The sequence below is a fragment of the Saccharothrix sp. DSM 118769 genome (assembly GCF_052936295.1).
On the sequence record NZ_CP193627.1, the window covers coordinates 4449770 to 4565112 of the forward strand.

The 115343-nt window shown below is 70.0% G+C and carries 86 protein-coding genes, 2 pseudogenes and 1 CRISPR repeat array (2 of these 89 running past the window's edge); of the genes and pseudogenes, 35 read left to right on the forward strand and 53 right to left on the reverse strand.

Annotated features, from left to right (window positions below; genetic code table 11):
- The 8 genes from ACRAKJ_RS19370 to ACRAKJ_RS19405 form a co-directional block, all read right to left on the reverse strand.
- On the reverse strand, window positions 1–193 hold the beginning of the coding sequence (locus tag ACRAKJ_RS19370) for a thiopeptide-type bacteriocin biosynthesis protein (RefSeq protein ID WP_438919775.1). It extends 1964 nt beyond the left edge of the window; 193 of the gene's 2157 nt are visible here — the first part of the coding sequence; the start codon lies at window positions 191–193; its stop codon lies off the left edge, out of view.
- On the reverse strand, window positions 175–1398 hold the full coding sequence (locus ACRAKJ_RS19375) for a lanthionine synthetase LanC family protein (RefSeq protein ID WP_438919774.1): 1224 nt from the start codon (window positions 1396–1398) through the stop codon (window positions 175–177). Before ACRAKJ_RS19375 ends, ACRAKJ_RS19370 begins: the two co-directional genes overlap by 19 nt.
- On the reverse strand, window positions 1395–4319 hold the full coding sequence (locus tag ACRAKJ_RS19380) for a lantibiotic dehydratase (protein WP_438919773.1): 2925 nt from the start codon (window positions 4317–4319) through the stop codon (window positions 1395–1397). Before ACRAKJ_RS19380 ends, ACRAKJ_RS19375 begins: the two co-directional genes overlap by 4 nt.
- 211 nt (window positions 4320–4530) lie before the next feature.
- Complete coding sequence (locus ACRAKJ_RS19385) at window positions 4531–4737, reverse strand: FxLD family lanthipeptide (protein WP_438919772.1); 207 nt, start codon at window positions 4735–4737, stop codon at window positions 4531–4533.
- A 9-nt stretch (window positions 4738–4746) separates the two neighbouring features.
- A complete protein-coding gene (fxlM, locus tag ACRAKJ_RS19390; protein WP_438919771.1) occupies window positions 4747–6012 on the reverse strand; it encodes a methyltransferase, FxLD system in 1266 nt (421 codons plus the stop codon).
- Between the two features lie 416 nt (window positions 6013–6428).
- Entirely contained in the window at window positions 6429–6728 is a 300-nt protein-coding gene (locus ACRAKJ_RS19395; RefSeq protein ID WP_438919770.1) for a hypothetical protein, read from the reverse strand.
- Window positions 6721–7029, reverse strand: a complete 309-nt coding sequence (locus tag ACRAKJ_RS19400; protein WP_438919769.1) for a hypothetical protein — start codon at window positions 7027–7029, stop codon at window positions 6721–6723. Before ACRAKJ_RS19400 ends, ACRAKJ_RS19395 begins: the two co-directional genes overlap by 8 nt.
- 5 nt (window positions 7030–7034) lie before the next feature.
- Entirely contained in the window at window positions 7035–7577 is a 543-nt protein-coding gene (locus tag ACRAKJ_RS19405; RefSeq protein WP_438919768.1) for a DUF4254 domain-containing protein, read from the reverse strand.
- A gap of 206 nt (window positions 7578–7783) precedes the next feature.
- On the opposite strand from ACRAKJ_RS19405, the gene ACRAKJ_RS19410 reads away from it, so the two are divergent.
- On the forward strand, window positions 7784–9154 hold the full coding sequence (locus ACRAKJ_RS19410; RefSeq protein WP_438919767.1) for a helix-turn-helix domain-containing protein: 1371 nt from the start codon (window positions 7784–7786) through the stop codon (window positions 9152–9154).
- Window positions 9155–9228: 74 nt separating this feature from the next.
- Here ACRAKJ_RS19410 and ACRAKJ_RS19415 read toward each other — a convergent pair whose 3' ends face one another.
- On the reverse strand, window positions 9229–10383 hold the full coding sequence (locus ACRAKJ_RS19415) for a helix-turn-helix domain-containing protein (protein ID WP_447009064.1): 1155 nt from the start codon (window positions 10381–10383) through the stop codon (window positions 9229–9231).
- 190 nt (window positions 10384–10573) lie between these two features.
- On the opposite strand from ACRAKJ_RS19415, the gene ACRAKJ_RS19420 reads away from it, so the two are divergent.
- Window positions 10574–11791 (forward strand): helix-turn-helix domain-containing protein, encoded by a 1218-nt coding sequence (locus ACRAKJ_RS19420; protein WP_438919766.1) that lies wholly within the window; start codon window positions 10574–10576, stop codon window positions 11789–11791.
- 16 nt (window positions 11792–11807) lie between these two features.
- Here ACRAKJ_RS19420 and ACRAKJ_RS19425 read toward each other — a convergent pair whose 3' ends face one another.
- Complete coding sequence (locus ACRAKJ_RS19425) at window positions 11808–12887, reverse strand: IS630 family transposase (protein WP_438919765.1); 1080 nt, start codon at window positions 12885–12887, stop codon at window positions 11808–11810.
- A gap of 394 nt (window positions 12888–13281) precedes the next feature.
- On the opposite strand from ACRAKJ_RS19425, the gene ACRAKJ_RS19430 reads away from it, so the two are divergent.
- Window positions 13282–14370: a ThiF family adenylyltransferase gene (locus ACRAKJ_RS19430; protein WP_438919764.1), complete on the forward strand. Its 1089-nt coding sequence runs from the start codon at window positions 13282–13284 to the stop codon at window positions 14368–14370.
- Here ACRAKJ_RS19430 and ACRAKJ_RS19435 read toward each other — a convergent pair.
- From ACRAKJ_RS19435 to ACRAKJ_RS19455, 5 genes are all read right to left on the reverse strand, one after another.
- Entirely contained in the window at window positions 14364–16481 is a 2118-nt protein-coding gene (locus tag ACRAKJ_RS19435) for a tetratricopeptide repeat protein (RefSeq protein WP_438919763.1), read from the reverse strand. The genes ACRAKJ_RS19430 and ACRAKJ_RS19435 overlap by 7 nt on opposite strands.
- A 76-nt stretch (window positions 16482–16557) precedes the next feature.
- Window positions 16558–20169 carry a WD40 domain-containing protein gene (locus ACRAKJ_RS19440; protein ID WP_438919762.1) on the reverse strand — a complete coding sequence of 1204 codons (3612 nt, stop codon included), beginning with the start codon at window positions 20167–20169 and terminating at the stop codon, window positions 16558–16560.
- Between the two features lie 336 nt (window positions 20170–20505).
- Window positions 20506–22440: a hypothetical protein gene (locus ACRAKJ_RS19445; RefSeq protein ID WP_438919761.1), complete on the reverse strand. Its 1935-nt coding sequence runs from the start codon at window positions 22438–22440 to the stop codon at window positions 20506–20508.
- A gap of 275 nt (window positions 22441–22715) precedes the next feature.
- The gene (locus tag ACRAKJ_RS19450; RefSeq protein WP_438919760.1) at window positions 22716–22985 is read right to left on the reverse strand and encodes an MmyB family transcriptional regulator; all 270 of its coding nucleotides are present in this window, start codon (window positions 22983–22985) and stop codon (window positions 22716–22718) included.
- Window positions 22969–23208, reverse strand: a complete 240-nt coding sequence (locus ACRAKJ_RS19455; protein ID WP_438919759.1) for an MmyB family transcriptional regulator — start codon at window positions 23206–23208, stop codon at window positions 22969–22971. The genes ACRAKJ_RS19450 and ACRAKJ_RS19455 overlap by 17 nt, the downstream gene beginning before the upstream one ends.
- Before the next feature lie 313 nt (window positions 23209–23521).
- Here ACRAKJ_RS19455 and ACRAKJ_RS19460 point away from each other — a divergent pair, with 313 nt between their 5' ends.
- Window positions 23522–24718, forward strand: a complete 1197-nt coding sequence (locus tag ACRAKJ_RS19460; RefSeq protein ID WP_438919758.1) for a helix-turn-helix domain-containing protein — start codon at window positions 23522–23524, stop codon at window positions 24716–24718.
- Between the two features lie 510 nt (window positions 24719–25228).
- Here ACRAKJ_RS19460 and ACRAKJ_RS19465 read toward each other — a convergent pair.
- Window positions 25229–26137 (reverse strand): barstar family protein, encoded by a 909-nt coding sequence (locus ACRAKJ_RS19465; protein WP_438919757.1) that lies wholly within the window; start codon window positions 26135–26137, stop codon window positions 25229–25231.
- Window positions 26134–26466: a hypothetical protein gene (locus tag ACRAKJ_RS19470; protein ID WP_438919756.1), complete on the reverse strand. Its 333-nt coding sequence runs from the start codon at window positions 26464–26466 to the stop codon at window positions 26134–26136. The genes ACRAKJ_RS19465 and ACRAKJ_RS19470 overlap by 4 nt, the downstream gene beginning before the upstream one ends.
- Before the next feature lie 1135 nt (window positions 26467–27601).
- On the opposite strand from ACRAKJ_RS19470, the gene ACRAKJ_RS19475 reads away from it, so the two are divergent.
- Window positions 27602–30205 carry a tetratricopeptide repeat protein gene (locus ACRAKJ_RS19475; RefSeq protein WP_438919755.1) on the forward strand — a complete coding sequence of 868 codons (2604 nt, stop codon included), beginning with the start codon at window positions 27602–27604 and terminating at the stop codon, window positions 30203–30205.
- Window positions 30206–30269: 64 nt separating this feature from the next.
- Here the strand turns inward: ACRAKJ_RS19475 and ACRAKJ_RS19480 are convergent, their stop codons facing one another.
- The 3 genes from ACRAKJ_RS19480 to ACRAKJ_RS19490 form a co-directional block, all read right to left on the reverse strand.
- Window positions 30270–30545 (reverse strand): hypothetical protein, encoded by a 276-nt coding sequence (locus ACRAKJ_RS19480; protein WP_438919754.1) that lies wholly within the window; start codon window positions 30543–30545, stop codon window positions 30270–30272.
- 112 nt (window positions 30546–30657) lie between these two features.
- Window positions 30658–30942: a hypothetical protein gene (locus ACRAKJ_RS19485; protein ID WP_447009065.1), complete on the reverse strand. Its 285-nt coding sequence runs from the start codon at window positions 30940–30942 to the stop codon at window positions 30658–30660.
- Window positions 30943–31354: 412 nt separating this feature from the next.
- On the reverse strand, window positions 31355–31981 hold the full coding sequence (locus ACRAKJ_RS19490; protein ID WP_447009066.1) for a TetR/AcrR family transcriptional regulator: 627 nt from the start codon (window positions 31979–31981) through the stop codon (window positions 31355–31357).
- A 59-nt stretch (window positions 31982–32040) separates the two neighbouring features.
- Between ACRAKJ_RS19490 and ACRAKJ_RS19495 the strand changes: the two genes are divergently transcribed.
- Both ACRAKJ_RS19495 and ACRAKJ_RS19500 read left to right on the forward strand, forming a co-directional pair.
- Window positions 32041–32298, forward strand: a complete 258-nt coding sequence (locus tag ACRAKJ_RS19495) for a hypothetical protein (RefSeq protein WP_447009067.1) — start codon at window positions 32041–32043, stop codon at window positions 32296–32298.
- Between the two features lie 180 nt (window positions 32299–32478).
- The gene (locus ACRAKJ_RS19500) at window positions 32479–33132 is read left to right on the forward strand and encodes a hypothetical protein (protein WP_438926906.1); all 654 of its coding nucleotides are present in this window, start codon (window positions 32479–32481) and stop codon (window positions 33130–33132) included.
- Window positions 33133–33397: 265 nt separating this feature from the next.
- Here the strand turns inward: ACRAKJ_RS19500 and ACRAKJ_RS19505 are convergent, their stop codons facing one another.
- The 6 genes from ACRAKJ_RS19505 to ACRAKJ_RS19530 form a co-directional block, all read right to left on the reverse strand.
- Window positions 33398–33862 (reverse strand): hypothetical protein, encoded by a 465-nt coding sequence (locus ACRAKJ_RS19505; protein WP_438926907.1) that lies wholly within the window; start codon window positions 33860–33862, stop codon window positions 33398–33400.
- A gap of 634 nt (window positions 33863–34496) precedes the next feature.
- Window positions 34497–35165, reverse strand: coding sequence for a cyclic nucleotide-binding domain-containing protein (locus ACRAKJ_RS19510; protein WP_438926908.1), 669 nt, complete (start codon window positions 35163–35165; stop codon window positions 34497–34499).
- 504 nt (window positions 35166–35669) lie between these two features.
- Window positions 35670–37319: a hypothetical protein gene (locus ACRAKJ_RS19515; RefSeq protein ID WP_438926909.1), complete on the reverse strand. Its 1650-nt coding sequence runs from the start codon at window positions 37317–37319 to the stop codon at window positions 35670–35672.
- A gap of 11 nt (window positions 37320–37330) precedes the next feature.
- Window positions 37331–37528 carry a hypothetical protein gene (locus tag ACRAKJ_RS19520; RefSeq protein WP_438926910.1) on the reverse strand — a complete coding sequence of 66 codons (198 nt, stop codon included), beginning with the start codon at window positions 37526–37528 and terminating at the stop codon, window positions 37331–37333.
- A 298-nt stretch (window positions 37529–37826) separates the two neighbouring features.
- The gene (locus tag ACRAKJ_RS19525) at window positions 37827–38474 is read right to left on the reverse strand and encodes a hypothetical protein (protein WP_447009068.1); all 648 of its coding nucleotides are present in this window, start codon (window positions 38472–38474) and stop codon (window positions 37827–37829) included.
- Window positions 38475–38647: 173 nt separating this feature from the next.
- The gene (locus ACRAKJ_RS19530; RefSeq protein ID WP_438920313.1) at window positions 38648–38827 is read right to left on the reverse strand and encodes a hypothetical protein; all 180 of its coding nucleotides are present in this window, start codon (window positions 38825–38827) and stop codon (window positions 38648–38650) included.
- Between the two features lie 26 nt (window positions 38828–38853).
- Between ACRAKJ_RS19530 and ACRAKJ_RS19535 the strand changes: the two genes are divergently transcribed.
- Complete coding sequence (locus tag ACRAKJ_RS19535; RefSeq protein ID WP_438920314.1) at window positions 38854–39126, forward strand: hypothetical protein; 273 nt, start codon at window positions 38854–38856, stop codon at window positions 39124–39126.
- A 372-nt stretch (window positions 39127–39498) separates the two neighbouring features.
- Here ACRAKJ_RS19535 and ACRAKJ_RS19540 read toward each other — a convergent pair whose 3' ends face one another.
- Window positions 39499–40155, reverse strand: a complete 657-nt coding sequence (locus ACRAKJ_RS19540) for an MFS transporter (protein WP_438920315.1) — start codon at window positions 40153–40155, stop codon at window positions 39499–39501.
- Window positions 40156–40166: 11 nt separating this feature from the next.
- On the opposite strand from ACRAKJ_RS19540, the gene ACRAKJ_RS19545 reads away from it, so the two are divergent.
- From ACRAKJ_RS19545 to ACRAKJ_RS19570, 6 genes are all read left to right on the forward strand, one after another.
- On the forward strand, window positions 40167–40421 hold the full coding sequence (locus tag ACRAKJ_RS19545) for an AfsR/SARP family transcriptional regulator (RefSeq protein WP_438920316.1): 255 nt from the start codon (window positions 40167–40169) through the stop codon (window positions 40419–40421).
- A gap of 202 nt (window positions 40422–40623) precedes the next feature.
- Window positions 40624–42264 carry a DUF3375 domain-containing protein gene (locus tag ACRAKJ_RS19550; protein WP_447009102.1) on the forward strand — a complete coding sequence of 547 codons (1641 nt, stop codon included), beginning with the start codon at window positions 40624–40626 and terminating at the stop codon, window positions 42262–42264.
- Entirely contained in the window at window positions 42261–43112 is an 852-nt protein-coding gene (locus ACRAKJ_RS19555) for a DUF4194 domain-containing protein (protein WP_438920318.1), read from the forward strand. Before ACRAKJ_RS19550 ends, ACRAKJ_RS19555 begins: the two co-directional genes overlap by 4 nt.
- The gene (locus ACRAKJ_RS19560; RefSeq protein WP_438920319.1) at window positions 43109–46735 is read left to right on the forward strand and encodes an ATP-binding protein; all 3627 of its coding nucleotides are present in this window, start codon (window positions 43109–43111) and stop codon (window positions 46733–46735) included. The genes ACRAKJ_RS19555 and ACRAKJ_RS19560 overlap by 4 nt, the downstream gene beginning before the upstream one ends.
- A complete protein-coding gene (locus ACRAKJ_RS19565; protein WP_438920320.1) occupies window positions 46735–48057 on the forward strand; it encodes a Wadjet anti-phage system protein JetD domain-containing protein in 1323 nt (440 codons plus the stop codon). The genes ACRAKJ_RS19560 and ACRAKJ_RS19565 overlap by 1 nt, the downstream gene beginning before the upstream one ends.
- Before the next feature lie 176 nt (window positions 48058–48233).
- Window positions 48234–48419: a hypothetical protein gene (locus tag ACRAKJ_RS19570; protein WP_438920321.1), complete on the forward strand. Its 186-nt coding sequence runs from the start codon at window positions 48234–48236 to the stop codon at window positions 48417–48419.
- A gap of 126 nt (window positions 48420–48545) precedes the next feature.
- On the opposite strand, the gene ACRAKJ_RS19575 is transcribed toward ACRAKJ_RS19570, so the two are convergent.
- Together ACRAKJ_RS19575 and ACRAKJ_RS19580 are read right to left on the reverse strand one after the other, a co-directional pair.
- The gene (locus tag ACRAKJ_RS19575) at window positions 48546–48773 is read right to left on the reverse strand and encodes a helix-turn-helix domain-containing protein (RefSeq protein WP_438920322.1); all 228 of its coding nucleotides are present in this window, start codon (window positions 48771–48773) and stop codon (window positions 48546–48548) included.
- A gap of 42 nt (window positions 48774–48815) precedes the next feature.
- Window positions 48816–49703 (reverse strand): IS5 family transposase, encoded by an 888-nt coding sequence (locus ACRAKJ_RS19580; protein WP_438920323.1) that lies wholly within the window; start codon window positions 49701–49703, stop codon window positions 48816–48818.
- Window positions 49704–49964: 261 nt separating this feature from the next.
- Here ACRAKJ_RS19580 and ACRAKJ_RS19585 point away from each other — a divergent pair, with 261 nt between their 5' ends.
- The 5 genes from ACRAKJ_RS19585 (at window position 49965) to ACRAKJ_RS19605 (ending at window position 55284) form a co-directional block, all read left to right on the forward strand.
- Complete coding sequence (locus tag ACRAKJ_RS19585; protein WP_447009069.1) at window positions 49965–50345, forward strand: hypothetical protein; 381 nt, start codon at window positions 49965–49967, stop codon at window positions 50343–50345.
- Window positions 50342–50638, forward strand: coding sequence for a DddA-like double-stranded DNA deaminase toxin (locus ACRAKJ_RS19590; RefSeq protein WP_438920325.1), 297 nt, complete (start codon window positions 50342–50344; stop codon window positions 50636–50638). The genes ACRAKJ_RS19585 and ACRAKJ_RS19590 overlap by 4 nt, the downstream gene beginning before the upstream one ends.
- A 14-nt stretch (window positions 50639–50652) precedes the next feature.
- Entirely contained in the window at window positions 50653–50763 is a 111-nt protein-coding gene (locus tag ACRAKJ_RS19595; RefSeq protein ID WP_438920326.1) for a hypothetical protein, read from the forward strand.
- Entirely contained in the window at window positions 50751–51173 is a 423-nt protein-coding gene (locus ACRAKJ_RS19600) for an Imm1 family immunity protein (protein ID WP_438920327.1), read from the forward strand. The genes ACRAKJ_RS19595 and ACRAKJ_RS19600 overlap by 13 nt, the downstream gene beginning before the upstream one ends.
- 1264 nt (window positions 51174–52437) lie before the next feature.
- Window positions 52438–55284 carry a toll/interleukin-1 receptor domain-containing protein gene (locus ACRAKJ_RS19605; protein WP_438920328.1) on the forward strand — a complete coding sequence of 949 codons (2847 nt, stop codon included), beginning with the start codon at window positions 52438–52440 and terminating at the stop codon, window positions 55282–55284.
- Window positions 55285–55793: 509 nt separating this feature from the next.
- Here the strand turns inward: ACRAKJ_RS19605 and cas6e are convergent.
- The 6 genes and pseudogenes from cas6e to cas3 form a co-directional block, all read right to left on the reverse strand.
- The gene (gene cas6e, locus ACRAKJ_RS19610; RefSeq protein WP_438920329.1) at window positions 55794–56456 is read right to left on the reverse strand and encodes a type I-E CRISPR-associated protein Cas6/Cse3/CasE; all 663 of its coding nucleotides are present in this window, start codon (window positions 56454–56456) and stop codon (window positions 55794–55796) included.
- Window positions 56453–57205: a type I-E CRISPR-associated protein Cas5/CasD gene (gene cas5e, locus ACRAKJ_RS19615; protein WP_438920330.1), complete on the reverse strand. Its 753-nt coding sequence runs from the start codon at window positions 57203–57205 to the stop codon at window positions 56453–56455. Before cas5e ends, cas6e begins: the two co-directional genes overlap by 4 nt.
- A gap of 92 nt (window positions 57206–57297) precedes the next feature.
- A pseudogene (cas7e, locus tag ACRAKJ_RS19620) lies at window positions 57298–58410 on the reverse strand (type I-E CRISPR-associated protein Cas7/Cse4/CasC); the annotation flags it as partial.
- Between the two features lie 52 nt (window positions 58411–58462).
- Window positions 58463–59023 (reverse strand): type I-E CRISPR-associated protein Cse2/CasB, encoded by a 561-nt coding sequence (gene casB / locus ACRAKJ_RS19625; protein WP_438920331.1) that lies wholly within the window; start codon window positions 59021–59023, stop codon window positions 58463–58465.
- On the reverse strand, window positions 59020–60609 hold the full coding sequence (casA, locus tag ACRAKJ_RS19630) for a type I-E CRISPR-associated protein Cse1/CasA (protein ID WP_438920332.1): 1590 nt from the start codon (window positions 60607–60609) through the stop codon (window positions 59020–59022). The genes casB and casA overlap by 4 nt, the downstream gene beginning before the upstream one ends.
- Before the next feature lie 45 nt (window positions 60610–60654).
- On the reverse strand, window positions 60655–62931 hold the full coding sequence (gene cas3 / locus ACRAKJ_RS19635; RefSeq protein ID WP_438920333.1) for a CRISPR-associated helicase Cas3': 2277 nt from the start codon (window positions 62929–62931) through the stop codon (window positions 60655–60657).
- A 504-nt stretch (window positions 62932–63435) separates the two neighbouring features.
- Here cas3 and ACRAKJ_RS19640 point away from each other — a divergent pair.
- Window positions 63436–66348 carry a tetratricopeptide repeat protein gene (locus ACRAKJ_RS19640; RefSeq protein WP_438920334.1) on the forward strand — a complete coding sequence of 971 codons (2913 nt, stop codon included), beginning with the start codon at window positions 63436–63438 and terminating at the stop codon, window positions 66346–66348.
- 79 nt (window positions 66349–66427) lie between these two features.
- On the forward strand, window positions 66428–68563 hold the full coding sequence (locus ACRAKJ_RS19645) for an NB-ARC domain-containing protein (RefSeq protein WP_438920335.1): 2136 nt from the start codon (window positions 66428–66430) through the stop codon (window positions 68561–68563).
- 22 nt (window positions 68564–68585) lie between these two features.
- On the opposite strand, the gene ACRAKJ_RS19650 is transcribed toward ACRAKJ_RS19645, so the two are convergent.
- On the reverse strand, window positions 68586–69572 hold the full coding sequence (locus tag ACRAKJ_RS19650) for a ThiF family adenylyltransferase (RefSeq protein WP_438920336.1): 987 nt from the start codon (window positions 69570–69572) through the stop codon (window positions 68586–68588).
- Window positions 69573–71586: 2014 nt separating this feature from the next.
- On the opposite strand from ACRAKJ_RS19650, the gene ACRAKJ_RS19655 reads away from it, so the two are divergent.
- From ACRAKJ_RS19655 to ACRAKJ_RS19665, 3 genes are all read left to right on the forward strand, one after another.
- Complete coding sequence (locus ACRAKJ_RS19655; protein ID WP_438920337.1) at window positions 71587–72576, forward strand: DddA-like double-stranded DNA deaminase toxin; 990 nt, start codon at window positions 71587–71589, stop codon at window positions 72574–72576.
- Window positions 72576–74372 (forward strand): Imm1 family immunity protein, encoded by a 1797-nt coding sequence (locus ACRAKJ_RS19660; protein WP_438920338.1) that lies wholly within the window; start codon window positions 72576–72578, stop codon window positions 74370–74372. The genes ACRAKJ_RS19655 and ACRAKJ_RS19660 overlap by 1 nt, the downstream gene beginning before the upstream one ends.
- Before the next feature lie 429 nt (window positions 74373–74801).
- Window positions 74802–74966, forward strand: coding sequence for a hypothetical protein (locus ACRAKJ_RS19665; protein ID WP_438920339.1), 165 nt, complete (start codon window positions 74802–74804; stop codon window positions 74964–74966).
- A 30-nt stretch (window positions 74967–74996) separates the two neighbouring features.
- On the opposite strand, the gene ACRAKJ_RS19670 is transcribed toward ACRAKJ_RS19665, so the two are convergent.
- Entirely contained in the window at window positions 74997–77903 is a 2907-nt protein-coding gene (locus tag ACRAKJ_RS19670) for a BTAD domain-containing putative transcriptional regulator (RefSeq protein ID WP_438920340.1), read from the reverse strand.
- A 159-nt stretch (window positions 77904–78062) separates the two neighbouring features.
- Here ACRAKJ_RS19670 and ACRAKJ_RS19675 point away from each other — a divergent pair, with 159 nt between their 5' ends.
- The 4 genes from ACRAKJ_RS19675 (at window position 78063) to ACRAKJ_RS19690 (ending at window position 80649) form a co-directional block, all read left to right on the forward strand.
- Window positions 78063–78527, forward strand: coding sequence for a hypothetical protein (locus ACRAKJ_RS19675; protein ID WP_438920341.1), 465 nt, complete (start codon window positions 78063–78065; stop codon window positions 78525–78527).
- A gap of 626 nt (window positions 78528–79153) precedes the next feature.
- Window positions 79154–79336, forward strand: a complete 183-nt coding sequence (locus tag ACRAKJ_RS19680) for a hypothetical protein (protein WP_438920342.1) — start codon at window positions 79154–79156, stop codon at window positions 79334–79336.
- 82 nt (window positions 79337–79418) lie between these two features.
- Window positions 79419–80399 carry a hypothetical protein gene (locus ACRAKJ_RS19685; RefSeq protein WP_438920343.1) on the forward strand — a complete coding sequence of 327 codons (981 nt, stop codon included), beginning with the start codon at window positions 79419–79421 and terminating at the stop codon, window positions 80397–80399.
- Window positions 80400–80406: 7 nt separating this feature from the next.
- Window positions 80407–80649, forward strand: coding sequence for a hypothetical protein (locus ACRAKJ_RS19690; RefSeq protein ID WP_438920344.1), 243 nt, complete (start codon window positions 80407–80409; stop codon window positions 80647–80649).
- 380 nt (window positions 80650–81029) lie between these two features.
- Here the strand turns inward: ACRAKJ_RS19690 and ACRAKJ_RS19695 are convergent, their stop codons facing one another.
- From ACRAKJ_RS19695 to ACRAKJ_RS19705, 3 genes are all read right to left on the reverse strand, one after another.
- Entirely contained in the window at window positions 81030–81527 is a 498-nt protein-coding gene (locus tag ACRAKJ_RS19695) for a helix-turn-helix domain-containing protein (RefSeq protein WP_438920345.1), read from the reverse strand.
- A gap of 1044 nt (window positions 81528–82571) precedes the next feature.
- Window positions 82572–82907: a hypothetical protein gene (locus tag ACRAKJ_RS19700; protein ID WP_438920346.1), complete on the reverse strand. Its 336-nt coding sequence runs from the start codon at window positions 82905–82907 to the stop codon at window positions 82572–82574.
- A 162-nt stretch (window positions 82908–83069) separates the two neighbouring features.
- Window positions 83070–83492, reverse strand: coding sequence for a hypothetical protein (locus ACRAKJ_RS19705; protein ID WP_438920347.1), 423 nt, complete (start codon window positions 83490–83492; stop codon window positions 83070–83072).
- Between the two features lie 139 nt (window positions 83493–83631).
- Between ACRAKJ_RS19705 and ACRAKJ_RS19710 the strand changes: the two genes are divergently transcribed.
- Window positions 83632–86403 carry a BTAD domain-containing putative transcriptional regulator gene (locus ACRAKJ_RS19710; protein WP_438920348.1) on the forward strand — a complete coding sequence of 924 codons (2772 nt, stop codon included), beginning with the start codon at window positions 83632–83634 and terminating at the stop codon, window positions 86401–86403.
- Between the two features lie 86 nt (window positions 86404–86489).
- Here ACRAKJ_RS19710 and ACRAKJ_RS19715 read toward each other — a convergent pair whose 3' ends face one another.
- The 6 genes from ACRAKJ_RS19715 to fxlM (ACRAKJ_RS19740) form a co-directional block, all read right to left on the reverse strand.
- Window positions 86490–87680 (reverse strand): substrate-binding domain-containing protein, encoded by a 1191-nt coding sequence (locus ACRAKJ_RS19715; RefSeq protein ID WP_438920349.1) that lies wholly within the window; start codon window positions 87678–87680, stop codon window positions 86490–86492.
- 464 nt (window positions 87681–88144) lie between these two features.
- A CRISPR array of direct repeats spans window positions 88145–89335; the repeat unit is 28 nt; unit sequence GGACCATCCCCGCTCGCGCGGGGAGCAC.
- Between the two features lie 23 nt (window positions 89336–89358).
- On the reverse strand, window positions 89359–90138 hold the full coding sequence (locus ACRAKJ_RS19720) for a transposase family protein (RefSeq protein ID WP_438920350.1): 780 nt from the start codon (window positions 90136–90138) through the stop codon (window positions 89359–89361).
- A gap of 386 nt (window positions 90139–90524) precedes the next feature.
- Window positions 90525–91811, reverse strand: coding sequence for a lanthionine synthetase LanC family protein (locus ACRAKJ_RS19725; protein WP_438920351.1), 1287 nt, complete (start codon window positions 91809–91811; stop codon window positions 90525–90527).
- A complete protein-coding gene (locus tag ACRAKJ_RS19730) occupies window positions 91808–94999 on the reverse strand; it encodes a lantibiotic dehydratase (RefSeq protein ID WP_438920352.1) in 3192 nt (1063 codons plus the stop codon). Before ACRAKJ_RS19730 ends, ACRAKJ_RS19725 begins: the two co-directional genes overlap by 4 nt.
- A 2-nt stretch (window positions 95000–95001) precedes the next feature.
- Window positions 95002–95199, reverse strand: coding sequence for an FxLD family lanthipeptide (gene fxlA / locus ACRAKJ_RS19735; RefSeq protein WP_438920353.1), 198 nt, complete (start codon window positions 95197–95199; stop codon window positions 95002–95004).
- Between the two features lie 17 nt (window positions 95200–95216).
- Window positions 95217–96503: a methyltransferase, FxLD system gene (gene fxlM / locus ACRAKJ_RS19740; RefSeq protein ID WP_438920354.1), complete on the reverse strand. Its 1287-nt coding sequence runs from the start codon at window positions 96501–96503 to the stop codon at window positions 95217–95219.
- Between the two features lie 1842 nt (window positions 96504–98345).
- On the opposite strand from fxlM (ACRAKJ_RS19740), the gene ACRAKJ_RS19745 reads away from it, so the two are divergent.
- The 4 genes and pseudogenes from ACRAKJ_RS19745 to ACRAKJ_RS19760 form a co-directional block, all read left to right on the forward strand.
- Entirely contained in the window at window positions 98346–99095 is a 750-nt protein-coding gene (locus ACRAKJ_RS19745; RefSeq protein WP_438920355.1) for a UTRA domain-containing protein, read from the forward strand.
- Window positions 99092–100042, forward strand: a complete 951-nt coding sequence (locus ACRAKJ_RS19750) for a phosphoribosylaminoimidazolesuccinocarboxamide synthase (RefSeq protein ID WP_438920356.1) — start codon at window positions 99092–99094, stop codon at window positions 100040–100042. Before ACRAKJ_RS19745 ends, ACRAKJ_RS19750 begins: the two co-directional genes overlap by 4 nt.
- Before the next feature lie 1464 nt (window positions 100043–101506).
- On the forward strand, window positions 101507–101971 hold the full coding sequence (locus tag ACRAKJ_RS19755; RefSeq protein WP_438920357.1) for a hypothetical protein: 465 nt from the start codon (window positions 101507–101509) through the stop codon (window positions 101969–101971).
- 85 nt (window positions 101972–102056) lie between these two features.
- A pseudogene (locus ACRAKJ_RS19760) lies at window positions 102057–102176 on the forward strand (IS630 family transposase); the annotation flags it as partial.
- Between the two features lie 182 nt (window positions 102177–102358).
- Here the strand turns inward: ACRAKJ_RS19760 and ACRAKJ_RS19765 are convergent.
- Entirely contained in the window at window positions 102359–103093 is a 735-nt protein-coding gene (locus ACRAKJ_RS19765) for an SMI1/KNR4 family protein (RefSeq protein ID WP_438920358.1), read from the reverse strand.
- Window positions 103094–103879: 786 nt separating this feature from the next.
- On the opposite strand from ACRAKJ_RS19765, the gene ACRAKJ_RS19770 reads away from it, so the two are divergent.
- Window positions 103880–106273, forward strand: a complete 2394-nt coding sequence (locus ACRAKJ_RS19770) for a tetratricopeptide repeat protein (RefSeq protein ID WP_438920359.1) — start codon at window positions 103880–103882, stop codon at window positions 106271–106273.
- A 156-nt stretch (window positions 106274–106429) separates the two neighbouring features.
- Here ACRAKJ_RS19770 and ACRAKJ_RS19775 read toward each other — a convergent pair whose 3' ends face one another.
- From ACRAKJ_RS19775 to ACRAKJ_RS19800, 6 genes are all read right to left on the reverse strand, one after another.
- Window positions 106430–109648, reverse strand: a complete 3219-nt coding sequence (locus ACRAKJ_RS19775; RefSeq protein ID WP_438920360.1) for a tetratricopeptide repeat protein — start codon at window positions 109646–109648, stop codon at window positions 106430–106432.
- Between the two features lie 71 nt (window positions 109649–109719).
- The gene (locus ACRAKJ_RS19780) at window positions 109720–110562 is read right to left on the reverse strand and encodes a hypothetical protein (RefSeq protein ID WP_438920361.1); all 843 of its coding nucleotides are present in this window, start codon (window positions 110560–110562) and stop codon (window positions 109720–109722) included.
- Window positions 110563–110640: 78 nt separating this feature from the next.
- Entirely contained in the window at window positions 110641–111426 is a 786-nt protein-coding gene (locus ACRAKJ_RS19785) for a hypothetical protein (protein WP_438920362.1), read from the reverse strand.
- Window positions 111427–112271: 845 nt separating this feature from the next.
- Entirely contained in the window at window positions 112272–113204 is a 933-nt protein-coding gene (locus ACRAKJ_RS19790) for an oxidoreductase (protein ID WP_438920363.1), read from the reverse strand.
- On the reverse strand, window positions 113201–113962 hold the full coding sequence (locus tag ACRAKJ_RS19795) for a DUF4386 domain-containing protein (RefSeq protein WP_438920364.1): 762 nt from the start codon (window positions 113960–113962) through the stop codon (window positions 113201–113203). The genes ACRAKJ_RS19790 and ACRAKJ_RS19795 overlap by 4 nt, the downstream gene beginning before the upstream one ends.
- A 57-nt stretch (window positions 113963–114019) precedes the next feature.
- Window positions 114020–114814, reverse strand: coding sequence for a DUF4386 domain-containing protein (locus ACRAKJ_RS19800; protein ID WP_438920365.1), 795 nt, complete (start codon window positions 114812–114814; stop codon window positions 114020–114022).
- A gap of 196 nt (window positions 114815–115010) precedes the next feature.
- Between ACRAKJ_RS19800 and ACRAKJ_RS19805 the strand changes: the two genes are divergently transcribed.
- Window positions 115011–115343, forward strand: partial view of a TetR/AcrR family transcriptional regulator C-terminal domain-containing protein gene (locus tag ACRAKJ_RS19805; protein ID WP_438920366.1) — the 5' end (the start) only. Its footprint extends 354 nt past the window's final position; only the first 333 of its 687 coding nucleotides appear in the window; it begins with the start codon at window positions 115011–115013; its stop codon lies off the right edge, out of view.

Genomic DNA, 115343 nt, shown 5'->3' on the forward strand with positions numbered 1-115343 from the left:
GCTGCCAGGAGCCGGTCCGGTTGGCGGAGAGCGCGTCGCGACCGGCCTGGCGGTAGATCGCCGCGGCGGCGGCGAGTTCATCGGGGGCCAGGCCGGACGTCCCGGCGGTGGTGTCGAGGTCGTCTCCGGCCAGGACGCGCCAGATGGCGGCTTCGGCCGGGGAGGATGCCGGGGTCAGTCGATCAGCAGGCATGCGTCCCATCCGCAGCTCGGGGCGGTGTCGGTGGCGGCGGTGTGCAGCGCCAGGGCTATGCCGGCGGTGCCGTTGAGCAGGCCGGGGCCGTGCTGGTGCGGTCGTGCGGCTGCGGCGAGCAACGCGTCGGCCAGGCGTGGCAGCTGTTCGTGCAGGGCGGGGGTAGTGGCGTCGGCGGCGGCGCGCCAGAAGGTTTGGAAGGTGCCAGCCAGGCCGTGGCAGAGCCCGGCGTCGGTGAGCCGCGCGAGTTGGGTGTCGTCGCCGAGGCACGCCAGCAACGCGCGCTCGTAGTGGTCCTGGAGAACGTGGTCGCCCAAGGCGATGGCGGCCAGTTGCCCGGCGCGGGCGATGCCGGGGGTGCCGTAGCACCAACTGGGTCGACCTGGCCCTGTCTGTCGGGTGCGCCCGGTGCGCAGTTCGATGATGTCGAGGTGTTCGGGCCACCAGGGTCCGGCATCGCCGTCGCGCCGCCAGTGCTCCAGCCACTGACAGATGTCGATGATCGCCTGGTGGTGCCCCTCGACGGTGATGCCACGACGGGCGGCGTGGGCGAGCAGCGCCAATGGGCCGGTGATGCCGTGTGCGGCGCCGAAGTTGGCGTGGCCGCGGTGTCCCGGCGGGGTTTCGCGGTGCGGGTCGTGGCCTACCCACCAGCCGGGGAGGACCTCGTTGTCGACGGTCAGCGGCCGAGTGAGCGCGACCAGGTAGTGCAGGATCCGTTCCAGGGCGCTGCCGCCGGGATCGCGTCGCAGCAGCAGCGCGCCGAGTCCGGACAGGCCGGAGAAGACGTCGTACTCGCCGAAGGCGGCCGGTCGTGCGGTGTCGGTGCGGGCCAGGGCGTTGTGGGCGCGGCGGTGGGCGAGTCGTGTGACCGGGGCGTCGAGGTCGGCCAGGCCGGTGCGGTAGCGGTCGCTGCTGCCGGCGGCGGCGTCCAGGACGAAGAGCAGGGCCGGTGCGCCGAGGAACAGGGCGGCGGAGTCGTGGTCGCTCAGGGGCGTGGTGGCGGCGGCGCGGATGTGGGCGTGCGCGGTCTGCCAGGTGTCCAGTCCCGACCTGGCGCGTTCGATGTGGGCAAGGGCGATGCCGGCGCTGCCGGTGGCGAGGTCCTGCGCGGCCCAGTCGTCTGCCGGTGTTCTCGGCGGTGGGGTGTGCAGGAGCCGGGCGTGGTGTTCGGCGGCGTGGGCCAGGCTCGCGGTGGTCGTCATTTCGTCGCTCCGCTGTGGGCTTGCCGGTGCAGGGCGAGAGCTCGGGCCAGGCGGCCGGTGACGGCTTCGGAGGCGGGGTGGGCGCCGACGGCACGCAGGTGGTGCAGGTGCAGCAGCGGCTCCAGCACGCTGATCGGGTCTCGTTGCTGTGACAGTGCCGCGGCATAGTCGGCCATCGCCTGTGCCCGCAGGCTCCAGGCGTGGATCACCGCCTGACCGGCCGGGGTGTCGGCCAGCGGGCCGAGGCGGTCGGCCAGGGCGATGGTCTGCTCGCGCAGTTCGGGGTCCAGATGACCGCCGGTGCGGCCGATCTCGCGCAGCAGCCAGGCCCGCCCGCCGGCGGGGTCCCCGGCCAGGGCGGTGGTGAGGTCGAGGAAGCTGGCTGCGGTGATGGCCTGGGGGCGCAATCCGGCGGCCCGGGTTGCGCGGATCTGGGCGAGGGCGGCGGCCGAGTCGGCGGCGAACCCGACCAGCGCGGCGTCCAGGGCGGCGCCGTGGCCGTAGCGCCCGGTCGGTGGCTGCCAGTCGGCGATCGTGAGGCCGGAGGCCAGGTGGTCGTGGTGCAGGTGCCGGGCCCAGGCCGCGGTGTTCTCGGCGGCGTCGGCGAACAGCCGTGGGGCGGGGATGTGCAGGAAGATCGCGAGGTGTTGGTCGGCGCGGTGGTCGCTGAGGTCGCGGTGGCGGTGGAACCACCAGGCCGGTGGGTTCGGTCCGAAGGAGTTCAGCAGGGTGGGCAGGTGGTCGGTGATGATCTCGTCGAAGCGTTCGGGGTGGGCGTGCAGGCGCAGCGCGAGGATGGGCGATGCCGCCGGGAGATGGAGGTCGGCGGTAGCGACGACGGGTGGCGGTGTCGTGATGCGCGTCGCCGTCGGGTCCGGGGCCTGGGTGCGGGACAGGATCAGCAGCACCTCGTGCGCGCGGCCGATCCAGGCCAGCTCGCCCGGTGCGGCGCACTCGCGCAGCTCCAGGCGGCCGCCGCGGTCCAGTCGTGTGCGCAGCAGCATCCGGTGTGCACGGTGGCGCAGGTCGATCGGCTGAACGCGGTCGTGGTCGACCAGGGCGACGTGGTCGGGGACCCGCCAGCGCGCCCGCCAACCCGACAGCTCGGCCTCCCACAGGCGCTCGCTGGCGCTGCGGGCGGGCAGTTGGTCGGCTCTGAGCTGCCAGCGGGCCGGGGACAGGATGGTGCGGCGGTAGCGCACGCGCGGCAGGTAGGGCAGCGCGCCGGCCGCGCCGAAGGAGAAGGCACCGTAGGTCGGGAAGCACGCGGTGGCGACCTCGGACAGGAACCGGGCCAGCGGCGCGGTGTGGTGGGCGGTCTCCAGCGCGCTGGCGACGTAGGGGATGACCCGCTTGCCGGTGGAAAGCTGGATCAGGTGCAGATCCGCGCCCTCGGCGGTCACCGCGAGATCGGCCGGCTCGATCACGCCCGGACCGGGTGCGCGGTGCTCGGCGATCGGGATCACCGTCGGGGCGAGCCTGCTCGTGCGGGCGACGTTCTCGCTGCGCCGCCAGCGCGGAGCGAACGACAGTTGCGCTGTGACGGTGTCCGGTCCGGGTTCCTGGAAGGTTCGGCGGATCTCGGCGAGGTCGGCCTCGGGAAGGAGGTGGGCACTCCTGCCGACCATGCTGCCGGCCGGCCGGGGGGTGCCGGTCAGTTCCAGCACGAACCTCCCGGCTGACACATCCTGCGGACAGTCGGCGCGGATGGTGAAGGCGACTTCCGTGCGCACAGGTAACCGCTCCGGGGCAAGGGGCGCGCTGGCCAGGTGGTCGACGAGGTCGTCGGTGAGGACGATCTCGTCGCCGGTCATGGTCGCCTGCTGGACCAGGGCCAGCAGCTTGTCGTCGCGCTCGGACATCTGCCGCGGTCCGCGCTCGCGGCCGGAGCCGAGGTAGCCGGCCGGCAGCCCCAGCCCGCTGTCGGCGACCAGGTCCAGGACCGGGACCAGCGCGCCGGTGCCGTACCGGGCGCGGAACGCGGTCTGGTACTCCCGCCACGGTGGCAACCCGCCCAGGTGGGGCGAGAGTCGGTACAGCACGGCCACCGCGTCCCGGGCCTCGCGCGCCACCGCCTCGGGCAGCACCGCTTCGCAGTCGGCGATCGTGTCGACCAACAGCGGCGTGCGCTGCGCCGGGGCGATCGCCGCCATCCGGTCGGCCACCCCCGGCGGCACGGCGGCGAACACGCCGTCGGCCAGGGTGTCGCGGATCCCGTACAGCTCGGCGACCAGTCCCGCGACCTCCGGTATGTCCTCGGCGGCGGCGGTTCGCAGCACGGCGCACACCGCGCCCAGTGCGTCGGGTTCGGTTATCGGGATGTGCAGCGCGGTGATCAGGAACTGCTGGTCGACCAGGCCGTGCAGGACGGTGTCGATCTGTTCGGAGCTGGCCGCCGGGGACCGGTCCGCGAGCTTCCGGCGCAGGTCGCCGAACGGGATCGGCGCGGTGGCAGCCTCCAGCGCCGCGACTGCGGGCCGCGTGGCGCGCACCGAGACCTCAATGAGCGCTTCGGCGCCCGGGGCGTCCTCGGGCGGCAGGCCGGGCGCGACCAGTCGCCCTCCCCGCACGCAGAGCGCGTTGTTCGCCACTACCGGCAGCCGCTCCAGCAGCTCCCGGCAGCGGTGCAGCCTCGCCGTCACCTCGGCCAGCCAGCCGCCGTCCGCCCGGACCGACAGGCGGTGCACGCCTCCGGCCCGAACCGTGGTTCGGCCGCCGATCCTCACCGGTCCGATGCCGGCCAGCGACCCCAGTGGCGTGGGGCGTCGCTGCCAGCGCAGCAGGTAGGCCGCCAGCGCGGTGGCGGCGCGGCAGACCGAGGAGGCATCGCGGGAGGGGGCGGTGACGAGGGCATCGATCCGGTGGCACAGTGCCGGACTGACCGCGCCGAGCGCGACACGGACGTCCTCGCGTTTCCACATCCGTGCCGTCCACGTCGCAGCCGATGTCGCGTCGGAGAGGTCAAGGTCATGTGGCAGGTCCAGGCCACCAGGGGCGGTACTGACCCGCAGCAGCCCCACGCCACCCCACTGCCACCCTGCCGCCAACCCCACATCCGCCCCCTCGATCCGATGCCGATCGCACTGCCTCCCGGCCGCCGAGGGACACCTCGACGGCCGGGAGGAGCGCTGATCAGAACTGGTTGTTGCCCTGCGAAGTGCACGCACTCGCGCCATTGGCGCAGGTGCTACCGCACCCGTCGTCGGTGGGACAGTTGTTGCCGTGCGGCACCGCCTGGTACGTGAGCACCGGGCGGATGTCCAACTCGAACTCGTCCTCGGCGGGCACCTCCAGCAGCGCTGTCGCACTGCCGGGGGGCTCGATCGCTACTACGGTCACGGTTCTCCTCTACTGGTGGTTGGGGTGGTGTAGGACGTCGCGGCCGACGGTGTTCGCGGGCCGTGGCCAGGTGATCAGGACCCGGCTGTGGCGCTTGCCGACGGCGAAGTCCGCCGCCGGGAGCCGCTCCTCGGGGGTGGCCGTCGGGTAGACGAGGTACTGCGGTCCCGGGCCGCCGCGGTGGTCGCGGTCCCAGATCCGCAGCTGTTCGGCGACGAGTTCGGCCAGGGCTGCGGGGTCCGGGCCGTAGGCGTGGACCTCCAGCGTGAGGTCCTGCCCGCCGAGCTTGCGAGAGGCCACGTACGCCAGGTTGGCGCTGTCGACGGCCGCCATCCCGGTGTAGATGCCGCCCAACGGTCGGGACGACGCCTCGTTCGCCGTGTGATCGACCATGATGCGGCAGAACCCGGGGACCGTGGTGGCCAGCCACATCTGCATGGTCGCCCACGGCTCCCCGAGACGAAGCCCGGCGCCGCTGTCCACCACCAGCGGCTCGTACTCCAGCACGCCGTCCAGCCGTGACGGGTCGGCCGGGGCCTGCTCGTCGAAGACCAGCCTGACCGCGCCCTCGCGCAGCACCAGTTCGGCGCTGTCGTGGGCGCCGACACCCTGCATGGGCACGAACCCGAACAGTCGGGCCGACTCGCTGACCAGCCGATCGCCCTCGCGCACCAGGGCCACGGTGCGCATCAGCCCCATGACCTTGAGCGGAACCACGAGCAGGCCGCCCTCGACGAGTTGGTCGATCCAGGCCGGCGGCACGTCCCACGACCCGACGGTGACCAGGATCCGGTCGTAAGGCGCGTGCTCCGGCACGCCGTACTCGGCGTCGGCCAACACCACATTGACGTGCGGGTATCCGGCCTGAGTCAGGAACCGCGAGGTCCGCTCGATCACGAACTCGTCGATGTCGACGGTCGTCACCCGGCCACTCGGCCCGACCATCTCGGACAGGTAGGCGGCGTTCATCCCGCCGGAGCCGATCTCCAGCACGTTCATCCCCGGCTCGATCCGGGCCTGCTCCAGCATGTGTGCCTGCGCATCCGGCGCGGACAGCGAACTCAACGGCCGCCCGTGCTCGTCCCTCTTGGTCACCAGCCCGTTCCACGGCTCGTAGACCGCGTCGAGAGCGGCCTCCGGAGCGAAGGTCTCGCGGGGAACCGCTCGCATCACCGCCTGGACGCGCGCGGAGACGATCGTGCCCGCCTCCAGAAGCGCATCGACGGTCTGGTTGCGCAGTGTGGTGGCTTGTTCATCCGGCGTCGTTCCAGTCACGGGATGTCCTTCACTGTCGAATTTCATAGTGGTGTGGCTGCTGATCCGATCGGCGGTTGTTTGCGTTTCGTATCGCGCGACTGCTGTCCGGGACGGCATACGGCGAGTGGCGCATGCCGCCGATCCGATGATTGCGGTGCGCGAAGATTCCGTACTCGTACAAACGGAACGTGAAACTTACTCCTCTGTGGTGCCGGTGGCCGGATCTCGTCAAACCGTATCGCCGTGATCACTGAACGCGATCATCCGGTGGTGTTGCCGGTGCTGTCTTACCGGGGTTTTCGCCGCTGACACTTGCGTCTTTCGCAACCGGCGTGCGCTGTGGTCCGGGAGGTGGGGGAACGCCGCGGAACGTTCCCCCACCTCTGGCAGCCCGCCGACGGTGCGCCCGTGGCCTGGTCGGCGGAGGTGGCGTGTCACGCCGCGCTGGTCGGGGGCGCGGCGGGTTCGACGGCGATCAGGTGCCGGTGGGCGGTGGCCCGGATCCGGCAGCTCGGGGTGCGACCACGTCGCCACCGGGGACGGCAGGGACAGCGGCCCTTCGAGTCGGGCCGGTGCTGCTCGATCAGGTCACGCACGGTGGCCGTCAGCTTCGGCAGTTCACCGGCCAGGATTGCTGTCCGGGTGGCGTCGTCACCGAGGACGAGCATGTGTTCGAGGTAGTCCAGATGACCGGTGAGGTCGCCGTGCGATTCGGCGGTCAGGGCTTCATCCATCAGTGGCTCCCGGCATGTGCTGGGTCGGCTGGTCGGAGGTGGTCGGGGTAGCCGGCCAGAGGACGGGGTGCAGTTCCAGCGGCACGAGGTAGCCGACGGGAATGCCCAGGACCGCGAGGTCGCGGGCCGCGGTGTCGAACGGATCGCAAGGCCACGGCAGGGTGCGGCACACCGCGCAGCGCGCGTGCTCCTCGGGCGGCGGCAGGTGGGTGGTGACGGCCTCGACGGCATCGCCCGCCCGGCCCAGCGGGCTGTCCACGGCCACGGGCAGCGCCACGATCGCGCGCCACTGCTGGGCCACGACGGCTACAGGTCCGCGATGACAGGCGTTGTGGTGGGCAGTCGCCGCCGTCCGCTGCGCAGGTCGACCAGCAGGTCGTCGTAGGCGTTGGACAGGGCTGCGACCTCGTCCATCGCGGTCCGTGTGGGGTGCCCGACCGGTACGCGGCGCGACGCGGGCACGCCTGCGTGCAGCTGCTGCCAGCGCGCCCAGGTCAGGGCCATGCGGTCCACGAGCCGGCCCAGGGTCTCGGTGTGCAGCAGGGCCGCCGTGGACGGTTCGGGCACCGCCTCGGCGGCCCAGTGGTCGATCTGCTCGATCAGGGGCGCGCGGGCGTGCGCGCAGTCGATCAGGACCCGAGCGGAGGCCGCGAGCACGGCGTCGCCCGCCTGGGTCTCGTGGGCCGTCCGGAGTGCTTCGGCCCGTTCCTGGTGGCGGCGGGCCAGCACCGTGACCACCACCAGCACGGGGTGGTCGTCGGTCGGGTGTCCGGCGCCGAAGGCCCGCAGGATGTCGTGCCCGGTGGGCAGCAGCAGCGCGTCGTTCGGGTGCAGTGTCGCGGTGACCACGGCGTCCACCTCCGGGTGCAGCGTCAGGGCAGGTCAAGCGGTGTTGCTCGACGGTGCCGCACTTCTTCGGGTCGAGGGAAGACGCGGAGGTGTCGTGCATCGCTGATCGTCCGGTGATCAGCGGGGCTGATCAGCTTGGCTGATCACGGCGGTACATCGGCCGAGGGGGCCGCTACGGTGACGGTGAACGAGCCGCGGGAGGGTCCATGAACGTCGGCAGCGGCGAGGACCGGCCGATCAACTCGGTCGTGTGGCATGACCACGACATGCGCGCAGCGCTGGCCCGGCGGGACATCGGCCGGGTCTACCGGCTCTTACGGCGGTTCGGGGTGTCCCAGCGACAGATCGCAGCCGGCACGGGGCAGGGGCAGTCGGAGATCTCGGCGATCGTCAACGGGCGTCAGGTCCAGGCATACGACGTGCTGGAACGCATCGCCGACGGCTTGGGCATCCCTCGGGGTTATATGGGTTTGGCGTACACCGGCGAGGCGGTCCAGGACATGGCGGTCTCATCCGGTCTCCACCGCACGAAGGACGACTTCATGCTCGAACGTCGCGGCTTCCTCGGTCTGATCAGCAAGATCGTCATGGGGGCGGCGCTCACGCAACCCGAGTTGGACCTGCTCACCGTGGGCACGACCGCCACACCGGTACCCGAGCGCCTGAGCGCGACCGACGTCGACCAGGTGCGCGCCCTGACCGCGGCACTGCGTTCCTACGACGCCGCGCACGGCGGCGGCTCCTGCCGCGACGCCATCCTCGCCCACACCCACTGGGCGCAGTCGTTGCTCAACGCCTCGGCCACCGACGAGGTCCGGACCAGCCTGCTGTCGGCAATCGCGGAGGCCAAGACGCTGGCCGGATGGACGGCGCACGACCTCGGCCTGCAAGGCGATGCCCGGCGCTGGCTCGGCCAGGCGGTCCGTGATACCCGGGACGCCGGCGACCCGGCCCACACCGCGATCGTGCTCTACCACCTGGGACGTGTTCCCCTGGACAACGACGATCCGGCCGAAGCACTCAAGCTGTTCCAACTCGGCCAGATCGCCGCACAGGACTCCCACTCCTCGGTCGCCGTCTCCCTGCTGCTCACCCACGAAGCGCTGGCCTACGCCCACCTCGGGGACACCCGGCAGGCCATGACCGCCCTGCGCCGCGCCGAGGACGAATACGCTCACGCCACCGACGACCAGCACCAGGAGTTCCTGCGGTTCTTCGACCACGCCGCCCTGCAGACCAGCGCCGCCCGCATCCACAGCCACCTCGGCCTCACCGACGCCGTGTACCGTGCCACCGCCATGCAACGTCTCCGGCGCGCACTCGACGATGCCCCTGCCGACCGGGTCCGTCAGCGCGCGTTCAACCTCGCCTGGCTGGCCACCTGCGCGCTGGCGGAGGGCGACCTGTCCGCCGGGGTCGAGCTCGGCGCCCAAGCCCTCGATGCCGTGCGCGCTGTGCAGTCGACCAGGCTGCTCGACCACCTCAAGCCGCTGGAGGAGGAAGCCGGACGGCATGGCGGCACCAGCGACGTGCGGCAACTTCACCACGAAGTCCGGCTGCTGCGCACGGCCGCCTGATCCTGCTTTCCGGTGAACCTCCGATGTCGGCGCGGGCGGTGATCGTGTGCCGCGTGGGCGCCGGGTCGGGGCGGTCACGGGCGACGGAGCGGACTGCGCATCGTCGTGGCGGTGACCGTGGGGCGGCACAGCCCATCGCCCCGGTGTTCGTCGAGGTCGTCGTGGACGCATCCGCCGGTGAGTTGCGTGGCGCAGGCTGAATGAGCCGACACACGTCGGCTGTACTCGGCTGGACGTGCCGGTGGTCGGCGATCGGCCGCTCCGGCTGTGGAGGTGGCACAGTGAGTCGCACTGCCCGGTTGAGCGTGGTCGAGCGCAAGGCGGACGAGGCGGTGGCGGCGGTGCGGCACGCCGAGCAGCTGTGGGCCGATGCCCACACCGGCCTGCTGGAGGCGCTGCGCGGTTCGGCACGCTACGACCTGGCCGACCAGTGGGCAGCCGTGGGCGTCGAGGACGGCTTCGATCCCGAGCACCCCTTCAAGGCCGTGTTCGGCGCGTTCGCGGCGTGGCGGGAGGCGCTGGAGGCGTTGCCGGCCAGGCTGCGCGAATCCGAGTCCACGGGCACCGCGCCACCGGCGGCCGTGCCGGCGCGTACGGCTCCGCGGCGACGGGACAACGCGCAGGCACCCGAACCGGTGCTCGGACGAGTGCCACAGTCCCGGTCCGAGGCGGTCGATCACGCCACCGCTCGCGACGGCTCCCGATACCCGCCGCAGGCGCAGTGGGCCGTGGACGATCTGCCTCGCCGGGTGCGGCGCGGCGCCGAGGGGGAGAGGACCGTGGGCCGGGTGCGTGTGGGCGAGGTCGACCACGGCACCATGACCTCCGGCCGGGACGGCACCTGGAGTCCGGCCGTCGAGGCGCGCATGGCCCGGCTCGGCGTCGTCACCATGCGGTTGGGCCAGCACGTCGAGATGAAGGCCGCCCACCTGCTGGTTGGACACCCCGGCCACCCACGCCGAACTCGTGATCAACCACCAGACGTGCGGCTCGCCGGGCTTCCAGCTGGGCACGGCCGCCTGCCACCAGGTGCTGCCCAGGTACCTTCCGAAGGGCAAGACGTTGACCAGTTCGGCCGGGCCGGGACGCCCCGTGCGGGTCGCCAGGCCGTCGCGACCCTTCCGCCGGTAGGCGCGCCACCAGGTGCCCACCGACCGTTCGGAGACCCCGAATACCTCCGCGGCCTGCCGATAGCCCTCGACCTTCCCGGCCTCCAACGCCGCCACCACCCACAACGCAGCACCTCACGCTCCGCGGGCGACAACCGGTGCGCACCCTCGACCTCGATCACGAGTGATCAACCTGCCGGAAGACGATCACTTTCGGCTCAATAACGGCATCGGGTCATCCAAGCAGGTCGTCACGCGCATGATGCGCCGACCTGGCCCGGCTACCCTTGGAGTGACCGAGGAGGTGCGCGTGGACATCAACGACAACCACATCGGCCGGCGGCTCCGCGAGGTTCGGTCATGGCGGCAGCTCAGCCTGACCGCCGTCGCCGGGCTCGCCGGGATCAGCGCCCCGTATCTGTCGAGGATCGAACGCGGCCTGCGGCCGGTAACGAAGCGGTCGACGCTCGAAGCGCTGGCCAGCGCGCTCCGGGTCGCCCCCGCCGAGCTGACCGGCGCACCGCACGCGCCGAGCGAACCCTTCGACGTCGAGGCGCAGGCGGGTCTGCTCAGCCTGGAGACCGCGCTGGAGCTGTTCGAACTTGGCGACGACCCGGGCGTGCCCGTGCGGGACTGGCCGCAGATCGCCGCCGACGTCGAGCACCTGACCGATCTGACGCACGTGCACTCCGACTACTCGGCGCAGGGGCGGCTCGCGCCGAAGCTGATCGCCGAGCTGCACGCCGTCTACGTGCGGCACCCGCAGCGGCGGGACGACGTGCTGCGGGCGTTGATCCGCTGCTACGACGCCGCCATGTGGACCACCAAGCGCCTGGGCGGCCGTGGCCTGCCGCTGCTCGCCGCCCGCCTGGCGGCGCGGTGCGCGGAGGAACTGGACGCCCCGGCCTGGCGCGGGTTCGCCGCCTGGCTGCGCGGCGACGCGGCCGGGCCGCTCTCCCGCTCCCAGCAGTACCGCCGGGCGGTCCGCACGGCGGACGAGCTGGTCCCCGATCTCGACGATCCCGACGTGCTCCAGTCCTACGGGGTGCTGCACCTGTCCGCCGCGTTGGCGTCGGCCGCGCAGTCGGACCGCGACACCGCCGCCGTGCACCTCGCCGAGGCACAGGACGCGGCCGACCGGCTCGACACGGAGGTGGGCTCGTTCGCCGGAATGTGGTTCGGCCGGGCCAACGTCGGGGTATGGCGGGTCACCCTCGCCACCGAGTTCGGGGATGGCCCGAAGGTCGCCGAGATCGCGAAGGACGTGCACCCGGAGGTGATCCCCTCGCCGGGGCGGCAGGCCGAGTTCTACGCCGACCTGGGCCGCTCGCTGATGACGGGGGCCGCCACGCGTGAGCGCGGTCTGGCGATGCTGTTGCACGCGGAGCGCCTGGCCCCACAGCGCGTCCGCAACGACGTGTTCGTCCGGGAGGTCGTCAGCGACCACCTCCGCCGCGCGCAGCGCGACTCCGGCGGCCGGGAGCTGCGCGGCCTGGCGTGGCGGATGGGCGTCGCTCCGACCGGGTGAATCCGCAGAGCCGTTATTAAGTCAAAAGTGTTCGGTTGCCTACATGTGCGTAGCGGACGTGCGGGGCCCGGAAGTAGCCGCGGACGATATGCGACTGTCGCTGGCGACGGCGCAGGAACCGACGAGTCTCGTGGGCGAGCCGGCCGGCGTTGTGGGCCCGGGAGGCGTTGGCATTGCGTTTCAGGTCGGCGTTGAGCAGCTCGTCCGGGTTGAGCTCGGGGCTGTAGCCGGGCATGTGGTGCAGCTCGATGCGGTCGGTGTTGGCCTCGAGCCAGGCGCGAACGGCCTTGCTGCGGTGCACGGGGTGCCGGTCGGCGACGACATGCACCTTCCTGCCCGCCTGACGGGCCACGCGGTCGAGGAATGCGGTGAACACGGTCGCGGTGAAGCGTTCGGTGAACACGGTGAACACGGTGAACACGGTGAACCACAGTGCGCCGCGTGAGGCGACCGCGGACATGACGTTGACCCGCAGCTGTTTGCCGGTCACCCGCACGATCGGCGTGCGTCCCTTCGGCGCCCAGGACCGGCCGGGCGGCGCGGCGTCCGAGCGTAGTCCGCACTGGTCGACCCACGCGATCGCCGCGCCCCCGGCCTTGGCGCGTGCCTCGATCGCCGGGTAGTCCTCATCGAGCCATGCGCGTACGGCGGCGGGCTGCTGCTCGTAGGCGCGGCGGGCCGGGTGCTGCGGGGTGAAGCCATGCCGGCGCAGCCACAACCCGACGCCCTGCTCGGTCATGTCCGCGCCGACGACCAGCCGGATCAGCTCGACCACCGCTTGGCGGGTCCACAACGGGCCGCCGATCAGCAACTCCTCCGGGCTGTAGTCGGCCATCGCCGCGAACAGCGCGCCCCGGTCCTCCGCACTGATCAGCTCGGCGGGACCGGGACGCCCCCGGCGGGTCGCCAGGCCGCCGCGACCGTCCTGCCGGTAGGCCTGCCACCAGGTGCCCACCGACCGCACCGAGACCCCGAACACCTCCGCCGCCTGCCGGTAGCCCTCCACCTGCCCGGACTCCAGCGCCGCTACCACCCGCAACCGCAACACCTCCTGCTCCGCAGGCGACAACCGGTGCGCACCCTCGACCTCGACCACCCGGCCAGCCTGCAGGCAACCGATTACTTTCGATTCAATAATTCGGCTCCTGTGACTGGTTGGGTTTTTCAATTGCGAACTAACGTGTTTGGGCGGAGCGCGCCGGGTGGCGGCTGTTTCGGAAATTGGCGGAAAGCCGGAAACGTGCGGAAAGGAGAACATGGTCGCGCCGGTTGTCTTCCGCGACACCATGTCGCGGGCCTGGTGGTCAGGGAGAAACTCGGATGCGTACCTCCTCCGCGCCCACTCGCTCGAACCGGGACCGGCGTCCCGTCGCCGTCCGGTCGCACGCCGCCCGCCGGCCGGGCTCCCGGCCACCCGCCTTTACCGTGCTGCGGCTGTTTCCGGCCGAACGTGAAGTGCTGTTCTCCCACGGCACGGTGGAGGGATAGTCGTGCGCAGGCCGCGGATCAAGTTCGCGCACCGGCCCGTCCGCTATAGCGACGGTCACATCCGGCTCGGCGGGATCGTACCCGGCATCCGGTTGGACCTCGCCGACGACGGCGGGTGGTTGTGGGTGCTGCTCGGACTGCTCGACGGACGGATCTTCGACGCGGTCGTCACCGCCATGCGTGACCGGTTCCCGGGCACGACCGAGGAGTTGGTGCGCGCGGCGGTGGCCGACCTTGAACTGGCCGGCCACCTGGAAGAAGCTGAAGCGCCGCCTGCCGGGGTCGACCGGGACAGGTACAGCCGAAGCGTCGAGCTGTACAAGTGGATGGACCTCACGCCCGGCCGTTCCGGCTGGGACGTCCAGGACGCGCTTGCCGGCTCCTCCGTCGTGATCGTCGGACTCGGTGGCGCGGGCTGCGTGGCGGCGATGAACCTCGTGCAGTCCGGTGTCGGCCGGGTGCACTGCGTCGACCGCGACGTGGTGGAGCGCTCCAACTTCAACCGGCAGCTGCTGTACCAGGAGGCCGATGAAGGGGCGTTCAAGGCCGAGGCGGCGGTGCGTCGGTTGCGCGCGCACAACTCGACCATCGACATCAGCGGCGAGGTGCTCGACGTGACCGGCCCGGACGTCCTGCGCGGACTCGCCGCGGGCTTCGACGTCCTGCTGCTGACCGCCGACAAGCCGCGCGACATCCGGTCGTGGGCCAACCGCGCGTGCCTGGAGACCGGCACGCCGTGGGTGTGCAGCGGCTACCACGGGCCGCTCGTCAGCATCGGCCTGTTCGTCCCGGGTACGGGGCCGTGCTTCGAGTGCGGGGCCGCGGAGGAACGCGCCCGCCTTGCCCGGCTGCCCGAGCGGACCGAGTGGCCTCCGGCCGCTGGTGTGGAGGCACCCCACGCGGCGAACGCCATCACGGTGGGGTACGCGGGCAACGCCGCCGCGCACGCGGTGATCAGCCTGATCACCGACGTCCCACCCCCGGTGGTCAACGTCCGGCGCGGGTTCAACGTCGTCACGTCGCGGATGGTGCCCGTCGCCGTGCTCGACGCGCCGAGTCCGCTGTGCCCCGCGTGCGGACCGGGTCAGTAGCGACCGGGTCGGGGGTACGACATCGCACGGACCCGTTCACGCAGGGGTTCGGCCCGGGGATCGCCGAGGCGGGTGAGGATTTCGGCCGCTTCCAGCAGGCAGCCCCGGGCGGCGTCGACCTCGCCTCGGTGCTCGTGGGAGAGCGCGACGGTGTGCAGGGCGTCGACGAGGTAGTTGTCCGTCGCGACGGCCTCCCGGTACACGTCGATGGCCCGTTCGCCGAACTCGACGGCCGCCTGGTGGTCGCCCGCGCACTGGTGGGCGACCGCCACGTCGTGCAACGCGTAGCCCACGCCCACGGGGTCGTCGCCCGACCGGCGCAGCACCAACTCGCGTTCGGCGTGCGCGACGGCGTCGGCGTGCTTGCCCAGCCCGGCGCTGATCCGGCTGAGATTGGACTCCACGACGGCCTCGACGTAGCCGCTGCCTCGAACCAGCGGCAACGCCCTCAGGTAGTGGTCGCGCGCCTCGACCAGCCTCCGCTGCAACGTCCGGCTGTGCCCCAGGCCGCACAGCGCCTTCCCGAGCTGCAGACGGTCGCCGCCGGCCACCGCGTACTCGACATTGGCAGCGAGGTCCGCGTCGGACTCCTCCCACCTGCCCAGCAGCTGGTAGGTGTCCGCGCGCCGGCGCAGGAACGCCATCTCGGCCTCGACGTCACCACGCGCACGGGCCGCGAGCAGGCCCGCCGACTCGACCTCCAGGCGCACCGGGCACAGCGCCACCGGCCGGAACACCAGGTACCTCATCGAGGCCGCCAAGGCGACGGCGATGTCGTGCAGGTCGTGGGCGAGGGCCTGCCGCAACGCCGGCAGCAGCGTGCGGTGCTCGGTGGTGAACCAGGCCCACGCCTGGGCACGGTCGGCCGGGATCGCGGCGGGCGGCCCGTCGAGATCGACGACCACGTGCGGGTGCGCGGGGAACACGAGCCGGTCGGCGGCGAGCGCGGTGCGCGCGTACCAGGCGAGCCCGTCGCGCCTGGCCTCGGCCAGCCGCTCCACCGGGTCGTCCGCCTCGGCACGTCGGCTCGCGTACAGGTGCAGGAGGTCGTGGACGTGGTAGCGGCGATGTGCGACCGGGGTGACAAGGTTGGCGTCGACGAGGGCTTCGACGCGCCGGGCCGCAGTCCGGGGATCGGTGCCGGACAGCGCGGCGGCCGCGTCCGGGCCGAACTCCGGTCCGGGGTGCAGGCCCAGCACGCGGAACAGGCGCGCGAGGTCGTCGGGCAGGCGGTGGTAGGACCAGTCGAACACCCGCGTCACCGCGCTGCGGTCGTCGTCGGTGTCGCTCAGCGCGTCCAACCGGTCGTGCTCGATTTCCGCGACGAGGTCGGCGATCCGGCTCAGGGGTCGGGCCGCCACCCGGCCCGCGGCGACCCGCAGGGCGAGCGGCAGCCGCGCGCACAGCTCGACCAGCCGCGCGACCGCCTGGGGCTCCCGGTCCACCCGATCGGCGCCGAGGACCCGGCGCAGCAGGGTCTCCGCCTCCGCGCGGGCGAACAGGCCCAGCGGCAACGACCGGGCGCCGTCGGTGACGGTCAGCCCGATCAGGGCGCGCCTACTGGTCACGAGTGTGACGCTGCCCGGCGTGCCGGGCAGCAGTGGCCGCACCTGCTCGGCGCTGCCCGCGTTGTCCAGCACGACCAGCACCCGCCTGGTCGCCAGCAACGACCGGTACACGGCCGACTGGTCGGCGAGGTCCACCGGGATGCGGGTCTCGGGCAGGCCCAACGCGTGCAGGATCGACACGAGCGCCGACGACGGGTCCACGGGCCGGTCCCGGTCGTGGCCGCGCAGGTTCACGAACAGGGTGCCGTCGGGGAAGCTGTCGCGCACCCGGTGCGCCCACCACACGGCAAGGGTCGTCTTACCGACGCCAGGGGGGCCCGCCATCACGCACACCGGGCTCGCAGCGGACGCGGTCAGCAGCGCATCCAGGGCTGCCGTCTCCGCGGCCCGACCGGTGAAGTCACCGGATGCGACGGGCAGCTGCCGCGGTACGGGCACGGTGTCGGGCACCGGCAGGACGACCTGCTCGATGACACCGGCCTGCACGACGGTGCCCGCCACCATCCCGCTGATCTTGTTGTGAACGTTGGATAATCGGATCACGAGATCGAGTCTCACCGTTTCCGGCGCGAGCATTACCGCCGAAGCGGTGACATTCGGCGAACCACTCCGATGCCGGTCAGGTGCGACGGAAGAAGTACAGCCCGGAGGCGCCGCACGCCACCACCTCGCGCCCGTCCGGCGACACCGCCACGCCCGCCAAAGCGCCGTCGACGGCCACCGACTGCGCATGGTGCGGCGCGGAGCGGTCCAACGCCAGCTCGTCGAGCACACCGGCCGTGGTCACGGTGAAGGCGCGGTCGGCCGTCGGGTCCACGGCCACGTCCCAGACCGGTGCGTCGTGCTGGGCGAGCAGGGTCGGGGCCGTTCCGACTTCCCAGCGTAGGACGCGGCCGTCATATCCGGCCGACAGCAGCGTCCCGGAACGTTCCCAGCGGGCGGCGCTGACCGTGCTGGTGTGCCCCTCCAGCTGCCGGGTCCGGCCCGTGCGCGGGTCGTGCACCAGCACGGTCGTGCCGGACGCGGTGATCGCGATCTGTCCGCTGCCCGGGTGGACGTCCACGCTGTTGGCCGGACCGTCCACTTCGATCCGGGCGACGGTCTGCCACGTCATGGCGTCGACCAGGACGACCTCGCCGTCGCCGCCCAGCACAACCAGGTTCCCGCTCGACCAGGCCAGGGCGCTGCCGCGCCGGAACTCGATCGGGTTCGCGACGTGGTGCAGTTCGTGGTCGGTGAACTCCCACAGCGCGAACCCGTCCTCGGCGAGCGTGGCCAGCGCGGTGCCGTCCGGGGCGAACACGACGGCCCGCACCTCGTGCTCGTGCACAGGGAAGGTCCACCGGTCGGGTGGGTCGGCGGCCGAGGCGAGGACCAGTTCGCCGTCCTGGGCAGCGGCTGCCACCAGCAGCCGGTTCGGATGCCAGCGCACGCAGTTGACCTGGGTGGTGTCCGGCAGGCCCGGCGGCCGGTCGAGGTCGAACAGTCGCACGTCCTTGGTGTGCGAGCCGACCGCGAGCGTCGGGCGGGCGGGGTGCCAGGCCAGTGCCGACACCCTGGTCCGCCGGAAGTCGATGCCCTGCTGCCGGTCCAGCGCGGTGACCCCGTCCGCGTTCCTCGGCAGGTCGGCTATTCCGGAGCCGGGCGGGCCCCACAGCAGCACCTCTCCCTGCTGCCCGCCGCAGGCGAGCATCGTGCCGTCGTGGTTCCAGGCCAGCGACGTGCCCCAGTGGCCGGGGATCTCCTCGGTCGTCGCCTCGCTCCCGTCGGCGGCGACCACGCAGACCCGCGTCCCGGACTCCGCCACGGCGAACCGACCGCCTTCCGGCGACCACGCCAGCAGCGACCCGGGGAGGTCCAGCGGGATGTGCCAACCGGAGGTCGTGCCGTCCAACAGGCCGTGGACACCGCTGCGAGTCACCACCGCCGGCCCGCGCGTCGGCCAGACGACGTCCCGGACCTGTTCCTGCAACGACAGCTTCCACAGACCTTGTGGCTGACCGGCATAGGGATCCCAGCTCAGCATGGACGCTGCGACCCCGACGGCGATCGCGGACGAGTCCGGTGCCCAGGCCAGCCCCGACAGGTCGGTGCCCGGCAGTCGGGTCGCGCGCACCTCGCCGAGGATCGGTTCGATCAGGACCAGGCTGTCGGAGTCGGTCAACGCGGCCAGGTGCCTGCGGTCCGGGCTCCAGACGAGCCGCACCACCCCGCTGCCCACATGGACGGTGCGCACCGGCGAACCGGCCGCCGTCCACAGCCGCACCGTGCCGTCGGAGGAACCGCTGGCGAGCTGTTCGCCGTCGGGCCGCCAGGCCAGGCAGGTCACGGCCTCGGTGTGCCCGACGGAGATCGACCGCAGCCGGGCATCCGGGCGGTCGGGCATCGGATGGATCGCCGCCAGGCCGCCGCTCAGCGCCTCCTCGACGTGCCGGAACCAGCCGAGCAGCTCCGCGTCCTCCAAGACCCGACTGTGCAGTGTGGCGGCGATGCTGCGCAGATCCGTCACCCTCGTCACCAAGTGTCCGGCGAACCGCAGCACCCGGCTCAACCGGGGCCGGCACGGGTCGTCGGCGAACGCGGCGGCGCACCGGTCCGCGTCGCCGTCGAGCTGGGCGGGGCCACCCTGGGCGATCCGGCGGACCACGAAGCGGAAGTCCCGCACCAGATCGGCCAGCTCGTCCTCCCGGCGGCTCTGGACGAGGTGGTGGGCGAGCTGGTCGAGGAACTGCTCGTCGGCCACCGGGATCCGGTGCCACTCGCCGTCCGGGCAGCGCGCCCGCAGCAGCGCGACCAGCTCGGCGTTGACCTGGCGGACCTGCTCGGACCTGCTGCGCAGCAGGTGCTCGTGCACGACGTCGTGCAGTCGGGCGCCCGCGGTGCCGACCGCCTCCAGCAGCGACCTGGCCGCCAGCTCCGTGCACGCCGCCGCGACCGCCAGCGCGTCGCACCGCCACAGCCGCTCCAGCAGGCCGAAGTCGATCGCGGTTCCGGGCGGGAACGCGGCCAGGGCGATGAAGCGGTCCAGCAGCGTCGAGTCCCCGTTCGTGACGAGCTCTTCCGCGCTGATCTCCAGCACCGCCGCAGCCGTCCGCTCGGAGTCCGGTGCGATGTCGTCGGTGGCGAACACGCCGGACTGGTCCAGCCGGGCGGTCAACGCGGCGACGACCTCCGCCACCGGCCGACCGGCCGGGCCCCGGGTCCGGCTGCGGAGCACACCGTTGAGCAGGCCCAGCACGACGGGCCACCGCGCGCTGCGCGCGTAGAGCGGGAACACGTCGTCTTCCGCCGCACCGGGTACTTCCCGCACCAGCAGCTCGACCGCCTCGGCCGGTTCCATCCGGTCGACATCGACCCCGACAGCCTCCGGCGGCAGCAGGTCGGTGCGTCTGCTGGTGACCAGCCGGACGCAGTGTGGGCCGCCGTGCAGGAAAGGAGCGAGGTCCTCGGGCGCCCAGACGTTGTCCAGCACGAGCAGCATGCGCCGGTCACCCAGTGCCCGCATGAACGCGGTGCTCGCGGCCTCCACCGAGCCGTAACGGACCGCGGGTGCGTCTGGGTCCAGGATCGAGACCCAGTCCGACAGCAGGGTCACCACTGATGGGCGCGGACCGAACTCGATGAACGCGATCCCGTCGGGGAACAGTCGCCCGGTCTCCGGTTGGCGGGCGACGTCCAGCGCGAGCGTCGTCTTGCCGTACCCGCCGGCGCCGGACAGGTCGGCCGCCGACGAGACGCCGACCGCGCCACCCGTGCCATCGGCCAGATCCGTGAGCGCGCGCAGCACCTCCGCACGTTTGCGCGGACGTGGCACGAAGTGCGGTGGCAGGGGCGGCAGGGCGAAAGCCGGCGGCGCGCTCTCGACGTCGGTGCGGGCCTCGACCAGCCCCAACCGGCTCTCCGCCTCGGTCAGCGCGTCGTTCGCCTCGTCGAACCTGGCACGCAACGCCACCAGCCGGTAGGCGCCGTCGGTGTACCGGTCGAGGGCTTGGAGGGTGACGACTCCTCTGGGTTCCCACTCCGCGTTGCGGCGAGCGGGCGCCAGCTTCGAGAGTTGAGCGGTGGAGACGCCGATCTCGGCGGCGATCTCCTTGAGGGTGCGGTCCTCTACGTCCAGGTGCGCTTTCGCCTTGACACTCGCGAGCTTGAGCTCGTTACGTGCCCGCTCGACACGCTTGTCGGCATCGTGTCGAGCCAGCCGTGCCCGTGCCAGCGTGTCTCCGCCGGTCACCGCTGATCCTGGAGCAGCACAGGCGGAGCCTACCGAGGCCCGCGCCCACCGCCGACGCGATGGTCGCATATCGACGAGCCAGGCTGACGGATCGCCCACAACGAGGAAGCGTGACCCCTCCAGTCGTGGAAGCCGGACTCCGACACTCCCGGCATGCGGCAGGCGAGCTTAATCGACGCCTTTCGGAGACTTTCCCGGCTCGCCGGGAAGTCATTTGCGGCGGGCGGGCCGGGAAGTCGTAGCACGCCCCTGTAGATGCAGCTCCCCGATCAGCGGCATGACAGGACGTTCGGCTGGTCTCGAACGGGCGGTCTCCCGTCGAAGCGGCGTACCACATCAGTTGCTCTTGTGGGCACAGGCGAAGTGATCTTGTATTTTGGTGTGCTGGAACCGGTAGCTCGTTCCTGCTACGCGCAGGATGCCCCGCTCGCGGGCATTCTCGAGTAATGCCTCCAAGTTGCGCGGCAGGCCGTGGCGATACATGCGGAGACTCCATATCACCCAGCGGCTCCAAGCCGTACCCGGAGCTCGGGAGAGGGGAACCGTAACCGCGATCAGGGCCACTGCCGCAGTCTGTGGAAGTATGTCCATCCGCTCCAGAAAGGTCGCGTAGACGGCTGCCCCGAGGATCGGAGCGGGTAAGTGGGCGAACAGCGTCCAACCGTCCCGGTGGATCGCCGACAGTAGGTGTGTCGCCTCACTTGCATCGACAGGTTCGGTAAGGCTGCCCCACGACAGGGTTCCCACCACAGCGCCGATGAGGGAGGTAGCCACGATCCCAATGAGGAAGGTCAGCACCTCGGTTGACGGTATGAATGTTGACCCGGTGTCCATGATTGTTAATACGATAGTGCCGACCGCGCCACCGGCAGCGGCCTTCAGCATTCGCTTGGGTCGAGTCCGGACTCGATACAGCATGACTGGTTGGTCCCGCCTTTGGGTGGCGAGTCGCACTATCAGAAAGCCGACCGCCAAGCCAATCCACCATGTGAGCGATGTCAGCATGCTCATCACACTGCCGCTCCACTCGAACCACCCAAATAGCGTGAACAGGCACACGAACGCCAAGTAGGAGGAAATCACCGAGCAGGTCAGAAAACCTCGATGGAACTTGGACCAAGTCGCCGGGGCAAGAGGAGCACAAAGATCCAACTGTCGAGTCCCGTCCCGGTCGAGGAAGCGTGCCAAATCTTTCAGCCAGGCGAAAGCTCCATCAGATGGGTGCACGCGATCGAACAAGTGGCGTTCCAGGTGGTTGACGTCGTCCAACGCCAGAAGTTCCCTCGGATCCGAGCTTCCAGGGGTATAGGCCATTCTGGCCATACCGCTCATCAGCGGTGTCGACAAGGTCTCACGCAGGGGGCCCGGCGTGCGCAATCGCGCCGTCACCGCCGCCCATCGGCCCTCGGCATCGGCCCGACCTGCGGTCAGGTGCGTGACGATCTCGGGGACCGGCAGCGGGTCCAAGCGCACCACCAGCGCTTTGGCCACGGTTAGGCCCGTGGTTCGAACCACGGCGTCGTACTCGTCGGTTCGACTGGTGAGCACGAACGGGCGATCCCACTCGTGCAGAAACTCGATCACTTGTATCATGAGGTGGTATGGCAACTCGTCGAGCCCGTCAAGCAACGGGACGACCGCGCGGTGCTCGACCAACCGGGCAGCGGCGGCACGCGCAGCTTCTACGGACACGGACGCGGGCCGAACAGCGGTTAGGCACACCTCGAGCCACTCGTTCAGGGGATGTTTCTCCGGGTCCCAGGCGATCATGTCGACAAGAAGAGGCACTTCGCCCTCGCGAACAATCTGCGGAGCGAGAAGAATCGCGGCCGAGGTTTTGCCGGCTCCGGCCGCGCCGGTGATCACAACCTGACGCGCGGGTAGCGCGGCTACGAGGTTTCCGAGCGTTGTCACGTCTCCTCGCACGTTCAAGGCGGTTCGTCGAACGCCCGACAGCCGCCCGAGCACGACGTCAGGGCTCGTGGCGAACGGCCCGCCAACAGACCGCCACGGCACTCGTAGCGGCTCCGGGAAGATCAGACCGCGGGTCGAAGCCTCGCGTTGGAGCCGCTCAAGTGCCCCCGTCAACAGATCAGCGGCCCAGGCCGCTCCCGTGGCTTCGTCGACCGTGCCTAATCGACCAGGCTGAAGCCAGGTCACCCACAACGCGGCGAGACCGACTATGCAGCTGACCACACTCGCGATCTTGTCCCCGGTCTCGAGTGCGCCGAATGCGACCACTGCGCCGAGTCCTGCGACCACTGTCGCCACGAAAAAGACAACCCATGGCCACCGACGCACTGAACCCATAACCGCCCCCGGTAGGAGTGAATCATCGCTCCCAGAAGACTAGGCAGTGTAGCAATCGTAATCACTGCTCGAGGCACGCACGGACTTACGACCTACTGCCTACCTTTGGCCCAACTGGAGTGGTGGGCCACCGCGATGTCGACATCCTTCTGATCTCACGGTCCACGCCACCAGCGGCATGAGCGGACGTCAAGTGGAAACGCAGTCGGGCACCGGACGGCGTGTCCCCCAGCAGCTCAGAGCTGCAGCGACTGGGTGCCAAGAACGACGGCGGGTGCCAGGCGGTCGGCGTCTTCGGTGCCGGTCTCGGCGGTGTACACGGTGATGCGCAGGTCATCCATCGCGACGAGCAGCGTGTCGCAGTCCAGGGTGATCGGGCCGACGCCGGGTGGTCGATGGTCCTGCGCCGGGACAGGTTGGCCGGGGACGGGGGTGCCTCGGCGTCCCGGAGCTCGGCGAAGCGAGGGCTGCCGGAGGTCAGATCGGCGATCAAGCGCCGCAGCCACGGTCGGCCGAGTAGCGCGAGGTCGTCAGGCGCAGCTCGGCCACGAGCCGGGCCTCGTGTTCGGCCTGCTTTCGCGGGGTGTGCACGACCTGTGAAGGCAGGCGGGTGAGGTTGCGCCAGACGGCGTTGCGTTCCAAGTCGCGCCACGTGGTCGTGTCGCCCATGAGCGCGTCGTAGGGCGCGTTGGCCAGCACGAGTGTCCAGCCGGCGTCGTAGACGACCACCGGAATGTGCGAGAGCCGGGTCGAGCAGCCGTTGCACGCTCGGCGGGTCTCGCAACGACACGACGTCCGAACCTGGCGCGGTGTACCAGGCCAGCCGGTGGAGCAGATTTTGTTCGGTGCCGGACAGGCGCAGTGCTCGGGCCGGCGACTCCACCACCTGTGGGGAAGCCCGTCCACTGAAGTCCCACGCCTAACCGAGTCACCCGTTCGTGCAGGTAGCTAGGCTGGACCATGGCGCGGACAGACCCAGTTGGACCACTCGGGGGCCTCAATGGCACGTCAACCGGACGCAATCGCAGAATATCGTCGTGAATTGGGAAAGCTTCTGGCCGCCTTCATCGACTCTTCAGGCGTCACAAGAAGCGACCTGGCCAGGGCGACCAACTATGACCGCACGTCGATTTCGCACATCTGCGCCGGGCGTCAGTCTCCCGAAAAAATATTTTGGGAAATGGCGGACGCGCACTTGAAGGCAGGAGGGCGACTTGTTGCGGCCCACGAAAAGGCGATGGACATCGAGCGTGCCACTAGGAGGAATGAGCTAGAGCGAGGGTTGGTCAAGCTGCGCGATCAGGAAAAGCCTGCCGTTGATCCGATCAGGATTGCACACGAGTGGCTTGTGGCGGACACTCCTGGAATCATCCGCCAGAACGCCGGTCAGCGGGTCGGGAAGACTCTGGTCGAAGAACTTGAACGGCGAGTAATTGAACTGCGTCATCTTGACGACGTGGTGTACGGAGATGACCTTTACCCGCTTGTGCGTAAAGAGTTGTCCAAAGTTGAGAAGATTGTCAGGTCGGCCAGCTACAGCGAACCCACTGGAAAGCGTCTACTTTCCATTATCGGAGAGACGGCTCAACTTGCGGGATGGGTGGCAAGTGATGCAGGACGCTACAGTGAAGCCCAACAGCTCTACTTGGATGGCGCTGGAGCTGCGCGCGAGGCTGGCGATCGAATACTGACTGCACAGCTTCTATCGTCGCTCAGTTATCAAATGGCCAGTGTGGGCAATGCCGAGGATGCCGCTCTATTGGCACGTACAGCGACAAAAGGCGCTGACGGCGCTTCACCCGTGGTTAAGACACTACTGCTCGAACGCGTCGCATGGGCAAGCGCCCGCACCCGGGACCGCTCCACCACTATGCGGGCGCTCGACGCGGTTGACGACACCTACGAAGAGCGGTCCGACGACACTGAAGAGCCGGAATGGGTTTACTGGCTCAATCGAGACGAAATCGACGTAATGGCCGGGAGGTGCCTTATCGAGCTTGGTCGACCATCGGAAGCGGAGCCGCTTCTGTCTAGAGCGATATCATCTTATGACAACAATCATGTTCGCGAAGTTGCACTATATCTTTCATGGCTGGCAGAAGCCTTCGCTAAGGCCGATGTTCTTGATGCCGCCGAAGAAACCCTCGACAGGGCTCGTGTAGCCGCCAGGGGGGTCAATTCAAAGCGTCTGGACATTCGAATAAGACAGGTTGAATCTCTAACTGCGAACAGGCGTTGACGAACGTCGGTCCACCGGTTGTCGAGTTCGCGGATGAGGTTGGCGCGCTGTTCGGCCGTGGGCAGGTCGTAGAAGTTCCGGTCGATCCACGTGCGCGCTTTCCGGTAGGTGCGCGGCGTGAGGCGGGCCCCGCAGCGGCCGAGTTCCCGCAGGCCTCGCGTCCGCAAGGCGGCGGCTGTTCATCCGCACCCGCCTGCGCCCATCGACCCGCATGCCGCGTGTCGACTAATGACGTCACTCGTAGTGAAGGGGCGTCCTGCGCCGCGCTGAAGGAGGCGGTGCAGGAGTGCCTGGCGGGCGACGAGAGGACCTCCGCGCCGCGATGGCCGTGAACCCAAGCCTGCCCGCAGCGGCCCGCGACCGACTCGCAGACCGCGCCGACACTACAGGGACACCCCTGGACTCTCGGTCGGCGAACATGCACTCATCGGCATGTGCGGATGGGTGAACGGTCTGTTTCCGCCCTCCGGACAGGGGTTCGTGTGCCGCCGGTCGGTGGCTGGCGCCTGGCTACCGCAGGTCGACCTCGACGTCGTGCTCGGCGAGCACGTCCCGGAGGTACCGCATGGTGACCGTCGGACGCAGTCGGCGCCGGTCGTAGCCGCCGGCGAGGTGCTCGTGGGCAACAGCGGAGTCGTGCCACACGAGTCGGAACGGTGTCTGCGTGCCGAACCTCCCGCGTAGACAATCCTCCAGGGCGTCGAGGTTGAAGCCGAAGTACCCGCCCGGTCCGTTGACCGCTTCTCCGGTCGCGTAGTAGAACCCCTCGATGTCGGTCACGAACCGGCCGTGGAGTTCGTAGGTGGCGCCGGGTGGTCGGTTCGGCGCGTCGGTTCTGTGGCCGAGTGCCACCGCGGACCACCGGTGCCGCAGCTCACGGCCGTAGCCGGCCCACAGGTCACGCCGGGACGGCCGTCCGGCGCGCCAATGCCCCAGGATGTCGGGGATTCCCGCCGGTAGCGGCTCTCCCCAGTCCTTAACGACGGTCAGGTCGAGCAGGCCGACCCCCAGTCGCGACGGCTCGGTCGCCTCGACCGTCGCGGACACCCCGGCACCGGTCACCAGGCCGGTTGAACCGTCGTCGGCGACGGCGTGGAGTCGGAATCGGAGTCGGCGGCGACGCGAGGCGGCTTTGGTGGACTGCCCGACCGCGTCGAGGGCGGTCGGCAACGGGGCTTCCGGCCGGCATCCGAGCAGTCGGACGCGTGGCACCGGCGGTTCGGCCTGCTCGCGGAATACGCCCGTGATGTCCCGACAGGTGCCGTATGCCGCCTCGTCGCGGTCCCGGAGGGCGAATTCGTCGACGTGGTCGGGACGCGGCACCTCGTCCGTGCGGTCGTGCACGCGGACGAACCCGTCGAGGTCCACGTCCACGGTCCCCGGGACCGTGGTACTCGGCCGTTGCGCGAGCACGGTCACGTCGCCCAGCTGTTCACCGCACCACGACGGCAATGGGGTGCCGCCAGGAAGAGATCACCCAGCAAAGCCCGTCCGGTGCCGTGCGCCTCGCCGGGCAACCGGTCGAGAAGATCGGCGAGCACACCGTCCGGGGTGCAGCCGACGAGCGTGAACCGCTCCCGTGATCTGGCCGGAAGGTCGACGAACACCCCTTCGACCCCGGCGCACAGCGCCAACGCGAGGTCATCGTCGCCGCCGACACCGCCGCACAGCAGCCAGCGCGGCTCGACCGGGTACCGCCAACTCCACCGCCGCCGCTCCGGCGCGAGGTGCGGCTCGGCGCTCGTCACCACACCGCGACCTTACCGACCGGAGCCGCCACAACAGGTCTGATCGCGAACAGTGAAACGCCGGGATCTACCTGCGCTCGCCGTTCTCGATCCGGCTCGTCGCGTGGAAGAGGGGCCGATCCAGCCCGCAACGGTCGCCTGACGGATGTGCTGCCCATGGTGGGATGCGTGCGGCAGGCGCGAATGACGGCAGTAATCTCGCGAATGACGGCAGTAATCTCATGGGCGGCCAGGGCGCGGTGCAGGCCGAGGTGATTTCAGAACTCGGCGGAGACCCCAGGCACGTAGAATCGCTGGTCGTGACGCGGTCTTCTTCGTGCAAGCGGGGATGGTCCCTGGGCGTTGACGTCCATCTCGCAGAGCAGCGTGTCTTCCCCACGGGAGCGGGGGTGGCCCCACCAGGCCGGGTACGTCGTGGCGTTCGAGCCCCTCCCCGTTCGAGCGGGGATGATCCAGCGCTTGTACCGCTCCGCGGAGTCGGTGCTGCGTCTTCCCGCGTGACCGGGGGTCCGGCTGGCTATCTCACTGCTCCGTCGGGGGCGATGTCTTCCCTGTACGAGCGGGGTGGTCCCAAGCGACAACTCCTGCCGTCGCCGTACCCACGTCGTCCTCGCGCGAGTAGGGGAGACCTCATTATGCGGTCGCGAAGACCTCGCCGGTCGCGTCTTCCGTAGAAGCCGGAGTGACCTGTCTTTCGAGGTGGTACTCGATTCAGATGACCTTGTCCACTACGCCGGCGGGTGTTGGGATGCGCAATGAGCATGAGCAGCGCTGACGGCCGGGATCGGGGCGCCGCGATCGTGAGCGGCGCCGCGCCCGCTCCGCACGGACGAGACCAGCCAGGCGGACGAGGGTGCGGTTGGACAGCGGGATCGCGGCAGAGCAGGACAGCGCAACGAGTTTCCCGTTGTGGGGCGTCGCCCACCGTGCTCCCGCTGCTCAGCCTGCGCCGTGACCTGCGACGTCGCGATGAAAACGGCTGTGAGGGGCATTTCAAACTGCAAATGTCGGCGGATTTCACTTGTCATCGACGAGGCTGCCCCGAGATCCGCAAAAGAGCGGAAACACTGTGCAGTGTCATCGCGCGGCCGCAAGTCGGTGCCCGCAGGACACACGTATGTGGCAAGATCGTGCGGTGCGTGGCGATGTTCCCTTAGCCGACGATGCCGACGTTCCCGCCGATACGACGCCCAACGGCCGCCCTTCGGTCGTGCAGTCGGTCTACGCCGACAGTTCGAGTATCGCGATAGCGGCTAGTCGTGACATCATCATTACGGACAGTCGTTTACGTCCTTCCGTAGCCTGGCCGGTGCGGTTGGGCGTACCGCCGCCGCCGGCGGATCACTATCAACACCGAGCGGTCGAGCAGCAGATCGCCAGGATCGTGACGCCCCGCTCCGACACCGCCGTGTTCGGAGTCGTCCTGTCGGGGCTCGGCGGAGTCGGTAAGTCGCAGTTGGCCGCATCCCAAGCGCGGGCCGTGTGGCGGGACAAGTCCGTCGACCTGGTGATGTGGATCAATGCGGCCACGAGGGCCGCGATCGTGGCGGCGTACGCGGACGCAGCGGCGCAGGTGCTCGGCAGCGATCCGGCTACCGGCACCGGCACGGCCGATGAGGCTGCGGAAAAGCTGCGCACGTGGCTGGGGTCCACCGACCGGCGTTGGCTGATCGTTTTCGACGACGTGCAGGAGACAGCCGACCTGAAGGGGCTATGGCCACCGAACAACCCCGCAGGTCGCACTGTGATCACTACACGGCGTCGTGACGCCCTGCTGGCACGTCAGGACCGGCCGGACGTCGCAGTCGATTCGTTCAGCGAAACCGAAGCCCTGCACTACCTGACCGGGAAGCTGCCTGGGCACGGGAGCACGCAGGACGGCCTCAACGGGCTGCACGCGCTCGCCGCGGACCTCGGATACCTGCCGTTGGCCCTGGCACAAGCAGCAGCGTTCATCACCGACAACCCCCTGCTCACCGTGTCGGCCTACCGGGAAAGGCTGGCCGACCGTCGCAGGACCTTGGGGCAGGTGGTTCCCCTGAGCGGAGAGTTGCCCGATGAGCACCACGCCACGGTGGCCGTGACGTGGTCGCTGTCCATCGAACGTGCCGACCGCCGCAGCCCTGAAGGCGTGGCCCGGCCGTTGCTCGCGCTGACCAGCCTGCTCGACCCCACGGGTGTCCCCACCACGTTCTTCACCAGCGAGCCCAGCCTGGGCCACATGGCCGGTGTCGCAGGTCGGGAGGTGAACTCCGACGCGGTGGTGGACACCCTGGGCAACCTGCACCGCCTCAGCCTGATCACCCTCGACACCTCCCAACCGGCACGGACGGTCCAGGTTCACGCTTTGGTGCAACGCGCCGTACGGGATGCGCTCACCTATGACGACCACGTGCGCGCGGCTCATACCGCCGCAGACGCACTCCTGTCGATCTGGCCGCCCACCGACGTCGACACAGAACTTGCGCACGCCCTTCGCTCGTGCACCACCGAACTGCACGCCACCAGCGCCCCGCAGTTGTGGCGGACGCGAGTGCATCGGCTGCTGTTCCGTGCCGGACGGTCGTTCGGCGAGGCCGGATTGGTCACTGCGGCCGTCGAGCACTTCCGCGACCTGCACGAACAGGCGCACCGCCATCTTGGCCCCGACCACACCGGCAGCCTGGCGACACGAAACCACCTCAGTCTGTGGTTAGCGGAAGCAGGCGATCACGTCGCCGCGATCACCGAGCACGAACGGTTACTGGAGTACTGCCTCAGGGTGTTGGGCCCCGACCACCCGAACACCCTCACCACTCGCAGCAACCTGATCCTGTGGCGAGCGGAGGGTGGCAACCCGGCAGAAGCGGTAGCGCACTTCGAAGTGCTGCTCGCCGACCGCATCCGCATCCTGGGACCGGATCACTCCGACACGCTCATCTGCCGCAACAACCTGGCCATCAAGCGTGCGGAGTCAGGCGACCACGCCGGCGCGGTGGCGGAGTTCGAACGGCTGCTCGCCGACCGTGTCCGCATTCTGGGACCGGATCACCCCGATACCAGGTTGACCCGGAACAACCTGGCCGCGTGCCGAGCCGACGCCGGGTACCGGGTCGATGCTGTTGACGTATTCGACCGGTTGCTCGGTGAGGTGACCGAGGCGGTGGGGCCACACCACTTGGACGCCTTGGCCGTGCGCAACAACTTGGCCCGCTGGCGCGCGGAGTCCGGTAACTACGCCGGCGCGATCACCGAGTTCGAGCACTTGCTCGCCGACCAGAAGCGGAGTCTGGGTGCCGATCACCCGAACACTCTGACGACGCGAGCGAACCTGGCCATATGCCGAGGGGAGTCAGGCGACCTGGTCGGCGCGATTGCGGAGTTCGAGCAGTTGCTCGCCGATCGCCGTCAAGTACTGGGGCCAGGTCATCTGGATACCTTGATGACCCGAAAGGTCCTGGCCGTCCTCCGCGCCAGGTCGGGTGACCACAAGGCGGCACTCGTCGAATTCGAACTCCTGCTCCCGAGCATCACCGAGACCCTGGGCCCCCGCCACGCCGAGACCCTGATGATCGGCAATGACATCGCCACCTGCCACGCACAAGCAGGTGACCATGCGACCGCGATCGCCAGGCTCGACCGCGTGCTCGCCGAGCACATCGAGGTGCTGGGACCGGCTCACCCCAACACCGCCGCCGTGAGGGAGAATCTCACCCACATTCAAGAACTGGCCCGCAGTGTCGAAAAGCGACGCTCATGATCACACTGCGCAGCGTCAGGCACCCACATGCCCGACAGGACGAGACTTGCGATCACTGCGCACATCACGCATCCAAGGCCGTGAGCTGCGCCGGATCGAGGTCTGCAAGGTCGGTGGTGGTGAAGTCGTACAGCCGCAACCACCGGTGGTCGTGCTGGTTGCACAGCACACGCAGCCCGGCCGTGTCGAACAGGTAGAGCCACCGGTGGTCGGGGTCGGGCTTCTCGCCCAGGCGGCCGGTGATCGGCTGCGAGACAGCCTCGGCGAGGCGGTATCCGATCCTGCGGTATGGCGTGATGTGCTTCGGCGTGAAGGGGGTGCTGGCCGGTGTCGAGTTCATAGCCGGCCGCCCACGGGTTGACCGACTCCCAGTCGTGGCTCAGCAGTGCCCGCACGAGGCGGTCGACGTCGCCTGCGTGGTGACGGTGCAGGGCCTTCATGACGGGCCACGATCAGGCACACCAACAGGTCGATCTTGTTCGGCGATCCCGGCCTTCCTCGGCCACCGACGTGCCGTAGCGGTCGAGCGCGCGGCGTGGGTTGAGAGCGTGGCGACGCAACCGCCGGTCACCGTCGTGGGTCAGCGTCCGGCCGCGAATGTCGACCAGCGCGCGACGGGTGGCCTGGGTGAACTCCTGCACGCGGGCGCGCATGTCGAACGCCACGGCGTGCCGGTTGCGGCCGGCGCTGGCCTCGACCAGCAGTTGCTCGCCGAACTCCTGCGCCCAGTCGTCCACGTAGCTCTCGAACTTCCGGACGTCGGCGAAGAACCCAACCACGTCGGAGGACGACAGCGAGTTCTCCCGCGGCGTCGTCGACGGTGTGGTCGCCGCACTCGCCCGGGACGGTTGACCGACGGGACGGGTCACGGACGGCGCACCTGGACCTGCGCTGCCGTCGGACGGAGCGGGCGTTCGTCGAGGCGTTCGGCGCAGAGCGGGATGGTCGGGCGGCCGGTGTCCGTGCCGCGCGTCCGACGATGCGGTCCGACTGCGCCTTGCGGGTGCCGGGCTCCTCGCGCGACTCCGGGCCGCGGTCCGGTGGGTCGTCTCGCCGGATCGGTGGCGGCCGCACGGCATCCGCACACCCGTGTGGGTGGAGCGGGTCCGCGGACGGACACCCGGTCGGGTCCGAGGCCGCGGTTCGCCGTCAACGGCCCGCCGAGGCTTGCCCGGGCGGGCGCGCGGGTGTGGGGAAGACCGTTCCCAGCACGTGGGTGAGGATGGCGGCGGAGTCGGGGGGCGGGGCGATCGTGTGACGCAGGGCCAGTCCGATCCCCAGTGCGCCCAGCATGACGACCGCTTGGTGCAGGGGCATCGCGGGGGTGAGCCCCAGGCGTCGGGTGTGCTCGGTGAGCAGGGAGACGACTTCCTCGTCGTGACGTTGCTGGACGGCGGCGATCAAGGGGGCGGTGTCGGGTTGCTGCGCCGTCGCGGCGAGCACTTCCGCGGCCGCGGCGCTCCACTTCGCCGCGTCTTCGCCGGTCGGGTCGAGGAAGGTGAGGGCGGCGATCAGGTCGTCGCGGTCGGTGGCGCGGGCGAGGGCGTCGCGCAGTCCGCGCAGGTGGGTGTCCGCGTCGGCTTCGACGATCGCCAGCCACAGCCCTTCCTTGCCGCCGAAGTGCTTGTAGACGGCGCCGCGGGTGTAGCCGGCGTCGGCGGCGATCTCCTCGACCGTCGCGGCGATGAAGCCGCGTCGCAGGAACACCTGCCGTCCGGCTGCCAACAGCTGTTGGTGGGTGCGTCGCTGCTGCTCCGCCCGCGTCAACCTGACCATCGCCCACCATTCGGTAACGGAACGTTTCTGGAAACGCGATGTTACTCTATGCTCGGTGCATGGAGCTCCTCGGTGTGGTGGCGTCGCTGCTGAGCTTGCCCCTGAGCCTGACCGGGTTCGCCTGGTACGCCGTGCGTGCCCGCCGCAGCGGCGGAGGGCAGTCGCTCATGTCGCCGTTCCAGGAGATCTGGGACCCGATCGCCCACAGGACGAGCATCGAGGTCCGGGCGGAGGCCGAGCGGACTCCGCAGACACCCTCACCAGGCGACCCGCCGTTGCCCCTGCCGCGGCGCCCCGACGAGCCCGCCGATCAGTGACGAAGGCCCTCGCTCATCGGCATGTGCGGATGTTGGCGCATCGCAGTCAGTCCGCGACAGGCCCCTCGCAAGATCCCCTCAACAGGCGATCGTGATCGGTGCGAGCACCATGACGGACATGTAAGCACCGCTTCGGTGTAGGTCAGAGGCGCAATCCGGGCATCGCCGGTCGGTAAACGGATGTGGCAGAACCGCCGGTTGGGCGGGCACGCCCCGGCGCGGGATCCGGGCGGCGCGCACAGCCCGAACACGTTGTTCGCGGCGTCGATGACGCAGGGCGGGGTCGTGCTGCGGTTCCCGCCGGCGGAGCTGTACTACCTGCTGCTGCCCACGCGCCGCGTCCGGATCCACAGCCGGCGCCAGGTGAAGGTGAAGGGCCTTTGGTACGACGGCCCTGTCCTGGACGACCACCGCGAGGGCCGCTCGGGGCGCGGCGGTGTCCACCGCGGAACCTGGGTGGTGCGACGCTATCCCCGTGACCGCAGGGTCGTCTGGTTCCAGGACTCCGACGAGCACGCCTGGCACGAGCCGTGGTGGACCGATCTTCCGCCCAAGGACGAGGTGCCGAGGTTCGGCGATGCCCGGGTCGTGGAGCTGCTCGCCCGTGCCCGTGACACCGGCCTGACCCCGCGCGGCGACGCCGAACTGCTCCCGGTGCTGCTGGAGTTGCTGGGCCGGGACCACCCGGCCGACGGGTGGCACGGCCGCGGCACCGGTCGGCCGCGAAGCGACGCGACGCGACGCGATCAGGCTTGTGAGCAGGCCCGCGCGACCGCCGCGCACGCCGACCCCGATCCCCCGCCCTGCCGGGCCGCCACCGTCGCCGCCGCATAGAACGGCCCGGCGGCCTGGGCGGACATGGTGTGGGCCTTTGCTGGTTCGAACGGCACGAGTGGTGCATGTAGCGCCGGAGCACGTCGCAGGAGTGCTCTCCGGGCAGCACGGGAAAGGCCCGGTTCTCTTGCCTGTGCAGACGGGAGAACCGGGCCTTTCAGGGTGACTGGTTGTAACGGCATTCCGCTGCCGCGACGCGTCCGTGTGGGGGAGTTGACGATAAACGGCGTGGAGTGTCGTTACTCGTGTGCAGGTGCGTCGAGCACTACCGGGAATCGACCGGCACGGCTTGGTCGAGCGAGTCGAACCCCCACGGTGCACCCCTGTAGGCGGCCAGGGTGGTGTACCTGCGCCGGAGGCCGATCGGGGTGCGTACGACTTCCGCGAGGCCGGGGTTGCCGTCGAGGACGGCGGCGTGGAGGCGACGGGTGAGGGCGTGGGCCTCGCTGTCCTCCCAGCCCGGGTGCTCGCAGCTCTGGTAGGTGTAGCAGTCGACGGCCCGGAGGAGCAGGATCGGGTCGAGGTCGGCCTCGGTGGTGTGCAGCCGGTACCGGGGTGTGGGAGTGCGCTCGCTGTACCGGTGGTTCACCGACGTGTGGTTCTCGTGCCAGAGCTTCTGGCCGAGCGTCCGAAACCCGTCGGCTCCGAGGTCTTTCGGAACGATGTCGAGTTGAGCCATCGCGTTCACGAGAATGTCGATGTGGCCGTTCTCGACAGTCCATGCGGACATGACGCCACCTTTTCGGAGAAGAGGGCGCACCCGGTGCAGTTGAAAATGGGTGGATCGTGATCCGGAATCGATGTTGTGGGTGTTTCGATCGGATCGATCCGCCCGGTCACCGGATGGTGTGCCGCCCCACCGGGGCGGTGGGGCGCGCTCGCCGGTCCCCGGCTGCGGGGAAGGGGGGCAAGCCCCGCTGTTGAGGGCTTGCCCCCTCCCCGCGGCCGGGGCAGAGTGCGCACGCCCCACCGCCCCCGGGACGGCACACCACGGGGGCGACGTCCCTGCTGTTCAGGTGTCCGGCTGCGACGCCGATGCGGCGGGCACCCGGCGCAAGGCCGGCGCCTGCTCGATGTGGCGGCGCGTGGACGGGCCCGCGCCGTGCGGACACCTCGGCCGGCGGCGGCACGGCGTCGAGCACCTCGGCCGCCACCGCGGCGTTGGCGACCGACTCGTCGACGCCGTTCGTGACGCCACCCCCGCGCCGGCAGGCGGCGGTGTGATCGCGTGCTCGACCGACCAGTCTTCGGGCCCACACCAAACCGGTCGATCTGCTGGCGAACCCCTTGGTGGAGCAGGTGGGTGGCGGAGGCCGCACGGTGGACGGAGCGGATCCCGTGGTGTTGCGTGGCGCCGAGGGCGGTCAACGCGTTCGTCGCGCGAGGCGTTGCGGGTCGAGGATGAGCACGGTCCTGCCCTCCAGCCGCAACATGCCGCGGTGGGCGAAGTCGGCCAGGACCTTGTTCACCGTCTCGCGTGTCGCGCCGACCAGTTGCGCGAGTTCTTCCTGTCGCAGGTCGTGGGTGACCTGGAGCAGGCCGCCGTCCTGGCTGCCGAAGCGCTGGGCGAGCTGGAGCAAAACCTTGGCCACCCGGCCGGGCGCGTCGTTGGTGACCACGTCGGTGAGCATCGAGTTGGTCCGGCGCAGCCTGCGCGCCAGATTCCGCAGCAGGTGCTCGGTGAGTTCAGGCTGGTGGGTGATCCACTGCCGCAGGGCGGGGCGGTCGATGCTCAGCGCGTGGACCTCGGTGAGGGTGGTGGCGGTGCAGGTGCGCGGGCCGGGGTCGAAGACGGACAGCTCACCGAACAGGTCGGTCGGTCCGTGCAGGGCGAGCAGGTGCTCGCGGCCGTTGGGTGCCCTGCGGCTGGTCTTCACCTTGCCGGTCCGGATGAGGTAGAGCCGGTCTCCCGGTTCGCCTTCGGTGAAGATCGCGTGAGCACGGGGGAAGACGACGGGGTTGTCGGCGGCTTCGATGGCGGCCCGCACCGGGTCTTCGGCGGACAGGTGGGTGGCGGGTCGGGTGGTGGACATCGTGCGGCTCCGGGTTCGGTCGGGATGCGCGTGGACGCGCGGGCGAGGCGCACCGCCGTCGACCGGCACGACGAGGTGTGCTGTGCCGGTCGACGACGGTGTGCTGGGCTGAGCACGTCCCCGTGCACCGGGTCGGAGGACCTGTGGTGGACGCTGCTCGGTGGATGACTCGTTACGGGACGGGTGAGATGTGCCGGTCGGTGTCGCGCCGAAGGTGCCGGGCGCTGATCTGACGTGCTGACGTGCGGGTGTGCGCTCGTCGTGTGGACACCCCGGGTCGGTCGGTGCGTCGAGATGATGCCTGCGCCGGTGCGACGACCAGTGCGAAGGCGGCGGTGGTGCGCCGGTGCGGTAGTCGGCCCGGCCGCGTGCACGGCCGAGGTCGTAGTCGGACAGCCGGCCGTGGACGAGCCTTCTTGCGCGAACGGCCGGAAGGTGCCGCGAACGCGGTTAGGCCCGCACCGGAGGATCGGCGCGGGCCTGACCGGTACACGCGGCGGGCGGTCACGCCACCAGGGCGTCCCGGTTGTCGGCGGTGACGAGGTGGGGCCACTTCTCGTGGTCCAGCTCGGGGTTGTTGACCAGCTGCTCGACGTGGGAGAGCGGGTAGCCCAACGCGGCGAGCAGGGTGAAGTAGAAGCGGGTGTCCTCGCTGGGGCGCCGCCAGCTGGAATCGGCGTTCTTGTCGGTGTAGGCGAGGTCCCAGTGCTCCTCGCAGGCACCGACGACCAGGGCGAGGCGGATCAGCACGGCCCGCGGCTCGGTGGTGCTCTTCCTGCGCAGCTGTGCCGTGATCGGGTGCTGTTCCCGCCGGTGGTCCTTCGGTTCGTCCAGCGCGAGCAGCGTGCAGGCGTAACGGTGCAGCGGGGCCGCGTCGCTGAGGTAGTCGCCGGCCAGCACGTCGGCCAGCGCGAGCCAGTGGTGCACGCGCGCCGGCAGCAGGAGGTCCTTGGCCTTGAGCCTGGGGTTCATGCGCTCGGCGAAGTACGTGCTCAGCCACGCCCGACGGTCGGTCTTGGCGTCACGCCACTGCTTGTTGTTCTCCTCCGCGCGCTTGCGCTCGCCGGCCTTGAAGGCGCTGTCGGGCGACGGCTGTGTCGTCCGGGCGGTGCGCAGGACGTGACCATGGGCGCTGTAGTCGGCGCAGAGGTAGTGAACGTGCGGCTCAGGCCGATCGTGCTCGTGCTCGACGCAGGCCGCGTGGCCGGGGCAGCCGGCGTGCTCCTCGGCGGTAAGGGTGCGTTCGGCGTGCTCGTCGGCGAGCAACTCGTCCAGGTAGGCCACGCCGTCGGAGTCCGGGTCGACGACCGGAACACCGTCGGCCCGCAGGCGCTCCTGTGCCTGCGCGATCCTCACCGAGGCGATGGTGTGGTGCCCGTGCCGCGTGAACTCCACGCAGAAGTGCGTGACCTCGACCGTCAGGTCGCGGTCGACCCAGACGGCGACCGCACGTCCCGGGCAGTCGGTGTGCCTGTCCGGGGCGAGCGGGGTGCCGGTCTCGCTGTCGCACAGCTCGTCCAGGGACGCGATCTCCTCGGGCAGGTCGCTCCCGGTGTCGACGACCGTGTAGCCGAGCTCGGTGAATCGCGTGATCTGCCCGTCCAGGGCGGCGCGCTGCGCGCGCTCGCGCCGCAGCTGCCCGAGAGTCCACTCGACGTTGCGCGGATCGCGGGTGAGGACCTCCAGCAGCCTCTGGTGGGCCTGCTCGTCGCCGTCGAACTCCGCCAGCTGCGCCATGGTCAGCAGGTCGGTGTCGGGCAGGGCCTCGCTGGCGGCCCGCGTGCGAGGGTTAGACGCGACCGCGAGACCGGCCTTGACGCGCTCGACCTTGCGCGACAGCGTCCGCGCGATCTCGTCGGTGTCCATGCCGGTCAGCGAAAGCTGCTCGTAGAGCCCGGCTTCCTCGGCCTGGGTGTAGCCCTCGCGGTGGATGTTCTCGATGCCCTGGGCCACCAGCACGTCCCGGGTCGTGCCGGGCGCGTGAACCAGGACGTCGATGAGCAGCCCTGGGTTCTCCAGCTCCTTGACCGCGACCGCGGCGGCGGTGCGGTGGAACCCCACCAGCACCCGCAGCACACCATCGCGCGGGTCCGGGGCGACGTTGACGATCGACACCATCGGGTTCAAGCCGTGCTCGGCGACCGACGTCACCAACTCGGGCCGCGTTACGCGGATGTCCCCGACCTGGCGGGTGTTGCCCTCCGCGCGCAGCGTGCGCGGTCGACCCCACGCTTGAGGTACGGGTAGGCCGGCTCGACGCCGATACCCGGCGCCTCGGCGATGCCCGTGGCGTCGATGGTGGTGGAGTCCGCAGGAGCGGAGTCGTCGGTGGTGTCGCGCTCGGCGACAGCGTTCACGGTCATCGTGGAAGCTCCCAATCAAGGTTGTGCGGGCATGGCGGGGCCCTGATGCGAATACGGAATGCGTTGATGCAGAAAGAAAGCGACGCCCCAGGAGGGGATGGTGGCCGCCGGCTGGGGCCGGTGGTGCGCCCGCCGCGATGCTCCGCAAAGGGGTCGGGGTGTCCAGCGCTTTTCTGCTGGACACCCCGACCCCTGCGGTGCACGCTGGGCGGCGCACACCGGGCCGGACGGCGGTACACCACCTCGAGCACGCCAGCGGAGCCAGGACCCGGTCATGGGCCTTCCGGCGCGGTGCTGTTCAGGCGTCGGCCCAACCGAAGAACAGCCAGCCGGTCAACTCGGGCGATCCGACGGTGGTGACGGTGGCGGTGGTGCGCTCGTCGACGTCGATACCGTCCCGCCGGGGGCGGTACAGGTCGAGGGTTGTCTCGCCGACGTCTTCACCGTCGGCGAGACAACCCTCGATCGCGGTCAGTGCCGTCGTCCTCTCATCCGGGTAGCCGTCGGCGCGGGTGGGAACGGGGAGACCGGTCAGGGTGCGCAGGCCGTCGCGCACGGCGAGGGCACCGGCCGGTCCCCAGGGGTTGTCGATCCTGCTGTCCCTGTTCTCGATCAGGGTGCGCGCCAGGGCTTCGGCGTCGCGTTCCGGCTGTGGGGTGTCGTCGATGACGATGTAGTCGTCCTTCTCGGCGATCGTTCCGGTGCCGCCGGCGTGGCCGTGGTCGTACTGAGCCTGCTCGACGGCCGACCGGAACGCGGCCTGCACGTCCGTGCCTTCGGTGTAGGTGATGAAGATTTCCGCGCTCATGTGGGGTTCTCCTTGACTGCTGTGATCCAGCGGCAGTACCCGAAGCGCTTGATCGACAGATCCGCTTGGGTCGTGCGTGCCGCGTCTGCGGTTCGGCGGGATGCGCTCGCCCGGCGCCGATGACCGGAGAAGGGGCAAACCCGCAGGTGTCCTTCCAGTGGCTTTGCCGTTCGACCCGGTGGGGGGTGCAGCGTGCGCGGCGGCCCCGCCGAAGCGCCGGGCGTCGCGAGGCAAGGGGGGTGAAGATCCGCTGTGTCGTGCGCGGACTGCACGATCAGACGGTGATGCGGCAGTCGGCCGCGTGGCATCGGTCACGTGGGAACGATCAACGCCGCCTCGCAGGCCAAGGCGTCGGTGAGGCGGCGCAGCGTGTCGAAGCCGGGCTCGGAGTGGGTGCCGGTGCCCTTGTCGCCGTACAGCGAGGTGCTGTCGTGCCGGTGCGACGGGTCGTTGTCCACGACGTTCGACCACTCGCGGGAGGCGGTGAGCACCTGGCCACGGCGAAGGACTGCCGTTGGTGGCTGTTGCGCTCGATGCGGACCCGGAAGATGGTGTAGTCGCTGCGGCGGTAGAAGCGGACCAGGGTGTAGCGCATGCGCACCTGGTCGGTGCCTACGGTCTCCTGGAGCATGATGAGATTGGCAGGCGCGTTGAGCCACTCTCGAAGGACGGTCAGAGCCTCGAAGACGTGACCCGAACGGCTCTCCGGCTCCTGCTCCTGGTAGTCGGCCTGCTCGGCGGCCCAGTTGTAGTCGACGACGGCGGTAATGGATTCGATGATGTCGGGTGAGGCGATCCTGGCGGACTGTGTGGGCGACACGGATTTTCTCCGGGTGAGGTGGATACGGAATGCCCGGTTGACGCGATTCGATGGCTCATGGCCGCTGGTCCGGCGAGTCGGACGGTCGACCTTCCCGGATCATCCGATATTCACGTGATGTGGACAGACCGGTCGGTGAAGCCACCTTGTCGGTGGGGCGCACTCGCCAGGCGGTGCCGTCGGGCCGGTGGAGCAAGCCACATCTTTTCGTGGCTTGCTCCACCGGCCTGCGGTGCCGCAGAGTGTGCACGCCCCACCGACGAGGTTGTGAGCGGTCGAATTGATTCGACAGACCTACGCCCTCGCATCGCGGCATCCGGCGCTACTCGTGGTAGCCGGGATTCATGCCGGCGAGGTCATGTCCGGGTGGTGGAGTGCTCGCCACCGTGTTGCCAGGGCTGTTGCCGCCAGGACGCCGACGGCTCCGGCGGCGGCGGTAGTGAGATGCGGTGCCAGGACTTCGGTGGCCAAGCCGCCGGGGGCAACACCTGCGCCTTGGGTGGCCTGCATGGTGGTGATGGCGAAGCCGACGGTTTGGCCTCGGTGCGTGTCGGGTGCGCGCAGCATAAAGCTGGGGTTGGCCACGACGTGATAGCCGGAAGCAGCGCCAGAGAGGGCGAACAACGCCACGACCACCGGTAGTGGTGGGTCGGCCAGACAATCGGGGAGTGGCACGCCGGTGCCGCTGGCCAGCAGTGGCATGAGCCGGTGCTGAAGGGGGTCGGGCAGGGCGGCGACGGCGAGGGAGGCTGCTGCGGCGCCGATGGAGTAGGCGGCGAAGAGCATGCCGACCGCGACCGGCCCGCCGTTGAGGTGGGCCGCGTAGGGGGGCGGCGAGTGCTTCGCCGATGATGTAGGTGCACGACATGGCCGGTAGCCGACGAGGCACCGCTTGCCCGCAGCGTCGCCGACTCCGTGGCCGACCGGACGTGCGCGAATGCCGGGTAAGCCTTGATTTCCCCCGGCGGGATGCGCTACTCCAGTGCCGGGGATGGACAAGGATGGTGGCGGTGTCCCGGCTCGAATTCCGGTTCCTCGGCGACCTGGAGGTCCGGGTCAACGGCGAGCCGGTGGACCCGGGCCCTTCCCGGCAGCGCTGTGTCCTGGTGGCCCTGCTGGTCGACGCCGACCGGGTCGTGCCAGTCGACCGCCTGGTCGACCGGGTCTGGGGCGAGAACCCGCCGCTGCGCGCCCGTACCGTCTTGCATAGCTACCTGTCCCGGCTGCGCGGCGCTGGGACCTTCGCCCGGTTGACTGGTGCCTGAAAGCTCCTGCCGGCGAGAATGCGCGTAGTCGGTGCGTGATCGGACTACGACCGACGTAGTCCGCCCGACTCATTTTATGAGCAATGCTCGTTTAGTGTGCCTCTGTATCGGGATGTGTGCTTTCGGCATATGCAGTAACAATCCCGGTTGTCCCGGCCGATAGGTGATCAGGACGGCAACGGTGCGGAACGCGCGGCCGTCGATGCTGGCCGCCGGCTTGGCGGAACCAGGTCCAAGCCGTGGCCGGAGGTGCGTGGTGTCGGGTGTGGTTGCTGATCGCGCACGGGTCGGGGGCGCGTTCGAGCAGCCCACGTTGGCACTGCTGCACCGGACGCACGCGGCCACGGTGATCGCGGTGTTCCGGTCGGCGTTCTCGCGTGAGGCACCGGCGGTTCCCGCCGCGCGGCTGCACGACTTGGTCGACGCCTGCCTCGACGAGCTGCGGTTGGCCGGGCTGGCGGGCAAGGACGTCCCGGTCGGTTCCGGCCGTGACCTGTGCCGCAGGTGGGTCGCCGACCAGTGGCTGATCCGTTCGCTTGCCGAGGACGGCACGGAGCGGTACTCGCTGACCTCGCACGCGCAGGACGCGCTGCGCCTGGTCGAGCAGCTGACCAGGGAGCGCGCCACGCTGTCCGAGCACCGCATCGCCACCATCCTGGAGCAGGTCCGGCGCTTCAACCGGGTGGCCAACCCTGACCGCGCCGCCCGGGTGGGGATCCTGGACGCGGAGATCGCGCGCCTGACCGCTGAACGCGACCGGCTGCTGGCCGGTGGCGACATGCCTGAGGTCGGCGCCGACTACATGCTGCAGGGTTTCGCCGAGTTGACCGAACTGGTGGCCGGGCTGCCCTCGGACTTCGCCAGGGTGTCGGAGTCGTTCACCACGCTTCGGGACCACATCACCGTGGCGCTGCGGGCCGAGGAGCGACCGGCGGGGGAGATCGTGGACGAGTACCTGCGGCGCGCCGACACCCTGGAGGAAGCAACGCCGGAGGGTCGTGCGTTCAAGGGCGCGTTCGACCTGCTGCGCGACCAGGGGTTGGTCGAGCAGTTGAGGGAGGACATCGCCGACTTGCTGGCCCACCCGCTGGCGGGGGAGATCCTCACCGATGCGGATCGGGCCGGTCTGCGCGGCACGGTGTCGATGATCAGTCGCGGCATGAGCAGGGTGATCGTGGAGCGCGCACGGGCGACGTCGGCGTTGAAGGAGTTCATCACCACCTACGACCGGTCCCGTGATCGTGAAGTGAATGCGACGTTGCGGGCGCTGGAGACGGAGATCGACACCTGGATGCGGACTGCCGGTGCCAAGGCCAAGGTGCCCGTGCCGCTGTTGCCGTCGGAGATCGACGTGGTGTTGCTGCGCGAGCGGTTTCACGACACCGAGGTCACCGCGCCGCCGCCACCGCTGGCCGACGTGAGCGGGCATCGACCGGACACGGTGTCGATGCAGGAGTTGATGATGCAAGGGGGCCCGTCACTGGAGGCGTTGAAGTCGTGGCTGACGCATCTGGAGGTCCCCGGTGGTCCCGCGTCGGCGGGGGAGCTGTTCGGTGGTCTTCCCGACGCGCTGCGCCGGCCGGTGGAGATCTTTGGTGTGCTGCACCTGGCGACGAACACCGACAAGCTGGTCGTGACCGAAGACCACGAGCCGTACGTGACGGTGCGCCCCGACGGCACCCGCAGGGTGCTGGTCGCGCCGAGGGTCGTCCCGGTCGCCGGAACCGACGCGGTCGATATCCACGCCGCAGCTCCCCAAGTTTCCACAGCCGGAGGTGCCGCCCCGGACGGGAGTACCGGCGGGCTCGCCCATGACCACGACGAGGCCGGTGGACACCGATGACGATCGACGACGGCACGGATGACCCGACCGGCACGATGACCCGCTTCACATCGGACACACCGGTGCCACCCGACATGGGTGGGGACGACGCCGCCCGTGCGGAGGACGACGCGCGTCTGGGTGAGCAGTTTCCCGACCTGGAGGACGACGGGGAGGACCGGGAGCCCACCTCGACGTTGTCGCTGTTCGAAGGGGATGAGGGTGGGCTGCTGCTCGCACAGCGGCAAGTGCTGGTGCACCTGGTCAAGGAACCGTTCATCAGCGCTCAGACCCACCCGCGGGACTGGCGGATGCTCGTCGGCAACCCCAGGCCCATCCGGTCCCGGCTCAACGACATGTTCATGGTCCTGGAACTGGATCTCCAGCGCGAGGTGGCGTTCACCAGGCAGGCGAGCCCGGAGGGCGGTGGCCGCCGGTTCCCGACCCTGTTCCACGACCAGGCGTGGACGCGCGAGGAGACCATCGTGCTGGTGTGCCTGCGCCTGCGGTGCCACACCGAGCAGGCGGCGGGCAACGGACGCGTCTTCATCGACCGTGAGGACGTGCACGACTACGTCGCCCGGTTCCGTCCCCCGCACGCCACCGACGAGGCCGCCGACCGCGGCAGGGTGGAACGCGCGCTGGAGCGGATCTACCGGACCGGGCTGCTGATCGGTCGCAAGGCGGGGCAGCGGTTCGAGATCGCCAGGGCGGTCGAGGTCGTCATGCCGCTGGCGAGGCTGACGGAGCTGCTGGCCTGGTTGCGGCAGCAGAACGGCACCGGGCAACCCGTCCCCGACGCTTCCGGACAACCCGTCCATACCGCCGGGCAGGGCGACGACGGCACAGTAGTGGAAGGTCTGCGATGACCGACGACATGACCCTCGACCTCGGCGACTTGAAGACGTCCGTGCGCATGTCACTTCCCGCGGGCAGTCAGCCGGGTACCGGCGAGAGAGTGGTGCCCGTCGACACCGCGGCTACTACGGTGCAACATCGTCTGGAGACGATCCAGTTGGTCAACTGGGGCGGGTTCGAAGGCCGCCAGGCCATCGACCTTGACCGCGACTCGACTCTGATGTCGGGTGCGTCGGGGACCGGGAAGTCGACCATCCAGGACGCGTGGCTGGCGCTGTTGCAACCGTCGGACACACCGTTCAACGGCGCCTCCAACGACGCGGTGCGCGGCAGGGCCCGCTCGGCCGAGCAACGCAACGTCCTGTCCTACCTGCGCGGCCAGATCGACACGACCGAGGGCGACGACGGGCAGGATCGGGCCAAGGTGCTGCGCGGGGACGGCACCGACACCTGGGCGGCGGTCGGTGCCACCTTCGTCGACGACCACGGCAGGCGCTTCACCGCCTTCCGGCTCTACTACGCCGGAGCCAGGGTCACCCGCTCGCCGGATGTGCTGTGCCGGATGTTCACCTTCGACGGCGTGGTCAACCTCGCGGAGTTCGCGCCGTTGGCCGCCCTGCGGCCGCCGTTCCCCCCGGCCCAGGTCAAAGCGACAGTCCCGGGAACCCGCCACCACGAGAGCTACTCGTCGTTCTCCCAGACGTTGTTCACCCGCCTGGGCATCGGCGCCAACGGCGACGGCGGCAAGGCCCTGCGGCTGTTGGCGCGCGTGCAGGCAGGCCAGCAGATCCGGACCGTGGACGAGCTGTACAAGGAGATGGTGCTCGAACGACCCGGCACCTACGACGACGCCGACCGGGCGGTCGAACACTTCAACGCCCTGGAGGACGCCTACCTGACCATGCGCGTCGAGCAGCAGAAGGCGGAGTTGCTCGCGCCGATCAAGCAGTGGTGGGCGGACCTGGAGCGGGCCCGGACAGAGGTCGGGCTCATCGACACCCTGGGACTCGCCCTCGGACAGGATTCGCCCGTCGGGTTGTGGGCGCTGCGCACCGAGCGGGAACTGCTCGCCGAGGCCGTGCAGTCCAACACCGCACGCTGTGCCCAGGCCGGTAAGGCCCTGGCCGACGCCCGGCGGATCCGCTCCGAACAGGAGCGCGAGTTGACCGCGGCACAGGTCAGGCACGACGCGGCTGGGGGCGGCAGGCTGCGTCAGATCGGCCTGGACATCGAGGAGGAGACCGCTCGTCGCCGTGACCGCGACACCCGGCGGGCAACCCTCGCCGGTGCGATCTCCGCCCTGGACGCACACCTGGCCGGCGGCCTGGGCTCCCGGCAGGACTACGACACCCTGCACGAGGCGTCCACGGCGTTCCTGACCGCCGTGGACGCCACCGCCGCCGGGTTGCAGCAGCGCCGTGACCGGCTCAAGCAGGAGGAGCACGATCTGCTGCGGCACCGCACGCGGCTGCGCGAGGACCGCGCCTCCTATGCCGGACGAGCCGGGCGTGTCCCGCCGTGGCTCGACGCCCTGCGCCGCCAGGTCGCCGACGCGGCGGGCTTCGCCCACGGGGAACTGCCGTTCCTGGCCGAGCTCGTCGACGTCGTCGACGGGCAACAGCAGTGGCGCACCGCCATCGAGACCGTGCTCGGGTCCAGTGCGCGGTTGCTGCTGGTACCCGCCGATCGGCTGGAGAGGTTCTCCCGCGCCATCGACCCACTGCACCTGTCGGGACGCATCACCTTCCAAGGGGCGCCCGTGGGGCCGTGGGACCCCGCCCGGACAGCCTCGGTCGACCGCGACCGGGTGGCCGGGAAACTGCAGTTCAAGGACTCCCCGTTCACCTCGTGGGTGTTCGAGCACGTCACCGACGCCTCCCGCAACGCGCTGTGCGTGCCGACCGCCGCCGACCTGGCCGGCCACGGCTACCGGGTGACGCCGGCAGGGCAGACCCGACAGGGCTGGCGCGGCTCGCACGGGCGATCCGACCAGCACAACATCATCGGCTTCTCCAACGCCGACACCCTCACCGCCATCGACACCCAGCTCGGCGAGACCGACACGGCCCTGAAGTCGGTGACCACCCGCATCGGCGCGGTTGAAACCGAGCAGTCCACCCTGCGGGCACGCGCGAGCGCCTGCGAAGCGGTCACCCGGGTCCGCTGGGACGACATCGACGTGCCCGGATCCGACGAGCTCATCGCCCGGCTGCGGGCAGAACAGGACAGCATCCTCAACGGTGACGACCGCCTGCGCGCCTTGCAGGCACACATCGAGTCACTGACCACCCTGCGGGACAAGGCGCTGCGCGAGGAGATCACCCGCGAGACGCGGGAGGAGGAACTGGCCGAGCAGGGGCGGTCCCTGGCGGCCAGGCAAGAACAGGTGAACGGGGAACTGTTGCGGCTGCAGCGACAACAGCGGGTCGTGCTCACCGAGGAGCAGGCCGCCCACCTGGACCGCGAGTTCACCGCGACCACGGGGGAGCGGGTCGTCGACCTGGACCACTTCACGACCGGTCTCGCCGCGCTGCACAAACGGCTGGTGTCACGGCTGGACCACGCCAGGCAACAGGTCAACGCCCTGACCCGGCACATCGAGGACCGGTTCGAGCAGTACCAGCGGATCTGGGAAGATCCCAACCTCGGCAGGACGCTGGCCTCCTACGCAGACTACGAACGCGTCCACGACGGCATCCAGGCCACCGGCCTGCACGAACGCCGCAACGAGTGGCGCCGCCGGCTCACCGACTGGTCGGGCGAGGACCTGGTGCCCCTGGCCCACTCGATGGGGGACGCGATCGAGGAGATCGAACGGCGCCTGGAACCGATCAACACCATCCTGCGCAGTCTGCCGTTCGGCGCGAACGCCAACCGCCTGCGCATCAGGATGAGACGCCAGCGCTTCGAACACGTCACCGCGTTCCGCCGCGAACTGTCACGACTGTCCTCGACGGCGACCAAGCAGTTCAGCGACGAGGCACTGGAGAAGCGCTTCAAGGACCTGCAGGCGTTCATGCACCAGATCCGCACCAAGGACGACCCGCGCGGCCTGGCGACCGCCCGCGCCGCCACAGGCACCCAGGCCGTTGGCCGTGACCGCGACCAACTGCTCGACGTGCGCAAACACGTCACGATCACCGCCGAGTGCTACGAGACCGAGACCGAACGCCTGATCTCGAAGCACGCCTCGCTGGGCGGCAAGTCGGGAGGCGAGTCCCAGGAGCTGATCGCCTTCATCGTCGGCGCGGCCCTGCGATTCCGCCTCGGCGACGAACTGCGCGAACGCCCCCGCTTCGCCCCCGTCTTCCTCGACGAGGGCTTCATCAAGTCCGACGCCGAGTTCGCCGGCCGCGCGGTACGCGCATGGCAGGGCCTGGGGTTCCAACTGGTCATCAGCGCACCCCTGGATAAGGTCACCGGCCTGGAACCGCACATGAACGAACTGCTCGCCATCACCAAGAACACCCGCACGCACTACTCCTTCCTGCACCCGATCACCGACCGGCAGGCATTCCGCAACGCCGTGGCCGCCCTGGCACCCTCGGCGGACGAACGCACCGCCGGGCTGGCGGACCCGCCTGCCACCGCACGGGCGCATCGCGACCGCCCGGTCGGACAGGTCATCGACTGATGGCACGCCGAACCTCCACCTCGGTCCGCACCGGCACCGACGATGCGCTCGTCGCGGGGATCAAGACGCCCGAGCTCGTCCTGCAGGACGTGCGGCGCCGCCTGACCCGCACCTGGCCGGAGGTGGTGCTGGCCGAATGCGGCATCTCCCCAACTGGCACGGACGCCCCTCCCTCCCGGACCGGGGAGCGCGCGCAGGCCACGCAGGCGTGGCCGCACGCCTTCCCGCTGGGACAACCCTCCGCCGAACTGCTGGCCTCGACGTTCGGCCAGATCGTGTCCTTGGTGCGCGACTGGCGGGAATGGGCCGACCGACACGAGGTGACACTGCTGTGGCGTTCTCGCCGCGTGCACGGCACCGAACAGGAACTACCCACCCACCTGCACGTCGAGGACATCGACACTGCCACCCGCCTCACCGGCCGGCAGCACGTGCTGGAGTCGGCGCGGACCCGGGCCCGCGGCCTGATCGACCACTACCCGCGGCTGGTGTCACCGGCCGGTGCGCTGCGGCAGGTCCTCGATTACGAGCCCGTGGACTTCGACCTGCTGTGCCGCGCCGCGGACTGGTTCGCCGCCCGCGCCGAAACCGCCCGCGCCGAAACCGGCCGCGCCGAAACCGGCCGTCCGCAACCGCTGACCCCGCGGCAGGTGCCGATCGAAGGCCTGCACGCCAAATGGCTCGACACACGCCACGCATTGCTGCGCAACCTGACCGGACTCGACGACCTCGACCTGCTGCCGGCACATCCACCCCGCCTGCACTTCACCTACCTCGACCCCCACCACCTCGCCACCGGCGGCAGACGGCACGACTGCGCCACCGTGGGCGACCACCTGCCGCTGCCCTACACTCCGCGGCTGATCGTCATCAGCGAGAACAAGGACACCGCAGTCCACTTCCCGCCCGTGCCCTCCGGCGTCGCGGTCGAGGGCAGCGGCCGCGGCGGTGCCACCGCTGCCTCCTTCCCCTGGATCACCGAAGCCGAGGCGGTGTTCTACTGGGGAGACCTGGACCCCGACGGCTTCGAAATCCTCGACGGGTTCCGCGCCGCCGGCGTACCGGCCCGCTCACTGCTCATGGACCGCGTCTCCTACGACAGGTGGGAGCGGTACGGCACCCACGTCGACCGGCGCGGCACACCACTGCCACCTCGCGACCCACGCCCGACCCCACACCTGTCCGCGGCCGAACGAGCCCTCTACGAAGACCTGTGCTCGCCACAGTGGACACGACACCGACGCGTCGAACAGGAACGCATCCCGCTGCACATCGCACTCGAAACCGTGCGCGCGGTCGCGCACACGGACACAGACCAGTAGCAATCCGGTCAAACGGACCGACGGCCGAGGTGCGGGCGACCTCGCTGGAGGACGGCACACGCGCTGTGAGTACGTGCGACTTCGCCATAGCCCGTGCGGTGCATACCCGACGTTCGAACGACAGCGGCCGACGCGGATACCCGTCACCGGGGTTGAGGATGTGCGGGGGTGGGCGGATGACCATGGAAGCGCACTGGGTGCACGGTGGCCTTCCGGTTACCGGTGTCGTCATGTCTGCAGCAGCGTCGCCCTCGGGCGCCCAAAACCGGCCGGGCGTCGCGGCGGCGGAGCGCGATTCGTACTGGTCGAACCAGGCGATCGCCACGCCCTCGGCCTTGGCGCGTGCCTCGATCGCCGGGTAGTCCTCGTCCAGCCAGACGATCAACTCGACCATCGCCAGGCTGATCCACAGAGGGCCGCCGATCAGCAACTCCTCCAAGGTGTAGTCGGTCATCGCCGTGAACAGCATGCCCCGGTCTCGGAGCTGATCAGCTCGGCCGATCCCTGCCGTCGACCCGGTCATACCGCCAGGCCGTCGCAGCCTGCTGCCGGTAGGCGCGCCACCAGGTGCCCACCGACCGAACGGAGACCCCGAACACCTCCGCCGCCCGCCTGTAGCCCTCCACCTGCCTGGCCTCCAGCGCCGCGACCACCCGCAGGCGCAGCACCTCCTGCTCCGCAGGAGACAACCGGTACGCACTCTCAAGCTCGACCATGCACGTCAACCTGCAGGCAATCGCTTAGTGCCCGTTTCCGAGCTATTGGGGTTGGGTGAGTCGGCGGGTGGTGATGCGGATCATGGACCAGCGGACCATGGCCTCGTGGTGGTGGGGTAGTCGTTCGTAGTCGCGGACGCAGCGGCGATGTCCGGTGATCCAGGCCAGACTGCGTTCGACCACCCATCTTCTGGGCAGCACGGTGAAGTACGGCACCTGCGGACGTTGGACGATCTCCACCACCAGGCGAAGTGTCGTGCGAGCCCAGTCGATCAGGGGTCCGGTGTAGCCGCCGTCGGCCCACACCAGCGTGGCCCGTTTCCCGGCGGTGTCCCGCATCCGGCGCAGCAGGCTGCGCGCGGCGACCCGGTCCTGCGTCGAGGCCGGGGTGACCAACACGGCCACCAGCAGGCCCAGGGTGTCCACGACGATGTGGCGCTTGCGGCCGGCGACCTTCTTGCCGCCGTCCCAGCCGCGGGTGGCCCGGCCGACGGTCTCGGCGGCGCGCACCGACTGCGAGTCCATGACCGCCGCCGACGGCGCCGCCACCCGGCCCTCCACCAGACGGACGCGGTCACGCAACGCGTCGAGCAGCCGCTGTGAAGCACCGGCCTTCTCCCACAGTGCGAAGCGCTTGTAGACCGTGGGCCACGGCGGGAAGTCCGTCGGCAGAGCCCGCCACTTGATGCCGTTGTCGACCACGTAGAGGATCGCGTCCACGATCACCCGACGGCAGTGCTTCTCCCACCGCCCGCCGCGACCGGCCAGGCACGCCGGATCGGGCAGCAGCGGGTCGAGCTCGGCCCACTGGGCGTCGGTGACGTCGGTGGGGTACCGCCTTGTCCGTCGAGTGGGCTGGTGGGAGGCGGCCAGGCGACAGCATGGGGAACCCGCGGTGACACCGCCCGCGGGGATCGGGCACGATAACAACGGAACTCCTGGTGGAACGGCGCATAGACACCGTCCGATCTACCAGGAGTTCCCCTGTCTGCGCACCAAAGCCCCTCCGCGCGACCAAGCTCGGAAACGGGCACTTACTGTCAATTCGACAAATCACGCCACTTGCCCGCTACTTCCCGTGCCTCCGCAAGTGGGCAAGTCCGGAACGGTGCGTGTCGTCCGGTGACTGTCGGTGCCTTGTGCCACGCTCACGCCGCAGGGAAAGGGGCGGGCGTGGCGTTAACCAGGGACGTGGCCGTACAGGTCCGGGCCGCGTGCACAAAGGGCGGGCAGGCGCGGACCGCGCTCGAACAGGCGGAAGACCTGGCTCAGGAGGCACACGACATCCTGAGCCGCACGCTGGAGGGCGCGCGTCATCTCGGAGCGGACGGGGAACAGGTGCTGGCCGCGTTCACCCAGGTGGTGGACGCGTGCAAAGGCCACTACTGGCCGCTGCTCAACGAGGCCGTGAAAGCCGCCGAGAGCTACGCGGCCAGCCTAACGGCTGGAGGGGCACTCCCGACCCTGCGCTGGCCGCCCAGCGGCCCGCACGGCCCCCGGCGCAGCCACCCCCGGCGCCGTCGCCGCAACGACCCCCGGCCCGCCAGGTCGAACTCGACGACCCGCCCGTGATCCCACCTGAACGGATCGAGGCGCTACGGCGTGAACTGCCCCCGCCTGTGGAGCCCGGAACAGGACAGAGGACGCACGGCCGGTGGATCGGCCCGGACGGTCAGGTCCAGCAGATCATCAGCGGACGCGACGCCCGTTCCAAGCTCGTGAACGAACAGCTGACGGAAAAAGGATGGGCGGAGGGCACGGCCCGAGCTGGCGACGTTGAAATGAAGCTGGCCGCGCACATGACCGCAAACGGGATCAGACACGCCACGGTAGTGCTCAACCATGTGGTATGTAAGGAAAGCTGAACTGCGACACCCTAGTGCCGATCCTCCTTCCGGACGGGGCCACACTGACCGTGTACGGGATCAACACCAAAGGGATGCGCACCCGCACCCGCTATACAGGAGGAGCACAGCCGTGGTGGACCTAGAGGTCTGGTACGACGAGGAACAGGACGCCTCCGTGATCGTCCGCACTCCGGCCGAGCTGGACGCCGTGTTGGACATCGTGGCCGCGCGGGAAGGCCGCATCCTCGTGGACCTGTACGTGGTCGAAAACTCCGGCCGCGCGAACTTCAACGTCGGGCTCCACGGTCGGGCCGGACGGGGCGCGCTGTACTACTCCGGGGGCGGACAGAAGTGGTTCAGCTCGCAGGCCCCCGGCCCCGACTGGAGTGCGGACGAACCGATCCTGTACTACCTGATGAATTCGGATACCGAGTACCCGGCCGATTCCGAGATCCCGCTGGACGTGGTGCGCCGAGCCGCACACGAGTTCATGACCACCGGAGGTGAACGCCCCACTGTGTCCGACTGGCGGGCCGCCCCGGACTGGTGGTGACCCGGCAGGGCCGCCGGACGGTTGCCGAGCCCACCGGTACGTCAACCGCCCAGCGGCCGCGAAACGTGCGAATCGGGCCCCGGACATTCCCAGGGCACCGTGACGGTTTCGCGGTGTTCTCGGCGCCGTTCAGGCGGCTGCCGCGTCCGCCGACGCCACCGCGCGCACATGCCGCACTGTGGCCGAACCACTTGGAGTCAGTGCGGCCTGCCGGGTGGTCAGTGCCATCCGAATTGCGTCGTCGCCTTCGGAAAGGGTGTGGCCGTAGACGGGGACCATCCCCGCTCGCACGGGGAGCACCTGGCGCCACGTGGCGATCTGCGCCTGCGACAGGGACCACCCGCTCGCGCGGGGAAGACCTGCATGGCCCGTACTCGCACTCGTCCGGCGGCGGACCATCCCTGCTCGCGCGGGGAAGACTTGCCGGCGCGGCCGGCGGGACGGGACCGGACCATCCTCGCTCGCGCGGGGAGCACGACATCGTGGATGACGAGCGGCAGGTGTACCTGGACCATCTCCGCTCGCGCGGGGAGCATGGCTACGACGGTGTCGTAGTCCAGCTCCTCGTCGAACCACTCTCGCTTGCGCGGGGAGCGCAGGACCGGTCTCGGGCTCGCCATCGCGGCGGAGGGACCACTCCTGCTCGCGCGGTGGGCACGAACCGTGGTGCAACCACGGGCCGACGCGGGATGGGACCACCCCCCGCTCGCGCGGGGAGCACGCGGTGAACTTGTCGTAGCGCTCCCCCACGCCCGGACCACCCCCGCTCGCGCGGGGAGAACCTGACGCCCACCAGCGACGGCGCCCGCGCCCTCGGACCACCCCCGCTCGCGCGGGGAGAACAGGGTGGTGAGTCCGGGTGAGCTTCCTGACGCGGGACCACCCCCGCTCGCGCGGGGAGAACCCCGCCCCGCCGCACCCCGACGAACTCGCTGCGGGACCACCCCCGCTCGCGCGGGGAGAACCCGGATGGTCTCGGAGTGGTTGGCGGGCAACTGTCAACGACGCCGGAACATTGACCCCCGGTGGTCGGATGAAATCTGACCCCCTTGGGTGGTTGTCGGTCTAATCGTTGGTGTTGGCGGCCGGTGGGACCCGGCCGAGGTCGCGGTCCTTGAGTCGGTAGCTGTCTCCCTTCATGGAGATGTCACCTCAACTATCCGGGTTTTGTGATCGCCGCAAATATGCGGGTTTCCCGGTCTGAGGTTGGGTCGATGTTCGTCGGCTCGGCCGTGCGGATGATCCGTGACTATGCTTAACGGGTATGGACCGAAATGTCGATCCGATGCTCGACGCGTTCCTGTCCTACAGCCACGTCGATCACCGGGTGGCCTTGGCGCTGCGCGATGGTCTGCACAACCTCGCCCGTCCGTGGTATCGCCGTCGCGCGCTGTGGGTGTTCCGCGATGAGGAGAGCCTGCCCGCGGGGGCCAACCTGCCCGAGTTGATCGTGTCAGCCCTGCGGCGGTCGCGCTACTTCGTGCTCGTGGCGTCCCCGAACGCGGCCGGCTCGGAGTGGGTCGCCCGCGAGGTGCGCTACTGGCGTGAGCACCGAGAACCGGAGACCTTCCTGATCGTTCGGGCCGGTGGCGCGATCGCCTGGGGAGACGACGACTTCGACTGGGACGCAACCGACGCACTACCGCGCGACCTGGCGGGTTGGTTCCCCGCGGAACCGCTGTGGGCAGACCTGGCCTGGGCAGGGTCGGATGACGAGTTGTCGTTGCGCCACAGCCGGTTCCGTTCGGTCGTCACATCGGTCGCCGCTCCGCTGCACGGCCTTCCGAAGGACGAGTTGGACAGCGAGGACGTCCGCCGCCACCGCGCCACGACACGCGTGCGCAACACGGCCGTGTCCCTGCTCGCCGCTCTCATGAGCCTGGTGCTGGTCCTCGCCGGAGTGGCGCTGTGGCAACGCGGTGAGGTCGAGCAGCAGCGTGACCGGTCCTTGTCCCGCGAGCTGGCCGGACGTGCCGAACGCCTCGGTGACGCGGACCCCGCGCTGTCCAGGCTGCTCGCCTTGACCGCCTGGCGCGTGAGAGCGACTCCCGAGGCCAGGGCCGGCATGTACCAGGCCGCGGGACGTCCCGGGGTGTTCGTCCTCGACACCGGGGGCAACGCCGTGGCGTTCAGCCCGGACGGCGGACTCCTGGCGACCGCCGACGAGTCCGTTCGCCTGTGGGACGTGGCGACCCGTACCGAGAAGCGGCGGCTCGGGGAGGACGGCGAACCGGTCCGCTCGCTGTTGTTCAGCCCGGACGGCGGCATGCTGATCACCGCGGACGAGTCCGACTCGGTGACCTTCTGGGATATCGCAACGGGTAAGCGCAAGGGTGAGACGATCAATTGCGGCCAAGGCCCGAGGTCGATCCCCATCCCCTTCGCGCCTCCGATCGCGCTCAGCCCGGACGGCTCGATTCTCGCCACCGGCTGCGACTCCGGCACGATCCGGTTGTGGGATGTGGCGTCACGTCGGCCTCTCGGGCAACTGGCGGGGCACGAGCACCACCCGATCGCCATGCTCGGGCCGTCGGTCGCGTTCAGGCCGGACGGCCGGACCCTGATGAGCGCGTCCATCGACGGCACCGCCCGCTTCTGGGACGTCGCCGAGCAACGCCAACTCTCCGCCTTCTCGGCATTGCCCACGCAATCGGCGGCGTTCTTGTCGCCCTCGGCGACGGTCGCACCAGACGGCGAGATCGCCGCGACCGTGGCCTTGGACGGCTCGGTGACCGTATGGGACGCCGCGAACCCCGACCGGCACGGAACCCTCGTCGGTGGACGCAGTCAGCCCAACGACAGCATCAGCACCGTTGCCGCCGCGTTCGCCGCCGACAGCAGCCTGCTGGCCACCGGCGGCCACGACGGCACCATCCGCTTCTGGGACGTCGACGAACGCCGGCAACACGGGCCCGCGCTGGCCGGCCACTCACGGTCGGTGGTCTCGCTCGCCTTCAGCCCCGACCGGAGACTGATGGCCAGTGGCGGCGGCGACGGCACGGTCCGCCTGTGGGACGTCACCGCGCACGTCCGCTCCGCCGCACCGCGCACCGCGGACATCGGGCAGGTGGCATCGGTGGCCTTCACGCCGGACAGCCGTTCGCTGGTGGCGGCGAGCCTGGGGGAGTGGGGAGCCGACGACCCGAACGGGAACGCCCAGTGCCTGGGAATTTGCGAGGCCGGGAACGTCAGACGAATCAACGGAAAGCCCGTGGTCACGTGGTGGGACGTCGGAACGCGAGCCGTCGTGGACAGCGAGCAGCCACAGATCGTGGGCTATCCGCGTTCGGTCGTGGTCACCGCCGACGGCACGGCGCTGGTCCACGGCACGGACCACAAGGACGACCAGGACAAAGGCCACCTGCGGATCTGGACGCTCCGCGATCGCGACGTCACCGGGGATGCCACCATCGGTCCCGCCGCATCGGCGACCCTCGACCCGACCGGCACGACCTTGGCGGTGTTCGACGACGACGACCTGCGGCTGTGGGACGTTGCGCGACGTCAGCAGATTGCCTCGCTGGACGGGGCCAAGGCGCTGTCGGTCGTCTTCAGCCAGGACGGCAACCGGTTAGCCGCGCAGCGGGACGGGGGGAAGATCGAGGTGTGGGATGTCGGGACCCGGCGGCGTATCGGAGAGCTCGCCCTGCCGGATACCGGAGCCGTACCTCTGGCGTTCAGCCCGAACGGCCGCTTGGTGGCCACGACGGGCGGCGGAGGTGTGATCCGGCTGTCCGACGTGGACACGGGAGAGGTCGTCGGAGATCCGCTGTTGGGCCACACGGGTGCTGTCAGCGCGGTCGCGTTCAGCCTGGACAGCCGATTGCTGGTCAGTGGGAGCGCGGATGCGACCGTGCGCCTGTGGGACCTGGATTCGAGGCGTCAGGTCAGTCAACCACCGATGGGACACAGGCTTCCCGTCCGCACGGTCGCCTTCGCCCCTGACGGCCGCACCGTGGCCAGCGGCGGAGTCGACGGCGCGGTGCGCCTGTGGGACGTCGGATATACCACAGACGTCGAAGCGTCCCTGTGTGCCGCCGCCGGGCGGTCGATGACGGAAGAGGAATGGACTCGCTACGTTCCTGACCTGCCGTTCCGGCAGATCTGCTAGCGGAACTCGTTGCGGATCTCAGAGGCTCGCTGGCTCGCTCCGGAACCCATCCCCGCTCGCGTGGGGAAGACTCGACCACGTACTCTCCGGTCGACGGGTCGCGCGGACCCCCGCTCGCGCGGGGAGCACTACACCGAGACGACTGGCTTGCCGAGCAGGTGCGGACCACTCCCGCTCGCGTGGGGAGCACTCGTACGCCTCAGCCGGGTAGCAGAACCCCAGGGGACCACCCTCGCTCGCGCGGGGAAGACCGCCCGGCCCAGTCCATCGTCGACCGGGCCCGCGGATCACCCCTGCTCGCGCAGAAGATTGGTATGCCGGAATCGATTGGGCGGCGGCGTTTGGACCACCCCTTGCTCGCGCGGGTGGATGTGCCAGCTCATCCACGGATCACCCCGCTGCGTGGGGGAGACTCTCATGAGGAGCCATGGCGGCGTGGCCTTGTGGACTGTCCCATTTGTACGGATGCGACTGCGATTCAAGCCATGCTCCAGGTGGCCTGTTACGGCTCACCGAGGGGCGCACAGCGCAAGGGTGAGCAGACCGCACCCGTACGATCGCGCGCGTCCGATTCCGGTGGTCACGGCCCTCCGGATGGCGTCCGGGTCGTTGATGACCGCGATGCCGTCGAACTGGGAGGCACCGTGGTGCAGGCGTTGCCCTCCGGCGGACTTCGGTCGGGCTCCTGTCAGGAGGGTCTCCTGGGTCAGGCGGGTGTGTTGCACCGCCAGACCTGCTTGGTTAGCACGGCGCTGCCACCACTGGATCGCTTCCTCGTCGTGAAGCCAGAGGCGTCGCTTCTTGCCCGGTTCCGTGGTGTGTATTGCGGTGGCATTGGCCACGATCCGGTAGCGGACGCGGGTTCCGTGGTCGAGTCGGTCCAGCAGAGGGGTGAGGTCGATCGTGTCGGCAGCTGCGTAGCCGGTGGGTAGGAGGTCCGGAGTCGGGCGAGTCGTCGCCTGCACCAGCACGATGGTGTTGGTGGGCATCCGCACGATGCGGAAGAGGACGTTGTGTTCTGCCCGGGGGTGTGGAGTGGTGGCTTGGGGGAACATCCGCATCACTCGTTGGTGCATGACGTGGATGTCGGCGACATCGCTTGCGGTGGACAGGTGGTAGGGGCTCAGTCGGAGCCTGGTCAGGGTGGTGACGGTGGCAAGAGTCGTGGTCATGAGGCACCCTTCAAGGCGTGTTCGAGGGCCTGTAGGTACTCGGTGCCGTATCCGGCGCACAGTGTGGCGGGCATGTGACGTCGGTAGTGGTGGACGGTGCGTGTGCGGTAGGAGGGGTTGATCTCGTCGAAGGAGATCGGGACGTCGGGGATCTCCTCGGTCCGGGTCGGTGCTCCGGCCGGGGGGATGTCGGTGATGAAGTCGACGGCGACGTTGTCGGTGTTCCAGTGACGGCGACGCGCGAGGGGCAGCTTCGCGTGCAGCCACTCCTGCGGGTGGTCGATCCGCGCGAGGATCAGGGGACCGTCGGGTGGGCATGATCGACGTCCGAGGAACCCGGCCCAGTGGGGATGGCGCAGTCCGGATTCGGCCATGTCGAGCAGGTCGTCGTCGGCGGTGAGTGCGACGGTGAAGACCGCGTCTGTCAGGTAGTGGCGGTTGCTGACGATGGTGCCTTCGCCCTGGGGTCTGCGGCTTCCGTTCGATGTCGGGACGGTCTGCGCGGCGGAGCGTCCTCCTCCGACGGTGTGGAAATCGACCAAGCGGTGGCCGGGCCGATCGATCCGGACGCCGATGCGCAGTGTCCGGTAGTGGGACAGGTCGGTTCCCCGAGGCTCGCCGCGCGCGGCGGCGATCATCCCGATCAGCGCGGATCGGGTGGGGTAGGTGTTGGTATCGCGCTCGTTCCAGGTGGAGTGGGTGCCCCATGACTGCATCGGGCCACCGATGCGTAGTAGCAGTGCGCTCATGCGGCGTTACCGGTCCGGGTCATCGCGGTGGCGATCAGGTCGTGGAGGGTGTCGCTGCGCTCGCCCAGCGGGCTGTAGTCGTACTCGTCGATGCTGGCGTGGCCGTGCCAGACAAGTCCGTCGTGGCCGATGAAGCGGTGCAGCCGCGCGGCGTATTCGGCGAGCAGCCGTCGTGAAGGTTCGGCGTGTCCTCCGTCCACAGCGCTGCGGACGGGTTTCTCGAACGCACCGGCGAGCGACAACGGCTGGTGGCGTACGGCGATGTGGACCAGTTCGGGTACCGTTACCGCGGCGGTGGTCTTCTGCTTACCGCTGGGGATCGCGGAGCAGAACGCGCTGAGGTAGGCGCCGAGGGTGGTCAGTGCGTCGTCCATGGTGCCCACGTTCGTGGCCAGGTCGCTGATGTTGACGCTGCTGTAGCGGTAGAACACCCCCGAGGCGAACTCGGCGGTCGCCAGGTGTCCTGAGCCGGTGGAATCCTCGGCCGTAATGTCGTCCACTGCGGTGAAGAAGTCGAAGTCGACCGCTGTTTCGTGCGTGGTGAACGCGTGCGCGAACAGCGTGGCACCGTCCACTCCGTGTCCGGGCATCTCCGCCAGCATCCGGCCGAACAGGTTGATCGTGGGCGAGCGGCGGCGCAGGATCTGGTCGACCTCGGCGGGCGGCAGGATGATCTCGGCTTTGTTCCTGTCCGCCTTGGTGCGCTTGGCTTTACCGGCGCTGTTCTTGCCGGTGTCGGCACCGTTGCCGCTGTCTTCGCCGGTCGGGAGTGTGGTCGCTGCGATGACGCCGCGGTGCTCCTGGCACAGTCCGGCCAGCTCCGCGATGGCGGCCTTCGGAATCCAGAACAAGACCTTTGACAGGTCGGTGTGGTCGTCGGGTGTGACACCGCCGTCCTTGTCCTTGGACCGTTTGGCGATGGTGTCCGCGCTGAACATCACCGCGCGTCCTGCTTTACGTGCGGTGTCGTCGTCCCAGTCCTGTTCGACCAGGGCGTCTCGGACCGCTCCGGCGACCTGACGGGTGCGGATGGTCGGGTCGCCGAATTGCTGTTCCATCTTCAGGCGCACTGCGCGCTTCCAGGATTGACTGGATACCCTGGTGCGGGTCTTGCCTCCGTACACGGTCTCCTTGGGTGCCCCCTGGGCGTCGCGGTTGAGATTGCTGTAAGGGACTGTTTGCAGTGCGTGGATGTCCACGTGCATGGTGATGTCCTTCGGTGAGCGGGATTGGTGCTGCGTGGGAGGTCTTGGCCGATCAGTCCTGGTTGCTGTCGGGTGGAGAGGGCTCGTCCTCTTTGTCCAGGCCGATGTGGTAGCTCTGCAACCAGTTCTTGCGCACGCGGTGCTGGCTGTGCGGCCAGGCGAGAAGGTCCTCGAGCAGGACCGTGAAGTCGACCGGGATGCGGTTGCTGCGCAGTGGAACCACGATATGGACGAGGCTTCGGCAGACGGTCTCGGACGGCTGCTTGCCGAGCCGTTCGACCGAACGTGCTGTCGTGGCGGCGGCGAGGATCCCGCGGCGGGTGGCGACGGCGAGGGTCGCTCCGAGATTTCCCGGCCGCACGTCCGGGATGGCGCCTTCGGGGGTGTGGGCGATCAGGGAGGCGATGGTGTACAGGCAGCGCTGATCGTGATCGTCGATCCGGGTTCCCCCACGTTCGGCGTTCAGCCAGTGCGCGAGGTGACCGTGCATGTGGTCGCAGCGGTCGACCGGTTTGCCCAGCCCGGAGCGCAGCGCCGATCTGATCTCCGGGTTGGACGCGGAGTACATGGCCATGCGCGGTGTAAAATCGGCCAGTGTCGCTTTGGGGATCATGTAGGTGTCCTGTCTGTCCGGGGTTCCTTTTTCGCTGCGACACGACGCAGGAAGCGAGTCATGTCCGCCTGGGCGCGGGCGACTGCCGTGTGGTGGGCTTCGTGGTCCGTGGCGAAGCGCAGCGCGTCCACGGCGATTGCGGTGTACGCGCGGTGCGGCTCGGTGAAGTCCTCGTCGAGAAACCTGTCCCAGAACAGGTCTTGTGCGTGCGGCCAGTAGTGCGCCATGGCGGAGGTCACCCACGGCACGTCTTTCTTGTCCGGTCGAGAACCCGCTACCGCCAGGGACCGGTAGCCTTGCTTCAACGTGAACCGCAGCGAACCAGCCACCGTGTCGGCCGCGGTGCGCAGCAGTTCGGCACCTCGGAATTTCGTCGGGTCTTCCTCGAACAGCCAGCCGAACAACGTGGGCGTGGTGGCGGTGATCCACTGTTTGTCGGTGGCTTGTCGGTCTTGGTCGACCCCGTAGGCGCGGACCACGAGTTCATCGCGGATGTGCGCGGGGAGGGACCGCATCGTTCTGATGATCTCCGGTCGTAGGTGCCGATCGGAGTCGGCCAGCAGCGCGTCGAGATCGCGCCACAGGGCGCGTTCGGCGTTTGTTCGCCGCGGGTGCCACTCGCCCTCGCCGCTGTCGCGATCGACGATCACGTACGGGTCATGGCGCAGTACGGGGGGATGGGGTTCTTTGAAACCCCATGTGAGGCGTGCGTCGACGACGTTGTCACCGGTGACGTCGGGGTGCAGCAGCAGCGCGTGGCGGCTGCGTCCGATCAGCAGACCTGCGGGAGCGGTCATCTGAGGTGGCGGGGCCAGGGGGTCCGAAAGTTCCGTTCGTTCCCATGGAGCGGCGTCCTCGCCTGCCTCCGGTGGGCTGGTCGGGTCAGGCAGTCCGGCGATGAGCGACTCGAACAACGTGTGCCCGAGTGGGTAGAACGTCAGGATGGCGCGCAGAGGGCCGGAGGACATGTACTGGTCGGAGGCTCTGCGCACGGATCCGTCGACCGTTGTTGTCTCGACGGTGCGGGTGCCACCGCCGCCTCCGGCTCCGTACTGGTGGTGCATCAACAGCCACAGGATCGCCTGAGGGGTGGGTATGGGGGTGGCGCGGTCGTGATGGGTGTGCCGGAACCAGACCTGGGAGTTGTCGTTGGGGCGGGTGGGGTCGAATCGGTTGACGCCGATGGGTTTGGACTCATCGCGTAACCGCGGGTCCTGCATCCACGGAGCATGCCGTGAGAAGAGGTCCCATCGGCCGGCGTGGCGGTCGAAGTACTGCCGGACGGAGTCCGGGCGGAAGTGGCCGACGAGGGCCTCCTTTGCCCTTCTGGTAAGCCATTCCTCCGGCGCGTCGGGCTGGTTCGTGGTGGCTGGAGGGTCCAGTCTGTCGAGTCCGGTGACGCGTGCCGCGATCACGTACAGCAGCCGCATCAGCGCCGCGGCCGCGGGCGGTGCCGTGACGGCGATATCGCGCAACAGGTGCGCCTTCTCCATGAGGTCACGCAGGGACAGCATGTCGTGTTCGCCGTCGAGGTCGACCACGGGTATCCAGGGCCTGCTGTCGACGGGATAGGAGGGTCGTGGCATTGATGACCTTTCCGGCTGTGGGCGGGATCGGGTTGCGGACCACCGTCACGTCGTGGCGAGCGGGGTGGGGGATAGAGGGCTGGTCAGGTCGGCGAGGTCGTTCGCCTGGTGGGCGTAGCGGATTCCGGTGATCCCGGCACGGTGGACCTGCGCCCGGTCCGACGCGTGCTGCCTGCTCCACAGCTGCAGCAATTCACCGTCGAGTTGAGCGGGATCGGCGGCGTGTACGTGTCGCACCAGGCGATCGATGTCGGCGGGGAACGGCAGGCTCGGGTCCATGACGGTCAGGATGTGATGGGTCGCGGCGATTTCGTAGCGGGCGTGCGCAGTGCGCCATCGCGTCGGCTCGGGATCCTCGCGTGGAAGCTCGGCGGGGCTCAGGACGACCAGTCGCGGCTCGGTGGCCCATGTGGGGCGGTCAGGGGAGCCGTCGGGGTGCTTCCGGTCGCGCCTCCAGCACCTGCCCAGGCGTAACACCAGCGTCGCGATCGGCGCCAGGTCGCTGAGGACGAGGTCGAAGTCCAGATCCAGGCTGTCCAGCGACTGATCCGCCACCACGACCGACGGTGCTCGTTGACCGTGGTCGTGATCGAACGATGCGGTCAGGTCCGCGGTGATGCGGTGCCGCTGCTCGTCGGGAAGGTCGGAGTGCAGAAAGAGAAGATCGACATGGGGGAGTCGTGTCCGCTTCAGACCCTGGAAAGTGTCCTCGGCATCGGCGACGGTGTTGCACACGACGGCGATGGACCCGCCCGCCTGGGCGGCTTGGCGCGCGTATCGTTCGATCTCCGCCTCACGCTCCTGCGGGCCAGAGGACAGGCATAGTTGAAGCCTGGGAAGTGGCGAGCGTAGGGCCGTCATCGTGTGGCGTGCCTCGCTCGACGGTTGCAGGATCCGGCCGGAGCGGCCGATGAAGCTCCATCCGGGGCCGGGGATGTCGGGCGTGGCGGGTTCGCTGACGCCGGCACCTTCCCGGTACGCCGTGACGTACTGCTGCCGGAATGGGACGGGCAGGGTGGCCGACATCAGGACCACGCCCACGCCTATGCGACCGCACCACGACAGGAGCACGGACAGCAGTTCGCGCTGGTGCGTGGTGAGCGCGTGCACCTCGTCCAAGATGAGCGTCTTGTTGGCCAGGCCGTACATGCGCAGCATGTTGTGACGCGCTTTCACCGTGGCCAGCAACGCCTGGTCGACGCCACCGACGCACACGGGAGCCAACAGGGACGTGTCGACGTCATGCGACCGCTCCGCCTCGCCCGGTCGGCCACCGACCCCTGGAACGGTGGCCCCCGCGTAGATCAGCGGCACCGCAACGGATTCGGCTGTGATGGCGGAGGTGAAGGTTTGGAGCTGAGCCCGCGGTTCGTGCGCCGTCATCGTGGTCGCCGCTCCGTAGAACATCCCCGGACGGCCGGTGGCGATGCCGAGCGCGTGCCCGGCGAGCAACGAGGCTCTCGTCTTGCCGGTACCCGGGGGCGTGGTGATGAGCAACAGGCCCGCCTCGTCCATGACCGGGATCAATTCCTCGGCGATCGAGCGTTGCAACGGGGTTGGTTCGATGCCCCATACCTCGGTGCTGGAAGCCGCATCGGGGAACTGCGGAGCCCGCAGTCCGGCGGCGATCACCCGTGCGCGCATGACCGTCTGCGTGTACTCGAAGCGGTCCTCCAGGTCGTCGGGTGCGTCGGCCTGCTGAGCGGGGATGAACTCCGCCGTGTCGCAGGCCAGCCAGTCGGCGGTGGCGACCATTCCGGCGAGCACCGAGGCCGCGACCGCGGGGAGCCGTTCGGGCAGCGGCTGGTCGGCGACCAGGTTGGTGATCAACATGACGATGTCGGCCCGAGCCCGGTGCCAGGATTCGTCGCCCAAGCGTGGCTCCAGCTTGAGCGGGCGCTCGACTCTTCTCAGGTCGGTGGTGTGGAACACGCCGTGATGTCCGCCGATCAGTTGGCCGATCCGGTACGCCACCGATGCCTGGAACGGCTCGGTGGAGTCGGGAGAGGCCAGCAGGGTCGGCAGCGCCAAGTACCCGGCTTCGTCGTGGCCGATCCAGTCCGGCGAAGCGGGGGCCACATCGTCCTGATAGCACGGAGTGGCCGCGCCGATGTCGTGCAGACCCGCGAGCAGGGCGATGAACCTGCCTGCCTGGTCCTCGCTTGTGCGCAATTCCTCGGCGAGCCAGGAGCGCAAACCGGCCGATACGTGCACATCCCACAGCGCGACCATGGCTGCCGCGGTGTCGATCAAATGGTGGATCAGCAAATAGGGCGTGGTCAGTCCGCGTTTAATGCTCCACATCGTCCACATGGTCCGCATCGCTGGACAGCTCCTCAAACAGCCAAGCTTGGTCGTGCTCGAACGGTTCGATCGACTGGAAGATCCAGATGGTCGCGCAGGTGTCACCGCGGAGGGCAGGATGGTAGGTTGTGGCTGTTCGATGCACGGCATGGTCAACGCCGGTCGTGGATCCCCGTGCAGGCGGGGGTGTACCGCTTGGTTGTTTCGCGCGCAGGCGTGCGGCAGTTACTTCCCCGCCAATACGGGAGTGTGCATCACCGGTCGTGGCCGATACTGCGGCCGGTGTGTGGTCCTCTGGTGCGGGGGGCTATATCGAGACCATGCATGGTGTGTTCGGACCATTCGACGGTGGGCGTCGTGCTCCTGCGCTGCTTGCGATTGCCGACCATAGCGGATCGAAGGCAGACGTATTCCGTCTTATTGCGGATAGTTCACCTGTTCTCGTGAAAACATTTTTCACTGGTGGATTCGGTCGGATCACCCCTATCGTGAGACGGTCGTTCACTACAGGAGGAGCTGTCGGTGGACCTACGTGTCCTGGGGCCCGTCGAGATCCGTGACGGTGACGACCGGCCTGTCGCGCTACGTGCCCGGTTGGACCGGATGCTGCTGGCGGCCCTGCTGATAAAGCCAAACCAGTGGGTCTCGGTAAGGTCGTTGATCAGCAGGATGTGGGAGGTCGACGCCCCGCCGCAGGTCAAGATCGGCGACTACCGCCGGGATTTCGGCAAGTACCGTCGTAGCCTGCGCCGGGCGTTGGAGACCCACGGCGACGGCGCGGCCCGAATCGAGTCGACCGACGAGGCCGTCGTCCTCAAAGTCGATCCGGACCGGGTGGATCACGTGAGGTTTCAGCGGCACCTGGACATCGCTCGCCGTGAGGACTCGTCGCAACGCGTCGCGGACGCGGCACGTGCGGCACTCACCGAGTGGCGGGGGGTGGCGCTGCAGGGACTGGGGGACAACAGTTGGGTGAGCGCATCCCGCGAGGCACTGGAGCTACAGTGGAGCAACGCATGGCAGCTGCTGATCTCCGCCTACCTTGAGCAGGGACATCCACAGCGCGTGCTGGACGAGATCAGTGAGCCGCTGGCTCGCCGGCCCTTCGACAAGGCGCTGGTGGAGTTCCGGATGGAGGCTCTGCACCGGGTCGGACAACGTGGCGAGGCTGTGTCCGTCTACGACAAGTTCGAAGCCCTCCTGCGCGGGTCGGACCGCGGCGAGCCGGGTACCGAACTCCGGAACCTGCGCGACCGCATCAAAGCCGATGACCCTTCGCTGAACACTCCTGCCCCTCTCGACTCAAGGGGTGGGGTGGTGACACTGCCCGCTCGGCCGTTGCTGGTCGGACGTGAAGCGCAGGTCGAAGAGTTGGTGCTCCTACTGGAAGACAGTGATCCCGCACCTGCGCCGGTACTGACGGGCCTGCCCGGCGTGGGCAAGACCTCCCTGGCCATCCACGTCGCTCACGAGGCGCTCAAGCGGTCCAGGTTCACCGATGTGCTGTTCCTGGACCTCCAAGGCTATTCACCGTTCCCGATCCTCCCGGAGGACACGGTGCCCGCGCTCCTGCGGCAGATGAGTGTGTTGAGCGATCAACCAGCCGGGATGCGACACAACTACGTCGTGTTGTACCGAGAGACACTGAATCGTCATGCCCAAGCGGAGAGACGGATCCTGATCGTCGCCGACAACGCGGCCTACACCGAGCAAGTCGAGCTTCTACTGCCTGACTCACCGCCTCACAAACTGTTGGTCACATCTCGTAGCATACTGGGCAATTCGCGCGTCAACCTGCGACCGATTCCGGTCGATCTTCCATCGACGGAAATTGCAATAAAGCAACTGGACCAACACCTGCGCCGCGCCCGTCCAGGAGACGACCGGATCGCCAGATCCGCGCAGGACGCCGCGAAAGTCGTGACGCTGTGCGGGTTTCTCCCCCTGGCCCTTTACATCAGCGCCGCGAGACTGGTCGAGGCCCCTGCGCTGTCGGTAAAGCAGCTCGCCGAAGACCTCACCGATGCCGGACAGCGTCTCGGTACCCTCTCCCGCGACAGCACATCCTCGGTCGTGGTCGCCTTCACCCTGTCCTACGACAAACTGCAGCCCCGCACCGCCCGGATGTTCCGGCTGCTGGCGCTCAACCCCGGTGTGCAGACCGGCAGCAGCGCTGCCGCCGCCCTCAGCGGCCAACCGCTGGGAGAAACCCGTAACCTGCTGCACGAACTACGCCGCGCCCACCTTCTGGAGGACGGCATCGACTACGATTGGTGGCGCTTTCACGATCTGATCGCCCTCTACGCTCGACAGCTCGTCGAGTCCGATGATTCCGAGACCGAACGCGACGATGCCTTCGCCCGCCTCGTCAACGAGTACGCTGCGGCCACACGCGCCGCAAGTGATCGACTCGACGCGCACGGTGCTCCAGTAGCCGGACCGAACAGGTTCTCCAGTCGGCGTGAAGCGCTGGACTGGCTCGACATCCAGCACAGCACCCTGGCCGCGACGGTCGACCGTGCGACAGAGGTCCACGACGCGCTCGTCCTCGACATCGCCGCGCACCTCGCCGGGTACCACGAGCTCCGACGGTACTCGGAGGAATGGATCGCGCTGGGCACAACGGCCCTCCATGCGGCACAGCGCACCTCCGACCGACACGCGCAGCGCACAGCACACAGCAACCTGGGCCGTGCGCTGACGGATGCCCGACAGTTCGCGGACGCGGTCGGCCACTATCGGCAGGCCCAGCTGATCGCCCAGGAAATCGGAGACCGTCCCGGGGAAGCACGAGTCCTCACCGACCTCGGAGACGTCCATCGCAAGACACGTCGGTTCGATGACGCCATCGCTTGTTACCGTCGAGCTATGGCGATCCGACGCGGCGTCGGAGACCGCCGCGGCGAGGCCCTCCTGTGGCACGACCTCGGCACCACCTACGGGCAGATGCAGCGACCCGAGGAGTCCGTCTTCTGCTACCAACAAGCCATACGGGTGTTCCGCGGGATGGGTGATCGCCATGGCGAGGGGCGCGCCTCGCACCACCTCGGCGTCGCCCACGGCATCATGCGCCAGGCAGAAACCGCCGTTGGATGCCTTGAGAAGGCACTGCGGCTCTACCGCGATCTCGGAGACCGTCAGGGCGAAGGTCAGGGACTGTACGAACTCGGCGTGGTGCACGGGCAGCAGGGTCACTACATCGAGGCGATGAAGGCGTACGTGCAGGCAGTAGAGGTCCTCCACGAGGTGGGGGACCGCTATGGCGAGGCATTGGCGCTGCGTGCCCAAGGGGAGATCCACCACGCTCAACGCAGCCCGGTGCAGGCACGGCAGCGGTGGAACGAGGCGCTGGCGCTCTTGGTCGACTTCTCCGATCCGGAAGCACACGCCCGGACCGAGGAGGTGCGCCGATGGTTGAACGCGGTACAGCTCTGACACCGCGCCGCTGATCGTCCTGCGCAGGCGCGGGTCGGTGCTGCCGTGACTCGGGTGTTCGTCGGGCGAAACTGGAGTCATGAGCGACGCGACGAGCACACACAACGAGGTCGGTGATGTCGGCGGATCGGTGGTGCAGGCCGCCACGATCCACCAAGTGGTGTTGCCACAGCAACCGGCACGCCGCATCCCGCCCAGGGCCCGGCAGATACCTGCTGTCATCGGCGACTTCACCGGCCGCGTCGGCGAAATCGCCGAGCTGGACACCCTCCTGGACCACTTGGAGCACGAGCGCCCGGCACCGACGGCGGTGGTCACCGGCATGGCCGGTGTCGGCAAGACCACCTTGGCCGTGAGCTGGGCACATCGGGTCGAGCGCCACTTCCCCGATGGGATCCTGTTCGCCGACCTCAGCGGCCACGGTCCCGGTTCCCCGCTCGCCCCCGGTCGAGTGCTGGCCTCATTCCTGCAGGCCCTCGGCACCCCGGCGGACCAGATCCCGACGGACCCCGACAGCCAAGCCGCCCTGTACCGGTCCTCGGTGGCCGGTCGACGCGTGCTGGTCGTGCTCGACAACGCCGCCACCGCCGACCAAGTGCGCCCACTGCTGCCTGCCGCAGCAGGCTGCCTGGCCGTGGTGACCAGTCGATCAGCGCTCACCGGCCTGGCGATCACCGGTTCCACACACCGGGTGGCGCTGGGCCTGCTCACCTTCGCCGAGTCCACCGCCCTGATCCGGTCGATCATCGGCGCCACTCGCGCGGACGCCGAGACGGACGCGGTGAACACCCTGGTAGTCGTGTGCGCCCGATTACCGCTGGCGTTGCGGATCACCTCCACGCACATCGCGGTCCGCCCGCACAGCAGTGTCGCCGATACCATTGCCGACATCCGGGAGAACTCGGACCCGCTCGACGCCTTGAGCGCGCATGACGACGAACGCAGCGCCGTCCGTACCGTGTTCGACTGGTCCTACGCGCGCTTGTCGCCCGCTCACGCTCGCACCTTCCGCCGGCTCGGACTGCACCCCGGCGTCGAAGTCGGAGTCCACGTCGCGGCGGTACTCACCGACACGAACGTCGTCACCGCCTACCGGCACCTGGAAGCGCTGGCGGAGCGTCACCTGGTCGAGCCGGTCGGACGCAAGCGGTATCGAATGCACGACCTCCTGCACGCTTACGCCGCACACCGCGCGGCCCTCGACGAGACCGAACCCGAACGCGGCACCGTCGTCTCCGACGTACTCGCCTGGTACGCCCACACAGCGATCACGGCCGACAGAATGCTGTTCCCCGCCAACCCATCACTGGTAGTGGATCCGGGCGAGACGACGGCACCGCTGCCGCTGACCGATCGCGATCACGCCTTGACATGGTTGACCAGTGAACTGACGACGTTGCAGACGGCGCTGCGCCAGGCAGCGGAACGAAGGCTGCACCAGGCGACGATGGGCATAGCATCCTCGATGCGCTTCCTGTTCTTCCGCCCGCGCTCCTACTGGCCCACACGGGTCTGGGCCGAATCGCTGGCGGTCACCGCAGCGCACGCCTGCGGTGATCAGACCCTCGAAGCAGGGTTTCTGCTGCGTCGAGCCAACACCCGTCAGCAACTCGACCACTGGGAGAAATCCGACGTCGACCACTATCAGGCGATCGAACTCGCCCGATGGCTCGCCGACCACGGCCTGCTGGGCGACTCGCTGACCGGCCTCGGCCGCACCCGGGTACTCCAACAGCGCTTCGCCGATGCGGAAAGATACTTCCGTGAGGCTCTGCCGCTGGTGAAGGGGCGACGAAACGGCTATGTCGAAGCCGTCGTGCACTCCAACCTCAGCATCGTCCACGCACGATGGGGCCGCTTCGACGAGGCGTTGCAGCACGCCGAACTCGCACTGGAGTTCCGCCGCACAGCCGGTTCGCCAGCGGGAATCGCCTACGGCCTGCACCACCTCGCTGTAGCCCGGCAAGGCAGCGACGAACACGATATCGCTATCGAGCTGTGCCGGCGTGCTGTTGCCCTCCACCGCGCCGAGGCGGGGGAACAACAGCACCTGGCGAGCGTGCTCGAGACGATGTCGAGGTCGCTGGAGCACAAAGGTGACCTGGCCGGCGCCGAGAGCTGCCTGGCCGAAGCGATAGCGATCCTCACCGACCTCGACCAGCCACGCGCGCAGGACCTACGCAGGAGACTGCGGACCGTGAAGCCTCCCGCGTAGGTCCGCTCGTCACTGGACCGTCTTAGTGCAGCGGGCCACAGGCCCGACACCGAGGGCTGGGCTCAGCCACGCCGCGGGCGACGCATTCGTCCAACGTGACCAGGTTGAGCCCGTACTCGCGATTCGCCGGCAACGCCGGCACCCCGGTGATCAGGCTCATGACCGCGTGTGCTGCCAGGTGACCGGTGATCCCGGCCGTCACCGCGTTCACCGCGTGTTGCCTCGGCTGCCTCGTTACCGCCGGCCAGGGCGTGCGGACTGGCATCGGCGTTGGCCGTGTCTTCTGCTCGGCGTACAGGCACTCGTAACACGGTCCACTGCCCGGCCGGTACAGCCCCACGATGGCCTGTGGTCCGTGATAGCCCCCGTGCACCCAAGCCGTGCCGGTTTCCAGGTAGGCCCGATTGGCCCACCGTCGGATCACCGACGGTCTGTCCGCAGCCAACAGGACCACGTCGAATCCCTCGGCCAGAGCTTGAAGAGCCGCCAAGCTCCCGACGACGGCTCGCTCACCTGTGACCACGACGTCGGAGTTGTGGGCACGCAGCCTCTCGACCGCCACATCGACCTTGAACCTGCCGACGTCCGCGTCAGCGAACAAGACCTGCCTGTTGAGGTTCGACAGCTCCACCATGTCCGGCTCGACGCAATGCACACGCCCAACGCCCGACATCACCAGAGACAGCGCCGCGGTGCTTCCCACACCGCCGATACCGACGACCAGGACCGCCGCTCGCTTCAACAGCAGTTGCACGTCCCAACTCGTGCGCCGTGGTGTGCGGTCCATCCAGCGCCACAACCGTCGTCCTCGGTCGTATCGTTTCCATTCCGCTTCGGACAGCTCCCCAGGAGCCACCTCGGCGGCGTCCTCGACGTAGCCGGCGCGGATCAGGTCGCTGATCGCAGCCCGCACGTCGCGTTCGGACCTGTCCGGGAAGACCCGCCGCATGTCGTGAGCTACCTGATCTACCGTGCGCTCTCCGTCGAGCGCCGTGATCAGCGCGGACACCCAGCCATCCGGGTCCGCGATGGCGGAATTGATTCCTCGCACGGTACCGCCGATCCTGATACGACCGTCACCCAGCTGTACTGGATAATGCTCGGCCTTTACCCGAGGGTGCATTCTTCTCCTGTCTACGATTGGAGGTCGTCGCCGCTGAAGGTCATCGGCTGTTCGATTTCAAAAAACTCGATCACGAATTTCCCGACCTTCCCGCAGACATTCGACCTGTGGCCTGCAGGCAGTGACTCTCGCTTAGGTCGGGAGACATGTCGTCGCCGATCGGCGAGGAGTGGAAAGACGGCGTTCTCATGCAATCCCTCTCGTGCTCGTCAGTGAGAACACGAGCATCGCTGGCCGGTTGGGACACCAGCCGGGACAGATGCCGGGACGCGAAGCGGTTTAGAGCGGCCGAACGGGTGAAGTTAGCCGCAGAGGGCGCTCTGCGTCGGGATGCCCGAGGTGGAGGTGGTCGAAGGGGCTCGTGGAAGGCGGTGGAATGGCCGTCAAGCCGGCCGGTACCTCGTCCGGCGCGTGGCGGGAGCTCCGAGGGTGCGGTCTGTGCCGGAGCTGTGAGCCCACCTCTCGAATGGGTTGAAGCCACCATGCGGGACAACGAGCCGTTTCTGAGGGCCTACGGCGTCCGGAAACAGGAACGATGGAATGCGGGTTTTGGTCGGACCGGTACCGCGACGGCGGCACTTCACGGGGGGCGCTGCTGTTCTAGAGTTGGCGGCCGACAACGCCGGAGCGCCCCTGTTCACGCAGGGGGAACGAACACGCCGCCGACCCACCAGATTCACTGGCGGACCACCCACTCGCGCGGGGAGCACAAGTACGTGGCGCAGCTGCGCCTGGCCCTGGAGGGGCACTCGCGCTCGCGCGGGAAGAACACCTTTTGACCAGTGATTTCATAGGCTGAAGAGCGCGTTTTTATTCGATTCGTTCCAGTCTCGCATACTGATGGCCGTCGGCCCAGGGGGTCGTGTTCCCCGCTGGCGCGGGGAACATGACAGCCTCGAAGGGCGAATCGACCTGGAGGGCGGAACCCTCGCTCGTACGGTGGCACAGCTGGTAGGAGACCGGTTGACGTGGATTCGCCGACTACCCTCGCTCGAGCGGGAAAGACGCCACGCTGAGCAGCTGCACAGTCTGTGCGGGCGGGACCTATCCCCGCTCATACGGAGAAGACCTGGTCGCCCACCTCGACCTCGTCGAGCACGATGGACCATCCCCGCTCACGTGGGGAAGACCTGGGGATCATCTTCGGTGCAGTCGTAGCCCTGGGGCCACCCCTGCTCGCGCGGGGAAGACGCGCCGTCGACCTGCTCGGCTGGTTGCCGCGAGGACCACCCCGCTCATGCAGGGAAGACTTGATCTCGAATCGGGTCAGGCGCATCAGGCGCGGACCACCCCCGCTCGCGCGGGGAAGATAGCGTGCATGCCGTGGACAACGAGTACGACTACGGACCATCCCCGCTCACGCGGGGAAGACCACCTCTTGAGCTGCGACGTTACAGGTCGCTGCCTGTGTTTTCATTCGGTTCACTGCGGTCTCGAATCTTGACACAACGACCTTCCGCACGTCACATCCAGACCGTCTTGCGATCATCGTAAGCTTAGTGGTGCGCTGCCTGACGGGTTCGAGGCCGATAGAGCTGGCTGGCGAGGTGGCCGCCTATAGTCCGACGCCACTGCTCTGGTCGCGCATCGAACGCTCAGGCTCTAACGTGAACGCCATAGGCCTCGAGGGTCGGAAGAGTCCGCTCGTGTGGAGAACCCCCACCCGGCCTGGGCGGGATCGAGCCGCAGCGGGTCGCCTCAGGCCCGCCCAGGGGGTGCCGTCGGAGCGACGTCGGCCGCGCGTCATGTGGGTCCTGGAAGTGAGGCCGTGGTGTGTCGCCCGTTCGGAGGGTGGCCTCTGCTGCGCCGCATGGTGTAACTGTTGTGGTCCGCATGCCGTACTTCACGGTGGTAGGGAGTCTCGTCATGTGCCAGCCACACTCCGGACCGGCCGGGGCCGATGTCCGATGAGCCTGACTACGCGAGGGCTGTCGACAAGCTCAACGCGTCCAAGGCCGCGGTCGCCCAGGCCAAGTCCCTGTGGGACGACTACTTCATGCTGCTGTACTACAGCCTGACCGGGACCCTCCAGGGCGACGCTGAACAGCTTTCCGAACGGAACAAAGCAATTTGTGCGGGTTTCGACGATTTGACCGGCACGATCGACTCGAAGATCGGTTGGGTCCGGGCCAGGGCGCAGATCGCCGCGACGCTCAGGGCGTCGAGGACGAAGAAGGCGGCCATGTCGCGGTTGGCCCGCTCGTCGACCGGTTCCGCCGCGCCGGTCTCGACGACCACGTCTACATCCGGAACCGCGCCCATAGCCTCATCCGCGCCCACGACAGCGGGCATGCCCTTCTCTGCGGCGGAGCGACAGACCGGGCGTCCGGTCGCCGGGCAGTCGGCATCGACCGGCACGGGCACCTCGGCGTCGTCCCAGAGCGGGAATGCTCGCGTGCAGGGCCGGCGTGGGCAGGAGTTCGAGAACGTGCATGGCGACCGGTACCCAGCGGCCGCGGCCGGGTTGGCCGCCAGCCTTCCTCCGCGTGTCGTCCCGAACAGCGGGAAGCAGACGTACGGCGTGCTCGCGCTCGGAGGCGAAACGAGAGGACTCGTCTCGGGAGGCCCCAGTGACGACATCGCGGTGGCGGCGACCAAGGACATGCTGCTGTCGCAGGGGTACACCACCGCACAAGCCGACTACCTGAGGTTTCATGTCGAGGTCAAGGCCGCGGAGTTGCTGTCGCACATGCCCGAGGTCGACCATGCCACGATCGCGATCAACTACACCCCGTGCGGTGTCGAAATCAACGCCGACCGGCGCACCACGTGCGACAAGGTGTTGACGCCGATCCTCACCCGGCTCGGCAAGTCACTGACCGTCCACGGCACCATGCAGGACAACCAGCCGTTCACGAGGATCTACGGCGTCCGGAGAGAGCAGGCATGATGGGCAACGACACCCCCGATGTCGCCCTGGAAGAGGCCCGGTCGACCAACTGGACCGGCCTGGACGTCGTTCGTCGAGCACCGGACCTCGACGGGTTCCTCCGGGTGCGCGACGACGAAGGCCGACTCCGGCCTGTGGAGTGGGCGATCTTCGCGGGCGAGCACGACGACACCTATCCGACGATGGTGTTCGGGGTCGGCCCCGAGCGGGGTTTCCTGCGCTGGTACGGCGATCGTGACGACATGCAGGTGCCCGCCGGGACCGAATACCGCGATGGCGGCACATCGTACTGGCGAGGATGGCAGGAACAGGTCTGCAACCCGGGCGAGGAAATCCCGGTCGGGACGGTGCTGGAGGCGGCAGCGCAGTTCGTGGCGACCGGCATCCGACCGACATGCGTCGAGTGGATGCCCGAAGCCGAGGTGCCCGACCTGCGCACGCCGGGCGGCGCGCGACGGCGGCAGGACCGCGACCCCCAACTCCAGTCGTTCCTCGCCGGCGTGGAACTTCCCGCCGAGTTCGCCGAGGTCCGCGCCACGAGCGTCGTGGACATCGCCGGACGCGAGGCCCGCCGGACAGTCCGACTGCTGGTCGCGGCGAGCCACGGTGCCGACAAGGGCCGGGCCTGGCGGCTGGTCCATGGTGACGACCTGACCGCGCCCTACCTGGTGGTGGGACTGCGAGGGCAGCAGGCCGCGGTCGTGTGGGTGGAGCCGGGAGGCGGGAACTTCCTCCCGGCCGACGGAGTCGGGGACGAGCCGAAGCTGTTCGGAACACACGACAGCTACCGGGTGCTGCCCGCGGGTGCGGAGCTGCCGTGGGACACCGTGCTCGACATCGTCGAGGAATTCACCGCCACCGGTGACCGGCCTGCGTGCGTGGAGTGGAAGACCACGGACGAACCCGCCCCGCTCGTTCCGCGGTCGATCGGCACCACGGTGTTCCTCAGCTACGCCGGGCGCTACGACCACGCGGACCTGGTGAACCGGCTCTTCGACGTCACCGCATCCGGGAACGCCGGCCGGGTATGGTTCCTGCGCCACGGGGAGGATGACCCGAAGCAGCCCTACCTGGTGTTCGGAGTGGGGGACGGGGTGGGTGCGGTGGAGTGGGTCGAGCCGGACGGGCGGCGGCTGGTCCCACAAGACGGCACGAACGACACGCGAATGGTGTTCCACACCGCCGACGGCGGACGACACATCGTGCCGGAACTGGCCGTCAGGGACCTGGACGGGGCGCTGGCGGTAGCGGCGGAATACCTGCGCACTGGACAACGCCCGACCGGTGCGCGCTGGCGATCGGGGCAGGACATCGCACACGGCCCGGTGACAGGCCTGCCGCAGGAGTCGCTGGAGGCCATGGACGCCATGACCGGCATGCTCGCCGAACAGACCGAGATCGACGTGTCGGACCTCGGATCGCCCACCGAGCTGATGACCATGCTGATGGCGGCCAACATGCGGCTGGTCAACGACACTGGGCGTATCTGGTTCCTCAGCCACCGACGTGACTCGTCGCGCCTGGCCATCGGGCTGCGTGGCGAGTTCGGCGCCTTGGAGTGGACCAGGGCTGGCGAGTCCACGCCCAAGGTGCCAGCGGATGGCCTGAACACGAAGCCCGTGCGCTACTACACCGTTGTCCTGGCCCCCCACTGGCTGGCACCCGGCGCGGAGATTCCAGTGGACCGGGCAGTGGAGATCGCCGGCCGGTTCGTCGACAGCGGCGACCTGTCGACTGCGCAGCTGTGGACGTCCGTGCCGCAGCACGTCGGCAGCGGCGGGCCGCTCGGAGAATGAGGGAGTCGCCTGCCGCAGTGCGTGGTGCATGCCTCGATCGTGTCGGTCGACCCTGCGGGCTCGACGGCCACGATGCTGTCATGGACGACTCGGGGGCGCAGGTACCCGAGACAGTCGGAGCGGGCGGATCCAACTGGTCGTCGCAACGCCTCTGACGATGGGAGAGACAGACCGTCTGAATCGAGTACCACCTCGAAGAACGGGCCACTCTCGCGTGCGTAGAAACAGGAGACGCGTCGCAAGATTTCAAGGCGCTGTGGAACACCCCACCCGCGCGGGAAGACCCGGTCACCGCGGTAATGAGAGCCGGGTCAGTAGGACCACCTCTGCTCGCGTGGGGAGCGCATCAGTTGCGCGAGCGCCGCCGGGTGCCGCCTGACGGACCATCCCCGCTTGTGAGGGAAGACCGCCGCCTGGTCGATGGTGAAGGTGGGCTTCGACGAGTTCCGCGTGTTGCAGGCGGCGGTGGGCGAGGTCGAACGGCGGTGCGGCATCACATTCTCAGCTGTGTTGGCCGTCGCCGACACGGTCGTGGTGCCCGAGTCCTTCAACCGGCGGACGCCACCGGACGTGCTGGAGGACATCCGCTGGTGACCGGACCGTGGGCGCTTGGGGTGCGGGTTCTCAGCGGCCGGCGTGGGCCGCTTCCGGGACTGCGTCGAGGGCGTCGAGTTGTCGCTGTACGCGGTCGGCGTCGGTGTCGCGCCCCATCTGCCGGTACAGCCGCAGCGCCTCCTGCCACGCCGCGCGGGCCAGGTCGGTCCGGTCGAGGGCGGCGTGGGGGTGGCCGAGGCGGTCGAGGGTGCCGGCGGTCTCGTAGGTGTCGCCGAGGCCGCCGTAGAGGTCGAGGGCCTGCTCGTAGTGTTCGATCGCCTGCCGGTGGCGGCCGGTGTGGTGGTCGATCCAGCCCAGGCTGTCCAGGGTGGCCGCCTCGCCGTTGGGGTCGTGTTGGTCGCGGTGCAGGACCAGGGCGGCCCGACAGTGTTCGCGGGCGGTGTCGTGGTCGCCGCACCGGGCGGAGTACCACCCCACCGAGTTGAGCGCGATGGCTTCGCGCACCCGGTCGCCCAGGACGCGGTGCAGGTCCAGGGCGCGCCGGGCGTGTTCCAGCGCGCGGTGGTCGTCACCTCGCCGTTCCCAGACCAGGGCGAGGGTCTGGTGGATGAGGGCCTGCTCGGCGGGGTCGTCCGCGCGCTCGATCAGGGCGAGGGCCTGGCGCAGGTGCCCGGTGGCCGCCTCGTGGCGTCCCAGTCGGGAGTGGGCGCGGCCGAGGCGCCGGTGGGCGAGGGCGCGGGCGCCGAGGTCGGGCAGCCGCGTGGTGGCGTCCACCGCCGCCTGCCACGAGGCCAGGTCGTCGTGCAGGCGTCCGCGCCGGTCGGTGAACGTGCTGAGCACCCCGGCAAGCTGCCAGACCACCTCGTGGCGGTCCTGGTCGGCGGCGGTCCGCTGGGCGGCCAGGACGTGCGCGTGTTCGGTGTCCAGCCAGGTCATCGCTGCCGCTTCGTCGGTCGGCGCGAGGGGACGCGAGCCCGCCGCGGGCGGGGCGACCGGGACCGGGGTGCGGCGCGGGTCCAGGACGTGGGCGGCGGCGTGCGCGGTGTGCAGGTAGAAGTCGACCACCCGGCGCAGTGCCGCCCGCCGGACCGGCTCGGCCAGGTCGCGGGCCTCGGCGGTGGCGCAGGCGCGGACGAGGTCGTGCATCGCGTAGCGGCCTCGCGCATCGCGCTCGAGGAGCGAGGCGTCCCGCAACGCCCGCAGTACCCGGTCCGCCTCGGCGGGGGAGCGGTCGGTGAGACCGGCGACGGCCTCGGGACCGGTGTCGGGTCCCGGTGCGACGCCGAGCAGCGCGAAGACCTCCCGCTGTTCGGCGGTCAGGTGGGTCAGCGACCAGGACAGCACCGCGGGCAGGCTGGCGGACGGATCGTCGTCGGCGAGCGAGCCCAGGCCGGACTCGCGCAGCTCGGCGACGACCCGGTCCAGCGGCAGCCGGGGTTCGGCGCGGGCCCGGGCGGCGATGACCCCCAGCGCCAGCGGCAACCCGCCGCACATCCCGATCAGCTCGGTCACCGCCCGGTGCTGGTCCGCCACGCGCGCCGCGCCCAGCACGGAGACCAGGACGGCGTGCGCCTCGGCGTCGGTCAGCACGTCCAGGGACAGCGGCCGGGCGCCGTGCCGGGCGACCAGCCCGGGCAGCCGGTGGCGGCTGGTCACCACCACCGTGCAGTCCGCGCCGCCGGGCAGCAGCGGGACGACCTGGTCGCTGGTGGCGGCGTTGTCCAGCACGATCAGCATCCGCTTGCCCTTCACCAGGCCGCGGAACAGGGCGGCTTGGGCGTGCGGGTCGACCGGCAGGCGGTGCGGCTCGACGCCCAGCGCGTCGAGGAACCCGCGCACCGCCGTCGACGGCTCCATCGGCGCGCTGTCGGGGCTGAAGCCCCGCAGGTCGACGAACAGCTGCCCGTCGGGGAACCGCTCGGCGTGCCGGTGTGCCCAGTGCAGCGCGAGCCAGGTCTTGCCGATCCCGCCCGTGCCGGCGATGGCCGAGATCACCACTGTCGTGGTCCACGCCTGGTCGAGCAGGGCGGCGTCGAGCAGGTCCAGCTCCTCCCGCCGGCCGACGAACGACGCGGGCGCGTCGGGCAGCTGCCGGGGCGTCACCGCCGCCACCGCCCGATCTGCCGCCACCGCCCGATCTGCCGCCACCGCCCGATCTGCCGCCACCGCCCGATCTGCTGGCGCCGTCCGGTCTACCGGCGCAGCGGTGGAGTGTTCGCTGTCGGTGTCGTCGCGTTCGGGCCTGCCGGCCAGGGACGGGTCGTCGGCCAGGATCAGCCGGTGCAGCTCGCGCAGCGCGGCACCGGGGTCGATGCCCAGTTCCTTCACGAGGTGATCCCGTGTGCGCTGGTAGTGGGCCAGGGCGTCGGCGGTGCGCCCGGCTCGGTGCAGCGCCAGCAGGTACTGGCCCGCCGTCCGCTCGTCCAGGGGGTGCTCGACGGCGCGCGCCGCGAGTTCGGCCACCAGCCCCGCGCCCCCGCCGAGCGCGAGCCGCGCGTCGGTGAGGCCGCTCTCGGCCGCCAGGCGTTCCCGGTGCAGCCGATCCCGCTCGGCCGCCACCCAGTCACCGCTCAGACCGGCCAACGCCTCCCCGTGCCACAGCCCCAGCGCTTCCTCCAGCAGCGCCGCGGCCCGCCGGCCGTCCTCGGCGAGGGCACGCGAGCGCAGGTCGAGGAAGCGGTGCAGGTCGATCGCCGACGGCCGGACCGCCAGCGAGTAGCCGCCCGCGCGCCGCACGACGACCGCGCCGTCCGCGTCGAGCACCCGGCGCAGCCGGGACACGTAGTTCACCAGCGTCTGCCGCGCCCTCAGCGGCGAACGCTCCCCCCAGACCCGGTGGATCAACCGCTCCACCGAGACGACCTGCCCGGCGTCGACCGCCAACGCGGCCAGCACACACCGCTGCCGGGCCGGCCCCAGGTCCACGACCGCGTCGTCCACGAGCACGGACACCGCACCCAGAAGATGGAACTCCACCGACGCACCAACCCCGTGAAGCTGTGCCATGCGGACCACGAAACCCCGTTGACCTGCGCATTGTGCGAAGTCGCGACTAATTCATACGAACGGCCCCAGACGATGGTCCCGTTGCCGCCCGACCTGCGGGTGGCGCAGGACGACAGGAAGAGAGCCACGATGAGGAAGACGAACACCCTGGCCCGGACGCTGGCGCTGCTGTTCCTGCCGGTGCTCGCCGCGATCTCGCTGGTGACCCCCGCGGGCGCCACGTCGAGCACCCCGGCGCGCTGGCTGACGGTGGCGGCGGACGGCTCCATCTCGGCCGCGGACACCGGCTCCCCCGTCGCGCCGCTGGCGCTGCGGACCTACATCAGCAACGAGACCAACGTCAAGATCGGGGTGTCCCAGTACGACAACTCCCAGGACTACACCCACCTCCTGGCGGCCCACCGGCGCACGGACGACGCCCCCCTCAACTGGGAGCAGGCCGCATCCTTCTACGTCGGTGGCGGGTACTGCCTCGACGTCTGGATCTTCTGGAACGGTTCCTGGCAGTACGGGACCACGGTCAGAGGCTCCCGCGAGTACCTGATCGACCAGAGCGTCATGCGGTGGGCGGTCAAGAACCTCCGGAACTGCTGACGGCCCTGCCCGGCGACACGGGGTGGTCTTCACCGGTGATACCGGGGGAGACCACCCTCCCGTCATGCCCTTGACGAACGACATCCGTTTTGCTGACCCGGCCCGTCATCACCGAGGGACGCCGGATCTCGGTTCGAGGGCCTTGCGACGGAACTCGGATGCGTGCCGCCGGGGCATCATCGATGTCCTCCGGGCAGTTGAAACGAGTGATCACCCAGCAACTCGATTCCGAACGACCAGGGGAGGATCAGTGCGGACCACCCCCGCTCGCGCAGGGAGGACGTACGACATCGAGGTGCCGGGCGGATTCGGCGCGGGACCACCCCTGCTGGCGCAGGGAAGACAGGGTCGGCCGGTTGCTCGCTCATGATGCCGCCGGACCATCCCCGCTCGCGCGGGGAGCACGCGCTGATTCGGCGGAAGAAGTTCGCGCGTGCGGACCATCCCCGCTCGCGCGGGGAGCACACTTCTTGACCAGTGACTTTACAGATCGAGGAGTGCGTTTTCATTCGGTTCGTTCTAGTCTCGTATGTCGGTGAGTGTTGGCATACGCGGCCAGGGCCGACAACATCATGACCACGCCAACCGCCACCGCTTTTTGATCTCTGTATTGGCGTATCTCCAGCGTGACCACCCTGCGCAATTCCGCTGACCCGCCCGCCCGGCAACACCGGTCGACACCACCGAACGCGACCCAGCAGGTGCACGAGCTCGTCCCACAGCTCCGGGTGTACCTGCCGTGGCCGCGCGCGCCGATCGCCAACGCCACCCTGCCGACCCGTCTCCGCCGCCAGCAGGTGGACCCGTGATCTTCCGATTGGCCGCCGATGTGCGGCGCCGGCCGGGGTGGCCACGACTAGCGTTGATCATCTACGCGGAGAGGCGGCGACCATGACAGATCCCTACGGGAACAACGACGACGAGGACGAGGCGAGCAGCGCCAGTTTCGACCGATCCTCGTCCGAGGACGACAGCGTGCCGATCAGCTCTGATTCGGACGACGGGACCAACTCGGAGGAGGAGCCCCAGTTCCAGGAGGCGGCCAGGCGGATCAGGGCGCAGAAGCGGAAGAACTCCGACGACGACAGCGCCCGGCAAGTGAAGCGCGCCAAGAAGGCGGCAGAGGAACAGGAGGACGAGGCCGCCGCCAACACGGAGGCGCAGTCCACGCTGGCGGACACGCAGGGCCGCGGCCGGGTGGTCATCAAGCCCGCCGCGACCACCGTCATGACGCTCGTCCACCTCGTCCCGCCGGCGTACACACCCTTCGCCCTCACGCCGGCCAACCTGCACCCGGGCGGCCAGTCCGTCACCTGCACCCTGGGGCCGGCCGCGTGGCGGTCCACCAACAGCAACGCCCAGTCGACCACCTCGCTCCCCTGCCTCGTCCAGATCAAGGCGGCGCACCCGCTCCGGACCTTCTACGCCGGGCACCTGCTCAACGCCCAGTTCGGCGGGCCGAGCACCAGCACCAACATCACGGCCCTCACCAGCGGCGCGAACACGGCGCAAAAGGCCTTCGACAACCACATCGTCAACGCCCTCGGCCACCTGCAGGCGGTGTACACCGCACTCAACGACGTGGGTGTCGACGTCCTGCTCCTCGGCTACGGGATCCAACTCACCATCGTCATGAGCCCCGTCAAGTGGGCCGGCCTGTCGCCCAACGACTGCATCTCGACCGGGATGACCTGCACGGCGTTGGTCGTCAACCCGCCGAACGTCGACGCCCTCGTCGGCGCCGTTTACCCGACCGGTCAGGGACTGCCTGCCTACTGGAACATCACGAGGCAGGGCATCCTCGACGGCATCCAGGCGGTCCAGGACGAGGTGACCACGGCGAACCTGAACTCCAACATCAACAACACCTGATTTCGCCGTGATCCGGCAGGTCCGCAGCGAACACGACGCCGCGATCCGGCTGTGCGAGCAGGTCGTGGCCGTCTACGTCGAGCAGGATGGAGCCGAGGCCGACCGCGCCGATCCGCTGAATACCCTGGCCTGCTCGCTCGACGCCACCGGCCGGCGCGGCCTCGCCGACGTCTGCCGCGCTGCCGGCCTGTGCGTCAACCCCGGACCTGCCGCCCTGCTGATGGCCGCAGCAGGCTCACCGGGACTGTAAAATGAGTGGCTCCGGCGCACTTTCGGTGGTTACAGTGAGTAGCCAGTCGGTTCGTGATCCTGTGATGGATGCCGATTCCCTTGTGGGGAGGGCATTTCCGGACCATCGGTTCCGGTCGTTGAATGCGCGGCGGAGGCGGTGGCCGCAGTCCACATCCAGGTTGTGGCCGTGCCGTTCGGCACCCGCCGCTGCGATGGCAAAGGCTTCGACAGCACGAAGGCACCTTCCCCGTAAGGGGATCGATCCCCACCGTGAGGTCACGGCCGCGACCGGCTACTCACTGTCACCACTGAAAGTGCGCCAGAGCCACTCGTTTTACAGTCCCGAACGCGGCCGTCCAAGCGGTGGATCAGCTCCGGGTGGATGGAGCTGAGGGATTGCTACCGGGCGGTCTGGTCGTGTCCTTTGAGGTGGCAGCGTGGGCAGGGCACGAGGACCCCGGTTCCGTCGTCGACGTAGCGTTCCTGTGGCGCGGGTCCGTCGCAGTGTTCGCACCACTGCGGCCAGTCGACACGGTCGGGCTTGTGCTCCGTTCCGCGAGACCAGCTGCGTTGTGTGGAAGGAATTGATGTCCGGCGGTGGACCGGCGCGGCGGGCCGGTTGGATGGCGGTAACGTCGACGGGGTCGATGACGGCGTCATGAGGATGGCGTAGCGGTTGCGACGGCGCCCGCCGCCGACTTCGATCGCGATGCGCCCCTGGTCGTGCAGTCGTTTGAGGCGGCGCTGGACGGTGCGTTCGTCGAGTCGGGTTTTGCGGGACAAGTCGGAGATCGAGGGCCAGGCGTTGCGGCCCTGGTCGTCGGCCGAATCGGCGATCGCCAACATCAACAACAGGTCGGTGCCCGCGGCCTCGGCATGCTCCCACACCCAGGTCATCACACGGATGCTCATGTCGAGTCACCGGTGGTACGGGCCGTCGATGACATCACCACCGTTTCCGGGTGCCTTTTCCGCCGCCGGTCGGCCGCCTGTTCCCCGGCGCCTCGGCAGACTCCCGGCAGTGCCTGCGGCACACTGCTCTCGATTTATTGCCGCCATTCGGATCCGCGCCCCCCGGTTCATCTCGGACGGCATCATCACATCAACCGACGAGAATGTCAAAACTTTCAGCACGTGAAACTTTGGGGCGGGATCGGTGAAAGAATTGAAATTTCATAGAATGAAAGCCGTCGAGTCGGCGGGGTGAGCCCGCTGCGCGCCTTGTGCGGCGGATCGCCAAGTTGTCCACACCCCCGGCGGATTGCCACCCCCGGCAGATTGCCACCGGTGGCGCAGCCGTGCCGGGGCTGGGGCGGCAGAGCTGTGCCGGGGCTGGGGTGACACAGCTGTGCCACCCGTTACGTCCTATGACGTCCTATCCCTTGCGTGGCCGGGCCACGCCCTCATCGTCACGTGCGGCGTGGTCGGCGTCCACGAGGGACGCGCGGCGAGCGGTCACCAGCCTTTGAGGTGATAGTCGACCGGCCACTACGAGGGCGGGCCGGGCGGGAACCCGACTGCTTGCCGTGCGGCCTGATCATGCGCGCACGTCGGAAGATGCGGATGCGGCGGTCCGTGCACGACGTTTCGGGAGCCCCGTCCAACGATCCGAGGCGGCGTGGGCACGAATGCCCCGCGCCGATCGCCGGGTGGGACGCGGCCCTCGTGCTGTCGTGTGCCACAAGGGCAGCCTTCCTGTATCTCCGATACCGCAACATCGCCGGTGGTGACGTGAAGAGGAGCAGGCCGCCGGGCAGCTATTCCGGACCATCCGGCTCACGTCTCCGGCCGCAGTGGTGCCGCTCGGGTAGTGCGATGTCCAATTTGCTGACCCGGTCCAGACATGAGATCCGTCGACTGCTCTTACCGGCGCTGATGTCGGCCGCAAAGCAGTGCCAGACGGACGGCGAGGCCATGCTGCTTCACTTGAATGGCGTAGCGCTATGCTGTGGGTGGAACTTCCCGGCCGTGTGAGGTAAGCGCACGCGGGATGTCCATTGAACACATCGATTCGGATTGTGCGGCCCCCGTATTGGTGCCCGTTTTCGAGCTTGAGCGGGCGAAAGCCCATTGGTGCGCAGATGAGAGAACTTCTGATATATGGGATGTTGTCGAAGCGATGCCGGACACGGTGTCCTCGACGATCTTGCGGTAGCGTCCGCCGTCGTCATTGACACGGTCGTTGAGCAGGTCGTCGGGCCGCAGGTTCGCACGGTCGATCGCCGAGGTGGCCCCGACGTCCGCCTGAGCCGGTGTGGGCGCTACCAGCGTGGTCATGCGGTCGAAGGGCTTCGGCTCCGCTGGCAATTCACCTAACCTCGGTTGGGTGTGTAAATTTTTGTCGCAACGCTGGGGGGTGCGGCCGGCGGCGGACGGGTGACGTCGTGGACGTTGCGGCGGGCAGGTGCCCCGGTCGGGGGTACCCGCCCGCCGCTCGGATCAGCAGGTGACGAAGACGCGGTCCGCCCGGTCGTTCTCCCAGCCGGCCAGGTTCGTCTTCCCCCAGGGGCCGACCGAACCCGTGACCGCGCCGTTCTGGTCATCGTCAACGAGCGTGATGCCGTTGCCGTGCGTCCGCACCGACGTCACGAGGTTGCGCACACCACCGTGGTCCCACCACGGGATGTCGTTCCAGCCGCACCCCGGGACCTCCCAACGCCGGCCGGTGCCGTCCAGCCCTTCGTACAGGCACGCCTTGCCCCACGTGCAGGTCTCGTAGCCGGCGACGGAAACGTCACCGCTCGCCGAGAAGTCCCGCCCGTCGGTACCCGATCCGGTGGCCAAGGCCGGCCCGGTAGCCGAACCGATCGCCGCCACCGCGAACGTGGTGGTGGCGATCAACCGCTTGATCGACGTGGTCATTTTCGGAACCGTCCCCTTCGAAGAAGAATTCATGCGGCAGACGGTGCCGGTCCGTGCTGGGCGGGTCCTTGCACTCCTCTTGAACTGCCTGCCGGGGGGCACTAGACAGGAAGGGAGGGTGTGCGGGGCGGGGGACGCGATGGCGGTGCGGTTCCGGTTGTCGGGGGCGGTCGAGGCGGAGGTGGACGGTGTCGGGGTGGACATCGGTCCGGCTCGGCAGCGGTGCGTCCTGGCCGCGCTGGCGATCGACGCCGGCACGGTCGTGCCGGTGGAGCGGGTGGTCGACCGCGTCTGGGGGGATTTCCCCCCGTTACGGGTGCGCGCGTCGCTGCACAGCTACCTGACCCGGTTGCGGCGGGTGCTGGGCGAGGCCGCGCCGATCCGGTACCGGTCCGGCGGGTACGTGTTGGATGTCGATCCCGGGACCGTCGACCTGCACTCGTTTCGCGATCTGGTCACCCGTGCGGGCGAGGGGGTCGGTGACGTCGACGCGTTGTTCGCCCGGGCGTGGCGGTTGTGGCGTGGCGAGCCGTTGGCGGACCTGGACACGCCGTGGGTGCTCCAAGTCCGTGCGGACCTGGAGCGGGTGCGGGTTGCCGCCGAGCTGGACCACACCGAACACCAGTTGCGCCGAGGCCGGCACGCCGGGTTGGTGGCGGGGCTGCTCGGGCGGGTCGAGGAGCGGCCGTTCGACGAAAGGTTGGTGGGGCAGGCGGTGCTCGCGCTGTACCGGTCGGGTCGGCAGGCCGAGGCGCTGGACCAGTACCACCGGCTGCGCGCCCGGCTGGCAGATGGACTGGGCACCGACCCGGGCTTCGCACTCCGAGAGCTGTACCGACGTGTCCTCGCCGGGGAATCCCTGGCCCCGGAGGGGGCTCCTCCCGCGTCGCCCGCGCCTTGCAGGCTGCCGCCCGCGCCCGTGCCGTTCACCGGACGCACCCGTGAGCTGGACGAGTTGACCGCCGGACGGGGGACCGCGGAGGTCCGGGTCGTCATCGGCGTGGGCGGGGTGGGCAAGACGTGGCTCGTGCTCCACTGGGCCCACCGGCACGTCGAGGACTTCCCCGACGGGCTGCTGTTCGTGGACCTGCGCGGGTTCGGCCCCACCGGACGGGCGATGACGCCCGGGGCGGCAGCCCGGGTGCTGCTCGACGCGCTCGGAGCGGACACCGGCGAGCTGCCGGACGATCCCGACGCGCTGACCGCGCTGTACCGCGCCCGGATCTCCGACCGGCGGATGCTGGTCGTGCTGGACAACGCCGCCGACACCGACCAGGTCACCGCGCTGCTGCCCGACGCCGGCGCGTGCACCACGTTGATCACCAGCCGCAACCGGCTGCCCGGGCTCGTCACGCGCCGCGGTGCCCGCCCCGTGCTCCTGGACGTGCTCACCGACACCGAGTCGAGTGCAGTGCTCACGACCGCGCTGACCGCCGCACGCAGGCCCGCCGAGGAACCGGCCGTGGCCGACTTGGTGGAGCTGTGCGGCGGGTTCCCGCTCGCACTGGGCGTGATCGCCGCCCGCATCGCCACCGACCCGCGCCTGCCGCTGTCCGACATCGTCACCGAACTGCGGGAACTCGGCCTGCACGCGCTGGGCTCCGACGACCCGACCGCCGGCCTGCCCACGGTGCTGTCCTGGTCCCTGCACCGCCTCTCCGACCAGCAGGGCACCGTGTTCGCCCTGCTCGGCATCGCCCCCGGCCCCGACATCGACCTTCCCGCCGCCGCCAGCCTCAGCGCCCTGCCGGTGCGGGAGGCGCACGCCGTGCTGCGCGCCCTGGCCGACAGTTCGCTGCTCACCCGTGTTCCAGGCGGCCGCTACACCATGCACGATCTCGTCCGCGCCTACGCCGCCACCGTCGCCCACGACCTGCCCGAGCCGGTGCGCGGGACGGCCTTGTGGCGGGTCGTGGACTTCTACCGGCACACGGCGCACAACGCCGACCGCCTGCTGGACCCCCACCGTCCGCCGCCCCCGCTCGATCCTCCCGGCCCTGGCGCCCACCCGCACCCGCTGCTCGACCACTCGAGCGCACTGGCCTGGATGGACGCGCACCACCCTCACCTGCTGGCCGCTCAGCACACCGCCGTCGCCCAGCGCCATCACCACGCCGTGTGGCACCTGGCCTGGGCCCTGAGCACCTTCCACTGGCGGCGCGGGCACCGCCAGGAGCACTCGGCCGTGTGCCGGGCCGCCGTCGAAGCCTCCGGACACCTGCCCGACCCCGTCGTCCGCATCCTCGCCCACAGGCTCCTCGGCCGCGCCCACGCCGAGTCGGACCGGCACGAGCAGGCCGTCGACCACCTGCAACACGCTCTGGTCCTGGCCGAGCGCCACCACGAACCCGCCCAGCAGGCACACACCCACCACACCCTCGCGTGGGCGTGGCAACGAAGAGGGGACGACCAGCGTGCCCTCGAACACGCCCGCCGCGCCCTGGACCTGTCCCGCACCCTCGACAACCCGATCGGGGAGGCGAACGCGCTCAACGCGGTGGGGTGGTTCGCCGCCCGCCGCGGCGATCACGACACCGCCCGCGCCCACTGCCGCGCCGCCCTCGCCCTGCAACGCCGTCACCGCTACCCCGAAGGCGAAGCCGACACGCTGGACAGCCTCGGCTGGATCGAGCACGCAGGCGGCCGACACCACCAGGCCGTCCAGCACTACCGTCACGCGCTCGTCCTCTTCCGCGCCCTCGGCAACACCACCCGCAGTGCCGACACCCTCGACAGCCTCGCCCACGCCCATGTCGCCCTGGGGCAGCACGACCAAGCGCGCGCGACGTGGCAGGAAGCCCTGGAGCTGTACCGGGCACAGGGGCGCGACGAGGCCACCCGAGTGCAACAGCGCCTCAACGGAATCGGCACCCGCCACCAGCCGCCCCACGACACCGGCCCCACCGGCTGACCGACCAGGTCGAACACGTCGGCGTCGCGGCTCCGGGCCGTGTCGTGCCCGGTGCCCAGGGCCGCGACGCGCCGGTCGAAGTGCTGCTACGCGTCATTTCCCGGTACCGTCGCGGACCGGTTGTTCGTCTGGTGGATCTCGGGTCGCAACGCCGTCCGCTTGGGGACAGCCCGGCCTCGGCGCATTCGTTCCAGCACGTGGATCGCGCTCTCGGCGAGCCGGCGCGAGTCCTGGACCACGGTGGCGCGCAGCGGACCGGTGCCGCTGTCGATCAACGCGAGGACCTCGGGTGCCCCGTCCACGCCGATGACCACGGTGTCCGCGGTCGCGGGGGAGTGGATGCCGCGCAACGCGTCCACCGCGCCGAGCGCCATCTCGTCGTCGGTGCAGAACACGGCGTCGAGCCGGCCGCCCCGGGCATCGAGTTCGCGCACGTGGGCCTGCACGGTCTCCCGTGCCCGGGACCGCTGGAACGCGCAGCCGTCGTCCACCACGACGGAGACGCCGTCCACGCGGTCGCGCAGCACCTCCTCGCAGCACCGCTGCCGGTCCACCTGCTCCGGGCCCGCGACGATCAGGACGTGGGGGTGGCGGACGTCGTGCCGCGTGAGGTGGTTCGCGAGCCACTGACCGGCGAGCACGCCTATGTCGGTGGGGAGGTAGCCGACGAACGCCGTGTCGGGCGGGTAGTCGGTTTCGTCGTCGAACGGTTCGATGTCGACGAAGACGACCGGTGCCGCGAAGTCGGCGCAGAACTCGACGAGTTCCGGCCGCAGCCGGTGGACCTCGGTGGCGACCACGAGTCCCCCGAGGTACTCGCGCCGGGAGCGGGCCAGGTGCCGCAGGTGGTGTGCCTGCGCGGCGGCGTCGTAGTCGTGTTCGGGTGCTTTGAGCACCAGGTCGAGTCCGCCGCGGTTGAGCGTGCCGTGCACGTGCTGCATCAGCTCGACGATCCAGGGCTTCCGGCTGAACGCCGACGTCACCAGGAACACCCGCCGGCCGCGCCGGAGCGGCAGTGCGGTCACCGCGCCCGCCACGGCCGCCAGGAGCGTCACCCACAGGGGGACGGCGAGGGTCAGCAGCCCGTTGAGCAGCAGGACGAGCCCGCCGACGGCCACCGCGCCCGCGAGGAGGACCGCGCCCGCCGGGCGCGGCGACAGGTGCACGCCCCGCCGGTAGGTGATGCGGACGTCCCGCCCGGCCTGCACGACGGAGCTCCCGGAGGACGCTTTCGCCACCTGGTCGCCCGGCCGGTCCGCCGGCCTCTCCTCGCGCACGCCGCGATGGTCGCGCACCGCGCGCCGCGGTGATCGTCAATCCGGCGCGATTGCCCAACTTGGCGCAACGCGTCGGCGAGGGTGTTGACGAGCGGCGGTGGTGAGGCGATCGAGGTGCTCCGCCTCCGCAACGCCTACTCGCCCTCGCAGCACGCTCGGTCGAACCCGTGCGTCCGAAGATCGCGAGAGAAGTGTGTTCCGGGCGAGAGGAGGGCCATTGGCGCGGACCATCCCCGCTCGCGCGGGGAGCACGCGGGCGGCGCCGTGTTCACCAGCTCGGTGAGGACCATCCCCGCTCGCGCGGGGAGCACCGCATGGAGTTCAGTCCTCCGTGTCAGGGGCCGGGACCATCCACGCTCGCGCGGGGAGCACCAGTCCTGGGCGGTCTGGAGCAGGGCTTCGCCCGGACCATCCCCGCTCGCGGGTAGCACGTGGTGCAGCAGCCGCTCGGCGCTGACCGGGCGGGACCATCCCCGCTCGCGCGGGGAGCACTCCGGCTGGAGCCGCCGCGCTTCCGCGAGGTGGGGACCATCCCCGCTCGCGCGGGGAGCACCGGGACAGCGCGTCCCGTTCGGAGCGGAGCACGGGACCATCCCCGCTCGCGCGGGGAGCACCCGCGTGGCACGCGCTCGACGATCCGGTCGCGGGGACCATCCCCGCTCGCGCGGGGAGCACGCGCGCTCGTCGGCGCGCACGTGGACCGGGGTCGGACCATCCCCGCTCGCGCGGGGAGCACTGGGCCTCGCCCTCCGCCGCCTCGATGCGCACGGGACCATCCCCGCTCGCGCGGGGAGCACCCGAGTGATCGTGACCAGTAGGACCGCGTTTCGGGACCATCCCCGCTCGCGCGGGGAGCACAGCGAGATCCGCAAGACGTACGTGCGGTGGCGCGGACCATCCCCGCTCGCGCGGGGAGCACATGGAAGAGGACTCCCTCATCCCGTTCGTGCCGGGACCATCCCCGCTCGCGCGGGGAGCACCATGGTCTGCGCCTCGTTCGTCATGCCCGTTCCCGGACCATCCCCGCTCGCGCGGGGAGCACATGGGTGATCTTTCATGATCTTCCCGGAGGGGTGGACCATCCCCGCTCGCGCGGGGAGCACCTGGTCGCCGCCATCGGCATGTCCGACCAGGAGGGACCATCCCCGCTCGCGCGGGGAGCACAAGGTGCTGGTCAGGCCGGTTCGTCGGCGGGGACGGACCATCCCCGCTCGCGCGGGGAGCACCATGCTGCCCAACCTCCGCGCGATGAAGACCGCGGGACCATCCCCGCTCGCGCGGGGAGCACCAGCTGTTCGCCTTCGAGGACCTGGCGCAGCTCGGACCATCCCCGCTCGCGCGGGGAGCACATGCTGCGGCGCAGGGTGGACTGCAGCGGCGCCGGACCATCCCCGCTCGCGCGGGGAGCACTCCCTAAACGCTTCGATCAGACCGCCGCCATCCGGACCATCCCCGCTCGCGCGGGGAGCACGGGGGTGAGGACAAGGGCCACGGGTCAGTCCTCGGACCATCCCCGCTCGCGCGGGGAGCACGGGGCCGTCCCGCGCGCCCAGTACGCCCAGGAGGGACCATCCCCGCTCGCGCGGGGAGCACCCAGTCGGAGCCGTTCAGGCACTCGGGGTGGACCGGACCATCCCCGCTCGCGCGGGGAGCACACTTCTTGACCAGTGAACCTTTTTCATCCTGCGTTGGCCTCGTAGTTCTGTAGGACGTGGATGGCTTTGACCAGGCGGCCGGCGCGGTAGGGGCAGCTGCGTAGTTTGCGCAGGACGCGCCAGGTCTTGAGTTGCGCGTTGGCGCGTTCGCCCGGTCCGCGCAGGCGGGCGTGGGCGCGGTTGGCGTCCTTCTGCGAGTCGGGCTTGTTGCGGCCCTTGTACGGGGTGATCACATGGTGGCCGGTCTCGTCGTAGCCGTGGTAGCCCTTGTCGTCCAGGGCGATCAACCCTGCCTCGCGCAGCGCGGCGAGAATCTGCCAGATCCGGGCGGCGGCGGTGTCGTGCGTGCTGCCGGGCAGTTGGCCCGACACCCACAGGATCGTGCCGTCCGGCGAGGCGATCACCTGCAGGTTCACCCCGTGCATGCGGTGTTTGCCCGAGTAGAAGGGACGGTCGGCGGCGACCCGGTCGATCGGGATCAGCGTGCCGTCGACGATCACGTAGGCCAGGCCCCGACGCTTCGCCGTGCGCAGCGCCTCGCGCAGTTTCGGGGCCCGCGCCGCCAGGAGTTCGACGGTCTCGTTGACGTAGCGCCAGGCCGTCGCGGTGGAGACGCCGAACCCGGCGCCGATCTCGGCGAAGGTCTCGCCCTTGCGCAGGTATACCAGCACCAGCAGGGCCTGCTGCCCCGGATCGAGCCTGCGCCACACCGATCCGGACTGTCGGCGGTGGGCGCGGACCAGACCGGAGACGAAGGTCAGGGTCCGATGTGACAACGGCAGCGCGGCACGGTAGAACAGCATGTGAAGCCTTCGGTACAACAGGACTGATCTTGGTCGACAGTCCTCCTACCGAGGGCTTCATCCCGTTGCGGCACCGACACGCCGACGATCGCCGGTTTGTGGCCCACATCCCTTGCCTGCCAACGCATCCCTACCAGGATGAAAAACGTTCAGTGACTTTACAGCCCGAGGAGTGCGTTTTCATTCGGTTCGTTCTGGTCTCGTATACCCGTAGTCGCGCGATGTCATCGGCTAACGAGAAGCTGACTGTGTACGACGTATCCGCGGCCAGCTGATCGGTTGTCAGGACCCGAGCAAGATCGGGCATTGTCCCCACCTGATGCCCGGCTTGCCGTGAGGTGCCGGTGGTGCGGGGTAGTTCGATCCACCACAAGCCTATGCGCCGGTTATGCGATCAGGAGGAAACGGTCCCAGCCGGTGTTGCTGCGGGAATCCGTGACGGTGTGCAGGGCCAGCGCGAGGCCGGTGATGCCGTCGAGAAGTCCTGATGGGATGCCGGTTGTTCGGTCCTGGGGAGTTTGGCGTGCCAGGTAGGCGGCGAGTGCGTCGGCCAGGTGGTGGGTGGTGGCGTCGTCGGCTGCGCGTCGAAGGGTGTGGAGGAATCCGCCGAGGCCGTGGCACAGGCCGGGTCCGGTGATGCGGCTGGTCTGGGCGGAGTCGCGCAGGCAGTTGAGGAGTGCTGTTTCGGCGAAGTACCGGCGTGGGGTGTCGTGGGTGGCGATGGCGGCGAGTTGTTGGGCGCGGGCGATGCCGGGTGTGCCGTAGCACCAGGAGGGGCGGTGTGGACCCGGGTGGTGGAGACGGCCGGTGCGGTGTTCGGAGAGGGTGAGGATTTCGGGCCAGTAAGGGCCGGTGCCCCCGTCTTGGCGCCAGGTGTCGAACCAGGTGCAGATGCGGTGGATGGCGTCGAGGTGGCCGTCGACGAGGACGCCGCGGCGGGCGGCGAGGGCGAGTAGGGCCAGCGGGCCGGTGATGCCGTGGGCCATGCCGAGGTTGGCATGGCCGTCAGGGTGATGTTCGGGGTGTCGGCGGTCGGGGCCGTGGTGGGTCCACCAACCGGGCAGGTCGTCGTCGGGGGTGAGTGGGTAGGTCAGGCGGACGAGGTAGTTCAGGACGTCGGCGGTGACGGGGTGGTGGGGGTGGCGGCGTAGGTGGTGGGCGCCCAAGCCGGTGAGGCCGCGCAGCACGTCGTACTCGGCGAAGCCGGGGCGCTGTCGACTGTCGATGCGGTGGTGGGCGGCGTCGAGGCGTCGCCGGGTGAGGTCGAGTACGACGGTGTCGAGGCTGTCCAGGGCGCGTGCGTAGGCGCCGGGGGTGGTCAGGGCGGCGGTGTGCAGGGCGAAGGCGAGGGCGGGTGCGCCGTGGAACAGACTGCTCTGCTCATCAGCTGTGACCCCGCCGGCGGCGGCGTGGGCCAGCCAGGCGCGGGCAGTGGCAGGGTCGCCGTGGCCGCTGTGGGCGCGGGCGAGGTGCAGCAGGGCGATGCCCGCGGCGCCGTCGGCCAGCGACGAGGCGTCCGTCGAGTTAGTCGTGCCGGCGGCGGGCCGCCCGGTGGGATCGGTGAGCTGGTCGGCGACGTCGGCGGCCAGCGCCGCCAGCGGTTCGGGAACGACCAGGCGGTGCTCCTGGGGCGGCGCGTGCGGTGGCGGAGACGCGGTGGGTGCGGTGCTCACACGGTGTTCCCGGTGCGGATGTGGTGGCCCAGGGCGACGGCGCGGGCCAGGCGGTGGGCGAGGCGTTCGGCATCGCGATCCAGGCCGAGGCTGCGCACGCAGTGCAGGTGCAGCAGAGCGGGCAGGACGGCGTCGGGGTCGACGCCGGCGCTGCGACGCAGGGTGGCGTACGCGGTCAGGGCGTGTCGCCGGCGGTCGCCGACGAGGTCGTCGTCGTGGCGGGTTGGTGGGGTGGGTGTCGTCGTGGGGTGGCCGAGGCTGGAGCCGGCCAGTGCGCGTGCGCGTCCCAGGGTGGTGCGGGGCAGGGGCGGGGTGGTGGTGTGGTCGAGGTGGTCGATCAACCAGCGGGTGGCGGTCGTGGTGTCGCCGAGGAAGGTCACGGCCAGGTCGATCAGGGCGGCGGCGACGGCCGCGTCCCGTTCGACTCCGGTGGTGGTGTGGTGCAGGACGTAGGCGGAGTCGGCGACGAACACCGCTTCGGCGGCGGTCAGCAGCGCGCCGTCGCCGAACCGTCCGACCTCGGGCAGGTAGGTGTCGAGCTGCATCCGGCCGGTCAGACCGCGGTGGCGCAGGTCGGCGCTCCAGCGCCCTACCCGGATCAGCGCGTGTGCCTGCCAGTCCGTGTCGGGTGTGTCCGTGGTGGGTGAGGTGGCGGGGGCCAGGCGCAGCCGGAGGTGGTCGTCGGGATCGCGGTAGGGCAGGAACCACCAGTGCGGTGCAGTGGGCCAGGAGGCGAGTAGGTCGGGTAGGTGGTCGCGCAGGATGGTGTGGTGTCGGTCGGGGTGGGCGTAGAGCTTGAGGTAGAGCCACCGGCCGTGGCCGGGCAGGTGGGCGTGGTCGCGTCGGGTGACCGCCGTGCCGCGCAGCCGTGGCGCGGGCACGGGCACGGGCGGGGTGTCGCGGGCCAGGGGCACGACGATCTCGTGCATGCGGCCCTTGATCCAGGCCAGTTCCCTGGTGGAGGGCGCCTCGGTCAGGGTGAGGCTGTCGCGACGGCGCAGGTCGGCGCGCAGCAGCCGTAGATGGTGTTCGTCGGCCAGGGTCAGGCGCAGTTGTCGGTCGCCGGTGCCGACCAGGACCGTGTCGGGCACGTGGTTGCGGTCGCGCCAGGCGTCGACGGCGCCGGCCCACCGGGTGAACGGCTCCTCGGGGCAGGGGAGGTCTGTGGTGGTGAGCTTCCAGCGGGCCGGGGACAGGATGGTGCGGCCGTGGCGGACGCGGGGCAGGAACGGCAGGTGACGCGCCGCTCCCCACGCGAACGGGCCGGGCAGCGCGGTCTGTCCTGCTTCCAGGTCGCACAGCAGCCGCGCGAGCGGGTGGGCGCGGCGGGTGAGTTCGACCGCGCTGAGCAGGTGCGGATGCACGGCACGGCGCCGGGACAGCGAGATCAGGTGCAGGCGGCGGCTGTCGCCGTGCAGCGCGAGATCGGTCACGGGCACCTGGTACGGCTCGGAGTCGTCCGCGCCGGAAGGCGGGTGTTCGCCCAGGTGCAGGACGTGGGGCAGGACTGCGGGAGTGCGGGCGATGTCGTGGGTGCTCGCGTACAGCGGCGGGCAGGACAGCTGCACGGGCAGGGCGTCGGCGACCGTGGTCGGCAGGGCCCGGTAGGCGGCGGTCATGCGGTCGAGGTCGGCGGGGTCGAGCAGGTCCAGGAAGCGGCCGGTCATCGTGGCGGCGGCGCGCGAGGCGGTGAACACGACCAGCCGGAACTCACCTCGCGTCATGGTGTCGTGCTCGGTGGCGTGCACCCGGAATCCCAACTCCAGGTGCGCGGGCGGGGGTGCCGACGACCCGGTCGGTTCGCCTGCCAGGTGGGTGAGGGTGTCGGCGTCGAGGACGATCTCGGTGGCCTGGTCGCGGGCGGCGGTCCAGGCCAGGGCCAGCGACCGCGCTTCGCGGTCTCCCCGCGCCGGCGCGGTCGAGGCGTTGACGTGGGTGTCGCGGTAGCCGTTGGGCCACCCCAGGCCCGCCTCGGTGTCGATCACCTCGGTCAGCGGCACCACCGCGCCGGGGCCGTAGCGTTCGAGGAAGGCGTGGTGGTAGGCGCGCAGGTGCGATGAACCGGGTAACGCGAGGCGGGTGAGCGTAGTGGCTGCGGTCTCGGCTTCCCGTGCGACGATGTCGGGCAGGACCAGCGTGCCGTCGAACCGCAGGTCGATCCCGAGCGGCCGGGATACCGGGGTCAGGCGCCGCATCCGCTCGGCGATCACCACCGTGCCCTGGGGCCGGGGCCGGGGGCGGGTATCGGGGTGGTCGAGGTCGGCTCGGATGAGGCGGTGGACGGCGCGCAGCTCGTCGACCAGGCCGGTGATGGTGTCGACGGTGTGGGCGTCGTAGGCGGTCAGTCGGTCGAGGAGGTGGCCGAGCGGGTCGGTGACGGTCATCGGTGCGCGCAGGTCGGTGCGCAGGATGCCCGTGCCGACCAGGCTGGAGAGCAGAGCGGTGATCCGGGCCGGGTCGGTGCCGGGGAACTTCTCGCCTACTGCGGAGAACAACCGTTCGGCCCGGATGGGTGTCGCAGCGAGCCGGTGCACCAGGCGCACCGCGGCGGTGCGGCGGACGCTGACTTCGGCCGCGGGCTCGACCTCCTGGCCGTCCCGTTCCGGGGCTGCTCGCGTCGACGCATCGGATGCCGGTCGGCGGGTGCGGTGGCGCGCGTGCGGCAGGATCAGGCGGTCGTCGCGGATGAACACCGTGTTGTCGAGCACCACGCTGGTCCGTCGCACCAGCGCCGGCGTGTCCTCCAGTATCTGCAGGGCCGCGTCGAGCCACTCGGTGGCGATGCGGAGGGTGGGTCGTGCCGTGTCGAGGTCGGGTAGGCGGTGTTCGGGGCCGAAGCGCGCGGGGGCGATACCGGCGAACAGGCCGAGCGGGGTGGCACGGGTCATGCGGGAGCGGTAACGCAGCACGGCCTCGCCCAGCCGCCGGTAGCGGGCGGGGCGAAGCCGTGCCCCGGCGACGACTTTGGCGAGCTGGTCGGCCAGCGACGGGCTGACCAGCTCGACGGCGGCGACGAGGTCGACGTCGTCGGCGACGTGCCGCGCCCACCGTTGCCACACCGGCGGGTCGGCGTCGGGCGGCGGTGGGCCGGTGTCGAGGTGCCGGTCCGCGGCCCGGACGGCGACGCGCACCGTGGCGGCGTCGACGACCCGGAACCTCGGCTCCGGTGTGGTGGTGGGCGCGGGCACGGTCAGTCGCCGTCGGTGCAGCTGTTGGAACAGGCGCTTTCGCAGGTGTGCCCGCAGCCGTCGTCGCTGTGACAGTTGGTGCCGGAGTTCCACACCTGGCCGGGCTGTGCCGTGGTCCGGGCGGGCACGACCTCGATGTCGAGGTCGAACGGGTCGGCGACGTCGGTGGTGACCGACGGGGCGGACAGGGTCATCGTCATGGGCTTTCCCCTTTCGTTCAGCCGCGTGTGGCGGCGGCGTGGTCGGGTCCGGTGGGCCAGGTGACGACCACGCGGGTGTGGCGGCGGTTCATGACGAACCCGGTGGGCACTGCCTCATCCGAAGTCGCGGCGGGGAAGACGGTGATGCGGGCGCGGTAGCCGCTGCGCCGATGTTCCCGGTCCCAGGCGCGGATGTCGGCAACGAACTGGTCGGCCAACTCGTGGGCGTCGGGGCCGTGGGCGAATACACCGAACTCGGCGCGGTCGGTGTCGGGGACACGGCGGGCGAGCCGGTAGGCGAAGCTGGTGTCGTTGTAGCGCGTCGGCGCACCCCACAACGCCCACCTGCTCACCAGCTTGGCCTCGACCGCAGGCTTGAGCGCTTGGAGCATCCCGAAGTGACCGGGGCTGGTGGCCAGGAACAGGTCCAGGTCGTCGAAGGGCTCCGTACCGCTGACCTCCACACTCGACCACGCTTCGGTCCGGGGGCCGCGCAGCGCCTCGGCCAGCGACGCCGCATCGGTGTCGGCCGGGCCGTCGATACGCAGGCCGACCTCGTCGCCGTCGGCGAGGGACAGGAAGGTCTCCTCGTGCGCGCCCAGGCCCTGCATCGCCACGAACCCGGCCCGCTGGTGGCCGCGGTCGACCAGGCGGCCCCCGGTCTTCTCCAGCGCCACGGTGCGGGTGGTGCCGCGCATCAGCAGCGGCAGCACGATCCGGCCGCCCTCGACCAGCTGCTCCCACCAGGCGGGCGGCAGGTCCCAGGCGCCGACGGTGACGATGATGCGGTCGAAGGGCTCCTCGTCGGGGATGGGGTGTTCGGCGTCGCCGTGCACCACCCGCACCCGCGGGTAGTCGGCTTCGGCGAGCAGGCGCCGGGCGCGCTCGACAATGTCGGGGTCGATGTCGACCGACACCACGTGCCCGGTCGGGCCGACGAGGTGGGAGAGCAGGGCGGCGTTGTAGCCGCCGGACCCGATCTCCAGCACCCGCATGCCGGGGCGCAGCTCGGCCTGCTCTAGCATCGCCGCCTGGATCGAGGGCGCGGAGACGCTGCTCAGCGCCGTGCCGTCGGGGCCGCGTTTGGTCACCACGGCCTTGGTGGCCGCATACGCCTGCTCCGGCGTGGCTTCCGGGGCGAACAGGTGTCGTGGGACTGCGGCGAACGCCTCGGCCACCGCGCGGGTGCGCAACGCCTTGAGCGTCCACAGTTCGTCGAGCATCTCTCGGCGCAGGTCGTCCGGGCTTGCGGCGGTGTCGTCGGGCATGGTCATCGGCGTGCCGTCCGTGTGGGGCCGGTCCACGTCGCCATCGGTGCAGTGGTCTGCGGTGTCGTCGGGTGGTTGGTCGTGTGGGTCCTCACGGGGCGACACTCCTTGGGGCGTTGATGGTCAGGGTCGGGGGGCGCGTTGCAGGGGGACGGTCTTGCCGGTCAGGAGTCGAGGGGATGACTTCCCTGTCGGCGTTGCGCTTGACCGCAACCGAGTCGGCGGTGGCGTGGCCGGTGGCCGCGGGTGCGGATGCGGCTTTGGTCGTCACGGATGCCTTCTCTTGGGTGTGCGGCCTGGTCGGGTCTGCCGCGTCGCCACAGTTGACTGTGGGTGTCGAACCGTATCGCTGCGATCACTGTCCGCGATCAAGTGGTGGTGCTGTCCGTGGCTGTCTTACCGGGGTTCTCGCCGGTGCGACTTGCGTCTTTCGCAACCGGTTGGGCCGCGGTCCGGGAGGTGGGGGAACGCTGCGGAGCGTTCCGCCACCTCCCGGACCGCGGCCCGCCGACGATGTGTCCGCGGTGTGGTCGACGGGGGTCGGGCCGCGCTGGTCGAAGGTGTGCGGTCTCGACGGCGATCAGGTGCCGGTGGGCGGTGGCCCGGATCTGGCAGCCCGGGGTGCGACCGCGTCGCCACCGGGGACGGTAGGGGCCGTGGCCCTTCGGGTCGGATCAGTGCTGCTTGATCAAGTCGCGCACGGTCGTCACTGAATTCGGTGATCCGTCATGCGGACTGGCGGCCAGGATTTCATCCATTGGTGGCCCTCTGCATGTCCGGGGTCAGCTGGTCTGAGGCCGTTGCGGCGGGCGAGTGCGGATCCAGCGACATGAGATAGCCGACCGGGACCCGGAGGTCGATGAGGTCACGGGCCGCGGTGTCGAACGGGCGGCACGGCCACGGTGCATCTCGGCAGACCGCGTACCGTGCGTGCTCGCCGGGCGGTGGCAGGTGATCCAGGTCGGCCGGTCGCGGGCGCGGTGGGCTTGGCCGGGCAGGTCCGCGGCGGTCCGCCGGCCGGTGCCCGCGCGGCCGGTGGGGGTGTGGCCGAGCAGTAGATCGAGTGCTGGTCCGGAATGGTGGCGGCCGCGGCGTGCTCGCGTCGCGAAGTCGTCCTGTCCGCCGCCGACGCTGATGTCGGCCGGTGGCCGACGTGGCGGACCGGAGCCGCCTCGGCCGGTGTACCGGGTACTTCGTCGGCGCCATGGCGGCCTTCGCGGTCACGTCCCCCTTGGGCGAACCTCGTACAGCCGGTGAGCAGGACCAGCAGTCCCCAGGCGGCGGCCGCCATGCCTGCCGGGCGGAAGTCCGCGAGTGATCCGGACACCGCCGCGGCCAGCAGCAGCGCCGCCGACACCATGGCCGACCGGTGTCGTCCCGCCCGGACCGCCCGGGGCATCGGGCGTCGGTGCCGAGCTCCGGTCGCGCGGGAGGATGAGGGCCTCGCCGTGGAGACGGCGGTGACCACGGGCCGGTCGTGGGGTGTCGCAGCCCCTGCGGGGCGGTCTGGTTCCCGATTCGGACGTGGGGCGGGAGCCGGTGTCGTTGCGAGGACGCGGTGATCGCGTAGTCCCGGAAGGGCGTGAAGCCGCAGCACCCGCCGCTGTCCACGGCCCCGCACGCGTTCAATGCTCGTGATGTGCGCCATCCCGGTGTCCTTCCGCTTCGCTCGGCCCGACCACAGGGGTGACCGGTGGACTCGACGACGGCGGTGTTCGGAGGGGACGAGGGCCGTCGCGACGCACTCGGAACGCTAGGCTGGTGTATTAGTACACCTCAAGGGGCGACGTGTGATCTCACCCGATCGACCGAACACCGAGTTCGACACGGACACCGGGTGTGCTAGAACACCCGGTGAGTGGAGGAGGAGAAGTCAGCGTGTCGACGAACGAACGGCCCATGCCGCGCTACATGCAGGTTGTCGAGAAGTTCCGGGACCGCATCCTGGCCGGAGACCTGGCCGAGGGGGACACCATCCCGTCCGCCCGGGAGATCGCCCTGACGGAGAACGTCGCCCTCGCCACGGCGACCAGGGTTCACGCGACGCTGCGCGCCGAAGGACTCACCCAGGCCAGGCCCGGTGTGGGGACCGTGGTGCGTCGCATCCACCTCAGCGCCCGCGACCGGTCGCAGCTCGTGCTGACCAGCGGACGGATCTACCCCTCAGGCCACTACGCCCGGATCCTGTCCGCCGAACTGGTCCACGCGCCCGACCACGTCGTCGACGCGCTGCGGCTGGACCCCGGCGCGCAGGCCGTCCGCAGGCGCCGCACCACCTTCGACGCGAACGACCTGCCGCTGTCGACGTCGGTGTCGTGGTTCGACGGCGCCCTGGCCGAGTCCGCGCCCGCGTTGCTGTCGACCGAACGCATCCTGGAAGGCACCGCCCGCTACGTCGAGCAGCGCAGCGGCCGGACACGCTCCGACCGCGAACAGCTGTTCCTGTCGGCCGGTCACGCCACCGCCGAGGAGGCGCTGCAGCTCGACCTGCCGGAAGGCTCGGCGATCCTGCGAGGACGCAACCTCTACTTCGACACCGACGACGGTGTCATCGAGTACGGCGAGTCCGCCAGCCGTCCGGACCTGGAGACCAGGTTCGACTACTCCACGAGCACGGAGAACCGATGAGGCACCTGCACAGCGGCAAGGTCCGCGACCTGTACGAACTCGACGGTGGCGACCTGCTGCTGGTCGCCACCGACCGGGTATCGGTCTACGACGTGGCACTGCCCACCCCGGTGCCGGACAAGGGCGCGCTGCTGACCCAGCTGTCGCTGTGGTGGTTCGACCAGCTCGCCGACCTGGTGCCCAACCACGTCATCTCCGCCACCGACGTGCCGCTGGAGTTCGCCGGCCGCGCGATCCGCTGCACGCCGTTGAAGATGGTCACCGTGGAGTGCATCGCCCGCGGCTACCTCACCGGCCTGGGCCTGCGCGAGTACCGGCGCGACGGCACCGTCTCCGGCGTCGCCCTCCCGCCCGGCCTCGTTGACGGCAGCAAGCTCCCCGAGCCGATCTTCACGCCCACCACCAAGGGCGGCGACACCGGCCACGACGAGTTCATGACCTTCGCCGACGTCGTCGACCAGGTCGGCCAGGACCTCGCCGAACGCCTGCGCGAACTGACCCTGGCCATCTACACCACCGGCGCGGCCATCGCCGCCCAACGCGGCATCATCATCGCCGACACCAAGGTCGAGTTCGGCATCGCCGCCGACGGCACCCTCACCCTCGGCGACGAAGTCCTCACCTCCGACTCCTCGCGCTTCTGGCCCGCCGACCAGTGGCAGCCCGGCCGCGAGGGCGGGCAGCCCTCGTTCGACAAGCAGTTCGTCCGCGACTGGTCGTTGACCACCGGCTGGGACAAGACCCCGCCCGGACCGGACATGCCCGATGACATCGTCGACGCCACCCGCGCCCGCTACATCGAGGTCTACGAACGCATCACCGGCAACACCTGGGCCCGGGACCCTGAGTTCCGACGCGACCCGACCACCGACCCCGCCCTCGACGGTTACCGCAAGCTCGATCTCGACGGCCAGCTCGGCTACACCCGCCGCATCCACGGCGACTGACCGGACGCGGCGACGCCCTCGCACCCTCCGGCAGTGCGTTCGGGCGTCACCGGAACGCCACCGCCGGACGTGGAAGGGCGGTCCTCAACAAGGTCACTCCCAAGAGGACCGCCCTAGATCTTGGGCCGTTGGCGCATGGCGGGGACGAAAGCAGGGGATGGAACCTGGTCCGGGGCAGGACGACGATCGGGCGGTTGTTCCGGCGGGGCATGGCCCGACTCGTCGTCCACGGAGTCGACCACCTCCACGGCGTCCTCTGCCGTAACCACCTGCCACGGACGGCAGTCGACTCCCATCGAGCAGTGCCGGGTACCGGACAGGCAGGGACCTACAAGGGGCAGTGAGCTGGCCCGGGCTGCACCGAAGCGGACGGCATCGCCGCCCCGTGTCCAGCCGCCGGAACACAGAGGGTCGGCGATGTGATCCTCCCGGCCGTCTGCCGCGACGGTCTCACCGGCGCCGACGAACTCGCGACCATGTCCGACCGCTCGCTCTGGCACACCCGCGTCACCGGTGAACCTGAAGTCGAGATGACGTTGCCCCCACCTGCTCGGCAGCTACGCCCCGACCGGTGTCGTGTCGGCCGGCGACCACTGACCACCCGGACCCAACACCACCGTCGAACCGAGCCCGACCACGTCTCAGCCTCGGCCACCTCGGACGGGCGCACGGCCGGTCCTGCGGCGAAGTGCCCGAGTGCCGCTGTCGTTCAGCGCACGGATGATCTCCGGACGTTGGGCTGGAGTGGTCCCGCGCAACACGATCACGAGGCCGAGCACACGCCCGACTACAAGACAGAGAGTCACCAGAGCGCCCACTGTGCCCAGTGTTCCCAAGCTCGACCACATGGCCACCTCCCGCCATCAGTCAAGCACCGCAACGGCCGAAGATGCGTGACTTCTGTTAGTGGGAAGCGGAAATTTCGGCATGGCGCACCTGCAGTTCGTAAAATGACGCATATCGGCAGCCGCTAGAACACGATGACCGTGACTACGCAGGGTGGCCTCGTCGATGAGTGGAACGCCATGAGCAGGCCGGATTCCGGAGCCGTCCGCGTGCGGCGTCCTCGTGATGCGGTCTCCGTCGATTGCCCCGCCCCGAGCGGGGCCTGTTGAGCCGGCCGTTCTTCCAAGAGGGCCTCATCAACTGCTCCCGCCCCGCACGGTCTGCCGCGGATCGGTCGATGCGGCCGTGGCTGACCTCGAGCCGACCAGGATCCACCCGGCTTGCTCACTCTTCGTGTTCGATGAGCACGCAAAGCGAAGTGGGTAGTTTGCTACATGCGACTACATGTAGTTATCTGTTGACGATCTGGTGTTCGGAACGGTGTCGTCGCCGATTGAACGGCATGCCCATACCGGTTTCGTGTCCACCAACGGACGAGTGCGCCATAAGTCGGGTGCGACCACGTGACCTCAGTGGTCAAAGTTTGACTGGTCAATGTTTTGACCATACGGTCGCCGTGTGACAGCCGATCAGGCCACCCCGCAGGCCGTGCAGGACTTCATCAACGCCCGTGACGCACTCTTCCGCGCCATCGACTTCGACCATGCACGCGGTGTCGGTGCCAACGAGATCGCCCGCGCGGCCGCATCCGCGATCAGCAGGCCCACCGTGCTGTCCTACCTCGCCGCCACACGACTGCACACCGACGCGCGCGATGCCCTGCGCGCAGCCGGACTCGAAGGCCCCTTCGGTATCGAGATCACCGGCCGGTTCGGCCGTGAATCGCGCATCGTGCTGCTCGTCCTCGCCTGCGACCCCGACGAGATCGAGCAGGACCCGGACACGCTGGTCGCCCGGGCCGCCGACGCCCTGCGCGACGCGGGCATCGACATCGACCGTCCCGAGCAGCGGGGTTCGCTCAGGGACGCGCTGTGGGACGGCGAGGCCCTGCGGCTACGCCGATCGCGGCATCGGGCGCGGTAACCGGCGCTTCTGCTCCGGCGTTCGACGGACGACACCGTGGACACGGCCGCCGCGGCCGGGTGGGGACGGGGCAGTTCACTGCGGCAACTACGCCACCCGCAAGACACCCGAGATCAGGACCAGGCTCGTCAGCTATCCCCGGTTCCACCTGCACTTCACCCCGACCGGCGCCTTCTGGCTCAACCTGGTCGGGCGACGAGTTCGTCGCGGTACTCGCGCACCGCCTGGAGCTTCGGTTCGTCGCCGGCCGCCCGTGTCAACGCGCCTTCCAGGATCTTCACCCCCTGGTGTTCGTGTCACGGACGACTCCCTCCAGGCCCTGTCGGACCATGTCTGGAAAACCACCGGGCTACCGGGGGAGCTCACACCAAACATGATGAAAAGGGTTCACTGCTGGAAGACGTCCCGGGGCAGGACCTCGCAGCCCAGGGCTGCCGCCGCCTGGGCCACGACGGCGTGGACCCGTTTCACGTCGGCCGGTGGGTACGTGATCTCGAATCCCTGGGGGTCGTAGGTCACGCGCCAGTCGCCGGCGTCGACGACGTGCTGGTCGCCGACCGAACGGCGTACGGTCGTGTCGCCCAACGCGGCTCGCAGGATGTCCAGCGACTGCGTGTGCGGGGACAGCCGGACCGCCAGCAAGGACCGCCGCGGACCGACCGGGTCGAACCACTGGCTGTGCGCGCGGAACGCGTCCGGCAGCAGCTCGCTCTTCAGCCTGCCCGCGAGCCAGCCGGCCAGGAATGCCGCCGCCCCGACGGGATGCTCCTCGAACTCGGCGCTTCGCAGGCCCCACACCACGACCGGCCACGCGTCCGGCTCGCCTTCGGTGCGCCAGCACAGCAGGTCCCCGTTGCTGGTCGCGCCCCACGGCGGAAGGCCGCCCGGCTCCGGGTGGATGGGGTACGGGTAGTACTCGGGGTAGTCGGCCCTGGCCTCGCGCTCGTAGTCCAGGAGGTCGTCCGCGTCCGATTCGAGCCGGATCAGGTCGCAGAACTCGCCCAGCCCGTAGGTCTCGACCAGCGACCGGTAGTCCTCGGGGAGCGGGGGGTCCACCGGCGGGGCGGCAACGGGGACGGCCGGCGGCGGCGCGAGACGCCGGAGCTCCTCGATGGGGGTCACGGGCCGTGAACCTACTCTGTTCGCGTCGGACGCGGTGGCGGAAGGGCAATCGCACTCGGTCGGCCGCGCTGACGACTGGTTGTACGGGGCCATGATGTTGGTGACGGCGTCGTGGAGCCGGGTGGCCGGCGGCTATTCCGTTCCGTCACGAAATCGCCTGCAAGTAGGTGTTTCCGAGCTATCGGTGTTGGGTGAGTCGGCGGCCGGCGGGGTCGTTCGTAGTCGCGGACGCAGCGGCGGTGTCCTGCGCGCCCGGTCGAGCAGGGGGTCGGTGCAGGCGCCGTCGGCCCACACCAGCGCGATTCGTTCCCCGGCGGTGGCGCGCATCCGGCGCAGCAGGCTGCGGGCGGCGACCGGTCCTGCGTCGAGGCGGGCGTGACCAACACGGCCACCGGCAACCCCAGGGTGTCCACGACGATGTGCCGCTTGCGGCTTGACCTTCTTCCCGCCGTCCCAACCGCGGGTGGACCGGCTGACGGTCTCGGCGGCGCGCACGGACTGCGAGTCCATCACCGCCGCCGACGGAGCCGCCGTCCGCCCCTCCGTCAGGCGGAAGCGGCCGCGCAGTCTGCGCACCGACTGGCTTTCACCTGCGCAAGCCCGAAAACGGGCACTGATAAAGCCATGGTGCACCGATCGCAGGGCGCTGCCCGGCAGGTTCGGCATCCGGCCCGGCTGCTGCGGGTGCCGGGCCAACGCCATCGCCCGCCGTCTCGACGTCGCGGTGACGGCGGATGACGGGCGTGGTGACCGGGTAGCCCTTGGCAGCCGCGAGAGCATGGGGACGTGCAGCACAACGAGATCAGTGGCGGGCAGTTCTTCAACGCGGTCGTCCAGGGGCGGGACGTCGTCATCGAGTCCCCGCGGGAGATCACCCCGGCGCTGGGCGGGCTGCCCGACCGGTCGGTGGCCTTCGCGGGGCGGGACGACGTGCTGCGAGACGTGCTGGGCGCCTTGGACCCGGAGGCCGGGGGAGTGCTGGTGCAGGCCGTGTCCGGGCTGGCGGGCGTGGGCAAATCCGAACTGGTCAAGCAGGTGGCCCACGTGGCGCTCGGCAACCCGGGCTGGTTCCCGGGCGGGGTGCTGTTCGCGGACCTGTCCGGGCAGGACCCGACCCGCCGCCTGGAACCGGGGCAGGTGCTGGAGGGGTTCCTGCGCTCGCTGGCCGTACCTCCGGCGAACATCCCGCCGGACGTGCAGGACCGGATCCGGCTGTACACCTCGGTGCTGGCCGCGTACGCCGCGCAGGACAAGCGCCTGCTCGTCGTCCTGGACAACGCAGCGGACGCGGCGCACGTGCGACCACTGCTGCCCACGGACGGGTCCACCCGCGCACTGGTGACCTCCCGCCGTCGGATGGGCGGCTTGGCCGCGCGGCTGGTCGATCTCGACGTGCTGACCCCCGAGGCGTCCGTGGGCGTGCTGCGCGACGCCCTGCGCCTGGCGCGTGGGCGAGGCGACCGCCGGGTGGACGACCACTCCCGGGACGCCGCGACCGTGGCGCACCTGTGCGGCCACCTGCCCCTGGCGCTGCGGATCGCGGCCGCGCTGCTTGCCGACGACCCGGCCTGGTCGCTCGCCGAGATGGCCGTCGCGCTGGAGGACGAGCGCGCCCGGCTGGACGAGCTGAGCTACGAGGACCGCGCGGTGCGCGCCGCTTTCGACCTCTCCTACGACCGCCTCGACGCCCGGCACGCCCAGGTGTTCCGGTTGCTGGCGGTCAATCCCGGTCCGGAGGTCTCCACCCCTGCGGCCGCCCGGCTCTCCGACGTCGACGAGCGCACCGCCCGGCGGATCGCGACGGAGCTTGCCCGGGCCCACCTGATCGAGCACGGCACCGCCTCCGGTCGGTGGCGCATGCACGACCTGGTCCGCATCTACGCCGCGGAGCAGGGCGAACGCAACGCCGAGGCCGACGACCGCGGCGCGGCCCTGGACCGGCTGTTGGGCTACTACCTCACCACGACGCAGGCTGCCACTCGCGTGTCGTCCGGTGACGGCGAGGCCGGCCCGTTCGCGACCCGGGAGGACGCCATGTCGTGGCTGGAGGCCGAACGCCCCAACCTGACGGCCGCCGTCCACGCCGCCGGCCACCGTCCCGAGGCGGTGGTCGCCCTGGCCTTGGCGGTGGACGACTACCTGGGCCTGCGGCACCGGTACCCGGAGTGGATCGCCGTCGCCGACGCGGCGGTGACGGCCGCCCGGCGGTCCGGTGACCGACTCGGCGAAGGCCGGGCCTTGGACAGCCTGGCCACCGCGTTGTGCGAGATCAACGCGGTGGATGAGGCCATCGAGATCGCGCGGGAAGCAGTCGCGGTGCTGCGCGCGGCGAACTTTCAGGAGGAGGAGTCGCACGCGTGGTCGACCCTCTCGTTCGCCTTCGCCGCCGCCCGGCGTTTCGGCGAGGCGACGGACGCCATGCACCGGAGCGCCATGGTGTTCTTCGAGGACGCGGACAGCTCTGCGAAAGCGAGCCGGGTCAGCACCGACGAGGGGACGCTGCTGGACACGATGCGGAAGTTCGACACCGCGTTCAAGACCTACGCCGAGGCGATGGCCGCCGCCCGGGAGTCCACCGACCCGAAGGCCGCGCAGCGTGCGGGCGAGGAGCTGACCTTCGCCCTGACCGGCGAACGATCGCCCGACCGGGCGGACGAGGTGCTGGCCCGTCGGATGCTCGACGTGGAGGCCGTGAACTTCGACCCGGGGTTACGGGCCGCGGCCCTCCACTACCGGGCGCAGTCCCTGGCACGTCAGGGCCGACTGGCGGAGGCCGTCGGTGCCTTCGACGACGCCGTCTCGGCCATGCGGCACGCGGACGGCTTCGACGGGCTGGCCCTGGCGCTGACCGACCGCGCGTTCCTGATGCGGAGCGCGGGCCGGTCCGGCGAGGCCGTCGCCGACCTCGCTGAGGCGGCGGAGCTGTTCTACGACACCAGCGACCTGCTGCGATCGGGCCTGGCCCGTAACAGCCTCGGCACCGTGCTCACCGGCCTCGGTCGCCATGAGGAAGCGATCGAGGCGTTCCGCGCCGCGTTGGACGCCTTCGAGCAGTCGTCGCACCGCCTCGGCCGGACCAACCGACGCGCCACGCTGAACAACCTCGCCATCGCCCTGGACCGGGCGGGCAGGCCGGACGAGGCCACCGAGACCCGCCACCAGGCCGCGACCGGGACCTGAAGTCCGTGACGGGTGTGTCGAGCCTGTCGCGGTACTGCCTGTTCAGCGTTGCGGGGAAGGTCAGGTCGAGCCCCACCCCCTCGGGGTCGGATATGGCGGGGTGTTGTCACCGACGAGATCCGGGCGCACCCGGATCGGGGAGTACCTCTTGCCCGTTCATTTCCCAGGTGCGTTCGGGTCGAGGTCCCCGTGGAGGAGTGCGCGTTCGGTTTCCGGGGTGCCGATGGCGGTGAACAACGCCGCGGCGCAGTGCCACGCGGTTCCGGCGGCGTGGGGTTGACCGTCGGCCTGGAGGGCGTGGCCGAGCAGCAGGGCGGTGCTCGCTTCGCCGTGGCGGTGGCCGGTGGAGCGGTGCAGGGCGAGTGCGCGTCGGCCGCAGGTGAGGGCTCGGCCGAGGTCGCCGGTGTCAAGGTGGACTTTCAGGAGGACGGTGAGGGCGTGGGCCGCCACGACGCGGAAGCCGACGCGGTCGGCTTCGGCGTGGGCGTGCTCGGCCAGCGTGCGCGCGTGGGTGTGGTTGCCGAGGTGGTGGTGGCAGGAGGCCAGGCCGATGAGGGCCACGACCTCGGCGTAGCGGGTGTCCGCTTCCCTGGCGAGCCGCAGTGCGCGCTCGTGGTCGGCGAGGGCGGCCTCCGGGTGGCCCAGGCGCAGGTGCACGGCGCCGCGGGTGTTCAGGGCGTTGGCTTCGACCGGGCGGTGGCCGGTGTCGGCGGCCAGGGCGACGGCCTCGTCGGCACGGTCCAGCGCGTTGTCGTGCTCGCCCTGGTCCAGCCGGATGCCCGCGAGGACGCGGAGCGATTCGGCCTCGGCGCCGCGGTCGCCGACCTCGCGGTGCAGGGTCAGGGCCGCGGTGATGTGCTCGTGCGCGGTGTCCAGGTGGCCGAGCAGGTGGTGCGTCTCGCCGAGGTTGGCCAGGTTCACCGCCTCGTTGTGGCGTGAGCCCGCTGCGCGGTTCAGCTCCAGCGCGCGGGCGTGGTGCTCGGCGGCCCGCTGGAGTTCTCCTTGCAGCACGTAGACGAGACCGAGGTTGCCCAGCGTGTTCGCCTCGCCCGCCGGGCGGCCGGTGCGGATGGCGACGTCGAGGCCGGCCCGGTAGTGCCGCGCGGCCTCGGGCAGTTCGCCCAGCCAGAAGTGCGCGGTGCCCAGGTTGCTCAGCGCGGCGGTCGCCCCGTCGAGCCAGCCGCCGGACCGGGCGTGTTCGGCGGCCAGGGTGTACTGCCCGATCGCGACCCGGTAGCGGCCGTGCAGTCGGTGCAGGTCGGCGAGGCAGAGTTCCGCCGCGGCCCGGCCGACCGGATCGCCCGCCGACGTCGCCGCGGTGAGCGCGGTGGTCGCGATCGCCTGCCACTCGACCGTGCACATCCGCAGCCAGAAGTAGCCGCGCAGCGAGTCGGCCAGCAGCCAGGAGAACTCGCCGTGCGCGGCGGCGGCGAGGTTCGCGCGTTCGGCGTCGAGCCAGGCCAGCGCCTCCGTCCCGGTGGCGAAGGCCGGCGTGCCGACACGGCTCGCGGGCACGGCCAGTCGCAGTCGCGTCGGGTAGAGCTTGCGGGCGCCGGCGTCCACGCCGCCCAGGTACCAGTCGAGCAGTCGGCCGGTGGCCGCGGCCCGGTCGGCCTCCCGCGCGCCCAGCTCGGCGGCGTACAGCCGGAGCAGGTCGTGGAAGGCGTACCGGCCGGGAGCGGGGCGGACGAGCAGGTGCGCGTCGACCAGCAGTTCCAGCGCGGACGTCGTCGGTCCGGCGTCCGCGTCGGCCAGCGCCGCCGCCGCGCCGACGCCGAAGTCGGCTCCGGGCACGAGGCCGAGCAGCCGGAACAGCCGGGCCGGCTGCGCTGCCAGGGCCGCGCAGGAGTGGTCGAACGCGACCCGGACGGCCGTCTCGTCGTCCCCGACGACCGCGAGCCGGTCGAGCCGGTCGTCCGCGGCGAGTTCCGCGACGTGCGCGGCGACGGTCCGGTCCGGGTGCAGGGTCAGGTTGGCGGCGGCGATCCTCAGCGCCAACGGCAGGAACCCGCACAACCGCGCGAGCTCGCCCACCGCGCCGGTCTCGGCCGCGACCCGCGCCGGCCCCAATGTCCTGGTGAGCAGCGCGTGCGCCTCGTCGGGCGTGAGCACTCCGAGCGCCAGGTGCTCGGCGCCGTCGCGGGCGACTAGGCCGCCGAGGCCGTACCGGCTGGTCACGATCACCACCGAGCCGGGACCGCCCGGCAGCAGCGGACGGACCTGGTCGACGTCGCGGGCGTCGTCCAGCAGCACGAGCACCCGCCGGTCGGCCACCAGCGTGCGGTAGAGGGCGGCTGCCCGGTCCGGGTCCGGTGGCACCTGCCCGGCGGGCACGCCCAGCGCCGAGAGGAAACCCGACAGGGCCGCGATCGGCCGCACCGGCGGCGTGGGGGCGTGCCCGCGCAGGTCCACGTGCAACTGCCCGCCGTCGAACGACGTCCGGACCCGGTTCGCCCAGTGCACCGCGAGCGTGGTCTTGCCGACCCCGGCCGGCCCGGCGACCACCGCGACGGCCGTCGAGTCCGTCGCGCCGGCGAGGAGCGCGTCGAGCCGTTCCAGGTCGCGTGCTCGTCCCGTGAAGGCGGACGCCGAGATCGCCGCGGGCAGTTGCGCGGGCAGGGGAGTCGTCGGTGCGGGTGACGGCGGGGTGTCGTCGCCGAGGTGTTGCCGGTAGGCGGCGAGGGCGTCACCGCCGGCGAGCACGGCGTGCTCCACCTGCCTCGGCACCGCGCTGGGCTCTATCCCGAGCTGCTCGACGAGAGTGGCGCGCAGCCGCCGGAACGCGGCCAGCGCCTCGCCCTGCCTGCCCGCCCCGTACAGCGCGAGCATCAACTGCGCCCACAGCCGCTCCCGCAACGGGTGCTCCCGCACCAGCGCGGTCAGCTCGGCGACGAGCTCGGCGAACCGCCCGAGTCCCAGGTCCGCGTCGACCCGCCGTTCCAGCACGGCGAGCCGCCGTTCGTCCAGCCGGTCCGCAGCGGTCCGGCACGAGTCCAGCGGCACGTCGTGCAACGCGGGCCCCCGCCACAGCCCGAGCGCCGCACGCAGCCGGTCCGCGCCCGCCAACTCCTCGAACACGTCGGCGTCCAACTCGCCGGGGGCCACCCGCAGCAGGTAGCCGGGCGCCCGGGTGAGCAGCCGGCCTGCGGGCAGCACCCGCCGCAACCCCGACACGCACCCGTGCAGCAGCCGCCGTGCCGCCGACGGCGCGTCATCGCCCCACAGGTCGGTCACCAGCCGTTCCTGCGACACCGCCCGGTTCGCGTCGAGCAGCAGCAGGGCGAGCAACCCCCGCTGCTGCGGCCCGCCCAGCGCCACCGGCCGTTCGTCGGCCAGCACCTCCAGCGGACCGAGGATCCTGAACGAGAGGGGCACGGCGGACCTCCGCGGAAGGGGCGCACACCCCTGTGAAGAGCCGCCGTGCCCGCCGCGGATACCCCTTTCGGTCAGCTCACGACCGCGGACCGGACCTGGAACGACCAGTCCGCGGAGTCGGTGGGGTCGTTGTCGCCGTACCGGAGTCGGATCGAGCCGGCGTCGGCCACGACACCCAGGTCGCGGATGTGGTCGTCGCCGGCCGAACCGGTGCCCGTGTTGTCCATGACGAAGCCCTGGATCACCTTCGGCCCGGCGTTCGCGGGCAGCGTGGCGGTGCCGCTGTCACGCACCAGGCCCGTCGCCAGGGTGCTGCGGAGCCGACTGGTCGGCACCCACGCGTAGTCGACGTCGTAGGTGAAGGGGTCGTCCCCGTTCCGGTCCCGGAACGCCGTCACCAGGAAACCGCCGCTCTCGGTGATCCCGATCTTGTCCAGGTGGTGGTCGCCGTTGTCGAACGCGACGCGGAAGCCGGTGAGCACGAACAGGAAGCTCCCGCTCGGGCGGGTGAAGAGGGGCACCGAGCACTCGCCCCTGCAGTTGCCGTGGAACGAGTGCTGCGAGATCCCGGTCGGATCGACCCGCTCGTGGGCGAGGCGGTAGTCGAAGTTGTCGTCGCTGTTCGCGTCGGCGAACGAGACCTGCACCGCCAGCTGTTGCGGCAGCGGCATCGCCGCCACCTGCCGGATGTGGTGGTCGCCGCCCGTGAAGTGGTAGTCGAAGCGGGCGAGCAGCGGCGCGCCGACCGTGCTCGCGGCCCGGAACACCGTGCCCCGGCCGCTGCCGACCAGTTCGTCCAGTGCCTGGACGCCGATCGGCTGTGCGGCGGCGACGGCCGGCGAGGACAGGCCGCCGAGAACGGCGACGGCGGTCGTGGCCAACGCGATCGCCACAGTGCGCGTGGATGGGTTCATGCGGTGACCCTGCGCCCGGGTTGTGGGCGAATTGTGGGCATCCGGTGGGAGCCGGGCCGCGTCCGCGTCCCGCCGTCGTCAGTGGCCCCGGTCCGGGCGGCGTGGGGGGCGGTTGAGGCTGACGGTGGCCCAGAGGACGTGTCCGTCGGGCGTGTGGACGGTGCCGGAGGCCGTGCTCAGCCGGCGCGTCCTGGTCAGGTCGGGCGCGGTGGCGGGACGGGCGGCGCCGAAGTAGCGGACGGCGACGGCCAGGTGCTCGGGACGGCGTTCCAGCAGCAGGATCAGCACGGTGCCGGGAATCGCGGTCGATCGGGCCAACCCGGCCAGCTCACCGGCCAGCAGTGCCGTGCTTGGGGTGACCTCGTGCAGGCCCTCCCACGCGCGGCAGGTGCGTCGGGTGAAGTCGCGGGCCAGGTGGTCGGTGTCGGTGTCGAGGGGGAGCAGCGCCTGGTCCCGTTGCCGCGGCGGCGGGTCGCCGACGGCGTCCAGCGCCGCGGGCACCCCGTCGTGGCAGGGCAGGAACCGGGGGATGCCGTTGCGGGCGAGCATGCGGCGGTGGCCGGCGGTCGTGGCGGCGAGCAGCAGCGGGGTGCTCGACCAGCTCTGACAGCGCGTCCACACCGATACGAACACGCTGGTCATGGAACCGCTGCCGATCTCGAACCCGGGACCGAGGACGACGATCAGCGCCTGCGGCTGCTCGATCATGTGCTTGAGCAGACCGTCGCGCAACCGTGCGTAGGTCGACAGGTCCAACCGGCCGGCGGGGCACAGCAGCACCACGTCGTGGTGGGACCGGACCGGCAGGGACAGTTCCGAGCCGGGACCGCGCGGTCTGCTCTCGGACGAAGCGGACTGGTCCACCGTACCGTCACTACAGCGCCTGGCTGCCGCGCGCTCCGCGCATCAGCGGACGACGGCGAATGCCACCCGAACGCATGCCTCCGCAGGTGGGGCGGCGTTCGGCGGATGTGGTCGAAGCCGCCCGCCTCACCCTGAGGTGACCGACTGTCGCCCCAATGCCACGATCGGCCGGGTGCTCGTGTCGCGGTTGCCGAGGACGACCACCGTCCGACCGGTGTCCGGGAACACGTCCGGGGCCGCCCGGCCGGGGCCGCTGCCGGAGTCGACGAGAACGCGCCGTGGTGGGGCTGCCGGTGTAGGGCAGCCAGGGCGTGGTCGTGATGTCGACCCGCTCACCGGACGGCGGTGGCGCGGCGGCCCTGAACGGCGTCCGTGGTCGGCGGGACTGCCGGAAGCGTGCAAGGACGTCGCTGGTACGCGGTCGCGATGGCGGGTCGATCGGGCCGGCGGGCCCCGACCGCGGTGGAGGACCAGCGCGGTGGAGGACCGGTCAGCCGTTGCTGTCGTTACCGCCGTAGGAGCCATTGGTGACACCATCGGCGCCGCCGGCCCCGTGCGGGCCGAGTCGTGCCCGGGAAGTCGTGTCGGCGCCCGATCGCCCCCTGGTGTCGGCGGGCACGTCCAATCCTGCCCGTTGGGCGCGGGAACGCCGGTCGACCAGGTATCCCACGAGCAATACGACTGCGCAGAAGACGACTGCGTAGATCCAGGTCGGCATCGCTGTCCCTTCATGGTTCCAGGGATGATCGCTCGCGTGCGATCGGAATCGTCCGGAGCGCCGGTATGTGTGCTGGCACGCTTCCCGGTGGTGGACTTGGGCATTGCTTGACGTTGGGGTCGGTCCGCTACGCCGGTCCTCGGGCCGGAGCGTCACCGGGTGGGGTGAAGGCGAACGTGACACCGGTGAGCTTCTCGCTGTCGTCCCAGAGTCGCCGGGCCGCGGCGGTGTCCTTCGCGCGTGCGGAGATCCGGGCGCGGGCGGGAGGGCCTTTGAGCTCGAAGAAGCGGGTCGGGCCCCAGTAGCTGCCGCTTTCGGCGTCCGGGTCGGTGGCGGCGCGGAGCGTGGGCAGTGCGCCGTCGTGCGGCTTCATCCCGACCAGTGGGCTGACGAACCGGGCCAAGGCCCCCGCGGTGCGTCCGAGGTCGGTCGCGGTCCAGCCGGGGTGGGCGGCCGTCACCCGCGGGTGTCCGGCCCCGGTGCGGCGGTGCAGTTCGAGCGCGAACAGCATGTTCGCGAGCTTGCTCTGCCCGTAGGCCTTGCCGGCCTCGTACCGGCGGCGCTTCCAGTCGAGGTCGTCGAAGTCGATCAGCGCGGTGTTCTGCGTCATGCTGGAGACCACGACGACCCGCGATCCCGGTGTCCGTTCCAGGAGTGGGAACAACTGTGCGGTGAGGGCGAAGTGACCGAGGTGGTTGGTCCCGAACTGCAGCTCGAAGCCCTGTTTCGTGCGGGTGGGCGGCGGCACCATGACGCCCGCGTTGTCCACGAGGAGGTCGAGCCTGTCGTCGCCCGCCCGGAACGCGTCGGCGAACGCGGCAACGGAGTCGAGGTCGGCCAGGTCCAGCAGCGCGAACCTCACGGTTCCCGAAGGGGCGTCGGCGCGGATGGCCCGCACGGCCGCATGTCCTTTGTCCGGGTTGCGGCAGGCCAGCACCACGTCGGCGCCTTTGCGGGTGAGCATCCGCGCCGTCTCGAAGCCGATGCCGGTGTTGGCGCCGGTGACGACCGCCGTGCGGCCGGTCTGGTCGGGGATGTCGTCGAACGTCCACCCGCTCATGACCCGAAGTCCGCCCGGTCGCGATCGGGGAAGGTGAAGCCCTTGGTGAACAGCCAGATCGGGAGGATCAACTCGAACAGGCCGCCGGGGACCAACGCGATCATCCCGACGCCCGCGGTCACGTCGAGGACGCCGAACACGTCCAGCACGCACCCCGCCAGCAACGCCGGATAGCCGATGACGCCGAACAGCACGATCCACCGGGGGACCAGTCTCGACCGGTACAGCAGGGTGGTCATGCACATGCCGGCGGCGGTGGTGACGAGGTAGATCATCAGGATGGCCACGCCGTACTGCGCCCGCAGCAGCGCTTCGAGGCCCGTCGTGACGGACGTGTCGACCGTGCCGTCGCGCAGCCCGGCGCCGAGTTCGATCACCAGCAGCGGGATCGCCAGGTAGAACAGGCTCGCCGCGAGTTCGGCGACGCGGAAACCCACGTGCGCGAGGGCCAGGGACTCCCCGTGCCGCTTGAGCAGGGGGTACAGCAGGACGGCGATCCCCACGACCCCGAACTGGCCCGCCAGCAGGATCGCGCCGGTGGCCAGCGCGGTGGTCTGCGCGGACGCGCCGGCCAGGAAGTCGGGCCGGTCCAGGACACCGGAGTTGAGCGTGTCGGCGAAGATGAACGCGACGGTGGCGGTGAGGAAGAGCAGTCCGACGAGCGCGGCGGTCTTCCTGGTGGACGCCGTCGTCGGCCCGGCTCGCTGTGTCGTCGGGGCGGTGGTGGTGGGCGGGTGCGCTCTTTCCGGTGCTGACATCGGGGTGGCCTCATGTCCGGTCGTAGGGGTCGAAGCGGTCGTCACGTCGGGTCGCGGTCATCGCGCGGTGGTGACCGGGTCTTCGCGCCGCCGAAGTGCGCCCGCGGTGAGGCGGCGACCTCGGATCACCAGCCACAGCGCCAGCAGGAACTCGCCGACGAACGTGTAGGTGGCGATGTCGGGCCAGGGGTGTGGGGTGAGCATCACGCCGAAGCTGTCGACCAGGTAGCCGAGTCCCGCGATGACCACCAGCGCGCCGAGGACCTTCGGCATGAAGCCCGAGCGGTGCGCCAGGTAGCCGACCACGACCAGGTGCGCGCCGAACAGGACGAGTGCGACCGCCCAGAGGTCGTAGAACGCGTCGACCTCCAGCATCACCTGGGCGTTGCGCTGATCCACGCTCAACACCCCGAGGTGGTCGCCGTCGCCGAGCAGGCGCACCGCCCCCAGCAGCCGGGCGATCGCGACCATGAAGACACCCGCGTACACGAGCCTGAACGCCGCCGCGACCATCGAGGTGTTCCGGTCCACCGCGCTCAACACCCGGTACAGCCCCCAGGCCACGACCACGTCGAGCGCGACGACCAGGAACAGGCTCGTCACACCGAGCCGGAACAGGGTGCCGGACTCCGTGATGCCCGCCGCCGTCCGTCCCGCGTCCCCGCGCGTCAGCAGCCCGTCGAGGACGAACACCTTCGCGAAGCCGGCCAGAGCCGCCATCAGCAGCAGGCCTGTCCCCGCCGCGATCGCGGCGTTACGGATCGAGCGGGTCGCCGCCGTCACGGGCGCGGCGGCGATGGAGCCATCCCCGGTCTGCCGTGGTGCGGGCGGTGTCCGGGCACCGGGCGTCATCGGATCTCCTCACGGGAGAGTGTGCTGTCGCCCGACGAGGTCGTCGTGGCGGGAAGGACGTGCGGGCGCGACGTGGGCGCCGCCGGATATTCCCGGCGTCGTCGACTTCCCGAACGGGAGCGGTATTTTGTACGCTGTACAAATCCTGTTCCTGGTCCGGACCGAAGTCAAGGGAAGGGCACGCACGCTCATGGCCGTGTCAGTCAAGAGAGGCCGTCGCGGCCCCCGGCGGGCGCTCACCGAGGACGAGATCCTCGACGCCGCACTGGACCTGCTCGACGAGGGAGGACCCGCTGCGGCGTCCGTGCGGGGCATCGCCGCCAGGGTCGAGGTCGCCCCCAACGCGGTGTACACGTACTTCCCGGACAAGGCCGCCGTGGTCAAGGCGATCGTCGACCGCCTGCTCGGCGAGGTCGACCACGACGTGTTCGCCGACCGCTCCCAGCCGTGGCGGCTGCGGGTGGAGGCACTGGCACTGGAGCTCAGGCAGCGGATCTCGGCGCACCCGGGCGCCGTGCCCCTGCTGATC

Excerpts from the sequence above, each read along its gene's own strand:
- ACRAKJ_RS19375 (WP_438919774.1), bottom strand. The coding sequence starts at position 1,398 with ATGACGACCACCGCGAGCCTGGCCCACGCCGCCGAACACCACGCCCGG.
- ACRAKJ_RS19380 (WP_438919773.1), bottom strand. The coding sequence starts at position 4,319 with ATGTGGAAACGCGAGGACGTCCGTGTCGCGCTCGGCGCGGTCAGTCCG.
- ACRAKJ_RS19395 (WP_438919770.1), bottom strand. The coding sequence starts at position 6,728 with ATGGATGAAGCCCTGACCGCCGAATCGCACGGCGACCTCACCGGTCAT.
- ACRAKJ_RS19410 (WP_438919767.1), top strand. The coding sequence starts at position 7,784 with ATGAACGTCGGCAGCGGCGAGGACCGGCCGATCAACTCGGTCGTGTGG.
- ACRAKJ_RS19480 (WP_438919754.1), bottom strand. The coding sequence starts at position 30,545 with ATGAACTCGACACCGGCCAGCACCCCCTTCACGCCGAAGCACATCACG.
- ACRAKJ_RS19490 (WP_447009066.1), bottom strand. The coding sequence starts at position 31,981 with ATGGTCAGGTTGACGCGGGCGGAGCAGCAGCGACGCACCCACCAACAG.
- ACRAKJ_RS19495 (WP_447009067.1), top strand. The coding sequence starts at position 32,041 with ATGGAGCTCCTCGGTGTGGTGGCGTCGCTGCTGAGCTTGCCCCTGAGC.
- ACRAKJ_RS19500 (WP_438926906.1), top strand. The coding sequence starts at position 32,479 with ATGTGGCAGAACCGCCGGTTGGGCGGGCACGCCCCGGCGCGGGATCCG.
- ACRAKJ_RS19505 (WP_438926907.1), bottom strand. The coding sequence starts at position 33,862 with ATGTCCGCATGGACTGTCGAGAACGGCCACATCGACATTCTCGTGAAC.
- ACRAKJ_RS19510 (WP_438926908.1), bottom strand. The coding sequence starts at position 35,165 with ATGTCCACCACCCGACCCGCCACCCACCTGTCCGCCGAAGACCCGGTG.
- ACRAKJ_RS19520 (WP_438926910.1), bottom strand. The coding sequence starts at position 37,528 with ATGACCGTGAACGCTGTCGCCGAGCGCGACACCACCGACGACTCCGCT.
- ACRAKJ_RS19550 (WP_447009102.1), top strand. The coding sequence starts at position 40,624 with ATGCTGGCCGCCGGCTTGGCGGAACCAGGTCCAAGCCGTGGCCGGAGG.
- ACRAKJ_RS19555 (WP_438920318.1), top strand. The coding sequence starts at position 42,261 with ATGACGATCGACGACGGCACGGATGACCCGACCGGCACGATGACCCGC.
- ACRAKJ_RS19560 (WP_438920319.1), top strand. The coding sequence starts at position 43,109 with ATGACCGACGACATGACCCTCGACCTCGGCGACTTGAAGACGTCCGTG.
- ACRAKJ_RS19565 (WP_438920320.1), top strand. The coding sequence starts at position 46,735 with ATGGCACGCCGAACCTCCACCTCGGTCCGCACCGGCACCGACGATGCG.
- ACRAKJ_RS19570 (WP_438920321.1), top strand. The coding sequence starts at position 48,234 with ATGACCATGGAAGCGCACTGGGTGCACGGTGGCCTTCCGGTTACCGGT.
- ACRAKJ_RS19575 (WP_438920322.1), bottom strand. The coding sequence starts at position 48,773 with ATGGTCGAGCTTGAGAGTGCGTACCGGTTGTCTCCTGCGGAGCAGGAG.
- ACRAKJ_RS19605 (WP_438920328.1), top strand. The coding sequence starts at position 52,438 with ATGGACCGAAATGTCGATCCGATGCTCGACGCGTTCCTGTCCTACAGC.
- cas6e (WP_438920329.1), bottom strand. The coding sequence starts at position 56,456 with ATGACCACGACTCTTGCCACCGTCACCACCCTGACCAGGCTCCGACTG.
- cas5e (WP_438920330.1), bottom strand. The coding sequence starts at position 57,205 with ATGAGCGCACTGCTACTACGCATCGGTGGCCCGATGCAGTCATGGGGC.
- casB (WP_438920331.1), bottom strand. The coding sequence starts at position 59,023 with ATGATCCCCAAAGCGACACTGGCCGATTTTACACCGCGCATGGCCATG.
- casA (WP_438920332.1), bottom strand. The coding sequence starts at position 60,609 with ATGCCACGACCCTCCTATCCCGTCGACAGCAGGCCCTGGATACCCGTG.
- cas3 (WP_438920333.1), bottom strand. The coding sequence starts at position 62,931 with ATGCGGACCATGTGGACGATGTGGAGCATTAAACGCGGACTGACCACG.
- ACRAKJ_RS19645 (WP_438920335.1), top strand. The coding sequence starts at position 66,428 with ATGAGCGACGCGACGAGCACACACAACGAGGTCGGTGATGTCGGCGGA.
- ACRAKJ_RS19655 (WP_438920337.1), top strand. The coding sequence starts at position 71,587 with ATGTCCGATGAGCCTGACTACGCGAGGGCTGTCGACAAGCTCAACGCG.
- ACRAKJ_RS19660 (WP_438920338.1), top strand. The coding sequence starts at position 72,576 with ATGGGCAACGACACCCCCGATGTCGCCCTGGAAGAGGCCCGGTCGACC.
- ACRAKJ_RS19675 (WP_438920341.1), top strand. The coding sequence starts at position 78,063 with ATGAGGAAGACGAACACCCTGGCCCGGACGCTGGCGCTGCTGTTCCTG.
- ACRAKJ_RS19685 (WP_438920343.1), top strand. The coding sequence starts at position 79,419 with ATGACAGATCCCTACGGGAACAACGACGACGAGGACGAGGCGAGCAGC.
- ACRAKJ_RS19695 (WP_438920345.1), bottom strand. The coding sequence starts at position 81,527 with ATGACCTGGGTGTGGGAGCATGCCGAGGCCGCGGGCACCGACCTGTTG.
- ACRAKJ_RS19700 (WP_438920346.1), bottom strand. The coding sequence starts at position 82,907 with ATGACCACGCTGGTAGCGCCCACACCGGCTCAGGCGGACGTCGGGGCC.
- ACRAKJ_RS19705 (WP_438920347.1), bottom strand. The coding sequence starts at position 83,492 with ATGACCACGTCGATCAAGCGGTTGATCGCCACCACCACGTTCGCGGTG.
- ACRAKJ_RS19710 (WP_438920348.1), top strand. The coding sequence starts at position 83,632 with ATGGCGGTGCGGTTCCGGTTGTCGGGGGCGGTCGAGGCGGAGGTGGAC.
- ACRAKJ_RS19720 (WP_438920350.1), bottom strand. The coding sequence starts at position 90,138 with ATGCTGTTCTACCGTGCCGCGCTGCCGTTGTCACATCGGACCCTGACC.
- fxlA (WP_438920353.1), bottom strand. The coding sequence starts at position 95,199 with ATGACGATGACCCTGTCCGCCCCGTCGGTCACCACCGACGTCGCCGAC.
- ACRAKJ_RS19750 (WP_438920356.1), top strand. The coding sequence starts at position 99,092 with ATGAGGCACCTGCACAGCGGCAAGGTCCGCGACCTGTACGAACTCGAC.
- ACRAKJ_RS19780 (WP_438920361.1), bottom strand. The coding sequence starts at position 110,562 with ATGAACCCATCCACGCGCACTGTGGCGATCGCGTTGGCCACGACCGCC.
- ACRAKJ_RS19790 (WP_438920363.1), bottom strand. The coding sequence starts at position 113,204 with ATGAGCGGGTGGACGTTCGACGACATCCCCGACCAGACCGGCCGCACG.
- ACRAKJ_RS19795 (WP_438920364.1), bottom strand. The coding sequence starts at position 113,962 with ATGTCAGCACCGGAAAGAGCGCACCCGCCCACCACCACCGCCCCGACG.
- ACRAKJ_RS19800 (WP_438920365.1), bottom strand. The coding sequence starts at position 114,814 with ATGACGCCCGGTGCCCGGACACCGCCCGCACCACGGCAGACCGGGGAT.